This is a genomic window from Flavobacteriales bacterium (assembly GCA_020635855.1).
Taxonomy (GTDB): Bacteria; Bacteroidota; Bacteroidia; order JACJYZ01; family JACJYZ01; genus JACJYZ01.
The window spans coordinates 749729-865071 of sequence record JACJYZ010000004.1; the positions used below are offsets into that span (position 1 = coordinate 749729).

The window sequence follows — 115343 nt, forward strand, 5'->3', positions numbered from 1 at the left end:
TTATCATCAAATTCGGCGACAGGCAATATGATGCCAGCGTCGCACACAGGTTGAAGGAGCTGCGCAAGGTGTTCAGCGAAAACCCCTTCATCCGGGAAATGTAAAGCGTAAACGAACAATAATTTCAAGCCATGCCTGAAATCAAACCAGCTGAAGTATCGAATATCCTGCGTGAACAACTCGCCGGCTCAAAGACCGAGTCGGAACTCCAGGAAGTAGGCACCGTACTGCAGGTGGGTGACGGGATTGCCCGCATCTACGGCCTGTCAAAGGTGAAGTCCGGTGAATTGATCGAGTTCGAAAACGGTGTCCGCGGGATCGTGATGAACCTTGAGGAAGACAACGTGGGTGCCGTATTGCTGGGTAACTCCCAGGAGATCAAAGAAGGTGACGTAGTGAAACGCACCGGACAGATCGCCAGCGTGAAAGTGGGCGACGGCATGTGCGGACGTGTGATCAACACACTCGGTGAGCCCATCGACGGCAAAGGCCCGCTTGAAGGTGAACTTTATGAAATGCCCCTGGAGCGCAAAGCGCCCGGTGTAATCTACCGTCAGCCCGTTAACGAACCGCTTCAAACCGGTATCAAGGCCATCGACGCCATGATTCCCGTAGGACGCGGACAACGTGAGCTGATCATCGGTGACCGTCAGACAGGTAAGTCGGCAGTGGCCATCGATACCATCATCAACCAGAAAGAATTTTACGATCGCGGTGAAGCCGTGTTCTGTATCTATGTGGCCATCGGTCAGAAAGGTTCCACCATCGCCAACGTGGTAAAGATCCTCGAAGACAACGGTGCCATGCCGTATACCGTGGTTGTTGCGGCCACCGCATCCGACCCGGCTCCCATGCAGCTGTATTCGGCCTTCACCGGCGCTGCCATCGGCGAGTACTTCCGCGATACCGGCCGCCCCGCACTGATCGTATATGATGACCTGTCCAAGCAAGCCGTGGCATACCGCGAGGTGTCCCTGCTGCTTCGCCGTCCTCCCGGTCGTGAAGCCTATCCCGGTGACGTATTCTACCTGCACTCCCGCCTGCTGGAGCGTTCGGCGAAAGTCATCAACTCAGATAAGATCGCTGCCAACATGAACGACCTGCCCGAATCACTGAAGGGTGTGGTGAAAGGTGGCGGTTCACTGACTGCCCTTCCGATCATCGAAACACAGGCCGGTGACGTATCCGCATACATCCCTACCAACGTGATCTCCATCACCGACGGTCAGATCTTCCTTGAGTCGAACCTGTTCAACTCAGGTGTGCGCCCCGCTATCAACGTAGGTATCTCGGTATCGCGTGTGGGTGGTAACGCACAGATCAAGTCGATGAAGAAGGTAGCCGGTACACTGAAACTCGACCAGGCCCAGTTCCGTGAACTGGAAGCCTTCTCCAAGTTCGGTTCCGACCTCGACGCCGCCACCAAAGCGGTGCTTGATAAAGGTAGCCGCAACGTGGAAATCCTGAAGCAGGGACAGTTCTCTCCGCTGACGGTTGAAGAGCAGATCGCCATCATTTTCTGCGGTACCAAAGGACTTCTCCAGAAGGTACCCGTGAACAAGGTGCGCGAGTTCGAACGCGATTATCTGGCGTTCATGCGCGACAAACACGCAGATGTACTGAAAGACCTGAAATCGGGTAACCTGTCGGACAATGCCATCGCCACGATGGAAAAAGTTGCCGCCGACCTGTCAGCCCGGTACGCAAAATAAGTTGATCATCTTCAATCGCAGTAGACCGTGCCAAGCCTAAAGGAAGTCAGAACCCGGATCACCTCTGTTTCATCCACGTCGCAGATCACCAGCGCCATGAAAATGGTATCGGCTGCGAAGTTGAGACGTGCCCAGGATGCCATCCTTCAAATGAGGCCGTATGCACAAAAGCTGCAGGAACTGCTGTGGAACCTGGGTGCCGCCCTGGAAGGCGATGCTTCAAGTCCGTACGCAGAAACCAACAGTTCCAACAGGGTGCTGCTGGTGGTGATCACCTCCAACCGCGGACTCTGCGGTGCCTTCAACACCAACGTGATCAAGGCAGCCAACCAGCAGATCAGAACCGTTTACGCCGAGCAAATGAAGGCCGGTGAAGTGGACGTGATCACCGTGGGAAAAAAGGCTTCCGATATTTTTCGCAAAGCCACGCACGTGAAACACATCGGCCGTCAGGATCATTTGTATGATGAGCTTGATTTCGCACATGTCGCACCGCTTGCCGAGGAGATCATGAAAGATTACGCGGCAGGTAAATACGGCAAGGTAGAATTGGTGTACAACCAGTTCCGCAACGCCGCATCCCAGGTGATTCAGAAAGAACCCTTCCTCCCGGCTACCCCGCCGGAAGCTGAAGGAGCCTCATCCGAGAAGTTCAGCATCGACTATATTTTTGAGCCGGGAAAGGAAGAGATTGTTCGCGACCTCATCCCGAAATCACTCAAGACCCAATTGTACAAGGCTTTGCTGGATTCACATGCAGCCGAGCATGGTGCACGTATGACCGCCATGCACAAGGCCACCGACAATGCCAAGGAGTTGTTGAAAGAGCTGAAGCTGACCTACAACAAAGCCCGTCAGGCCGCCATTACCACGGAGATCCTCGAGATCGTGGGAGGTGCAGAAGCCCTGAACAACTAGCATCCCGATTTTCATCTGCGTTTCATGCGGGGACAAAAAGCCGTTCCCGTTGCACATGGCCTTTGCTGAATTTGACCTAAATTAGCACAAGCCATCATCACATGCGCGACCAGACCCAAAAGCTCGCCCGTAACCGGTTCCTGTACCTTGCCCTGGCGGTTGTTTTCTTTGCTGCAACCACGATGTTGGGTGTGTTCAAGGGGCAGTCGTACTTCCTTCAGAAGCGCGTGCACACGTTTGAGGAAAAGCTGCACCGGAAAGAACAAGATCTCGATCAGCATCTCAAACACCTGACTGCATGCAAGCGGGTTAGTCAGTGGGACAGCCTGATGGTGAGCGATCAGCAAAGAACCGATCACCTGTTTGAAAAAGATGGGCTTATCTTGCTCTCTTACTACCGGGATTCACTGGTGTACTGGAGTTCCATTGCAGCTCCGCTCAGCAAGCTTTTTTCTGAAAGCTATTTTCAGCGTGATGGTTTGGTGCGTTTGCAGAATGGCTGGTATGAGGTTCGTGTGCTCGCCCGTGGACCATTGGTGGAGGTGGGTCTGATTCTCCTGAAAAACGAATACCCCTATCGGAACAGGTATCTGCAAAGCCAGTTTCATCCGTCGTTCGGACTCCCCCTGACCTACCAAATCAGTCACCAATCGCAGGAGAAGTATATAGACGTGAAGGATTACAAAGGAAAGTTCCTGCTTTCTCTGAGTCCGGTACAGGCAGATGAGGCGAACGGTGATATGGAAGGAAATCCGGTTGCCGTCATATTGGCGGTGCTGGGATTGATCTGTGCGTTGATATACCTGGAGATGGAATGTAAAGTGATGGGACGCAACATCGGATCGGTGGGGGCCGGACTTCTGCTGGTAGGTGCCGTTTTGCTGCTCCGCCACCTCACCCTGCGCATCCGTTTCCCCAATGTGATCTACGGACTCGAAGTGTTCAGTCCGAACTATTACGCTGCATCAGCAGTCTTTCCGTCGCTGGGTGATTTCCTCATCAATGCCATCCTCCTGTTTTACCTGGCGGTGGTGATCAACCGACGGGTGAACTGGAAAAATCCCGCCGTGAAATGGGGCGCTACCGCTAAGATTGCTGTGGCTTCCGTGTTCCTTTTCGCGCTGTACCTGTACGGACGTTTTGTGACCGACCTCCTGCGTGGACTCGTGGAACATTCCAAGGTCTCTCTGAACATCAACGATTTTCTGTCGCTGAATACATACAGTTACATAGGCTTCCTGTCCATGGCCCTGCTGCTGTTTTCTTTTCTCCTGGTGGCGGATAAGTGGGTGAGCTCTACGATTCCGTTCATTTCCGAAGGCATTTCCAGCCTCGGGGGATACATCACGGAAGATACCCAGAAACGGCTGATGATCTGTTTTGGAATCACCTCCACCCTGTTCATTATTTACTCTCACCAGCAGGGTACAGTGGATGTGGCCATGATGGGATGGCCGCTGGTGGTGGTACTATTGGTGGGCTATTTCAAGCGAAGGCCGGAGCACGCTTATACGTTTCCGAAACTCATCCTGATTGTGCTGTTCTTTTCCCTGCTGGCAACCAAGATTCTGTACAAGTACAACGAGATCAATGAGCGGAAGAACATGGATTACCTGGCAGGGGTGCTGGCTGATGAACCGGACCATATCGGTGAGGTGTTGTTCAAAGACATGGAAGAGCGCCTGCTGAAGGATGAGGATCTGAAGAACTATTTCAGTGCCCGGCGTAAGCCATCCAGTGTGCAGCGTCTGAAAGAGAAAATCCTGCAAAACTACTTCAGCGGCTACTGGGAGAAATACGAAATTGCCCTGTACCTGTTCAGAAAGGAAGATGATCCCAAACTGAAAATTGCGCAGAACAACGGGCAGTATTCCAGGAATGAACTTGACCGCAAGATCAACCTGGAAAGCAAACCCACCGAAGTGTCGGAAAACCTGTTCCAGACCAATAGCCTGCTGGCGCAGAACGGCTACATCGGACGCCTTGTCTTTTTAAACGACACCCTTCCGTCAGACCAATTGGGCGCCCTGTACCTGACGCTGAACGCCAAGATCATCCCTAAGGGTATCGGGTATCCGGAACTTCTGATCGATGCATCCAACAGCGAGATTAAGAAAAGAAGCAGGCTCGAGAATTACGCATACGCGCATTACAAAAACGGTGCACTTATCGATCACCGGGGAGACTTTCCCTACAACCTCAACATGGAACAGTTCCTGGCGCCTGCCACCCGCACCGATTATTTCTTTTCCGGAGGATTCGAACACGTGATCCGTCGCCAGGGAGATGACCTGACCGTGGTGAGCAGCAAAGAGAAGCGGTTCCTGGAGCATTCATCATTGTTCTCTTACCAATTTATCTTTCTCTCGCTGTTTGCCGGTTTGCTGACGGTCTTCGGATTTCTTCCGCTGAAGATTAATCTGCGGGCGCTCACTTTCAAGAACAAGATCCAGCTGTACATCATGGTGATCCTGTTCTTTGCACTGGGCCTCCTCGGTGTGGGAACCATCTACTACATCAACCTTCAATACAACACCGCGAACTACCAGAACATCCGCGAACGCATCCATTCGGTGTTGAACGAAGTGGAAAGCAAACTGGGCGATACGCATGAACTTTCATCCGACGTGGAAGGTTATGTGACGTACATATTGAAACGGTCCAGCAACATCTTCTTCACCGATATCAACCTGTATGATCCCGAAGGAAACCTGGTCGCTTCTTCGCGTTCGAGCTTGTTTGAGAAAGGACTTATCGCACCCAAAATGGACCCGCACGCCTATGCGGAAATGGTGATTGAGAACAAAGCGGAATATGTCCAGGAAGAGCACATCGGAAAACTCAAATATTTTGCGGCATATGTGCCTTTCCGCAATGATCAGAACGAATTGCTGGCTTACCTCAGTCTTCCCTATTTCGCCAAGAAGAGCGAGATCGAACGGGGTGTACAGACGTTCATGGCTACCCTGATCAATATTTACGGTTTGCTGCTGATGGCCACATTGGTGGTGGCGCTGTTTGTCGCCAACCGGATCACCAAACCGCTGCAGATGATCCAGGACAAGTTGAGTAAAATCAAACTGGGAAGAAGCAATGAACCCATTGAGTGGAAGGCTTCCGATGAAATCGGGAACCTGGTGCGGGAATACAACCGCATGATTGATGAGCTGGCCCAAAGTGTGGAGCTGCTGCAGAAGTCGGAACGTGAAAGTGCCTGGCAGGAAATGGCCAGACAGGTGGCACACGAGATCAAGAACCCGCTCACACCCATGAAGCTGAGCATCCAGCACCTGGAAAGGGCTTGGAAAGACCAGGCGCCCGACCGGGAAGAACGCCTCCACAAATTCACCCGATCCATGATCGAGCAGATTGAGGCGCTCTCCACCATTGCAACCGAATTCTCCAATTTCGCCAAAATGCCGAAACCAAAGAACGAGGTGATCGATCTGGATCAGATGCTGCGAAACGCCGTCAGCCTGTATGACGATACAGAAGCTTCACATGTGACTTACCGCAGTGAGGCAGATGGTGCAGCACTTGTATTTGCAGACAAAGATCAGCTGCTTCGGGTGTTCAATAACCTGATCAAAAACGGGATGCAATCCGTACCTGAAGAAAGGGAAGGAAGAATCGAGGTCTTCCTGGAAGATGACGGGCAACACTGGCTGGTACAAGTGAAAGACAACGGAAGCGGAATTCCCCGTGATCGACTGGATCGCATTTTTGTGCCCAACTTTACCACCAAAACCGGCGGCATGGGGCTGGGACTGGCCATGGTCAAGAACATCGTGGAAAGCACCCAGGGCTCAATCTGGTTTGAAACCAAGGAAGATGTGGGAACGGTTTTCTTCGTTTCGCTACGTAAATATCAAGATAGCTGATCAGCGAATCTGTTGTTTGATCTTGCATGGGCAAGTCCGTCAGGTTATTTTTCCCTGTATCCCGGTACTTTCGAATAGATTTGGTTGTCATTCAACATGTCATGAAAGAACTACACCAAATTGCCCGGCGCGGAAAGCGCTGGAAGAAACCGGAAGTGCTCCGCATTGTGGTTGTGGATACGGATGCCGCATCAGCACATATCAGGGCCGGTATGCTTGTGGCTGCCAACCAGGCTGCGTTTGTGGATGTTTGTGTGGAAGCGGAAGCCCTGCAAGTTTATCTTCAGCATGCATTGACCGGGGTGGGTGCATGGCCCGACCGTGTGGTGGGTTGCATCGGCAGGCAAGCCGGTCATGCTTTGGAACGTCGCCTGGATCTGTTCAGGAGAATGATGCCCGGTGTGGAATGGGAAGTGCTGCGGTGAGGAACGGTTCGCTCGACAAACCTTCTCCGGTTCACACCTGGAAAGACATGAACCGGAGTACTGTTCACCGGGGCGAAGTGTGTGTTACCATTTCTCGGCCCATTCTTCAGGGCGCGAGGAAATGCGACGGATGATGCCGTCATCTTGCCAGCTGATAAAGGGCAGGATCTGGTCCCGACCGGTGTTCTGACGGATGAAGGTATCGCGGTATTCGGCGAGTTTGATGGTGGAATAGCGCGTTTTGACCATGCTTCTCTTGATGGCGATCCGAAAGAATTTCATCAGGGAGATCACATGCTGGTATCGCTTGGTGAGGTTGTGGTTGCGGAGCTTGGTCGAAAGGCTCTTGATCTGGTCTTTTGCCTCCGGGAAATTCCGTGACATGCTGTGACAAAGGATCAGAAAAACCTTCACTTCGATTTCGGCATGTACCATGTTTTTGAACATCACATCCTGTTGCAGCCGGTTGAGGTGCTTCACTGCTTTGCGGTATTTTCCTACAAAGAAAGCGGTGGCTGCTTTGTGGATCATGTAATGTGCATAGGAAACGTGGTCCAGCAATGATGCATCAAATCCGCTCTCCTCAAGCAATTGAACGTCTGCAGCCATTTCAGGCAGGCGTTTGATTTCCTTGAAGTACGTTGTTTTTGATGTGAAGAAATGGGAAGAAGCACATAGCGGAGCCAGGCGCAGCATGCCTGGTATGTCCTGGCAAACCAGGTCATAGTAGGTCTGCGCTTTCTTGTGCATATGGTATTTCAGGTAAAACTCGAAACTGAGATAATCCATCAATGGCTTGCATGAGGCATAGAAAGGATCATCGGGATGTTGATGGATGAGCTTGCGGGCCATGGCAAGGTGATCTTCGATGGAGTGCGAGGATGCATCCATCCCGTCGTCTGCCGGAGTGAGCAGCGCTACGGAAAGGTGGGCGATGTGACTTTGGAAGCGCAACCGGTGGGATGAATACAACCCCGAAATGTTGTTGATCTCCTGGCGGAGCGTTAGGATCAGTTCCCACGTTTCATCATCATGTGACAGGTCATATTCTCCGATCTTACGGCTCAGTTCCAGTGCAATCCCCTGTGCCTTGTCGAGTGCAAGCGCATAGGCCATCTGTCGGTTGTATGCACGGGTATAGTCAAAGAACTTGGGTGCATGCAGGTGCATGCGACGCAAGGCATCATACACCTTGATCAGGTCGTGTGGCATGTCGTTTTCCTCCAGCACATGCACCATGTGTTCCAGGATGGCAATGGCGATATGCGGATGGTACCTGTCGCTATAGATCAGCCTCGGAAGTGAATCCAGTTTTTTGCGGAGATCCACATGCAAGCCTTCAAAATTCTGGAAAAGGAAATCCTGCACCTTGTCGTACAACCGGGATTTCATCGTATGAAATGCCGTGGCGGTCAAGCCCATCTTTTCCCGTATCTCTTCGTCGGTTTGCGGCTGATCAACGGAATTCCTGTAAGCTTTTAACAGAAAGAGGTAATTGTTGGCATTGTTTTCCTCAAGACCCGCAACAAAGCGTTGGTAGTCCCGGACCTTAATTTCAAGAATAACACTTTTCAGGTTCAGCATTTGAATTCAGATTTGGCACCTGTAGCCGACAATTACAGAAACTAATATAGCTTTAATATTTGTCCCACCCATACCTCCTCCGGGAGAAAGAAGATTTACCCGATCACCTCCGTAAAGTCAAACTCACAGGTAAAAAGTTTGATGGATACAAAGAAAACAGCCTCGTGAAGTTTGCCCAAGGGACAAAGCAAAAAAACCGTTAGATTCTTTTGCTTCCAAGTGTCCCTGACCTCCCGACGTCTTGCTTAAAGATAAAAAACTTATGTGAGACCGGTGTTTTCCTTTCCCGGTTTGTTCGCTTTTCGTTAATCTTCTTTCACCAGCGCAAGCGGATAGGCATTCCCGTTTATGCTTTTGATGTCCATTTTGATGGAGCCCACCAGCACCTCCGCCTGCAGGCGAACGGGGATGTGATTGGGGTCGTCGGTGATCCAGATGGTGAGGTCTTCTTCCGCCTTGAATACGCGGCCGATCTGGATCACGGGATTGAATTTCAGCACCCGGAAGGTGCCCAGTTTCGTTTTTAGTTCTTCACTGCCCACATATTTGATGCGGAACGGCCATAGTTCTTCGTCGATGAACGTGGGGATCTCGTATTCTGTTCCGGGTTTTGCATCTGAAAAATCCAGGGCGCGAGCAAAGTAAAAGGCCGACAGGATGTCTTGTACATTGTCGGGGACTTCATACTCGGCTTGCTTCTGCTGGCTTTTGACCTTGTTCTTGAACTGGTTGAAGATGTAGTCCTGCTCCAGTTTATATCCACCTTCATCCACCCTGCGAACAAACACCCACGGAAAAAGTGCCAGGCTGTCCATGTACGTTTCGTACCGGTCGCGCACCTTAAAAAACCAATCGAAAGCGCCTTGTGATTTGCCGGATCCCACGATGTGATAGACCGATCGGGATCCTATTTTCCGGGAGGACTGTACCTCGAGCTGCGCTTCCCCTGCATCTACGATGCCGTAGTGCACACGGTATTTGAGCTTTTCCCCGATTTTGAAAGGTTGGGTGTCCACTTCGCGGAAGGTCTTGACCACGTGTTCTTTCACGCTGTTCTCATCCTGCGCACTGAGCTGTGTCAGCGAAACCAGGATGAGGGTCATCAGGATGGCATAGGTACGTCTCATGCCCCAGCAAACGCAAATTGCATTCCAAACTATCTGACGTATCCCGGCCATGCTCCGGTTTTGTGTTGGTTTTACATCACAACGTTGACGATCCGCCCCGGCACCACAATGACCTTTTTGGGCTTTTTCCCGTCGAGCCATTTGGCGCTGTGCTCCATCGCCAGCACTTCCTTTTCAATCTCCGCCGGTCCCAGGGCTGCCGGCAACTCCACCGTAAACCTGGTTTTCCCGTTGAAGGAAACCGGGTACATCACGGTATCTTCCTGCAGGTAGTCTTCGTTGTATTCCGGGAACGTACCGGTGGTGATGCTCTCCTTGTGCCCAAGCGCTTCCCACAGTTCTTCGCAGATGTGAGGTGCGAAGGGTGCCAGCAGCAATACGAAGCTTTCCAATACTTCGCGATTGTGGCATTTCAGGTCCGACAGCTCGTTGATGCAGATCATGAACTGGCTCACCGCCGTGTTCATCGACAGGCGTTCGATGTCGTCGCCGATCTTTTTGATGGTCTTGTGAAGGGCCTTCAGTTCTTTTGGGTTGGCAGGCGAATCTTGCACCAGCCAGTTGCCTTCCTTGTCGTAAAACAACCCCCACACTTTCTTCAGAAAACGGAAGGTGCCTTCGATGCCGTGGGTATCCCAGGGCTTGGCGATGGTGAGCGGACCGAGGAACATCTCGTACAGGCGCAACGTGTCGGTGCCGTAACGTTCAACAATGCCTTCCTTGCCTGTCTCGGGATTCGTGTCGGGAGATACGACGTTGAACTTGGACTTGGACATTTTCTCAACCACAGCCTCACACATGAACAGGCCCTGATCGTTAAACTCGAAGGTGTAATCGGAAAAGTCGGGCTTCCATTTTTTAAAGCCTTCCACATCCAGGCGCTCCTGGTCCACAAGGTCTATCAGGGCATAGGTGGGTACCAGCGAGACATCATCACTCAACTTTTCACGGATATCACTGGAGTATGCTTTGCGTGTGTGCGGATCGAAATATACCAGATGGGCCATGCCCAGAATCATCCCCTGGTTCACCAGTTTCTTGAACGGTTCTTTGTGGGATACCATGCCGAGGTCGAACATGAACTGGTTCCAGAACCTTGAATACAGCAGGTGGCCGGTGGCGTGTTCGGAGCCGCCGATGTAAAGGTCCACCTGTTGCCAGTATTTCTCTTTGTCTTTGGCGAACGGTTCGTTTTCGTTCTTGGGGTCCATGTAGCGCAGCCAGTACCAGCTGGAGCCGGCCCAGCCGGGCATGGTGGTGTGCTCGTATTCGAATTCGTTCCGGTACTTCCAGTTTTTCGCACGCGCCAGGGGTGCATCGCCGTCTTCGGTGGGTTGGTACTTGTCGATCTCGGGAAGCAGCACGGGCAGCTCGTTTTCTTCCACGGTGTGGGGCACGCCGTTTTTATAAAACACCGGGATGGGTTCACCCCAGTAGCGTTGCCTGCCGAACACGGCATCGCGCAGCTTGTAGTTCACGGTTCCGTGACCGATGCCCAGTTCTTCGATTTTTTTGATGGCGGCTTTGATGGCTTCGGGTACCCGCATGCCGTTGAGGAAATCGCTGTTGGTAAGCATAGCATCCTTGCTGGCTTCCGCGCACTGTTCGGCGTCCTGTCCTTCGATCACGGGTACGATCTTCAGTCCGAACTGTTTCGCAAACCGCCAGTCGCGCTCGTCACCGGATGGCACGGCCATGATGGCGCCGGTGCCGTAGCCAGCCAGCACGTAGTCGGCGATCCAAACCGGAATCTGTTCGTTGTTGAAAGGGTTGATGGCATAGGCGCCGGTGAAGCAACCCGTGACCGATTTCACATCAGCCTGGCGTTCCCGTTCGCTTTTGCGCGAGGTTTTTTCCTTGTAGGCTTCGATGGCGGCCTTCTGGTCGGCGGTGGTGATTTCGTCTACCAGCGGGTGTTCGGGGGCGAGCACCATGAAGCTTGCACCGAAGATGGTATCGGGACGGGTGGTGAACACCTTGATGCGTGCATCGGAACCATCAACCTGAAAGCTGATGTCGGCGCCATGGGATTTGCCGATCCAGTTGCGTTGCATTTCCTTGAGGGCATCGCTCCAGTCGACCTGGTCCAAACCTTGCAGCAATCGCTCCGCATAGGCGGTGATGCGCAGGCTCCACTGTTTCATTTTCTTTTGCACCACGGGATGTCCGCCGCGTTCCGAGAGGCCGTCTTTCACCTCATCGTTAGCCAGCACGGTTCCCAGGGCGGGGCACCAGTTCACCACGGCTTCGGAGCGGAAAGCGAGGCGGTAATGTTGCAGAATTTTTTCCTGTTCGGTTTCATCCCATCCGTTCCAGTCTTCAGCTGTGAATGTTTCCTTGAAGCCGGTGGCTGCATCGATGGTTTGATTTCCGTTTTTTTGAAAGGCGTCCGTCAGTGCTGAAATGGGTTGTGCCTGTCCGCTCTTTTTGTCGAACCAATGGTTGAACAGCTGCAGGAAAATCCATTGTGTCCACTTGTAATAGGAAGGATCGCATGTGCGTACTTCGCGGTCCCAGTCGAATGAAAAGCCCAGCATGTCCATCTGCTGCCGGTACCTTCGGATGTTATTTTCGGTGGTAACGGCCGGGTGCTGGCCGGTTTGTATGGCGTACTGTTCGGCGGGCAATCCGAATGCATCATATCCCATCGGATGCAGTACACAGAAGCCTTGCATGCGTTTGTACCTGGAAAAAATGTCGGAGGCGATGTAACCAAGGGGATGTCCTACGTGCAGTCCGGCGCCTGACGGGTAGGGGAACATGTCAAGCACATAGTATTTGGGTTTGGCCGGATCCTCGGCGATACGGTATGTGCCTGCCTCCTTCCAGCGTTGTTGCCACTTCTTTTCGATCTCTTGAAAACGGTATTCCATCAAGGCGGATTTTGCCTGCGAAGGTAAGCAATTGCCTGTAGTATGCGGCAGTTTTAGGGCGGGTGGTTCAGGCGAACAGGAGGGAGAACGCCTGGTCTACCTTGCTTACGAATTGCACTTCGATGCGAAAGCGGCTTGTATCAATGGATTTGCGGCCGTATGAAGAAACCATGATCTTTTCCAGTCCGAGCTTTTCCGCTTCGGCGATCCGTTGTTCCAGGCGGGCTACAGGCCGGATCTCTCCGGTGAGTCCCACCTCGCCCGCATAACATTGGTTGGCGGGAAGGGGGATGTCTTCGTGTGAAGACAGCAGCGCGGCGATCACGGCCAGGTCGATGCCCGGGTCGTCCACGCGGATGCCACCGGCGATGTTGAGGAATACGTCCTGCATGCCCAGGCGGAACCCGCAGCGTTTTTCGAGTACGGCCAGCAACATGTTCAGGCGTCTCAGGTCGAAGCCTGTGGATGAGCGTTGCGGCGTGCCGTATACGGCTGTGCTCACGAGTGCCTGCACTTCGATGAGGAGGGGCCGGATGCCTTCCACCGTGGCTGCAATGGCCGTTCCGCTGAGTTGATCTTCTCCCCGGTTCATGAGTACTTCCGACGGATTGGCCACCGGATGCATGCCGGATGCTTTCATTTCGTAAATGCCGATTTCGGATGCGGACCCGAACCGGTTTTTCATGGCGCGGAGGATGCGGTAGGCATGGTGGCGGTCTCCTTCGAACTGCAGCACGGTGTCAACCATGTGTTCGAGTACTTTGGGGCCAGCCAGCTGACCATCTTTGGTGATGTGACCGATCAGTACCACCGGGGTTTGAGTTTCCTTGGCATAGCGCAGGAGTTCACCCGTGCATTCGCGGATCTGGGATACGGAACCCGCCGATGCATCCAGTTGTTTGCTGGTGAGGGTTTGGATGGAGTCTACGATGACAAGTCCGGGTTGCAGTGATTTGGCCTGGGAGAAGATGTTCGACAGGTCGGTTTCGGCGAGTACGAAGCAGTTCAGGTTTTGGGATTGCATGCGTTCGGCGCGCATGCGGATCTGCATCTCACTTTCTTCTCCTGATACGTACAGCACTTTTGCGTTCTGCAGGCTCAGGGCCATTTGCAGCAACAAGGTTGATTTACCGATCCCGGGTTCACCTCCCAGCAGTACAACGGATCCCGGTACGATACCTCCGCCGAGTACGCGGTTGAGTTCGGGGTCGGCGAGAAGAATGCGTGGTTGTTCGGCGAAGGATACTTCAGACAGCGGGCGGGCTTTGGTGGCGGTGGTTCGTTTCGATCCGTTTTCGCGCCATGCCTTTTCATCGGCCGACTTGCCCACAACCTCTTCCACATAAGTGTTCCATTCGTTGCAGTTGGGACACTTTCCGATCCATTTGGCGGACTGGCTGCCACAAGACTGGCAGAAGTAGGTGGTGTGGGTTTTGGCCAATGTCGAAGCCTATTCGGTCTTGACGAATTCCGCGGTATACGGACCCTGTGTACCCGAGCGGTAGTAAAGCACCATTTCGTCTTTGTTCAGGCGCATGATGCGGAAACGCTCATTCAGCCAGAACTTGGAGAAGTCGAAGAAGGATATGTATGCGCGGGTGAGACCTGCCTGGATGATGTAGGTGCTGCTATCAGTTATGGTGCCTGCCTTGGCTCCTGTTGTTTCTGTGATATACACCATGCCATCCTTGAACACCCATTCTTCCGTGTTTCCGACATTCCCAAGGTCAACGCGTTCGTATTTGCCGGCTGAAATTTTTTTCTCGATGCCTTTACGCGAAGGGAACATGAGGTTGCTGCTGTTCTGGCAGGAAGTAAGCACCAGGCTTGCAAGCATGGGAATGATAAGTATGAATCTGGTAATGGCCTTCATGGTTGATGCTCTGATGAGATTCTTTCCAATATTCCGGTCGTGGAATGTCCCTGGAGGAATGGTACGATTTCTACCTGCCCGCCTTTGCTTTGCACAATATCAGCTCCGACTACATCCGATGCTTTGTAATCTCCTCCTTTTACCAGCACGTCCGGTTGCACAAATGTAATTAAATTCAGAGGAGTATCTTCCCCGAAGGGTACCACGGCATCAACAAAGCCAAGGCTTGCCAGAACCAGCATCCTGTCTTTTTCTTGATGCACAGGTCTTCCGGAACCTTTCAGCTGCCGAACGGAGCTATCCGAATTCACTGCAACCAATAATCGGTCACCAAAAGAAGCGGCGGTGGCAAGGGTATGTATATGACCGGGATGCAGGATGTCGAAACAACCGTTGGTGAATACAATGGTTCGGTTCTGAAAACGCCACCTGTGAAGACGTGCAGCCAGTGCGGCATTTGCACCGTCGTAGATCTTCTCCAGGATATGGTCCCACTTGTTGTTAATTGGCATTCTTCCGGTAAGAAAGTGTGATCACTAATAGCGACAAGCCACCCGTTACCGCCATCACGATATACTGGGTGCCATGTACCAAATAAGCGAATGATACGGAAGAATCGGCTGAAATGTTATACAATTCTTCAAGGGTATAGGCAACAAAGGTGTGATAGGTGCCCACGCCACCGGGAACCGGTGCAAGTATCCCCAGGCTTCCGGTGGTCAGGATGGTGAACCCTTCCCCGACGCCCAGGTGGGATGTGGCATCCATGGCGAAGAAGCATACATATACCATCAGGAAATAGCAGAGCCAGATGAAAACGGTGTGCATAACGAACAATCCCTTTCCGGGCATGGTTGCAATGGTGCGCAGTCCGTTCATGAATCCCACCAGGATGCGCCTGAACTTGAAATAGTATTTACCGCCATGTGCGCGGAACTTGCGGATCCCCCACCTCATGGCTAAGATGCCGAGAACCGCCAGCACAATCAGCACCACCAGGTAAATCCAAACATGTTCGCGTTGTGCCGCCCATTTGTTCTGCAAGGGTTCCCAGATGTGGGTTCCCAGGAAGTTTTCCAGCTGGTTGAGCTGAACCACAACGGTGATGCCGATGATCAGCAGAAAACTGAGCATATCAATGCCGCGTTCCACCAGCACGGTGCCCACAAGGTTTTGCAGGGGTATTTTACCTTTTCGTGCCAGCACACCACAGCGGGTGATTTCTCCCAACCGGGGAATGGCCATGTTGGACAGGTAGCCGATCATGGTGGCGTGAAAGGTGGTGGTAAGCCGGGTTGGGTAACCCAGTGACCGGATCAGCAGGTTCCATCTGGCGGCTCTTGACAAATGGCTCAGCAGGGCGATTGCCCCGGAAAGTACCACCCATTGATAATGGGCTTTTTTCAGCTGGCTGAGCAGAATACGGATGTCTATTTTGGACGAGACATACCAGAGAAGTCCGATCCCGACACCCAGGAAGAGAAGGTATTTGAGGATAACGAAGATTCTCTTCCTGGCCAAGCTATGTCAGTCGGTTGGTTGCCGTATCCGGAAAGATCAGGCGGGGTTTGAAGGATTTTGCTTCTTCAAAATCCATATGGGCATACGAGATCACAATCACAATGTCACCCACCGCCACACGCCTCGCAGCCGGTCCGTTCATGCACACCACACCCGATCCGCGTTCACCTTTGATGATGTATGTTTCCAGTCGTTCGCCATTGTTGATGTTCACCACCTGTACCTTTTCGTTTGCGATCAGGTTGGCGGCATCCAGCAGGTCTTCATCAATGGTGATGCTTCCCACGTAATTCAGGTTGGCCTCGGTTACGGTCACCCTGTGAATCTTCGATTTTACTATTTCTATCAACATACCACAAAAGTAATCAAAAAGCACATGCAATCTTCCCCTCACGACCTGACGGAAAAGGCCAGCGCGGCCACACTGACCCGGCAATCCGGCAGGTTCGTCAGCAAGGCGGCGATGGCTTCGAGGGTTGCACCCGTCGTGATCACATCATCCACCACCAGAACATGTTTACCCGCCAGGCGCATGGGATCCGCCAACCGGAAGCTGTGATCGGCGTTGAGCCAACGTTCGTACCGGCCCTTTCGGGTCTGACTTTTCCTGTTGCCGCTGCGCAAGACACAAAACGTTTCACATGGAACACCCAGAATTTCCGCCACCTCCCGGGCGATCCACTCACTTTGGTTGTAACCCCTTTGCCTGTATCGTTCGCGGGTGAGTGGTACCGGCACGATCACATCCACCTGCCATTGCATGTGCAGAATGCATCGACCGAGTTCCATGCCCAATACACGGGCGGTGTCGTGCTGGGCGTGATACTTGATGCCGTGGATCAGCCGCTGTGTGATGCCACCCCTTCGGAAGGCAAGCAGGGCGGTGGCATACCGGATCTCTACACGCCCCCAGAAAATTTTGTGCAACGCGTGATCAGTGCCGCCGGTAAATAAAGTTCTCGGGAGTGAAGCCATACACACCAGGCAAATGCCGGTTTCCCCGGTATGCAGGTTGCGATGGCATCCGGCACAAAGCCTGGGAAAGAAGAGATGGAGTAAACTTTTACCGTAGGCGGTGATCCGGGACGGCCAATGTTTTTTCATGATCACATGATCAGATGAGGCCCTCCGTGAACGTTTGCAGCGAAGGTAGCGGAAGCAAAACAGAATGGCAATCCTTCAGAATGCCTACAGAATGTAAAGGTATCTTTGACGATGCATCCGTACGTATAAGCTTCCGACATGAAGATCCTCATCATTGAAGACGAACCGGACCTGCAGGCATCCATCGCAGGATACCTGAAGGATCAGGGCTTTCTTTGTGAACTCGCATCCGATTTCGCGGAAGCGAGTGAGAAGGTGGCCATGTACGTGTATGATTGCCTTGTGGTTGATCTCAACCTTCCCGGCGGAAACGGCATGGAGATCATCCGCCAGGTGAAAGCCGGTCACCCGGATACCGGCCTTATTATTCTTTCGGCACGTGATGCACTCGACGACAGGCTTGAGGGACTTTCCATCGGCGCAGATGACTACCTGACCAAGCCGTTTCACCTGAGTGAACTGAACGCACGCATTCATTCCATCATCCGCAGGCGAAGGTTCCAGGGCGCCAACGAAGTGGTGTTCGGAGAGATCACCCTTGACCCGCAATCCAGGCGCGTGTTCGTATGCGGTGAAGAACTCATCCTTACACCCAAGGAATACGGATTGCTGTCGTTCTTCCTGGCCAACCGCGACCGGGTGGTGGGTAAAGAAGCCCTGTCCGAACATATCTGGGGCGACCACATCGACATGGCCGATCATTTCGATTTTCTCTATACCCATATTAAAAATCTGCGCCGTAAATTGATGCAGGCCGGGGCAGAAGACTACATCCGCACTGTTTATGGCATCGGCTACAAATGGCAGGCAAAATGAGGCTTTTCACCATCACAACCCTGTGGTACACGATCATCTCCGCATTGGTGTTCGCCGGGGCGGGAATGGCATTCTTTCTCGCCATTGAAGATCTCATGCGCGAAGAAGCGGATGAACAACTCCACAATGAAAAACTGGTGATCCTGGATCAACTGCGGAAAGGTGAGGCGCCTGAACCGGCATGTGTTTCGATGGACAAACGGATCCACATCATTCCATTGCCAGCCGGCCAAAAGGTGAAAGAGGAATACAGCGACACCACCATGCAATTCAGGTATGCAGACGGAGATGAAGAAGTCCTTCCTTTCCGGCGATTGATCGCAGGTGTGGACGCGGGCGGGAACGCCTACAAGCTGGATATCTCCATTTCCATGCTGGAGTCGGACGACCTCGGCGAAAGGATCCTCAAACTTGTGCTGACCCTTTTCGGAGTTACGCTGCTGCTCATCCTTGGTCTGAATGTGTTGTTGTCTCGCCTGCTGTGGAAACCCTTCCGCAGCATGCTGACGCAGATGCAACAATACAAGGTGGAACAACATCAGGCGTTGGAGATTCCCGCTTCTTCTATTGCGGAATTCCGTGAACTGGGTGCAGCCCTGAAACACCTGACCGACCGGGTGCATGCTTCTTTCGATAGTCTCAAGGAGTTCACAGAAAATGCGTCACACGAGATCCAAACGCCGCTGGCCATCCTGCAGTCGAAAGCAGAATCATTGATGCAGGCCGAAGACCTGGCCATACACCATGCGGATGATCTGGCCGGAATGGCGAGGGCCGTGCAACGTTTGTCGCGACTGAACCAGGCGTTGCTGCTCCTGTCGAAAATAGAGAACAGGCAGTTCCCGGATCAGACACTCATCCGGCCGGCGGCTTTGATCCAATCGATCCTGGATAATTTCAGTGAATGGATGGATGAAAAACACCTGCAACTGGAAACGGAGTTGGATGCTGATGTGTCCCTGTCGATGAACCCCGTGCTGGCCGACATACTCCTGTCAAACCTCATCGGTAACGCCATCCGCCACAGCAAGGAACAAGGGATCATCCGCATCCGTCTTACCAGCCGTGAACTGCAGCTGGAAAACACCGGGGGACCGCCGGTTGCCGACGGAGAAAAATTGTTCGGGCGTTTTCACAAAGCGGATCCGTCGTCTCGGTCGCTCGGACTGGGATTGTCCATCGTACGGAAAATCTGCGATGTGCAGGGCTATACCATCCGCTATGAAGGCCGCATGCCGGATGTGCATCGGTTTGTTCTCGGATTCTGATTCAGAATTGCTACAGATTGCTGCCGGATCTTCGCTGCAAACATTCCGGATCGCATGCAAACATACAGGTACATTTTTCTGTCGATCGCCATGGTGTTATGTGCATCGTGTGCACTTGCCCAGGGCGGTTCAACCCTCCGGGGTACCGTTGTGGATGCGGGCAATGATGAAGCACTGCCCTTTGCCAACGTGGGTTTGTTCCGACAGGCAGACAGCTCCCTGGTGCAGGGTACCACTACATCAGGCACCGGTCAGTTTGTGTTCAGGGATGTGCCTGAAGGAACGTATCGCCTGCGGGTGACCTTCATCGGGTATGCGGAACAGGTGGTGAACAACCTGCGTACTTCGGGTAAGGCAATTGAGGTGGGAAAGATTTCACTCGAACCGGTTTCACAGGAGTTGCAGGAAACCGAGATCACCGCAGAGCGGCCCCTGATGGAGATGGATCTTGACCGAAAAGTCTATCACGTGGACCAGGACATCCAGGGCCAGTCGGGTTCTGCTTCGGAGGTGCTTGAGAACATACCGTCGGTTTCCGTGAGCGCCGAAGGTGATGTCAGTCTGAGGGGTTCTTCGAATGTGACATACTTCATCAACGGTCGTCCTTCCGCCCTGCTCAGAATAAACCCGGCCGCTGCCCTCCAGCAGATACCGGCTTCCAGCATCGAGCGCATTGAAGTCATCACCAATCCGTCTGCGAAATTCAGACCCGATGGAGCAGCCGGTATCATCAATATCGTGTTAAAGAAAGACCGCAAAGAGGGATTCAACGGTACGCTGAGCGCCAATGCCGGAAACGGTGGTCGGTACAATACCAACCTGATGCTGGGCATACAAAAGAAAAAGGTGAACCTGTTCGGGAACTATGGGGTACGGTGGGACCAGCGATTGCGAACCATCTCGGATGAGCGGACCTATCTGGATTCAACCGGAATGCCGGAAAGCTATTATGAGCGCAATACGGATGGCAGATATCGTTCGGTATCGCACACCGCGAATGTGGGCGGAGAATGGCACATCAACAACAAAAATGTGTTTTCTCTCAACGGAAACGGATACTACCGGGGCATGGACCGGCCAAAGGAATTTTCCACCGTCAGCTATGACCTGCAACACGCCGTTACCGAAAACTTCCTGACGCAACAGGATGGAAGGGAAGATGAATACGAGGTGGAAGGAAGTGCGGGATTTGAACATCAGTTCGGGAAAGAAGACCACGCCATTCAATTCGAACTGAATGCTTCTACATACAGTGAGAAAGAGTGGAACGGCTTCAACGAAACCTATCAATACCCGGAAAGGGAAAATTACCAGAGTGAGGTGGAGATACGCAAGTCGGGCAAGCAGGTTGAAAGTGTGGTGGAGTATACGCTTCCGTTGGGTGAAGACCGTGAGCTGGAAGCCGGTTACGAGGGAACCTACAATGCAGATTACATCCGCTATTCCGGAACCTACCTTGACACCGTGGCAGGTAACTGGAAAAAAGACCTGATCAAATCCAACCGCTTCCGCATCAACCAGCAGCTGCATGCCATGTATACCACTTACGGGTTTGACCTGGAGAACCTGGGCGTGATGGTTGGTGTGCGTGCAGAACAATCCATCCTCTCATCCCACCTGCTCAATACCGATTCACTGATCCCGAATCACTACTTCAAATTGTATCCGAGCCTGCACCTGAACCATGAAGCGGGTGAAGGAAAGGAATGGCAGTTCAGCTATACCCGACGTGTGAACCGGCCCGACGGAGATGAATTGAACCCTTTCGGCGAATACAACGATCCCCGCCATGTGGAAGCGGGAAACCCAGCACTGAAGCCCGAACAAATCCATTCCGTGGAACTGGGTTATCAGCGAACGGCATCAAAGGCTAGCTGGAGCAGCACACTGTTTTACCGCTATGTATTCGATGCACTGGAAGAAGTGACAAGCACCATCATGGATTCCGTCATCCTGACCACGCTGGACAACCTCGCCTCTGAGCAGGCGGCGGGCTGGGAAAGTACGTTCCAGGGAAAGCCGTTCAGGTGGTTGTCGGTGCAGGGAAGCGGAACAGTTTACTACAATGAGGTGAATGCCATCAACCTGGGATATACCACACCGAAGTCAAACGTTACCTGGTCAGCCCGGGTTAATAGCAATGTGTACCTCCCCCGGAAAACCCTGGTACAGGTAACCACCAGGTACAATGCACCCAGGCTTGGTGCACAGGGCAGAAGCAAAGGTTCATTCGTGTGCAACCTCGGTGCACGTAAAAAGTTATGGGATGACAAGGCATCACTGGTAGTGACGGTGTCGGACGTATTCAATACCTCCCGCTGGGGAGAAGTGTTGCATACACCCGAGATGGACCAGGTATATGTGTCCCACCGCAGGTCACAGATCCTGTACATCGGGTTCACCTGGCAGTTCGGCAAGGCTTACCAGAAACAGAAGGAAGACATTCAGTTCGACAACGGTCAGTGAAGATGCAATACGGTTGTATCTTGGTGGGATGAAACAACACGCTCTCTTCACCCTGATGGTTGCCTGCATCACAGCATGCACCTCACCCGCATCCGATCCGGTGTCTGAATCAGCCACATTGAAACAAACCGACCTGGACATGAGTGCACTGGCAGCCAGGGAAGGTTTCTTCAAAGCTTTGTCGGATTATGCAGCAGATGATTTTGTAAAACTGAACGATGGTTCCATGCCCATCATCGGCAAGGCGGCGTACATCGAAAGCAACGGCGGAAAACCGGGTCCGAAAGGGATCACCTGGGAACCTGTGGATGCAAGGGTGGCCGCATCCTGTGACCTGGGGTATACCTGGGGAAACTGGACATACGGGACCGGTGATACGGTCTACTACGGCAACTATTTCACTGCATGGAGGAAGGGGGAGGACGGACACTGGCATGTTGCGTTGGACGGGGGAAACAGTACACCTGCAAAGCCTTAGGGATGTTCCGGCGGAAAATGCTGACAAATAAAGATTTTAAAGTGTATTTTTGCCGCGTCGAACGCTTACCCGGATCCGGAACTGGACCCTCAATTGCCTCAGACATAATATAACTGTGGACATGAGCCGGGAGAATGATGATCTGATGCAAGAAACCGTAACCGAGAAAACAGTACGCCCAGGCTTTCAGCGACCCGAATCCCAAGATTTCTACCATGTGGCACGGCAACGTGTGCAGCGGTATTTTGAGGAAACCGGGCAATCTACCTACGGCAATGCCAAAATGACCCGCAAGGCGATCTTCCTTTTCAGCCTGTTCGTTTTGAGCTATGTGTCGTTTTATCTTCCCATCAACCCATGGGTGTTGCTGCTGATTGCCGGCTGCAACGGTTTCCTCACGGCGTTGCTCGGCTTCAACATCGCGCATGATGCGGTTCACGGTTCGTTCTCACCCAAAAGCTGGGTGAACAAAATGCTGGGCCTCGTCTTCAATATTGTTGGGGCAAACGATTTCATGTGGCGCATCAAACACAACATCATTCACCATACCTACACCAATGTGCCGGGTCATGATGACGACATCATGCAGATAAAGATCCTGCGCATGGAGCCCCACAAGGAACTGATGAAGATTCATCGCTTCCAATACATTTATGCATTTCTGCTGTACCCGCTGGCCACCTTGTCGTGGGTGTTCATCCGTGATTACGTGAACTTCTTCAGACAGGATTTCCAGTCAGCTGCAGGCCGCAAACACCCGGTAAGGGAATTCATCCGTCTGCTGGGTTACAAGATCCTGTACTATGCGCTGTTCATTGTTCTGCCCATCATGTACATTTCATTGCCATGGTATGCGATTGCAGCCGGATTTGTGTTCATGCACATGGTGGAAGGCCTGGTGCTTTCCATTGTGTTCCAGCTGGCACACGTAGTGGAGAAAGCGCAGTTCCCGATTCCCGGAGATGAAAACGAACTTACACGTTCATGGGCGGTGCATCAGATGTATACCACTGCGGATTTTGCTACGGGCAGCAAACTTGTGACGTTCCTTGTAGGCGGATTGAATTTTCAGGTTGAACATCACCTGTTTCCCAAGGTGTGTCACATTCATTACCCGCAGATTGCGCCCATCATCAAGGCAACGGCAGAGGAATTTAACCTCCCTTACAATGAGTACGGATCATTGGGAGCGGCACTGCGTTCACATGTACAAACGTTGTGGGACTTCGGCCACGAGATGGTGCCGGAAACCGCCCGGGTGCGATCCTGATATCTAACAGATACAAACAAAAAAAGGGGACGATCACCGTCCCCTTTTTTTAATTTACCTCAAAGCAGGTTTTAGTTGGTACCGCGGATGCAATGGTGGTATCCGTCACCATCGGCTTCGAACACTTTCGATTCACGGGTTCTCCAGGTACCGGAAGAGTAAATGTAGTCGGACTGGTTCTGCAGCAGTGTAAAGTCACGAACTGTGTGCCAGCTGCCCCATGACTTGTAACGCAGGCGGTGGCGGATGGTGCCACGGTAAGGGCTTGCGTTGGTGTGCATGGAGAACTTGTAATTCTCTACATAGCTGGTACCTGTACGATTCACCCAGCAGTAGAGGTAGTCCCAGCCGCCATTGCAGTAGTTGCTTTGGAACTGACTGGCGCTCATCATCGGCACGTTTTCTTCAGCGGGTTCTGAAACAAACTCCTTCTGGATCATGGGCGCCTGTGTGTAATTGGCTTCTGCCTGTGCGAACGCCGTTTTCAGTTGCTGTGGTGCAGCCTGATGCGAAAGGGCTTCATAAAATTGAACAGGGGTCAGTTGTCCGGCTGCCTCAGGCAATACATCCTTGTTCAGTACACCGGCTGCCAATACTTCGCCGTCCGGGAATTGAGAGAATTCCACGAAACCGTCTTTGCCCATATCGATTCTTGCCAGCAGGGTTTCTTCTGCGGTCAGGTGTGATTCGTTGGTCTGAATTTTTTCACTCACCTGTTTCTGGGTGGTAATGGCTTCCTTTTCGCAAGCGGAAAAGAAAACCAGTGCATAGGCCGCGCAGATGGCTGCTACGGATTTTTGAATGGTTTTCATTGTTGTAGGTTTATTTGCCTTACTAGTTTGAAGGGTGTTCAGGCATGTTCCCTTGGACAGGTATGACGCGTCTTCATGTGATCCCTAAGAGACCACGGAACGGGTTTGCCCTGCTTCGGAATTGGTCCGATCCGTTCCGGAACAAATGTATCTGTGCCCGTCGCGGGAATATGTCAGAAATACATGAAGTGCCGGAATGAGTTCATGAACGGACGGTAACATTTCATATGGCTACCGACGGTACGTACCCGAGGTGATTGGGAATAGAAAGTAAGCGTTAAGTGGATGGCATTAAGGCCTTACCCGGAGAATGGACTTTCTATGAACAGCATGGCCAATCGCAGGTTTTCATAACTCACTTTTTCGTGCATCGCAGCATACAGATCTTTGAGACCGATCGGGTTGGTTGCGTCTTGCGGGGTGTTCGCGTTCAGTTGTCCGAGCGCTTGTTTCACTTCTGATATCAGCTCTGCTCCGGGTGCGAGATAGGACATGTCCAGATCCGGGTGCGATTTCTTGATCCTGGTCAGATGTGACAGGATCGTGCCGCGTGCCAGTCCGCGTTTTTCCATCATGTCTTCCACAGATAAATGTTCACGTATCAGTGCCAGCGTTTCATCATACGTGGATCCTTTTGTGGTTTTCTTTTTTTTGCGGGATGCAGTTTCTTCTTGGGAATGTTCATCCGGTGGCACACCTCCGCATTTCTCCATGAACAGTTGTGCTTCATGGGTGAGGTTGGAAGCGGTTGCCAGCGCCTCTGCTTCTGCAGACAATTCACGGAAGCGCTTATCTGCCCGCATCACCAGGTCATCCACCTCCAGCGCTTTTTGGTTGAAACCCACCAGGCGGAGTCCACGGATGTCTCTTAAGCGTGAAAGGGCAACATACCCTTGTCCTTTTTCAAACGTTTTGCTCAGGTCTATTTCTGCGGCGTCAAGCGTCATGCCCTGGCTTTTGTGCACGGTGATGGCCCATGCCAGCCGGAGCGGAATCTGTTCGAACGAAGCGATGGTTTTGCCTTTGGCATTCTCCACCGACCAGGTTTCGTGGTCGGCATAAACGGTTCGGCCGTCCATGGTTTCCACCACGGGCAGATCTTCGGAATCAAACCGGGTGACGGTACCCAGCGTGCCGTTCATCACACCTTTCTCATACATGTTTTTCACGAACATCACGCGGGCGCCTTTCTTCAGACGGAGCGTCTCTTCCGCCAGCACGGATTTCCGAAGCGTTTCCAGGGGCTTCTTTCTGCCTTTCAGAATGGCGCTGAAGGTTCTGGTTTCACCCGGAAGGCTGTTGAGTTTTTGTATGTTGATGTAGTCCACATCCAGGTTGTGTGTATACAACCGGGTGAGGTTGTCGCCCCCGATCTCATGGGCGGAAGTTGCCTGCAATTGCCTGGCGGCCCATTCGCCCGTCCGGCCTTCCCTTATCTCATTCAGGATCCGCGTCAGGGGACCATTCTCCTGCCTGTGTTGCTCGGTCAGGTAACAGATGGTGAGACCTGCATCCAGCCATGCAGCCGACATGAAAGCAAACTTGTTCTTGTTGATCTCTTCGCGTTTTCCGACAGGCGGCAGCTGAAAGAAATCACCGCACACAACCACCTGTATGCCACCGTAGGGTTCGTTGCTACTCCGAAGGAAACTCAATACCTGACGGGCCGCCTCGAGTTGGGCGCCGTGCAGCATGGAGATCTCATCGATGATCAGCACTTTCGCTTTTTCAATGTTCTCGCGGAAATGCTTTTTCGTTTTAAGGTCCCGCAGGTCTTGTACCGACATGCGGTCACGGATGCCGATGCCTGACCACGCATGCAGGGTCACGCCGTTCATGTGCGTGGCCGCAATGCCGGTGGATGCCGTTACGGCCACAGGTATTTTCCGGTCTTTCAGGTAGCGGATGTACTGCCTGAGCACATAGGTCTTCCCGCTGCCGGCGGATCCGGTGAGGAACACATTCCTGCCCGATTTCAATATTGCCAATGCCGTTTGCTGGTCCATGATTTTAGTTGCGCTGTAAAAGTAGAAAAGGGATGGAAGTATGCGGGAAAAAGTGCTGCACAAACTTACGAATGTAAGACACGGATGCATTGTGTGTTGTTTGCTGGTGCCGGCCAGGATCATTCCCTTCTCGTGTTTTCGTCTATTTTTGCTGCTGTAACCATGTCCGGAATCAAAGCGAAAATATGTGTGATAGGGGCGGGTCCGGCAGGACTGGCAGCGGCCTATGAACTGGTGCAACACGGCACCACGGACGTGATTGTGATCGACCGGCATGAGATGGTGGGCGGCCTGGCCCGCACCGTGTCATCACCGGGGGACGGTGCCCGTTTTGATATCGGTCCGCATCGCTACTTCACCAAAAATGCCGAAGTGAAAGCCCTTTGGTTCCGCTTGCTCGGAGATGACTTTATCACCGTTAGCCGTACGACGCGTATTTTTTACCGCGGAAAGCTGTTCAACTATCCCATCAAGGCGGGAGATGTGCTGATCAAACTGGGCATCTGGTCTTCTTTTCTCAGCTTTCTGTCGTATATCCGTGAGCGCATCATTCCCCGGCGCAACATCCGTACGTTTGAAGACTGGGTGACCGCCAAGTTCGGGGGCAGGTTGTACCGCACTTTTTTCAAATACTATACTGAGAAAGTATGGGGCATTCCATGCAGTGAGATCGAAGCGAGATGGGCGGCGCAACGGATCAAGGGGCTCAATTTCACAGAGGTGGTAAAAAAAGTGTTCGGAGGAACCGCAAAGGCGAAATCCCTGGTGGAATCGTTCTATTATCCGCGTAAGGGAGCGGGCCAGATGTATGAGGCCATGGCCGATGTCATCACAAAAGCAGGCGGACGCGTGATGCTGGCTACCGAGGTGATGTCGTATCAGCTTGAATCTGACCGCCTGGTTTCCCTTGAAGTGAAAGATGCCGCCGGCAACCTTAGCACCATCACGGCCGATCATTTCTTCAACAGCGCACCGATCACCGCGTTTTTTGAACGCCTGTCGGTGCCACCGCCACCTGCCGTTGCCGAGGCGTGCAAACAACTCTACTACCGTGCGCACATCACCGTGAACATGCTGGTGGAAGGAACAGACCTTTTTCCGGATCAATGGATCTACATCCATGATCCTTCTTTTCAGATGGCTCGGCTGGCCAACTACAACAATTTTGCATCTGATATGGTGGAGAAATCCGGCTTTACCGCTGTGAGTGCCGAGTATTTCACCTTCGAACATGAAACGTTGTGGAAGATGGATGATGAGGCGTTGATGCAGCTGGCCGTTGAAGAAGTACGCCGCCTGGGCCTCGTCGGCACCAGCAAAGTGAAAGGCGTATCGGTGATCCGGGAACGGGAAAGCTATCCCACCTACTTCATGGGTTACGAGCAGCCGTTCAATGTCCTGAAAGATCACCTGGACCGGATACGGAATGTGAGTCCGGTGGGCCGTGGCGGACTCTACAAATACAACAACCAGGATCATTCCATTTATTCGGGACTTGTAGCTGTGCGCAACTACCTGTTCCCCGACCACCACATGAGTGTGTGGCAGATCAACATCGACGCGGAATACCAGGAAGAAGAGTATGAATGACGCGAACGTCCGATCAGTCTTCCAGTATTACAAACTCCGTGCGGCGGTTGGCGGCGCGTCCTTCTTCCGTGTCGTTGGTGGCGATCGGTTGTGTTTCCCCGTATCCTTTTGCCTGTAACCGGGCTGCCGGAATGCCTGATTTGGTGAGGTAATCCATCACCGATTTCGCACGGTCGTGTGACAGTTTCATGTTGGCATCATCCGAACCCACGTTGTCGGTATGTCCGCCCACTTCCACGACCATGGACGGGTTGGCTTTCATCAGTTGGATGGCCTTGTTGAGTTCCAGGTAGCTTTCGGGTTTGAGTTCGGCTTTTCCGGTTTCGAAGAAGATGTTGTTCATCACCACCTTGGTACCTTTCTCGATCGGTTTCAGGTCGATGTCGCGCTTCACTTCCTTGTATTTTGCATCTTCCGGCAGGTCGAAGTTATCTGAGTAAAAGAAGTACCCTTCGCGGGTGGCGGATACGCCATACAGTTTTCCCACCGGCAGTACCACCAGGTAGGCGCCTGTTTTGGAGTTGCTCTTGCTGGTGGCGATGAGTTCACCTGTGGTCAGGTCTTCCACCAGCACCCATGCGCCAAGCGGGTCCTGCGTTTTGAAGTTCCGAACGGTGCCGGTGATCACCATGGTGGGTGTAGGGCGCAGGTCTTCCGGGATCTCCACCGAGTACAGGTCGAGGTTGTTGCCGCCACGCTCGGAAGCCATATAACCCACTTCGCCGGATCCTCCGATGGTGAAGTACAGGTCGTCTTTGTCGGTGTTGATGGGGTTGCCCAGGTTGGAGGGTTCGCTCCATTTCCCGTTTTCGAATACGCTCTTGAAGATGTCGAACTTACCGAAACCCGGATGTCCGTCGGAAGCGAAGTACAGGGTTTTGGCATCCGGACTGATGAACGGGGATTTGTCGTCGAACGGTGTGTTAATGGTGGGGCCGAGGTTCATGGCCGGACCCCATTTACCGAACCGGTTTTTTTCAAGCATGTAGATGTCTTCACCACCGTATCCACCTTCACGGTCGGAGCAGAAGTAGATGTGCTGGCCGTCGGATGACAGCGTGGGTTGCGAGTCCCATGAGTCGGAATTGATGATGTTGCCCATGTTGATTGGTGCACTCCATTTGTCGCCGTCCAGTTCGGAGATGTACATGTCGCAGTTGCCCATGCCTTCATCTCTGCCGCACGCGATATACACCATGGTTTGTCCGTCTGCTGAGAAGGCCGGCGCGCCTTCGTTGTTGGCTGAGTTCAAAGGGGCCGGCAGCAGCACGGGTTTCTGCCATTGGCCGTTCACTTGGTCGGTATAATAGAGGTCTTCATCGCCTTCTTCGTCTTCCGCTTTCTCCGGTGAGAAACCGCCTTTGCGCATGCTGGTGAAATAAATGCGTGTACCGGTGGGGTTGGTGGAAGGCATGTAATCATCCCATTCGGAGTTCACGGTGGCGCTCAGCTTTACGGGCGCTTTCAGGTTGGAAACGGCATCCTTGCGCACGATCGGACTTTCCTGCGCATAGTACAGCATCCAGTCGCCCTGGTGCAGGAAACGTGCCTTATCGGCTTCCCGTGAATACCTTTTGCCGAACTCCTGCAGCCAGTCCACCGCCTTGTCGGTTTGTCCCAATTGCTGGTACGCATTGCCGGCTTCGTAGTAGAACCAGGCCCAGTAATCGGGTTTCAACGCGCGCAGTTCCTCGAAGTATTTCACACAGTCGGCGTACTTGTCGTTGTAATACAGGGCAAGTCCCAGGTAGTTCAGTACATCGGCATTTTTTGGGTCGGCGTTGTAGGCTTTCAGCAGTTTGCTGGCTGCGGCCTTGTAATCACCGTCGTCATAGAGTTTTTTGCCTTCGTCATAGTACAGACCGTCTGTGATCAGTTGTGCCTGTGCATGCAGGGTGAGGCAGGCCAATGTGAAGAGGATGTAAATCTTGCGCATAGGATGGCTGGTTAGAAAAACAGGCGGAGGGATGAGATCCGACCGCCTGTTGAAGTTGTCATTTGTGGTATTACTTGGTGGCTACTTTGGTCACCGTTTTCTTTTCATACACATACACATAATCCCCTTCTTCGGTGAGGGTGGTGGTGGCGCCTTTGCGGGCGTTGAATTTCTTGTATGTGCAATCTTTCAGGTAGAAGGAAGCGATGTCGGCGCCTTCGGTTTTCATAATCAGGTAATCGCCTTTCGAGTCTTCCAGGGCAGATGACTTGTACCTGCCGGAAGCCACGAGTTTACCATCACTTACGTTGTGTGAGGAAACACCTTTGCTGCCGATAACGATCGCCTTGTCTTCGTAGAGCATCAGTTGTTCGCCACGGCCGATGTCGTCGTCTTTCAGTTCCACTTCATACACTTCGGTACCGTCGGCTACTTTCAGGGAGTAAATCGCTTTACCGCTACAAACGATGGCATTGTCGCCCACGGTGAATGAGTTGGAGATCCCTTTCTTAAAGCGCTCAGACTCCCATGCAACGGAACCGTCATTGGTGTTGATGGCTTTCAGGCCCCAGGGTTTTACATCCGGCCACCATACTTTGCGTTCAATCGTGATGTTGCCTTCTGAGTCTTTCTTGCGGATGATGGCCTGGCATTCCACGGTGCCACCGATCTGGAGGATGATCTTGTCGCCTGCCAGTCCCATTGCCGGGATGGCACGTGCACCTTTGATCTCGGGAGAAGTCCACAGCAGTTTACCTGTGTTGCGGTCGTACTTCTTCACGTATTGGCTTTTCTTGTTCGACATGTCGAGTACGTACACATCGTCACCGTCCCAGATGGGTTCGGCAACGGCGCCATAGATACCGAATGCGGTTGCGCCGGCAGGTGAACCCACCACATCGGCTGTGAAGTCGAAGGCGGCGGCCCACAGTTTGGCGCCGGTTTTCCAGTCATAGGTTTGGATACCGTTCATTTTCAGCACCACCATGTCATCTTTCAGGTCGAGGTCGAAAACGAACTCGCGGGTAACCACTTTACGTTCGGCACGGCCTACGTAGGTTTGTTCCCAGAGTACATCTCCGTTGTTCAGGTCGATCTTTGCGATCTGGTTCTTGAAACCGCTGAACAGGGCGGCGAGGCCACCGGGTACAAAGTTCACGGTCACGATCTGGTTGTCGCGGTACACGTATTTACCCACAACACCCTTGAACTTGGAAGTGCTCCAGAGCTCTTCGCCTGTGCGGGCTTTGATGAACACGAGGCTTTCTTTCAGTGAAAGCGCAAAGCCTTCCTTTTCGGCGATGTACACCACGTTGTCTTCCGACAGGTTCTGGTACTTATCGGTGGTCCACAGCACGGTACCTTTTTCAATGTCGATGCAGGCCACCTGGTCTTTGCCCATCTTCCTTTCGAACAGGAAAACGGTATTGGATTCCCAGAAGGGGATAAGTTCGTCAATCTTGCGCAGGTTGGGAGCGATTTCTTTAAAGGGCTTGCTCCAGATGGTATGTCCGTCTTTGTTGCTGAAAACGGTCATTTCCTTGTCGGATGCTGCGTAGCTGTAGCCTCTTTCTTCGAGTCCGGTACCTGAGTAGGCAATGCTGTGTTCAAGTCGTTGTTCCCAAACGGTGGTCATATCCTCCTGGGCAAAGCACGTAAGTGCAGACATTGCCAGAAGGCTGTGAATGAAGATTGACTTTTTCATTTGAAAGGAGTTAGGGTTGGATCGATAAGAATGAAATTAATTGTCGAAATTGAACATGTAGCGGAACTTGTAGTTTTTGTTCTTGGGCATGCGGAAACCCATCTTCATGGCTTTGATGGCATCTTTTACCATGTTCTGGAATTCGATGGAGCCGCCGTTTCTTTCCACCACAAAAATGGATACCACTTCGCCTTTGTTGCGGATGGTGACATCCATGATATAGGATCCGGTGATGCTGTGTTCCTGTTTCAGCTCACTCAAGCTTCCTGTTTTCATGGCTTCATCCATCACCTTGGCGGCGGCCTGTATCACTTCTTCCTGGTCGCTGATAAGGGTTTTCTGTGCGTGCGCACCCAAGGCGCCCATCATGAATACCAGGCACAGGGCCATGCCGAGTTTGGTCCATCTGATCATTCCGGTTTCCATATAATGGTTTGGTTTCCTGTTACGATGATGATCGAATCATCGGGTAGAAAGGCAAAGCTGGCGCGGCTGTCACCGGCCATTTTGTTGTTGATGGCATCCCGGAGGCGCTGGCGTGTGTCGAACCGGTTTTCCAGTTTTCCCTTTTCGAAATCATAGAGGTTGATCTGGGGCGCCACATCAAACGACACCACACCGAAGAGGGTCTTTTCGTTGTTCTCGGTGAAGTCGGGTTCGTAAGGGGCCAGTGACATAAAGGAGGTACGGAGGACGTCTCCCTCGGGCATGCGGATCATATAGATGTATCCCTGGCGTCCGGCCGTGGAGGTTTGCATCTTGGTGTGCGGGATGCTGTAACTGAACAGGCGGTAGCCATCGTGTGAATACTGGAGCCTGTAGATGATGTCGTAGATCTCATTGATGGTTTTGATCAGCTCCATGGATCCTGCGTCGTAGATGCTGATCATTTGCCGGTACTTCAGGGCAGGCTTGATGGCTTTCTTGTCGAGACGAATGCTGGGAACATCCTGCAGAAGCTGGGCGGTGGGCATGTGCGAAACGGCCACCTGTTTTCCATCCGGACTGATCGCCACGGCATTGGTGGCATTCTCCACTGTGAACTTCCTCATCATTCTGCCAGAGGGCAGCTCGTAAAAGCTTACATCATCTCCTTGCAATACCACGTAAAAGCTTTCGTCATACGCGATCGCTACAGAGTGTGCGGCATTGATCTTTTGCACGATTTCGCCGGATTCGGCATTCACGATCTCAAAGTCCACCTCGCGGTCTTTGTTCGGCGCCCAGTCGATGTAGAAGGTTTGTTGCAGCAACAGGTAGGTTCCCTTGGCGGAGTACTCCACCTTGGCACCGGCATACCAGTTGCCCACGTCGAATTTCTTCAGGATTTTGTCGTTGCGCCAGTCGTAGAGGAAAAGCGGAAAGCCTTGCGCGCCGGCGCAGGCAACGGTGTTTCCGTCGGGGGAGAGTGCCAGGCCGGACCTCACGGATGTTTCGCCTCCCATGTGGAAAAGTTTGTAGTCCACATTGGTTTGAACCTGTGCCATACCGGAACAGGTCAGCAGGAGTAATCCGAATGATAATGCCAGCTTAACGGGATGAGCCAGATTCATGATGCGTAGTTAGTTCACCGAAAAATTAAGCAGCGCTAAAGTAAGGAAATGGCGGAATACGGGCAAAAAAATCCGGAGTTCAAGTGGAATCTTAACTCCAGGTTCATGTAGAGCGTGAGACACAAGGGAACGCTGAGAAACCAGACGGTTAAAAATCAGGGAAATATGTGTGAGGGCGATGAGTCGGTTGGCGACATGAGGGCTGGGTGACTTTTAAGACTAGGGGTGCTGCAAATGCTTGACTCCGGCTGATCCGTCGATGAAGGTGTGATTTTAACAGATGGCAAGCAGGGATGTAGCATCAATCTACGATCTCCCGAACCCTTCCCACAATACCGGATTCCAGCATCACTTTGATCCCGCGGGTGTGCACGGCTGCGCTGGTAAGGATTCTTTTTACACGGCCATGGGTCAGCCGCCCGGTTTTCTGTTCGTGCTTCTGAACCACTTTCACCGTTTGGCCGATGCGGATGTTTGCGCGTATGGTACCGTCTGACATGGGTGTGATGGGGTTAAATAGGGAGTGAAAGGTACGGTTTATCAGCAACAGCATACAGCATACAGCAACAGCATACAGCAAGAGCATACAGTGAGTGCATACAGCAGTCCCCGATCAGTTGGGGTTTGACGATGTCTTTGCTACCAAGCGACTGGGGGGTAAACATCCATCGATGAATGAAAGAATCCCAGCGGGATTCAATGTTTATAGAAAACACGGACAATGCAAAATTCTGCGACCCCAACGGGGTCGTACCTCATCCTACCTGTGCAATCTTCTATAAACATTCAATGCCTCCGGCATTGGGTTTCCGTCATGGGATAAACACGTTCCACTTGATCGGCACGCAGGCACTAAAAAACACAAGAGCATACGGTGAGTTACTGTATGCACTCACTGTATGCGCTTGCTGTTTTCGTGGCGCTAAGTCGACATGACTTCGAACCGTCATGATGTGCTACGGACAAGTGAAGGTGAGATAAAAACCCACCAATGGAGGAAAGAATCCCAACGGGATTCAATGTTTATAGAAAACGTGAACAATGGAAAATGCTGCGACCCCAACGGGGTCGTACTGTCATGGATAAATATACCGGAAGGAGTGTATGAGAAATAAAAAATGCAGTGAGAGTTCCAGTGTGAGTCTTAAGGTAAAACAGTGTGTGGAGCCTGACATCAAAACTCAAACTCCACACTCACACTGTTTTTGTGGACCGGAGGGGACGGAAATCGAACTTTTTGGAGGATTTGAAGGCGGTGATTAATGCAGATCGTTGAAAACCTGTTTTATTTGGTCTTTCAACTCATCCAGGTTGTTCTGAATAATTTCCCAAACGATTTCGTAATCAATACCGAAATAGTGGTGTACGATACGGTTTCTGAATCCGCGGATACGGTGCCAGTCAACCGCCGGATAATCGGTTTTGACATGATCCGGTATCCTGCCAGCTGCTTCACCGATGATCTCAAAATTGCGGATGACCGCATCCACTGTTTTAGAATCGTTCATAAAGTCGTCAAAGGAAAACCCTGCTGTATAGGACTGGATCTTTTCAATGCTGTCAAGTATATCTTCCAGTAGTAAGCCAGGACTTCTTTCAGACATAAATGAGGCTTTTTGTGATCACATCCATGTACTTCTGTTTTATGCCCTTTTTTGAAACGAGATCAACCTTGGTATGAAGTAGCTTTTCCAGTTCATCAGCCAGGTCTATAAACTCCATCCCCACGGGTTTTTCAAATTCGACCAGGATATCTATGTCGCTTTCTTCCTTTTGTTGGTTTTGGGCATATGATCCGAAAATACCCAATGACCGGATGGCGTATTTCCTGAACAAGGCATTCTTGTGTCCGGCAAGCACTGTGGTTATGTCCCTGAGATTGGTCATATAGCAAAGATAGGAATTTGTAATCTCGGTTAGGAGAGAAGTCAGCATACAGTGTGAGCATACAGCAACAGAGACAAAGACAACAAGGGTATATGGTGAATCGGAGTTTCTGTATGCTGTTGCTGTTTTGTGGCGCTAAATCGACATGACTTCGAACCGTCACGATGTACTGCCGGCAAGTGAATGTGAGACAAACACCCATCGACAAAAGAAAGAATCCCAGCGGGATTCAACGTTTATAGAAAACACGGATGTTGGATAATTCTGCGACCCCGTCGGGGTCGTACATCATCCTACCTATGCAATCTTCTATAAACATTCAATGCCTCCGGCATTGGATTTTCGTCATGGATAAACACATTCCACTTGATCGGTACGCAGGCACTAAAAACAGCAAGAGCATACGGTGAGTTACTGTATGCTCCTCACTGTATGCTCTTGCTGTTTTCGTGGCCCCGACAGGAATCGAACCTGTATCTAAAGTTTAGGAAACTTCTATTCTATCCATTGAACTACGGGGCCGGGATAATGTGTTAATATGCTGATGTGCTAATGTGTTGATGACATGCGGGACGTCATCTTTTTTGATGAATTTTCGTTTTGTATAGCTGTAGATATGATCCGGGATAACAATTTCTTTATCGATACCAGGTTGTTCGTAAGCCGCTCATCAGTGTTTGGATAATTTGTTGAATGCTTGCATAGGAGCAGCCAATACTCCGTTTCTTCGGCTTCTTTTTGGGCAATTTTCAATTTATGAATGAAATCCGCTCTGCTTTCCGCCATTTGTGCTTCCCTTGCCAGAGCACCGATTGCTGTGCCGGACCTCAGCAGTTGTTTGGCAATTACGTATTTCTTTAAACCTTCCAATTCTTCGGAAAACTGCATAATAGCCAGTGCGAATTCAAATGTAACCTCAAGAAGTGGATTTTGTTGATCGTTTCCCATCCTGTCATTAGGTTATGACCAATATGTTTTTTCGGTACATCAGCACATCAGCATATTAACACATCATCTTACTGTACTTCCATTCATCATCTCATCCTCCGGTTTGACAAAGCAAAGCTTGCCATCCGCATCTTCTGCCATCAGGATCATGCCTTGGGAGGGGATGCCCCGGAGTTTTCGGGGAGCCAAATTTACCAAAATCAATACTTTCTGCCCAATGATATTTTCAGGTTGGTAAAACTGGGCGATACCCGATACCACCGTCCGCTTGTCGAGCCCTGTATCTATTGACAGTTTCAGCAGCTTGTCGGTATCCGGTACCTTCTCCGCTTCCAGGATTGTTCCGGTGCGGATGTCAACCTTGGTGAAGTCGTCGAACACGATCTCGGGTTTTGCTTCCATGACGTTGGGTTTTTTCGGTTTGTTCCGGTTCAGTTTGTCTTTCTGTGCCTGGATGGTATCGACTTCGATCTTCTCGAACAACAATGAGGCCTTGCCCAGCTGATGGCCTTCCGGCAAGAGGTTCAACGTTCCGGCAACGTCCCACTCGCCACCTTCCAGTTGTAGCATGCCACGCAGCTTTTCGGCCGTGAAGGGCAGGAACGGTTTCATCACCACTGCCAATGCCGCACCGATCTGCAACGCAATATGCATAACAGTTTTCACGCGTTCGGGATCGGTCTTGATCACTTTCCACGGTTCGTTATCAGCCAGGTATTTGTTGCCGATGCGGGCCAGTTGTATGGCATCGGCAAGGGCTTCGCGGAACCGGTAGGCCTCAATGCCTTGTCCTACTTTCTCAGGAATGGCTTCGCATTGTTTGATGACTTCTTTATCCGCTTCTGTGGGTTGACCCAACGTCGGCACTTTTCCTTCATAATATTTGTCGGTGAGCACCAGCGCCCGGTTCACGAAGTTGCCGAAGATGGCCACCAGTTCGTTGTTGTTGCGTGCCTGGAAATCGTCCCAGGTGAATTCGCTGTCCTTCAGTTCCGGGGAAATGCTGCACAGTACATAGCGCAATACATCCTCTTTCCCGGGAAAGTCATCCAGGTACTCGTGCAGCCATACCGCGTGGTTGCGGGAGGTGGAGATCTTGTCGCCTTCCAGGTTCAGGAATTCATTGGCGGGTACGTTCACAGGCAGGTTATAGCCACCATGCAGCTTCAGCAGAATGGGGAAGATGATGCAGTGGAATACGATGTTGTCTTTCCCGATGAAGTGCACCAGCTGTGTGTTGGGATCCTGCCACCGGCTTTCCCAATCGGTCTTGTGATCAAGGGCCCATTGCTTGGTAGCCGAAATATACCCGATCGGGGCATCCAGCCATACATACAGCACTTTTCCTACCGCATCGGGCAGAGGTACCTTCACACCCCAGTCGAGGTCGCGGGTCATGGCGCGTGATTGCAATCCGCCGTCGATCCACGATTTGCACTGTCCGATCACCTGTTTTTTCCAGGCTTTCGGATCGTGATGCGGTTTACCTTCCAGCGTACCCTGTTCGATCCATTCCTTCAGCCAGCCCTCCTCTTTCTGCATAGGAAGGTACCAGTGGCGGGTGGTTTTTAAAACCGGTGTTTTGCCGCTCAAGGTGGATAAGGGGTTGATGAGGTCCGTGGGGTTGAGGCTGCTGCCGCACTTCTCGCACTGGTCGCCATAGGCTTTGTCGTGTCCGCATTTCGGACAGGTACCTGTGATGTACCTGTCGGCAAGAAACTGCTGGTATTCCTCATCAAAGAACTGTTCCGATTCCTGTACGTCAAATGCACCCTTGTCGTAAAGTGTTTTGAAGAAGTCGGCCGCCGTGTGGTGGTGAAGTTCCGAAGAAGTCCGGTGGTAAATGTCGAACGACATACCGAAACGTTCGAATGTCGCTTTGTTCAGCTCATGGTATTTGTCCACGATCTCCTGCGGTGATACCCCTTCTTTTCTTGCCTGGATGGTGATGGCGGCGCCATGCTCGTCGGAACCGCAGATGTACACCACATCCTTACCACGCAGGCGCAGGTAGCGTACGAAGATGTCGGCCGGCAGGTATGCGCCGGCGATGTGCCCTATATGAAGCGGCCCGTTCGCATAGGGAAGGGCCGAGGTAACCGTGTATTTGTCAGCGTTTGCCAATGGTGCGTTTTCGTATCTTCGGCAAAGATAACAAGTTAGCCCACATCAGAATCTGTTACATCTTGTTCTAGGTGGTATGATGAAACTTCAGAATTCACAAGCTGTGTTTAACTAAAAAGCTAAATTGTTTTATGGATGAAAGTTCAATTGTGGATAAAAAGTCGATTCGGTTTTTAAAAGCCAATGCTACGGATTGGGCTGAACTTGCAAAAGACTGCGTTTGTTTTGCCAATGCTCAGGGAGGCAGGATACTTATTGGCATTGAAGATGGTGCAGAAATGCCAGCAGAAGAGCAAGTGATCGACCATAGTTGGCCAGAGAAATTTCAAAAGAATATTAGTCAGCGAACAATCAATGTGGCGGTTACGGTTCACATTATGACTGCTGGGAATGGAGGAGAGTATATTGAGGTGTTAATTTTGAGGAATGGCCAAAGTATTGCATCAACAACAGATGGGCGGTATTATATAAGAGTATCGGATGATTGTAAACCTGTTCTTCCTGATGAGATGGCTCGTCTGGCTGCAGATAAAAACGCATTTATATGGGAAACACAAACAAATCGAAAAGTTCCTAAAACACGTTTGGATAAAGATAAATTAAATCTCCTTGTCAAGGATATAAGGGCTTCAGATAGGGTAAGCGACTTTGTTAAGAGTAAATCAGAAGAAGAATTACTTCAACATTATTTTATGCTGAGTGGAGAGTACTTGACAAATCTTGGGATTCTTTGGGTAGGGCAGCGTCAGGATAGAGCAAGTTTGCTATATCCTCCGGCGATACAATTTATTAGGTATAACGAACGTGACGAAAAAGTTTGGAAAAAGGTTCTAGATGATTATTCCTTGAATCCTAAAGAGCTTCTGGAAAGCGTCATTAATGATATTCCTGATTGGCAGGAAAGCATAGAGATTTCGGATGGCCTGTTTCGCAAAAACCTTCCATTCTTTCCGATTGAAGTAATACGTGAACTTGTGGTGAATGCATTGGTCCATAGAACCTACACTACGAGAGGGGATATATTCATCAATCTCTATACTAATTATTTGGAGATACATAGTCCGGGGCGTTTGCCATATGGCGTTACTCCTCAAAACATACTAAGCCAATCCGTTCGTAGAAATGAGCATTTGTCAAGGGTCTTTTACGATCTAAATCTTATGGAGAAGGAAGGTAGTGGTTATGACCTTATGTATGAGCTATTATTACAAGTTGGTAAGCCAATTCCAGATGTTAGGGAGGGGGATGATAGGGTGACAGTCATTGTTCAAAAGCAGTTTGCGCACAAGGAGGTTGTAAACTTGATGGATAAGGCAAGTAAAGAATACGCACTAACCCAAAAAGAAATTATCGCTTTAGGACTTGTTGCTCAAAACGGATCGTTAAAGGCAATTGAACTTTCAAAACTTTTAAATCAGAAAGACGAAGTCGGGTTAAGGCATTGGTTGGGCCGTCTTATTGATTTTAAGGTTGTTGAAAGCAAGGGCAAGACCAAGGGGATGACTTATTATGTCAACCCCAAATATCTAAAACGCCTAAATTTTAAGGGGCAAACAAATCTAAAAACCATTGAGGTTCATAGACTGAAAGAATTAATCTATCAGGATCTCTCAATGTATGCTGAAAGTTCAATAGGTGATATACATTTAAGAATAGGAAAAGAGATACCGAAACAAAGTATTAAGCATGAATTGAATAAAATGTTGAAGAGCGGGGAAATTAAGAAGACAGGTGAGAGGAGATGGAGACGCTATTCTATCAACAAATGAGTGTAATAACACTAATAGAGTGTTAATAGATTATTGATAGAGTTTCTCAATATGATTGATAATCAGTTAAATATATGTGTAGCTTTATTGCATTCTATCTTAAATATGGGTAGTGTGCAATTAGTTTAAGTGTTCGTTAATCACATAGAAGTTAGCTCTTAATAGGTCTTTAAAGACAATTAAGAAAGATAACAAGTTAGCTCACACCCATGCGTTTATCCCCACCGGTACTGCAAAAAGGAGATGTGGTTGGCATCGCAGCCACCGCCCGCAAGGTGGATTTGTCCGAGCTGGAAGCCGCCACACGCATGCTCGAAAGCTGGGGTCTTCAGGTACAACATGCACCCGGGTTGTTTGAAAGCGATCACCAGTTTGCGGGTAGCGACAACGTGCGTGCAGCAGGGTTTCAGGCGTTGCTGGATGATTCCCGGGTGAAGGCCATCCTCCTTGCCCGGGGCGGGTACGGCACGGTGCGCATGGTAGATATGCTCGATTTTGATGCCTTCCATCAACATCCCAAATGGATCATCGGCTTCAGCGATGCGACGGTTCTGCACGCCCACATCCAACGCCATGTCGGGTGCGAAACCCTCCATGCACCCATGGCACTGACCTTTCCTTCGAGCACGGAAGCTGCCGTGGACCGGTTGCAACGTGTGTTGTTCGGGGAGGCCCCGGTATACACGATCCCGGCACATCCGCAGAACCGGAAAGGCACAGCGGAAGGAATGCTGACCGGCGGCAACCTATCGGTACTATATAGTTTACTGGGTTCATCTTCCGATGCCGATTGGACCGATCGCATCCTTTTCCTGGAAGACCTCGACGAGTATTTGTACCACATCGACCGGATGATGGTCAACCTCCGGAGATCCGGTAAACTGCAAGGCCTGGCAGGTTTGGTGGTGGGCGGATGCACGGATATGAAAGACAATCAGGTGCCTTTCGGTAAGACCGCTGAAGAGATCATTTCCGATGCCGTAAGTTCTTATGGCTACCCGGTCTGTTTCGGATTTCCGGCAGGCCATGTGGCGGAAAACATGCCCCTGATCATGGGTCGCAAGGTTTTTCTTGAGGTGGATGACGCGGTTCGACTTACCTTTGCAGACCATGGCTGAACACAACGAACTCGGAAAACAGGGAGAGGCACTGGCCCTTCAGCACCTTCAGAAGGAGGGATATGAAGTCCTGGAACAAAACTGGGTGCATGGAAAGGAAGAGGTAGACATCATTGCCCGCAAAGGCGACTGGCTCGTGATGGTGGAAGTGAAAGCCCGTATGACCAATGCATTCGGCGAACCCGAAGCATTTGTGAACCGAACCAAACAACGCCACCTTGTATCAGCCGCCAACGCATATGTAGAGAAGGAAGGCATTGAGCTTGAAACACGGTTCGATATCATATCGGTGTTGTTCAAGGGAGGCACCCATCAGATCAACCACATTGAAGACGCATTTTACCCTACGCTATGAACCAGAAAAAATCACCCGGAAGAAACAACGCAGGAAGAAAACCCGCTAACAGGTCTGCCGGTAGCAGGCCATCTCGTCCGTCTTCCGATCGCAAACCCCGGACATCCGACGGGCCTGATCGTAAATCTCGGACATCCGATGGACCCGGCCGCAAACCCAAACGCGAGGGTGAAACAAGACGCGAAGGAGATCGCCCGGCTTTTTCCAGGGGCGACCGCGGTTTCCGCAAACCCGGGTTCTCGCCGCGGGGAGGCAAACCAAGGCCCTACAAAAGCAGAAGAACCGAAGGAGATAATGATGGACGTGTGCGCCTCAACCGTTACATTGCCACATCCGGCGTATGCTCCCGCAGGGAAGCAGATGAACTGATCGCATCAGGATTAATCAGCGTGAATGGAAAAGTAGTGACCGAACTGGGCATGAAGGTCGGACCGAACGACGAGATTCGCTACGATGGCCGCGTGCTGCGCGGTGAAAAACCCACCTACGTGCTGCTCAACAAGCCGAAGGATTTCGTGACCACCACCAAGGACCCGAAAGAACGCAAAACTGTGATGCAACTGGTGGCCAAGGCATGCAAGGAACGCATCTATCCCGTTGGCCGCCTCGATCGGCAGACCACCGGATTGCTGCTGTTCACCAACGACGGCGAAATGGCGGAGAAGCTTACCCATCCGCGGTACGGCGCCAAGAAACTGTACCATGTTTACCTCGATCGCGAACTGGAAAAGCCCGACTTCGATAAAATCAAAAAGGGGATCCACCTGGAAGAAGGTATCGCCCGGGTAGACCAGATTTCCTTCGTGGGGGATGCCAGCGACAAGAGCCAGGTCGGGCTCGAGATCCACATCGGATGGAACCGTGTGGTGCGCCGCATTTTTGACAAGCTGGGTTACAAGGTAACGAAGCTGGACCGTGTGATCTTCGCCGGTCTTACCAAGAAAGACCTGCCCCGCGGACATTGGCGCTTCCTGTCATCCAAAGAGGTGAACATGCTGAAGAGCCACGGGGAAGCCTGAAAAAAGTTGGTGGTTTCTGGTTTGTAGTTTGTGGTTCGGAGTTTTCGAAAGAACCGGTCAGCTATCATGGATGGTGAAGGGGGATTTTGCTTACCACATGGCGGTATGTTTCGGTTAGCGGGAATAACTAAAAACCACAAACCAGAAACTACAAACTCATCATGGTTTACTTCTTCCGTTCCATGCTATACTGCACCAGGGTTTCCAGTCTGTTGCGGGCATCTGACTGGGAATGTCGTGGCTTCAAACCGTAGCAAGGAGTTAGCGCGGACGTGTCGTCCGGGCTTTAGCCTGTTCCATCAAAATACAGGCGGCAACTTACCAGGGTAACTTTGTGCCTCACATTGTCTCCAAAATATCCGTCTGATTTTTCAATTTGCACATGTGTCTGATAAATACAAAATACGGCAACCGGATCGTGCATATTTTATCACGATGACCATCGTGGGTTGGATAGATGTTTTTACAAGATCGGAGCAAAAAAGTGCATTGGTTGATTCGCTCAAATACTGCCAGCGTAACAAAGGTTTGATCATTTACGCCTATTGTCTGATGCCAAGCCATTTGCATATGATTTGCCAGGCGGACGATGGTCATTCATTGAAAGCGATCCTCAGAGATTTCAAGGAATTTACCAGCAAACAAATCATTCGCATTGCCGGTGAACAGTCTGAAAGTCGGCGCGAATGGATGTTAACTGCATTTCAGCAAGCTTGTTGCCACCTGAAGAGACATCAAAAGTATAAGGTATGGCAGGACGGAAATCATGCCATGGAGTTGTATTCAAATCGCTTCATCTGGCAAAAGCTGGAGTACATACATCATAATCCGGTGAAAGATCTGATCGTTGAGAAACCGGAAGAATACCTTTTTAGTTCGGCAAGAAATTATGCTGAGCTAGATAGCTTTCTGGATGTTTGCTTGCTTACACTTCCTACAAAAAACTATCGATAGGCTGGGCCCGGACGACACGTCCGCGCCAACTCCTCGGGAGTCACGGGGAAGCGTAGGGTTCATTTGAAAATGGATGAATGTGACGATTTGAAAATGAAGCGGTGCACAGAATACATGCATTATGCCCATTCGTAATTCGTCATTTCTTCCGCTCCATGCTGTACTGCACCAGGGTTTCCAGTCCGTCGCGGGCATCTGACTCGGGGAAGGTATGCAGCACTTCCAGCGCTTCGGTGTTGTATGCCTCCATTTTTTCTTTGGCGTAATCGATCCCGCCGGACCGGTTCACGAAGTCGATCACTTCCATCACCTTCTTGCGATTGGTGTTGTGGTTTTTCACCGTGTTGATGATGTGCCGTTTCTCGGCGGGCGTTGCCTTGCTTAGGGAATGGATCAGCGGCAGGGTCATCTTCTTTTCCTTGATGTCGATGCCGGTGGGTTTTCCGATGGAGCCGCCGTTCAGGTTGTAATCAAACAGGTCGTCTTTGATCTGGAAGGCCATGCCGGCCAGTTCTCCGAAACGGTGCACGCGTGCCACCGTGTCTTCGTCGGCACCGGCGGAAACCGCGCCGCAGGCACACGCCGAGGAGATCAGCGAGGCGGTTTTTTTCCGGATGATCTCGTAGTAGATACCTTCCTCGATGTCAAGTTTCCTTGCCTTTTCAATCTGCAGAAGTTCACCTTCACTCATGTCTTTCACTGCATCTGATACCACGCGCAGCAAACTGAAATCGCCGTGGTCGATGGACAGCAACAGGCCTTTCGACAGGAGGTAGTCGCCCACGAGCACAGCCACCTTGTTTTTCCAGAGTGCGTTCACGGAAAAAAGTCCGCGGCGAAGGTTGGCGTCATCCACCACATCGTCGTGCACGAGCGTGGCGGTGTGCAGCAGTTCAATGAGGGCTGCTGCACGGTAGGTGGTATCGTTCACTTCTCCGCACATCTTTCCGCTCAGGAATACGAACATGGGTCGCATCTGCTTGCCCTTCCGCTTCACGATGTAATGGGTGATCTTGTCGAGCAGGGGCACCTTGCTTTTGATCGATTCCCGGAACCGGTCTTCGAATTCGTCGATCTCCAGTGAGATGGGTTTTTTTATGGCTTCGAGGGTGGGCATGGGGTGAAAGTACATAAATTCCTCAACCGGCGTTTCCGGGTTTGAGTTTGTTGGCCAGCTGTCCGCAGGCGGCATCGATGTCCTTCCCCCGGCTTCTCCTCACGTTCACCACCACCTTACGTGCTTCCAGCGTATCAATGAAAGCCTGCAATCTTTCCGGGGTGGTCTGACGGAAGTCTACACCATCCACATGGTTGTACTCGATGATGTTTACCCTGGCCGGGATCCGGCCGCAGTACCTGGCCAGTTGCACGGCATCTTCCACACCGTCATTGAAATCCTTGAACACCAGGTATTCGAATGTGATGCGGTTCCCGGTTTTGCTATAAAAATACTGGAGTGCATCCATCAGCACTTCCAGGTTGTTCTGTTCGTTGATGGGCATCACCTTGTCGCGCTTTTCATCGGTGGCGGCATGGAGGGAAAGGGCGAGGTTGAACCGCACCTGGTCGTCGCCGAGTTTGCGGATCATCTTGGCGATCCCCGCGGTTGAAACGGTGATGCGTTTGGGTGACATACCCAGGCCATCCGGACTGGTAATACGTCCTATGCCTTCACACACTTCCTTGTAGTTCAGCAGGGGTTCGCCCATGCCCATGAACACGATGTTGGTGAGCGGGTGATGGTGAAATTTTTCCGCAGTCCGCGACAGGTCCACCACCTGGTCATAAATTTCGGCTGCGGTCAGGTTGCGGATGCGTTTCATCATGCCTGTAGCACAGAAGGCACAGGTAAGGCTGCATCCGACCTGTGATGATACACATGCCGTCATGCGGTCATCTGCCGGGATCAGCACACCTTCGATCAGGTGTTGGTCGTGCAGCCGGAAGGCCATCTTCACCGTGCCGTCATTGCTGAGTTGCTCACCGGCATTTTCTATGGGTAGGATGCAGAACTTTTCATCCAGCTTTTGCCGCAGTTCTTTCGACAGGTTGGTGAATGCATCGAAGGAACGAGCTGATTTCTGCCAGATCCAGCTGTGTACCTGCCGGGCGCGAAAAGGCGCTTCACCCATTGCCGCCATGACGGTTTGCAGGTCGTCTGCCGAGAGTGTACGGATATCAGTGCGTGAGTCTGGTGCGGTTGTCATCAGGTTGCAAAGATACGTCGGCGCCGGCAAATGTGAATTTTCCGTAGGTTTGACCTTATGTATCGCAAATTCACAGCCGACTGGGTATTTCCCGTTTCTTCCGATCCCATCCGCAACGGGGTGGTGATTTGTAAGGAAGATGGAACCGTTGAAGCGGTGCTGTCACCTGAGGAGGCACAATCCGAAGGTGTTCTTGACGGGTCGATGGAGGTGATGGAAGGGGTGTTGTGCCCCGGCTTTGTGAATGCCCATTGCCACCTCGAGCTGTCGCACATGAAGGGTGTGATCCCGCCCGGAACCGGACTCCCGTCCTTTATCCGGAAGGTGATTACTTCACGGGATGCCGCGGCGGAAGTGATGCAGGCGGCCATGGAAGCGGCGGACGCTGAAATGCATGCGGAAGGGATCGTGGCGGTGGGTGATATATCCAACCTGGATGTAACGTTCCCCGTGAAACAAAAGAGCCGGCTGTACTACCACACGTTTGTTGAACTTCTCGGTATTGACCCAGCCAGGGCTTACCAGGTGGTGGATCACGGCAAGGCATTGCTCGAAAGGCTCAGGGCCTTGGGACTGGCAGGAAGCCTGAGTCCGCATGCCCCCTACACAGCATCTCCCCAGCTGCTGAAGGCCATCTCCACATGTGCGTATGAAGAAGACATGATCCTTACACTCCATAACCAGGAATGCGACGCCGAGCACGAGATGTTCATCAGCGGTACCGGTGACATGATGGATGTGCTGAAAGAGGTCGGGATTGATATGACCGTGTTCAGGCCCACCGGATTTTCGTCACTGGCTTCAACCCTTACACATCTTTCTCCGTGCAATTCCCTGCAACTGGTTCATAATACCTGTTCGAAGGAAGAGGATGTGGACAAGGCCGGGGAATTCGGGTTTCAACTCTGGTGGTGCCTGTGCCCGCGTGCGAACATCTACATTGAAAACCGGTTACCGGATGTGGAGATGCTCAGAAGGAAAGGACTTCGCATGACCGTGGGCACCGATGGCCTCACATCCAACCACAGCCTCTCCATGCTCGAAGAACTGAAGGTCATTCAACAGGCCTTTCCTTCCACTCCCCTGCAGGAACTTCTGCAATGGGCCACGCTGAACGGAGCCCGCTTCCTGGGACAATCGCAACACCTTGGAAGCCTTGAAAAAGGCAAGCGCCCGGGCTTGAATCTAATTTCCCAGATGAACGTACAAAATCTGGAGTTTTCTGAAGGTAGCAGAATCGCGTCCGTAACCTTTTCTGGTGATCCCCTGAAATAAGCTCTTTTTAAGGAAGCAATGCGTCGACGGTGCCGGTGAACATCCAAGGCAGCGTCGGTCACAACCCCGATCCATCGTTCGTGAAACGAATCTTAACTGTAGTACTTATCCTGGCGGGAACCCTCCGTGGCTTCTCCGGAGGCACAATGCTTGAAGACAGCATCCGGCAGGTGAAACTGCGCAGGGTGGATTCCGCCCGTGTGCAGGCCCTTGAAAACCGGTACTACCTGTTTGAGAATTCCAATTCCGATAGTGCCATTGCAATCGCCACCAGGCAGCTTACACTTTCCAGAAAGATCAACCATGCGGCAAGTACCGGGCGCGCCTTGATGAACCTCGGGCGCATGTACCACATGAAGGGGCAGGACGAACAGGCATTGGTGTTCCTGTATCGTGCCAAGGATCTTTTCGAACAAATCGATGACAAACGGGGGCTGGGAAAAACGCTGGTTGCCATGGGCATGATTCCTGAGAACCAAGGGAGACACGACAAGGCGCTCAACCTGTATTTCAAGGCACTGAAGGCATTTGAATCTGTGGATGATGAGGAAGGAAAAGCGGATGTGTTCACCAACATGGGCAACCTGCATAAGAAGCAGTACAACTTTGCGGAAGCCCTGAAGTTTTACGAACGCGCATTGAAAGGCTATAAGTCCATCGGTAAAAAGGAGCGGGTGGCTTCCGTGCTCGGAAACATGGCCACCGCATACAATGGACTGGATGATATGGACAAAGCGCTGGAGATGGATTTCGAAGCCTTACGCATCTACGAAAGAACCAACAATGTTCGCGGTATCGGGTCGGTGGCCAACAACATTGGGGTGATCTATTTTCTGAAGTCGCTGTACAAAGATGCGCTCGGCTATTTCACCATGGCCCTGGAGAAAGCCCAACAGGTGGACCAGAAAGACCTCATCGCGTTGTCGCTTTGCAACATCGCCGAAGTGCACGTGTACCTGGAGGACTACGGTACGGCCATGAAGTATTTTGAAGAAGGCATTGACTTGACCAAGCGGCTCAAGAACCAGAACCAATTGGTGAACGCATATGAAGGATTGACCCGGTTGTATGAAAGGATCGGCAACACGGCCCAAGCGTTGGAAACGTACAAGAAATCTGCAGAGATCAAGGAACGGTTGCTGGATGATGAACGTTCCCGGGCCATGGCCGAACTCCAGGCCAATTATGAGAATGAACAGAAGGAGAAAGAGATCGCCTTTCAAAACCTGGTAATCACCAAGCAGCGGGGAGAGAACCGAATGTTGATGGCACTCACCGTGCTGGCAGCCATCTTGCTTGCCGCGTTGATCTATGGATATTTCCGCATACGCAAGACCAGCCAGGAGCTGGAAAAGCTCTCGCTGGTGGCCAGCAATACGCACAATGGCGTGATGATCCTGGACAAGGATGGCAACCTGGAATATGTGAATGACGGGTTTGTGCAACTGTCGGGTTATACCCGGGATGAACTGGTTGCCGACAAAGGCAGTAACATCCTTGAGATAAGTGCCAATCCGGACATTGCACATGTATGGGAACGTGTGTTGCGCGACAGGATACCGGTCTCTTACCTGGCCATCAACCAGGACAAATCCGGGAAGTCGCGTTGGCTGAGTACCACGCTGTCGCCGGTATTCAACGAAAAGGGTGAAGTACAAAAGATCGTGGGGATCGATACCGATTTCACCGAAAACAAACGCAAGTCGGAAGAGATCGAGAAAAGCATTGCTTATGCCAAGAAAATACAGGAAGCCATCCTACCCATGCGGAACCAGATCATGCAGGCGTTCCCTGATTCCTTCATCCTGTATCAACCCAAGGCCGTTGTGAGTGGTGATTTTTACTGGTTTGCGGAGAAAAACGGCTACAAATATTTTGCAGTGGCAGACTGCACCGGTCACGGGGTCCCAGGTGCCTTCATGTCTGTATTGGGAAGCAACGCACTGAACCAGATCATCCGGAGGGAAAACAAGGAAAGTCCGGCAGAAATCCTGAGCACCCTTCACCTGGCCATCCGGCGTTCGCTGAAACAGGATGTGGAAGGATCTGAATCCAGGGAAGGCATGGACATTGCTCTTTGCCGGCTGGATACCCATGCGGGCATATTGAAGTACAGTGGTGCCAATCGGCCTTTGTATCTGACCAAAGACGGTGAGTTGCAGGAGATCAGGCCCGATAAAAAACCGGTTGGGGGTTACCAGTTGGAAGCACGCCGCACATTCACTGAGCATGAAATCTCAATTCGTAGCGGGGACATGGTTTACCTGTTTTCAGACGGATATCCCGACCAATTCGGAGGCCCGGACGGGAAGAAATTCATGAACCGTCGTTTCCGGAAGCTGGTTACCCAGATATGTGACCTGCCGCCGGAGCAGCAGAAGCAGGTGCTGGAAGATCAGTTCCGCACGTGGCAGGGAGAAGAAGAACAGATCGACGATGTCCTTGTCATGGGCATCGGGTTCTGATCGCTATTGCCCCATGGCCGATTTCAGACTTTCTTCCAGGTTTTTCAGGTATTCGTCCGTTTGCTCCAGGTAATCAATGAACCGGACGGTGTAGTATTGACCTTCGGTGTCTAGCCAGGTCTCAATGCCGTAGTAGGATTGCTTTTTCCAGTTGATCTTGTCGATGCGATAACTGTACTCCCCATCTTTACAAGTTACCACGATGGTGTATTGAACCAATCCTGCATCCGACTTGGTACCGGTTTTTTCATCGTAGTTGTTGATCTTGAAACGGGATTGGCCGGTAATGGAACCTTTGTCTTCATCATCTTCCTTGATCACCTGGGTAACATTCTTGTAGAAACCGTTGAACCAGTCCTTCGCCTTTTTGTACAGCACCGCCTGTTTGCCGCTCGTTTTCTGAACGCCCGCATACACGATTTGCCCGTTTTCCATTGGCATTTCGGGAGCTTTACGCGGTTCGGTGTCCTGGTTCTTGTTTTTCTTCTGGGCATGGCTCTGGGAAAAGGCCAGGGTCAATGCCAGCATCAGCATGAGGGGCGTTTTGATGTGTTGCATGGGTATCGGGTTCTTGAATCCCTAAGGTACCTAATTTTATGAAAAGGTGTCGGCGATTGCCTCAGCCCATACCAGGTCGGCGGGGAGCGTGATTTTGAGGTTATCGGGGTCGCCTTCGGAGAGGTGGATGGAATGCCCTGCGGCTTCAAACACGGTGGCGTCGTCGGTGAAGGAAGCATCGTCCATCTGCGCGAAAGCTTCCTTCAGTTTGGCGGCATCGAACACCTGTGGGGTTTGCACCGTTACGAATGATGAACGATCCACCGCTTTGCTGGATGCTCCGTTGATTTGCCTCAGGCTTTCACGTACGCCACAAGCCGGTATGGCATTGCCGTGTTGTGCTGCTTCATGGAACAAGCGTTGAACGAAGGTGCTTTTTACAAACGGCCTGACACCATCATGGATGGCGATAAAACCTTTGGCGGAAATTGTGGCCAGTCCGTTTCTTACGGACTCGGTGCGTGTATTTCCGCCCTTAACCACCTGATGCTGGATGGTACAGGCATGTTCCCGGCACAATTGAAGCCAGGTGTTATGTTGGTCTTCGGGTAGTACAACGGTGAACGCTGCCTCCGGGCATGCTGTGTGCAGGTTCTGCAGGGTATGAATGAGGATAGGCTTTCCCTGCAGGTCAAGAAATTGCTTGGGGCGATTTGCGCCCATCCGTGTGCCTTGACCTCCGGCAACGATCAGGATGGATTTATCCCCCATGGGGTTCAGTTGTTACAGGATCAGCATGGCATCACCATAGGAGAAGAATTTATACTTATCCTTAATGGCTACTTTGTAGGCTTCCATCAGCAGGTCGTATCCGGCAAAAGCTGATACCATCATCAGCAGGGTGGATTCGGGCATGTGGAAGTTGGTGACCATCGAATTGGCGATGCTGAAATCATAAGGAGGGAAAATGAACTTGTTGGTCCATCCCTGGTAGGGCTTCAGTTCTCCGGATGTGGAAACGGAAGTTTCAATGGCGCGCATGGAGGTGGTGCCGATGGCACATACCTTCTTTTTGTTCTTTTTCGCATCGTTCACCAGCTTGCAGCAGGCTTCCGGAATGATCACTTCTTCGGAATCCATCTTATGCTTGGTCAGGTCTTCCACTTCTACCGGGCGGAAGCTTCCCAATCCCACGTGGAGGGTAAGTTCTGCAAAGCTGACGCCTTTCAGTTCCAGGCGTTTCAGGAGTTCACGGCTGAAGTGCAGTCCGGCTGTGGGGGCTGCCACTGCGCCTTCGTTCTTAGCATAAACGGTTTGGTAGCGCTCTTTGTCAGCAGTTTCCACCTTGCGCTTGATGTATTTCGGAAGTGGTGTCTCACCCAGTGACAGGATGGCGTCTTTGAACTCCTCGTAAGATCCGTCGAACAGGAAGCGCAGCGTGCGGCCGCGTGAAGTTGTATTGTCAATCACTTCAGCTACGAGCAGGTCGTTGTCGCCGAAATAAAGTTTGTTCCCGATACGGATTTTACGTGCCGGATCTACCAGAACATCCCACAACCTGCTTTCACGGTTCAGCTCACGCAGCAGGAATACCTCGATTTTGGCCCCGGTTTTTTCCTTGTTTCCGAAGAGCCTTGCCGGGAACACTTTTGTGTTGTTCAGGATCATCACATCCTGGTCTTCAAAGTAATCGATGATTTCTTTGAATTTGTGATGTGAGATGTTACCTGTAGCCCGGTCCAGTACCATCAACTTGGATTCATCTCTGCTTTTGGCCGGATGCAATGCAACCTGCTCAGGCGGCAATTTGAACTTGAACTGAGATAGTTTCATGTAAACTTGCGTTGTTTGCGGTCTTCAGCGGTATCCGAAAAGAACAACCCACCGACCGGGTCGGAATACTGGGCCATTGATTCGGGATTCCTTTGAACGTGTGATGAACGGAAACCTGAAAATTCAGGGGGTGCAAATATATTAAAAAATAGACCGATTCCTTTATTTCCGCTTATTTTTTCAGATCGGGTGAATTTTGACGGATCCATTCTTCGGGTGTAAGGCTGTCTTTCAGGTGAAAGTCGCCGATGCGGGTTCGTGTGAGTGCCTCAAGGTAGGCTCCGCACCCGAGGCGTTCTCCCAGGTCCCTTGCCAGGGAACGTATGTAGGTGCCCTTGCTGCATACCACGCGGAAATGCACCCAGGTGTTCTCGATTTTACTGACTTCGAACGCGCGGATGTCTACCCACCTGGGTTCTAATTTGACTTCCTTTCCCTTTCTTGCCAGATTATAGGCCCTTTTTCCATCCACTTTCTTGGCTGAGAATATCGGAGGAATCTGGGCATATCCCCCCACAAAGGATTGCGCCGCACGTTGGATGTCTTCCGGCTTGATGTGGTCGGTTTCTGATGTTTTGCTGATTTCCGTTTCCTTGTCGCAGGATGGGCGTTCGGCTCCCAGGCACACAATGCCGGTATATTCCTTTTCTGCATCCTGGATGGAGGGGATCAACTTGGTTTTTTTGCCGGTGCACAGGATCAGCAATCCTTCTGCCAACGGGTCAAGCGTACCGGCGTGACCTACCTTGGAGCCCAGATACCGGCGCATTTTTCGGATTACATCAAAGGACGTCCATTCCAATGGTTTATTGATCAGGAGAATTTCTCCTTCGCCTTGTTCAGGGGCCTGTTGCATGGGATCAACCAAAGATCATTGAGAGCGTGCCGACAACGAAGCAGTACACGGCAAACCATGTGAGTTTGCCGTGCCTGACTATGCCCAGCATCCACTTGCAAGCAAGAAGGCCGGACACGAATGCGGCGATGAATCCCACCACAAGCGGCGTGACGGACGCCTGATGGGAAAATTCTCCGTCAGCCATGCTTTTCAGGTTCGCACCGATGATGGGTACCAGTACCATCAGAAAGGAAAAGCGGGCAGCGGTTTCTTTCTTCACACCCATCAGCAATGCGGTGCCGATTGTGGCTCCGGAGCGGGATATACCGGGCATAACAGCGATGGCTTGTGAAACACCGATGACGAATGCCCGTAGCGGGTTGATCTCTTTTGTGGAACTGCCGATATACCTGGTCATGAGCAGAAGCACCCCGGTGATCAGGAGCATGCCGCCTACCAACGGTACGTTGCCGATGGCGAGTTTTTCCAGTTCGTCTTTATATAACAGGCCGATCACACCAACCGGTACCATGGAGATGCCCAGGTTCACGATGTAGGCTGTTTCGGGGTTCCACTTGAATGCGAGTCCCTGCTTCAGCAGGTGGAGAATATCTTTTCTGAAAAACACGATGGTGCTGAGTACGGTGGCTCCGTGCACAACGATGGTGAAAGTGAGGTCTTCCGTATAGGGAACATTCAGCAGGGCTTTGCCGATCTCAATGTGACCGCTGCTGCTGATGGGAAGGAATTCCGTGAGCCCTTGAAGAAGCCCGAGGATCAGGGCCTGCAATACCGACATTTCAGGCGTTTGATTTTTTCATGATGGCAAACAAACCCACAACATAACCGGCAATCACCATCAGGGGCGCGATGGTGATACGGGTGGTGCTGAAAATGGCATCACTGAATACGGCCGGGTCATCAGAACCTCCACCGGCCATCAGGATGAACCCAATGCCCACCAGTGCAATGGCTACGAGCAACAAACGGTAGTTGTCCCGTGTGAATGCGAATTGATTGTGTTCTTTGTGTTCCATGCTCATTAGATTCGGCATACAAACATAGCAAATCGGCGGCTATTTGCCTGTTAATTGTTGTTAAGCCGGATATTAATAGAGATCATCGGCCTTCAGTCGCAGAAATTTCCGCACCGCCAGGAATGTAGAAATGCCTGCGATGGAAATACCTGTCAGGATCACCCCTCCGAACAAGGGGATGAGAAAGTCTGGTTCTTCCAATCGGAATATTTCGGGGTAGTTGAAACTTGCATAGTACATCGCGGCGAACAGGAGTGACAAGGCGATCAGGGAAGAAACAATGCCCTGGATAATGCCTGTCATCACGAAAGGTCTTCGTATGAAACCCTGGGTGGCTCCTACCAGCTGCATGCTTCGGATAAGAAACCTACGGGAGTAGATGGCCAACCGGATGGTGTTGTTGATGAGGGCCACCGCCACCAGCAATAACAATCCGGAGAATGCAAGCATGATGACGCTGATCTTGCGGATGTTGCTATTGACGATATCAATCAGGTCTTTGTTGATCACCAGTTCGTCGATCAGGTTGCTTTTTTCCACTTGTCCGGTGATCCACCGGAGACTGTCGTTGTTGGCATAGTTGGCATGAAGGAACACGTCTATGGAAGGCAGCAAAGGGTTGCGTCCTATAAAGGATACGAAGTCTTCCCCCAATTCTTTTTCCATTTGTTCCGCCGCTTCTTCCTTGCTTACATATTGGGTATGCCGGATGAAGGATTTCGCCTCGAGGTTTTTCTGGAACTGGAGAATGTCAACTTCTTTGGTGTTTTCCTTGAAGAACACAGTGAAGCCGATGTTTTCCTTCACATGGTCGGAGATCTGGCGGGCTTGAAGAATAATGATGCCCAACAATCCCAGTACAAATAACACCAGCGCCATGGAAATGACGGTGGATACATAGGAGGTTTGCAGTTTACTCCTGCCGCTTCGCTTTTCTTTACTCATCCGGATCGGCCTGGTTGTTTAGTTAGATTCCAGGATTTGCAGGAGTTCATCCAGTTTGGGTGTGAGGATGATCTCGGTTCTGCGGTTTTTCTGACGGGCTTCTTTGCTGTCGGAAGGATCGATGGGGAGGTACTCACCCCTTCCGGCAGCCGTGAGCCTCTTGGGATCAAGCCCCTTGTTTTCGGTCAGGATTCTTACGATGGCTGTGGCTCGCAGTACACTCAGGTCCCAGTTGTCTTTGATTTGTCCGGAGCCTTTGTAGGGAACATTGTCAGTATGCCCTTCCACCAACACATTGATGTCCTGATTATCGGCCAGCACTCCGGCCAGTTTTTTCAGGGCTTCCTTACCCTTTGTATCTACCTGGTAACTGCCTGAAGCGAACAGCAGGTTTTCTTCAAGGGAAACATACACTTTGCCATTCTTTTGTTCAATGGTCAGGCCCTTGTTCTCAAAACCAAGCAGCGCATCCGATACTTTTTTGCGAAGGTCTTCCACCGCTTTGTCCTTTTTCTCAAGAATTCCCTGTAATTCATTAATCTTCGCTTCCCGTTCACTAAGTTCCTGGCTGTTCCTTTCGAGGTCTTTTTGTTTGGCCTGCAATTCCCTTTCGAGCAGTTTCAGGGCATCTTCCTGTTTCTGAAGGTTGCTTTGTGTTTTCTGCAATTCCGTCATCAACTTTTCAGTTTCGGTGCGGCTGCCGGCCAGCATTTCCTTGTTGTTTTTCAGCAGCAACTCATAGGTCTCATTCAGCTTGTCATAGTTTTGTGTCATCTGCCGCAACGATTTTCCCAGCACCGCCGTGTCACCAACCAGGCCCTCGTGGCGCTTTTTGAAATCGGTGAGTTCGGCTCCCAACTCCGTCATTTTAACCGTGAGGTCCTCGTTCTGGCTTTTCAGCAAGGCATTGTCTGCTTCACAACGGTCCTGTTTGGCTTTGATCTCTTCGAACTTTCTTGCGGGAACACAAGCAGAAAGCAATGCAAAACCTGCAAGAGTGAATCGGTATATGTGGCGAAGTTGGATGTTCATATGTTGTAATTTAGGGAAGAACGGGTGTGTTTTCCGATCTGGTGTATGCACGCAAATTTTGCATTTTTTTATGAATCTCCCGATTTGTTCACTATCGGGTGGGTAGGAGAGAAGCTGCTTTTCTCACCTTCTTTCGGTTTGACTTCCTTTTCACCTTCGAATAGGTTCAATGAGTCTTGTTGCTTCAGAAGGTTGTTTAATGTGTTCTGCAACTCTTCCCTGAGTTTATCGGCTTCGGTGCGGCTGCCAGCCAGCATTTCCTTGTTGTTTTTCAACAGCAATTCATAGGTTTCATTCAGCGCGTCATAATTGGATTTCATCAGCCTGAGTGATTTTCCCAAAACAGCGGTGTCTGTGACAAGCCCCTCATAACGTTTCGTCAAGTTGGACAAAACCTGATTGAGTTCGGTGATCCTTGCGATAAGCTCTTCGTTGTGATTTTTGAGCATTGTGAAGCCTACTTCACACTGTTCCTGTTGGGTTTTGACTTCTTCAAATTTTCTGGCTGGTACGCAAGCGGCGCATAGGGCAAGTCCGGACAGGGCAGAAATATAAAGTGTTCGGGGTTGAGCGGTCATGTGTTGCAATTTAGGGAAGAATGGGTGAATTCCCTGGTCTGGTGTATGCACGCAAATTTGCATTTTTTTTGGGAATTACGAGGCGCGGGTAGCGGATGACCGCCCGGATCATGGAAACAAGATGTGGTGTTTTTCGTTTACACTCAGGAAAAGGAGGTTGCTATGAAGGTTCTGCCACCCAACTGGATCACGGAAAAATGGATTGACTTCGAATACAAGAAATACATCCTGCTGTCATACTTGCAGGAAGTCAGCGCGAATTTCGATGTCAACAAACTCTATCCGTTTCTTTCCCACCTCATGGAGCACCATAAGAATTTGCTCAGGTTAAGGGAAGGGCGCCAACAATTGGAGGATTCATTTCCAAAAGAACTAAAAGGCATATCCGTTGAACATATGCGGCTGATGTATGACCAGATCGCCGCAGACGATGATCTGTTAAAAGAGATCCGTGAGATCATCTCATATTCAATTCCTCAGTTTGAATACTATCTGGAAGAGGGCAAGAAGATTTACGATTTCCTCGAATCACACATGCAGATTTCTCCGGTGGGTGTGGTGCCGCTTTATCCGGAAGAAGGCTATCTCATATTGGATGATGTGGGACAGAAGCGCAAGCAGGTGTATGAGTACCGGCTTACCATCATCGAACAACCCGATGGAAAGTTCCGTGCTGTACAAACGCGGTATATTGCCGGTTACGATCACTCCCTTACCCATTCGTTCACTTCCATCAAACAAGATCTGATCAAGGTCCGAACGGAAATGCCTAATCCTGCAACCTATGCGGTTGAATCGGAATTCCCGGTTCCCGTGCGGGAGACGTTTTTACCCATGGCGAAACGCTTGCTGGTTCGCTACATATACATGAAGAAGGACGTTTAAACGCCGCAGGATGGTAAATTAAATTCAAATGGTACATTTGCAGCTTCACGGACTTAAAATGTACGATGAAAATTCTTGGCATTTCGGCCTTTTACCATGATTCAGCTGCAGCCCTTGTGAAGGATGGTGATATCATTTTTGCTGCACAAGAAGAACGTTTTACCCGGAAGAAACATGACCCCTCCTTTCCCCGGCATGCAGCCGCTGCATGCCTTGATTATGCGGGGATTGATATCAATGATCTCGATGCGGTCGTTTTTTATGACAAACCGCTGCTGAAGTTTGAGCGACTCCTCGAAACGTATGCTTCTTTCGCCCCAAGAGGACTGGCATCTTTTGCCAAATCCATGCCCGTGTGGCTGAAGGAAAAAATGTTCCTGAAAAAACTGATCCGTGATGAGTTGAAGGAAATGGGCGCCGACGGTAAGGTCAAATTGCTTTTCCCGGAACACCATCTGTCGCATGCGGCTTCCGCCTACTATCCTTCCCGGTTCGACGATGCAGCCATCCTTACCGTTGATGGCGTGGGTGAATGGGCAACGGCTTCGCTGTGTCATGGCCGTGGAAAAGAGATTACCTTGTTGCGTGAACTTTCATTTCCTCACTCCGTCGGACTTCTGTATTCAGCGTTCACATACTTTCTCGGATTCAAGGTGAACTCGGGTGAATATAAATTGATGGGGCTCGCGCCGTATGGCATCCCCGGAGATCCTGAAACGGAAAAATTCAAGGCACTCATCACTGAACACCTCGTGAAAGTTTATGAGGATGGTTCGGTGTGGCTCGACCAGGCATATTTCAACTATGCCACCGGACTCCGAATGGTGGTGGATGGCAAATGGGAGGCATTGTTCGGATTTCCGCGCAGGGCATCCGAATCAGAATTGAAACAGGAACACTGCAACCTCGCCCTGGCCATTCAACAGGTAACCGAAGACATCGTGCTTAAAATGGCAGCACATGCCAGACAGGTAACCGGAAGCAAGAACATTTGCCTGGCCGGTGGCGTGGCATTGAATTGCGTGGCCAACGGGAAGCTGGTCAAGTCGGGTATCTTCGAACACGTATATATACAGCCGGCTGCCGGTGATGCGGGTGGTGCTTTGGGTGCCGCACTTGCGGCTCATCATATTTATTTTGGTAAGGAACGCATACCCGCAAACGGTTATGATCGCATGAAAGGGTCCTACCTCGGTCCGGCTTTCTCCGACCTGGACGTGGAAAAAATGTCGCGGAAATATGATGCAGTTTATGAGGCTTGTACATCAACCGATGAAGTTGCCCGAAAAACAGCGGCGTTGCTTGCCGATGGACATGCCATCGGATGGTTCCAGGGAAGAATGGAGTGGGGGCCACGTGCACTCGGTAACCGCAGCATCATCGGTGATCCCCGCAATGAAGAGATGCAGATGAAGCTCAACCTCAAGATCAAATACAGGGAAAGCTTCAGGCCCTTTGCCCCCTCTGTGCTGGCTGAGGATGCTGCCGATTTCTTCGACCTGAATGAAGATTCACCCTACATGCTCATGGTGGGCGATGTGATAGAAAAAAGAAGAAAACCACTTCCTGCCAACTACCATGACCTTCCCCTGAAGGAAAAGCTTTACTGCCTCCGGTCCGATGTACCTGCCATCACCCACATTGATTTCTCGGCACGCGTTCAAAGTGTGCACAAGGAAACCAATGACGCTTATTGGAAACTGATACATGCATTCAAGGAACTAACTGGGTACGGACTGATCATTAACACCAGTTTCAATGTACGGGGAGAACCCATCGTTTGCACACCTGAAGATGCCTATCGTTGTTTGATGCGAACCGAAATGGACTACCTCGTGGTGAACCGTTATATATTTGCCAAGAAAGATCAGCCTGAGTGGAAGGAAAAGGTGGACTGGCAACAGGAATTTGCACTCGACTAACCCATTGATCACCTATTAACAGGATACCCTATGGATTTTTTAAAAGACCTGTGGCAATTCATGAAAGCCAGAAAGAAATGGTGGCTGATGCCCATCATTGTTCTCCTGCTTCTCATCGGTGTATTGGTTGTACTGGCTGAAGGCAGTGCAGCGGCAAGTTTCATTTATACCCTGTTTTAGTAGATGACAAAACCCGACCGCCACAAGCAGATTGAAACCATGTCGGCGCTGGCTTTGGCCGGCTGCGTGCTTTATTATTGGAAAGGGCACACATGGATGTTGTATGCAGCCATTGCCAGCCTGGTGATCGGACTGTTCATCAAGTTCATTGCCGTGTACATCACCATGGGCTGGCTCAAGATCACCGAGCTGCTGGGCCGGATCAACGGCTTCGTGCTGCTTTCCGTGATCTTCTTTTTTGTGCTTACTCCGTTGGCATTTCTGAAGAGACTGGGAAGCAAACGTTCCTTCCTCAAACAACCTTCCGGCGCATCCAACTACAAGGAAAAAGATCATACCTACTCGGCGGATGACATCGCCATGCCGTGGTAGACCGGCATACAGAATCCTAACAAAAAAGGCCGCTTCTTTCGAGGCGGCCTTTTATATTTTCCCGGTATAAATTATTTCTTTTCAGCTGCGGCCTGGTTTGCGCCTTCCGCAGATTTGTCGAAGTACACTTCGTTGAATTTGCGGTATTCTATCGGGTTGATGGGGAAGTTGCGCACATAATGTTGCAACAGCCTGTAGTTTTCATCATAATAGATCATCATCACAACCGCATTGTCCATCACCATCTGGTCGCACTGGCGATAAAGGTCGAAGCGTTTGACCTCATTCGTTTCGCTCATGGCTGCTGCAAACAGGCTGTCATACGCAGCGTTTTTGAAGCGGAAGGTATTGATGTAGGATTTTTCCTCAAGTGAAGCAGGCACGTGTGCGCCGTAGAACAGGTTCAGGAAGCTGTCGGGATCCGGGTAGTCGGAGACCCATCCGCCGCGCCAGAATGTGGTTTTGGCAGACTCCACGTTTTCCAGGTGTTGGGCAAACGGCATCACGTTCATCTCAACGCTGATGCCCAGGTTCTCACTCAGCATGTTCTGGATGACCTCTGCTACCTGGATGTTGCGTGCACCACCGCTGTTCAGTTGGAGGGTTACCCTCGGGAATCCTTTTCCGTTCGGATAACCTGCATCAGCCAACAGGCGTTTGGCTTCATCCGGGTTATAGTCATATCCTTTCACAGCTTCGGCATCGTACCCCTTGAAGTCACCGGAGGTTCTCCGGAAAGAAGGCGGAACGAAGCCATGGTTGCCCGGGATGCCTTCACCGCGCAGGGTGTAGTTGATGATCTTTTTGCGGTCAATGGCATAGTTGAAAGCTTTGCGCACACGCACATCGCTGAACACTTTGTCGGTTTGCAGGAAGCCATAATACTGATTGCTCATGGCAGGTGTGATCTGCAGGTCATAGGCAAGGTTGCCTTTGGCGTTTTCCAGTTCGTCAAGGATGTCGTCAATCATTTCCACCGGCAAACGGAACACCATGTCCAGGTTCTGTTTTTTGAATTCCAGGAATTCAGATTTCTTTTCTTTCACGAAAGTGAACTGAATGGCATCCAGGTAAGGCAGCTTGTTGCCGAACTTGTCAACTCCCCAGTAGTTTTCATTTTTTGACAGAATCACTGTTTCCCCGTCTTTCACTTCCTTCACCTTGAACGGACCGGTACCGACGCATTTCACGCGCATCTCAACACCGTATTTCTCGAAAGCCTCTTTGGGGAACACCCAGGTGAAAGGCATCGCCAGTATATTCAGGAAGCTGGAGTACGGATGCAGCAGGTCTACCTCCAGGGTATAATCGTCCATCACCTTCACACCCTTCACACCATCAGCCAGTGGTTTTCCTTCAACGGTTGACTGGTAATATTCATTGGCACCCACCACCCTGTCGCGAAATACCCAGAAACCGGCATTCATCGGATCGGATGTGCACAGGCGGGTGAAACAGTATTTGACATCTTCAGCTTTCATCTCCCGGCCTTTGCCATCCGGAAAACATGCATCGTCTTGAAAGTAAACCCCATGGCGAAGTTTGAATGTGAACACTGTTGCCGAATCATTCACCGTCCAGCTCTCCGCAAGTCCGGGTACAAGGCTCAGGTCTTTCTGGTTGAAATCGATCAGACCCTCGTACACCTGGTTTGCAATGCGCTGAGATACGATCTCGTTCACCTTCAGCGGAAACAGGTTGCGGAAATCCTCTTCTTCATTGATGCGGAACACGCCGCCATACTTGACCCCGCCTTTCGCGGATTGCTGTTCGGGCCCGCTGGATCCACCTTTACAGCCTGCGAGGACCGCTACCGTGACTGAAAAAAGGATTGCAAATTTTCTCATATTGAAATGGTGTTGGGGTCTATAGAAAGGATACATATCAATGGTACAAATATAAAAATATAAACATATTGGCAATAGGTCCGGAACAGGGGGGCAATCTCTCCCGGATCGCACGCCGGATCAAGCAGCCCGCACAACGATTGATTTGGAGTTGGTCGGTGCAAAGGTCTGCCCGAAAATGGAATGGGTGTAATACCGTTATCTTAGCGAAGGAATGCGCATCCCTGCTTCTATAAACCATCGACTTGCACTGGCGTTGTTCGTAACCGTCACCGGATACCATGCAGCCTATGCGCAAGCGGAAAGAACTTCACCCCGGATGGTGCGCCGGATGAGCCTGGCTGGCGATACCCTTCAACCGGATACCCTAAGCCTGTTGCCTTCGTCGGTTGCATTAACCACACCCGCCGGCGTTCAGGTTGATACCTCCCTGTTCCGGGTGATGCCCGGACCCGGATGGATCCTGTGCCGTTCATCCGACATCCGCGCCAGATACCGCACGGATTCGGTAGACGTGCACTTCACCGCTTTGCCCTTTATGCTGCAGGAAGAAACCAGGCATAAGGATGCCGGAATGATCCAGGCTGCCGGAAAGGAAGTGTCCGATCCGTTCAGGTACACCTCGCCGTCAAACCCCGACGCAGATCTTTTCGGACTTTCATCCCTGTCCAAATCAGGCAGCATCAGCAGGGGGATCATGTTCGGAAACAACCAGGACCTCACCCTGCAATCCAGCATGGACCTCCAGATGTCAGGTAAGGTATCCGACAAACTGAATGTGCGTGCGGCCCTCAGTGATGACAACATTCCCATTCAACCGGATGGGAACACCGCTACGTTGCAGGACTTCGACCAGGTGTACATCGAACTCGAAGGACAGGGAAGCAAACTCATCGCCGGTGACTTCAACCTGCAGTCGCCCGATAACTACTGGTTGAAATATCAGAAGAGAAACCAGGGACTGGGATATACGGGTCTTATCATCCGTCCGGATAGCCAGCAGGTGACCATTACCGCAAGCGCATCCGTTTCAAAAGGAAAATTCGCCAGGCAAACCGTGCAAGGGCAGGAAGGCAACCAGGGTCCATACCGGTTGAAGGGCGCCGAGAACGAACTCTACATCACGGTGCTCGCCGGCACCGAACGCATCTATTGGGACGGCCAGCTGCTGCAAAGAGGACAGGAAAACGACTACGTCATCAACTACAACCTGGCCGAGGTGACATTCACCGCCAAACACATGGTGACCAAAGACACCCGGCTGGTGTTCGAGTTCCAGTACTCCGACAGGAACTATGCCCGGTCCCTGCTTACGGCCGGTGCCAACTGGCAGGGGAAGAAGTCGGGAACTTTTCTGCACTTCTACCAGGAACAGGACGCCCGCAATCAACCCCTTCAACAGGAACTGAGCGCCGCCGAAAAAAAGATCCTGGCCGATGCAGGTGATGACCTCGCTTCAGCGGTTGTTCCCAAAACCGATTCCGTAGGATTCAGTGATACCGAAGTGCGCTATGCCCGCATCGATTCGGCCGGGTTTACCAACGTGTACGTGTATTCCATTGACCCCGCCGCGGCACTCTACCGGCTGAGCTTTTCTTTTGTGGGTGAGGGAAAGGGAAATTACCGGCAGGTAAAAAGCGCAGCCAACGGCCGCGTGTTCGAATGGGTGATGCCTGTGAGCGGCGTGTCCCAGGGAGATTACGAACCGGTGGTTACCCTTGTCTCACCCAAATCCAAGCGCATGGCGGTGGCCGGATGGAATGGCGCACTAAACAACCGATGGAACGCGGGTGTAGACCTGGCCTGGAGCGATCAGGACCTGAACCTGTTTTCGTCTAAAGACAAATCGGATGACCAGGGGATGGCGGTTCGCGCCACACTGCGGCACAAATCAGCAGGTTCCGACAGTGCCCGCTGGCGCATGGAAGAAGGCATTGCCTATGAATACCAGCATCCGCATTTCCAGCCGATCGAACGTTTCAGGGATGTGGAGTTCGTGCGCAACTGGAACCTGGCCTCGGGGCAGGAAAACAAGCAACTTCACCTGGGTGGCATTCAGTGGCGCGTGTACAACCGCCAACAGGGTTTTGTAGCATACAACGGACAGGGCCTTCTGGCGGATGAAGGATATGCCGGTGTGCGTCAGGAAGCGGCTACGCGTCTGTTGTTCGGACGGTGGCTGGCAAGCGGACAAACATCCTACCTGAACAGCCGGTCGGACAGCAAGACATCGCAGTTCTTTCGGTACAACGCATTGCTGGAACGCAGGTGGAAATGGTTCAAAACAGGTGGTAAGGTCGAAGGAGAGCAGAACACATGGCGAACGTCAGGCGGAGACTCGCTGCTGCCGGGCGCACAGAAATGGAGGGCCTGGGAAACTTACATTTCCAATCCCGATACCGTGAAACTTGGCTACCGCATTTTTTACGGCAGAAGAACCGATTACCTTCCCCTTGGCACTACCCTGAACCGGGCATTCGATGCAGCGCAAACAGGGGCCGAAACCACCTGGTCGCCTTCCCGTTGGCACAGCCTCACTTCCAGCATCGCACTGCGTACACTGACGGTCACCGACACCTCACTTACCCAAATTAAACCCGACCGCACCGTGGTGTTCAGGGTCAGCGACAGGTTTCAGGTATGGAAAGGCGTGGTTAGATCCACCACCTTCCTGGAATACGGGTCGGGCCTGGAAGTGAGGAAGGAGTTTATTTACCTGGAGGTGCCGGCAGGCCAGGGGTACTACGGGTGGACCGACTACAACGGCAACGGCGTGAAAGAACTGGATGAGTTCGATGTGGCTGCTTTCCCTGATCAGGCCCGTTACATCAGGGTGTATACGCCCACCAATGAATATGTGAAAGTGTATTCCCAGCAGCTGAGCCAGTCGCTGCTGGTGCAACCCGGCGCACGCCAGAAGCAGGAAGTATCCAAGCTTCGGAGGCAGGTGGACAGGTTTGCTGACCAGATGTCGTACCGTTTGCAGCGAAAGACGGGCGACAAATCATTACAGAACCCGTTTGATTACGGGACGGAAGACCCCGACCTTGTGACGGTATCGGCAGGCGTGCGCAATTCATTGTCGTGGAACCGCAGCGGCAAGGTCGGACTGGAATGGCACTGGTTGGATAGTTATAACAAGTCTTTGCTGATCAACGGTCCGGAGTGGACCCGTAACCGTGGAAACACCCTGGCATCCCGATGGACAACAAGCAAGCAGGTGACCGCACGCCTGGAATTACGTGATGCCATGAAAACCAGCAGCTCCGAATATTTCAAAAACCGGAACTTTGCCGTGAACAGCCGGGAAGCGGAAAGCCAGCTTGCATGGCAGCCTTCTCTCAGCCAGCGCCTCACAGGTACATACATTCATGGCAACAAAAAGAATGAAGCGGAGTCGGGCGGAGAAGTGGCCGTAAGAAATGAGGGCAGCCTGGAATGGACCGTTCAATCCGCCAGGCAGGGAAGTTTAACCTGCCGGCTGGCCTATATTTCACTTGACTACAACGGTGTTCAGAACACCCCGCTGGGATTTGAAATGCTCGGCGGACTCCGGTCGGGAGATAACTTCACATGGGTGGTGGGATGGCAGCGCAGCCTCTCTCACAACATGCAACTGGATCTTCAGTACAGCGGCCGGAAGCCCGACGGCCTCCGGTCGATTCATACCGGATCGGCACAGATCCGTGCCTTCTTCTGATCAGTCGTTGCAGTATTCCTCAAATGCCATTTTCAGGTTCTCCGCAATCATATCGGCAGAGCGGCCTTCAATGTGGTGGCGTTCGATGAAATGAACCAGTTCGCCATTCTTGAAGAGCGCCATGCTTGGAGAAGAGGGAGGGTAAGGCAGCATGTATTTTCTGGCCTGGGCCGTGGCTTCGGTATCCTGTCCGGCAAACACCGTGGTGAGCTTCTGGGGACGCGCATCCGACGCATTCAGCGCCATCTTCACGCCCGGACGTGCCATTCCTGCCGCACACCCGCATACCGAGTTAACAACCACCAGTACCGTACCTTCTTTCGAAGACAATACCTGGTCCACTTCGGCGGCAGTGGTGAGTTCGTTAAATCCAACATCTGTAAGGTCTTTGCGCATGGGCGCAACCAGTTCATCCGGATACATGATTGTTTTTTTATTGGTTTTGCAACGAAATTACGAAAATCTTGTCTGTTAGTCGGCCGAACGCTATCTTTAACCTCCCCGAAAGAGTGGCCGGATGGCATTCCGTCAATCAAGCATATCGCATTTTTATTTTATCAAGTAAACATTTTATGAAACACAAAACCCTGTTTTCGCTGTCGGCATTTATGCTCGCCGGACTGGTAGGATTCGCCCAGGCCCCGTCGACCAAATTGCTGGAAAAAGTGGACAAGAAGGGAGACGAAATCGTCATCCCTTATTCCAAGTACAAACTGCCAAACGGCTTAACCCTGCTGGTGCATGAAGATCACTCTGACCCGGTGGTTCATGTGGATGTGACCTATCATGTGGGTTCTTCACGTGAAGACATTGGCAAGTCAGGATTCGCACACTTCTTTGAACACATGATGTTCCAGGGATCCGATAACGTGGCCGATGAGGAACATTTCAAGATTGTGACCGAAGCCGGTGGTACCCTCAATGGTACAACGAACACCGACCGTACCAACTATTTTGAAACCGTACCCAGCAATCAACTGGAGATCATGTTGTGGTTGGAAGCCGATCGCATGGGTTATTTCCTGGATGCAGTCACCCAGGAGAAGTTTGAAGTTCAACGCGCTACTGTGAAGAACGAGCGTGGGCAGAACTATGACAACCGGCCCTACGGGCTGGTGTCCGAGAAACTGGGTGAGGCCCTCTACCCTTACGGACACGGGTATTCATGGACAACCATCGGATACATCGAAGACCTCAATCGCGCCAACCTGGATGACCTGAAGAAATTCTTCCTGCGCTGGTACGGTCCGAACAATGCCACCCTTACCGTTGCCGGTGATGTGGATACAAAGAATGTGGTGAAGCTGGTGGAAAAATACTTTGGTCCCATCCCTTCCGGTCCGGAAGTTAAAAATCCTGAAAAGCCGAAGGTAACGGTTGATAAGGACCGCTACATTTCCTATGAAGACAAGGTGAGGTTCCCTTTGCTTTACATGGCGTTCCCTACCGTGCCCAACTACCATCCTGATGAAGCACCGCTGGATGTGCTGTCTGATATCATTGGTGGCGGCAAGAATTCTATTTTCTACCAGAATTTCGTGAAGTCCCAGAAGGCACGCTTTGCCAGTGTGAGCCACCCCTGCTCCGAGTTGTCGGGTCAGTTTGATGTGGTGGTTTCTCCATTCCCCGGTACTTCCCTAAAAGACATGGAGGCGCTGGCACGTACCTCCCTTGCCGAATTCGAAAAAAGAGGCGTTACCGATGAGGACATTCAGAAATTTGTGGCCAGCCATGAATCCCAGGTGATCAATGGTCTTGCAAGCGTAAGCGGAAAGGCATCGCAACTGGCATCCTACCAGACCTTCACCGGTAACCCTAACTACATCGCCAAAGACCTGGAACGCTATAAGAAGGTGACCAAGGAAGATGTGATGCGTGTGTATAACGAATACATCAAAGGTAAATCATGTGTGATCCTCAGTGTTGTCCTTGAAGGACAAAAGGAATTGCGTGCGGGTGAGGATAACTTCCAGCGTCCTACAAGTGGCAATGCAAAAGATCATTCCGCGGAGTACGCCAAGCTCGAGTATCATAAAGGCAAAGACAATTTTGACCGCAGCAAACGCCCTTCTCCCGGCCCTAATCCGGTGGTGAAAGTTCCCAACTACTGGACTGAACAATTTGAGAACGGCATGCGGGTGATCGGAACCGACAACAACGAGATTCCTGTTGTTTCCCTTCAACTTTCCATTCCCGCCGGACATCGTTCGGAATCGCCTGAAAAAGCAGGTATTTCAAACATGCTGGCCACCATGATGTCTGAGGGTACTACTTCTCACTCTGCAGAAGAAATCTCGGATAAACTGGACATGCTGGGTAGCTCCATCCGCATCAGCAGCGATGATGAGTACATCACGGTTAATATCTCAGCCCTGAAGAAAAACCTCAACGAAGTATTGGAACTGGCCAATGACATGCTGTTCCATCCGAAGTTTGATCAAGGCGATTTTGATCGTGAGAAGAAGCAGGCCCTGGAAAACATCAAAAGCCGTGGAACCAGTGCGGTTCGCATTGCCAACGATGTATACGACAAACTGCTTTACCAGAACGGCATCATGTCTATTCCCGCTTCCGGAACAGAAGCTTCCGTGGAGTCCATTACCCTGGATGACGTGAAGGCTTTCTACAACAAGTCAATTGCTCCCGAACATGCCATGGCTGTGGTGGTAGGTGACATCGACCGCGAAGCGATTTTGTCACAGCTGAAGTTCCTCCGGGACATGCAGCCCAAGGGAACCAGCTTACCCAAGGAAAGCGTCATTGCTTCAATCGATAAAACCAGGATTTACCTGGTGGATAAGCAGGATGCACCTCAATCGGAAATTCGCATCGGCTACCTTGCCATGCCGTATGATGCCACAGGAGAACGTTACCGTTCCTTTATCATGACATATCCGTTGGGTGTGGCGTTCAACAGCCGCATTAACCTCAACCTCAGGGAAGACAAAGGATATACTTACGGTGCAAGGGGCTATTTCGGAGGCTCCCGCTATATCGGACCGTTCACGGCATCTGCCGGCGTTCGTGGTGATGCAACCGCCGCTTCCGTGAAGGAGTTCATGAAGGAGATCTCCAATTATGCGGACAATGGTATTACGCCGGAAGAACTCCAGTTCACCAAGATGTCGATTGGCCAAAGCGATGCACGCAACTACGAAACGCCTGGGCAGAAAGCCAATTTCCTGCGCAAGATGCTGGAGTATAATTTGCAGGCCAACTTTGTTCAGCAGCAGACCGACATCCTGGCCAAGATCACCAAACCGGAAATCGATGCCCTGGCCAAGAAGCATCTGCCTTACCAGAACATGGTGATTGTTGTGGTTGGAGATAAGAAGAGCAACCTTGAAGGCCTGAAGCAACTGGGTTACGAGGTAGTGGAAGTTGATATCGACGGTAAACCCGTTACACAATAACCCGAATACGGGTCCATACAAAAGGGCTGTTCGTCAACCGACGGACAGCCCTTTTTCTTTATGCTTTATGGTTCAGTCAGGAAGACCGTGTGATGCCAAAGTTAGCATGGTGTTTTACCGGGGCACAAAGGTTTGTGGTAAGGAAAACTATAGGGGTTTCACATAGCAACGACGTCGCTTGTGTTGGATATGATCGTAGTTCTTCCAGTTGGAAATCACGTTGCCGTTGGATTCGAAGATGCCGGTGGTTTCCATGGTGTTGATGCCGGCTTTGAGCATCTCATTCTGCAGTTCCCCGATGAGGATTACGGCTACGCCTGCCGACTGGTACTCTTGTTTTACACCGGTCAGCAGCATGTCAATCACCTTCGGTTTTTTCAGGGCCTTCAACACGTATGTGAAACCGAACGGGAACAATTTACCACCGGCTTTCTGCATGGCTTCCGAAAGGGATGGAAGCCCCACGAAGAACCCCACCACCTCATCACCTTTCTTCACCACTTTGATGAAGCGTGGGTTCAGCACCTTGAAGTATTTGTCTTTGTACAGCTGAATCATATCAGCATTGAGTGCATTCACATAAGGCAGGAACTGAAAGGCATCGTTGAACACTTCGAAGATGCGGTCGCCGTATGCTTCCAGTTCGGCACGTGTGGAGAAATTCACCACTTCAAAGCCGTATCTTTTCTTTACTATTTCTCCGCCACGCAGACCTTTCTTCACGGCAATTTCACTCAGGGTGAGACGGAATTCCACCCAGTCGTTCTCTTTCTCAAAGCCATACTGATCAAAATGTTGCTGATAGTAAGGCAAGTGGTAAACCGATGCGATGGACGGCAGGTGGTCGAAACCTTCAATCAATAGTCCTTGTGTGTCCAGGTTGGTAAAGCCGAGGGGGCCATGCACGAGTTCCATGTTTTCTTCCCTGAACCAATTGAAGCAGGCATCGAGCAGGGCTTTGCTCACTTCGGTATCGTCAATGAACTCGATGCGGTTGATGCGACCGTATCGTTTCCCCGTTTTTTCGTTGTAAGCTTTGTTGATGATGGCACCCGTACGCCCAACGCATTTGCCATTGCGGAAAGCCAGAAAAAACTTGGCATCACAAAAGCCGAATGCGGGATTGAGTTTCGGGTCGAGGGCTTTCCGTTCATCGGCCTTCACCGGGGGCACCCAAAATTTGTTGCCTCTGTACAGCTCAAAAGGAAGGTCACAGAATTGCTTGATGTCAGCGGCGGATTGCACCACTTTTATATCGATGGCCATGTCAACTTGCTTTAGGCTCGTAAAAATACAGATACTTGCGGGTTGTGCAAGGTTGGGAGGGAAGGTAAAAAGAAAGGGCCATCGTAGGATGGCCCTTTGCAAGCAATTATAAGTGAGGTTGAGGTTGGCTTAGCCTTCTGTTGATTCACCAGAAGCATCCATGCCATCGCCTTCAGACTCTTCCATGCCAGCATTTTCAGAAGCATTTTCTGCAGGAGCAGCTTGTTCTTCTGTAGCATCAGTAGCCTGAGCGTTTTCTTCGTTGTTCATCATGTCACCAGCTTGGTCTACAGCTGATGATTCGTCATGTTGTTCTTCTTGGGCGCCTTCGCCACCTTCAGAACCTTCGTGTCCGCCGTCTCCGCAAGCCATGAAGCCGAAGATAGCAGCAGACATGAGCATTAAGTAGTACTTTTTCATGGTATCACCTGTTTGTTTAGAATGAATAATGTGTATCAATCCAGCACAAATGTAGCCAATTTTGACATGTATCAAAATTTTGCGTGCTTTTTTTCAGGCAGTTACGGGCATCCGGCCTTGTTCACATACAGGACAAATAGGCAGATGAGGGTTGCAGGGTTTGACATTTTCGAAGGGAAAATTGTAAGTTCGTTCCCTCAACGCGTACAGGTGCGGATGCACTTGTCATTTTGTTCAACATTAAATCGGCTCGTTATGGCTTTTACACTACCGGCACTCCCTTATGCTTTAGATGCACTGGAACCACACATTGATGCCCGCACCATGGAAATCCATCATGGCAAGCATCATCAAGGATACACAACCAACCTCAACAACGCCATTGCTGGCTCGCCCCTTGAAGGTAAAACCATTGAGGAGATCCTGGCCAACATATCATCCCACAGCATGGCTGTGCGTAACAATGGTGGTGGCTATTACAATCACTGTTTGTTCTGGGAAGTGATGGCACCCAATGCGGGAGGTCAACCCGGAGGTGAACTGGCTGCTGAGATCAACGGCGCATTCGGTTCATTCGATGCCTTCAAGGAACAGTTTTCAAACGCTGCTGCCACCCGTTTCGGATCGGGATGGGCCTGGCTGGTGCTTTCGAACGGAAAGCTGGTGGTCAGTTCAACCCCCAACCAGGACAACCCGCTGATGGACATCGCCGAGGTGAAGGGAACACCCATCCTGGGTCTTGATGTTTGGGAACATGCCTACTATTTGCATTACCAGAACCGCCGCCCTGATTATATCGGTGCATTCTGGAATGTGATCAATTGGGAAGCTGTTTCACAGCGATTGGTAGCTGCCAAGCAACTGGCATCTGCATAAAGCAACATAAAGTAAAGGAAAGCGGGGTCTTTGGAAATAAGGCCCCGCTTTTTTTTGGTTGGGCAGGACTTGATGAACGGAATTCAGGTGTAACAGGAACGGAAAAACGTCTTAACAGGAAATATTTATCAATTCAGAAATCACTTAGACCTATATTTGCGAGCAAACCTTTAATTCTGATCCTATGAAGACATTACGTCGTATGTTGTTGGTGTTGGCAATGACCACGCTTGTATCGGGCGCATTCGCACAATCTTTTGAAATGGGCCATAGTTCCGTTCAGGTGGGCTATGGTTTCGGGAACTTTATCCGTGCCATATTCAAAACATATGAGGATACCTATAGCCAATTCAGCTTTAAGGGGACGGGTCCGGCGTTTGCCAAATTTGAGTATGCCGTCAGTGATAAGGTTGGTGTCGGTGTGAATCTGGCTTATGTATCCGCCAGTGTTTCCTATACCGATACATCCGTTTTCGTACCCAGCGCAGGAACTTTTTACAGGCAAACCCTGAAGTGGTATAACGTTAGTGCCCTTGCACGTATCAACGTTCACTTCGGCAGCAACGATAAATTTGATCCCTACTGGGGCGCAGGGTTGGGTTACCGTACGGGTAAGACAAGTTATACCGACAATGATCCCAATTATGACAACAGTTCCACACTGAAAACATATATTCCGTTCGGTTTTGAGACCACTTTTGGTGCCAGGTATTATTTTACCGATAACATCGGCATTTATGCAGAAACAGGTTTGGCCAAAGCGGTGTTTCAGGTGGGTTTGAGCGGTAAGTTCTAACTACTCCTGATCATTACATTTAAAAAGGGACCCATCGGTCCCTTTTTCTTATTTTGGCACCACCCAACCCAAATTACGATGTACAGGAAAATCGCATTGCTTATTTGCATGGCTGCGTGCCTTGCCGGCGGAATGGTTCATGCAGGAACAAGTGCCGACTCAACCCGAGCCAAAGAATACCTGATCCTGAAGGTGGAATACCGCATCAAAAGCCAGGGCATGGTGGATCGGTTGGAGGTGAACCTCGGCGATCAATTTCCGAACAGCCTTTCGGGTATTCTGGAGAACGGTGAAGAAGGCACCATTCAGGTCAACAATTACCAGGGTAAAAAACTTGTGCTCCGGAATGAAGTGGATTTTCTCAGCTACATCCAATCACTGGGGTGGCGGATGATTTCCGTTGCACCCGTGCGTGCGATGGACCGTGATTATACCAGGTACCTTTTCGAGAAATCGAAGTAGCCGACAGAGCTATTCTACCGTAACGGACTTTGCCAGGTTCCGCGGCTGATCAACGTTGCAACCACGCATCACAGCGATGTGATATGCCAACAGTTGCAGGGGAATTACCGAGATGAGAGGCACAAGCGTTTCTTCTGTTTCCGGAATCTCAATGACGTGATCGGCAAGCTCTTTCACCGTTACGTCTCCTTCGGTTACGATTGCGATGATCTTACCACGACGTGCCTTTACTTCCTGGATGTTGCTTACCACCTTTTCATAGTTACCTTTCTTGGTGGCCAATACCACCACGGGCATTTCCTCGTCGATCAAGGCGATCGGTCCGTGTTTCATTTCCGCGGCGGGGTATCCCTCGGCATGAATGTATGAGATCTCCTTTAATTTGAGTGCCCCTTCCAATGCAACGGGGAAGGTATATCCGCGACCGAGGTACAGGAAGTTCCGCACATCCTTGTAGATACTTGAAATATATTTTACCTGTTCGTTCGTCTCCAATACCTTCTCTACCTTCTCGGGTATCATTTCAATGGCATGCAGGATCTGACGGTATTTGGATTCGGACAAAGTGCCCCGCTTGTGGCCCAGCGAAAGCGCCATCAATGTCAGTACGGTGATCTGCGTGGTGAATGCTTTGGTGGAAGCAACCCCGATCTCAGGCCCGGCGTGGGTATATGATCCGGCATGGCTGGCCCTGGGTATGGATGCCCCGACCACGTTGCATATACCAATAATGGTTGCCCCTTTGGATTTGGCAAGTTCAATGGCAGCCAGTGTATCTGCCGTTTCTCCCGATTGTGAGATGGCAATCACCACGTCGGTTTCATTGATCACCGGATTCCGGTAGCGAAATTCGGAGGCATATTCAACTTCCACGGGGATGCGTGCGAGGTCTTCAAAAAGGTACTCTCCGACCAACCCGGCATGCCAGGATGTACCACAAGCTACGATAATGATACGCTGGGCATTGGCCATTTTCTGCTCATAATCTTTGATTCCGCCCAGGGCAACAATCCCTTGTGATGCACTGACACGACCTCTGAGGCTATCACGGATCGACATGGGTTGCTCATAGATTTCCTTGAGCATGAAATGATCATAACCACCTTTTTCCAGCATTTCAAGCTGCAATTCCAGTTCCTGGATGTAAGGGGTTTTGGACTCGTTCTGAATGTTTTTCAGAACAAGGTCCTTTCCGCGTTCGATCAGTGCGATCTCATTGTCCTCCAGGTAAACCACGTTTTTGGTGTATTCCACGATAGGCGTGGCATCGGATGCGATGAAAAATTCATCTTTTCCAATCCCAATCACCAGCGGACTTCCTTTCTTGGCAACGATCAGTTGATTGGGTGTTTTCTTGGAAAGAATAACGATGGCATATGCCCCGATCACTTCATTCAGTGCGATACGAACGGCTTCGAAGAGATCACTTTTCTCGTTTTTCTGAATCTCCTCGATCAGGTTCACCAATACTTCGGTGTCGGTTTCACTGCGGAAGACGTATCCTCTTTTCTCCAACTCCTTTTTAAGGGGTGAATAGTTCTCAATGATGCCATTGTGGATGATGGCCAGTTCCATTGAATGGCTGTAGTGGGGATGTGCATTCAGGTCGTTGGGTACGCCATGCGTTGCCCAGCGGGTATGACCGATCCCGATCGTACCGCTGATATCAGTATTTTCGGTGGCTGCTGCCAGGTCGGTTACTTTTCCCTTGCATTTGTAAAGACGCAGGTCATTCTCACCCATCAAGGCAATTCCTGCACTGTCATAACCCCTGTACTCCAGGCGTTGCAGTCCTTTCATCAGGATGGGGTAAGCATCCCTGTTTCCGATGTATCCAACAATTCCGCACATATCCTAAAATTCAGTATATGAAATGACCAATTTCATGGGAGAAATTGGACTTGTGACACCTTGGAGTACCACCCTGTTGGCACTTACGGTTCCTCCGGAAACCAACAGTTGCATGCCGTGATTCTCCAGTTCCCCGCTAAGCAGTTTTCGCAAATGAAGGGTGATGTAAAAGTGGTAAGATTTCTTATCCTCAGACAGGGTGCCTCCATAGTATTGATTGCTATTGTACACATTCTGGCTGTAAATATCGTCGGTAAGAAAGTTTCTCTGACCGGCCGAATCAATGGCTACCAGTTGAATTTTCTCCGGCGGCTCATAGGTGGCATCGGATCCCGGATCAATGTTCAGGATGATTTCCGCTTTGTTGATGGCACGTCGTGGATCATTCCAGGCGTCGATGTTTGGAATTTCAATGTGTGTGCTGACCCCCGAGAGCGCACTGAGGTAAACCAGCTGGGTATCGGTGGCTGTGCCGTTCAGATGTGCTTCAATAGGCGTACCTGTATAGTCATGCTCGAAATGATTGACTCGGGCAGCATATGTACCCATGACCAGGGCATATACCAGGCTGTCTTCATCATCATTGTGGTAGTAGATTCCTATGTTGGAAGTGGTTGATACCAGATTGAATGCTGCAATGGATCCCTCGCCGGTGGCTTGCGCAGGGTTGTTGGTTTTTACATAAAGACCCTTGAGGAATGAAAGGAAAGCGGTGTTGTCCGTTAGATTGGAACCACCGGATTCGTTCAGGATCTTTTGACCGAATGCCGGATCCAGGTGAATCCGGAGTCGTGGTGTAAATCTGGTTGTGTCGCTGTCTGCTGTGTCAATAACCAGGATAGGGGATGTGGGTTTTACTTCCCAACCGATGGTTGCGAGCGGGGTGGGATTGGTTTGGAAGGTCTGATTTGAATAATGATCATCATCCCATGAAAAATCTTCCGTTACTTCATATACCTCTACCGTTTGTGCCGTGGTGGTATCTCCGTATGAATAGCCGTTGTAGGCAAGCGTAAGAACGATGGAGTCAAGCACGGGGTTGGGTCCGAAATCCACGTTGGTGGAAGTCAGCCTAACATGTGTGTAAAACGATGCGCTGGCTGCTCCGAATGTAGGCTCGTTATAGCTTCCCAACAGTGCCAGTGATGTTTCATCGGACCGGAGAGAATCTTCCCGCGTGGTATACGCCACCAAGGTGGTCGTATCTGTTGCGAACATGTTGATCTGGTCCTGGGGAGGCTGGATCTCGAGTCCGGCGAGGGAAGGCTCAGTACACGACTGCAAGCCTGCAGCAAGTACTGCTGCGGTACAAAGTAAACGGGAAAACAGGGCAGATTGTCGCCAAATGCCCGGGATGTACCCGGCGTGGCCCTTGTGCTTCATTTCAATTCATTAAGGCCGGCTCCCCCAAAACCACCTCATCATAGAAGGTATCGTATGCGTCAACATATTCTTCCTTTGACTTATATTCCAACGTAGGTTTGCCGGTAGATTTTACATAGGATGCTACTTCCGCATCCACTTTTGGGCTGCCGTAAATCACAGCGTCGGAATGGTCAACGGCGGTTTTGATCAAATTGGTATAAGTGGGCGTGGCCAGGTGCTTCACATCTTTCTTTTCAATGCTCTCAATCAACACCTTATCAGCAACCTTCTTATCCAGTTTTTCTTTGAAGCCATCGTTGTAAACGGAGAATACGACTTTGGAATCAGCGAACAGGGGATCTTCGTTGAATGCTTTCTTAAGGAAGAGTGGGAGGAAGCTTGTCATCCAGCCGTGGCAGTGGATGATGTCCGGCGCCCAACCCAGTTTCTTCACGGTTTCCAATACGCCGCGACAGAAAAAGATGCTGCGCTCATCATTATCGGCATAGAACTTATTGTTCTGGTCAACGGTTACAAACTTGCGGTGGAAGTAATCTTCGTTGTCAATGAAGTACACCTGCATGCGGGCTGCCTGAATCGATGCCACCTTGATGATCAGGGGATGGTCGGAATCATTGATGATCAGGTTCATTCCGCTCAGGCGGATTACTTCATGCAACTGGTGTCTTCGCTCGTTGATGCACCCGAACCGTGGCATGAAAGTCCGGATGTCTTTATTTTTTTCCTGTATGCCCTGCGGGAGGTGCCGGGCGATACTGTTCATTTCAGTTTCTTTGAGATATGGATAAATTTCCTGGGATACGAATAGTACTTTGGTTTTTTCCATAAATAACGGATTTTTACTTTTCTCGTTTTCAGCCTAATGACTGTGGCGAAGCTAATTTGGGTACGCAAAGATACAAAGAACCGCGCAAATTTCAAATTAACCACTAGCTTTGCGGGTCCGCCTTCACTACTTAAAGTATTGGAATGCAAATAGATCAACATAAAATTGGCGCCGATCTTATTCATGAAGTCGCAACCCTGAAAAATTGGGTGTCGGAGGTTCGTTCCAAAGGCGCTTCACTTGGCTTCGTACCCACCATGGGCGCCCTTCACGAAGGTCATGTCAGCCTGGTGAGGCAAGCGTTGCAGGAAAATGACGAGGTTCTGGTGAGCATCTTCGTCAATCCCACCCAGTTCAACAATTCCAACGATCTGGCCACTTATCCGCGTACCCTTGAACAAGACCTTGCCATGCTCTCGGATGCCGGGTGCCGGTGCGTATTTTCTCCCTCGGTTGATGAAGTATATCCAGAGCCTGCACCCGATGAAAAGCGGGTATATGATCTGGGCGGATTGGACCTTTATATGGAAGGGGCTTTTCGACCCGGGCATTTTCAAGGTGTGGCTATGGTGTTGGAAAGATTCTTCAGGTGGATAAGTCCCGATCGTGCCTATTTCGGTAAGAAGGATTTCCAGCAGCTAAAGATCGTACAGCATCTGGTGTCGCAGCTGGAATTGCCTATTACCATTGTTCCGGTAGATACCATCAGGGATGCAGACGGACTGGCTAAAAGCTCCAGGAACAGACTCTTGTCCGATGAGCAAAGAAAAGATGCCGCTGTTCTCCCGGAAATTCTTCACGCATTGCCTGCTCGGGTGGCCGCCGAAAGTCCGGAGGAAATGAAGATGTATGTATCAGGGCAGTTGAAAGACGGCCCCGTTCGTTTGCAGTATTTTGAAATTGTGGATGCCGATACACTTCGGCCGGTATCCAGCTGGTCGCAGGCCAGGCACACGCAAGGGTGTCTAGCTGCATACCTGGGTGATATACGTTTGATCGATAACATTTCACTCACCTGATGTCCATGGATCTTTTCGGTGCAGCCGTGATTGCCTTGGCGGGTGTTGTCTGCGGATTCATCAATACCCTTGCCGGAAGCGGTTCGTTGTTGTCACTCCCGGTGCTGATGTACTTCGGAGGCATGGACATCCGGATGGCCAACGGAACCAACCGCATCGGGATCCTACTGCAAAGTGCCGTTAGTGCAGGCAGCTTCCACAAACAAAAAGTGCTGAACACGCGACAGGGCATCACCCTTGCCCTGCCGTCTCTTGCAGGTTCCATCCTGGGCGCGGTCTGGGCAGTAGACCTGAACAAAGAGGTACTGGAACGCGTGATAGGTGTTATATTCATTGTGATGTTGTTCGTGATCTTGCTGAAACCCGAACGCTGGTTGAAGGGGAAGGACGATGTGGTTTCGGCCAAACCGGGTTTCTGGCAAATGCTGACCATGTTCGCCATTGGTGTCTATGGCGGATTCATTCAGGCGGGTACCGGCATCTTTCTGCTGGCTGGCCTTGTGCTCAGCGCGGGGTATGACCTGGTTCGTGCCAACGCCATCAAGGTGCTGATCGTTTTCCTTTACACGCCGTTTGCGCTTTACGTGTTCATATACAATGGGCAGGTGGAGTTTGTCACCGGATTAACGCTTGCTGCCGGCAACATGGTGGGCGCCTGGATTGCCTCCAGGATGGCGGTTCAGAAGGGCAATAAGTTCATCCGGTGGATCCTCATTGCCGTGGTGGTTTTATCCGCAGGCAAGTTCCTGGGGCTTTACCAGTGGTAATTAGTTCCAGATTCCAATAAAGGTTCTTTTCCCCTTTTTGTTTTCCAGGGTAAATGTGAGGTATCCGGTAGGGATGTTGTTGAGTACCACTTCCACCGTGCCCTTTTTGAACCTGGGCTTTTCTTTGTAGAAATAATTCTTCTCTCTTTTGTCACGCACCCATATCCGGCTAATGCGTGGCTTGGGTACACCTTCGGCTCGGAGTAATGTTAATGTTTTCGAAGATGGGTCAAACGTCCAGTCAAAGCCCAGTGCATTATGACCTTTTTGTTGAACCGTACCATCGGCCAATTCATCCATTCGTGCCAGCAGAGAATCGGCAAGGCATGCATTGGGGATGCCATAACCTGTAAATGCATTTGGATAGAGGTAGTCATCGGAACTTTGACGGATTGCCGTGATGATTTCCGTATTGTTGCGTTTACCATGCGCCTGCATCAGGCATGCGGCCATACCCGCAATAATAGGCGTGGAGAAAGAAGTGCCACTGCCGTACGACACCCGGCCGTCCGTTTCCAGGAAGTATACCAGGTGTCCCATGGCAGCCACATCCGGTTTTACACGTCCATCTGCCGTTGGGCCTCTTCCGGAAAATGACACGTATTTGCCCAGTGAATCCACGGCACCAACCGTTAGTGCGGAGTCGGCATCTCCCGGGAAGCTGATTTTTCCCCAAGCCTGCCTGCCACTGTTTCCGGCCGGTACAACAACCAGCATGCCTTTGGATGCTGCATAGTCAGCGGCTTTTGTGATAATGGCGGTTTTGCCGTCAAGCTGCCGTTGGGTATAATCACCCTGAAGTGAGTCGAACAATGCGTAGCCCAGCGAGCTGGTGATGATGTCAGCACCCAGTGAATCTGCCCACTCAACAGCTTGTTTCCAATATTCTTCTTCCCTGTGGGTTTCCGAATGGGAATCTTCCGTGTGCGCCAGTAGAAAACTGGCATCGTAAGCGGTTCCGACAAGCAGACCCGGGTTGTGTGCAGCTAAGACGGAAAACGTATGTGCTCCGTGAGAGCCCGTGGCTTCGTATTTCAAAGGACGATTGAAAACAAAATCCCACGATGCCTTGATCCGTTTGCTTTTGAAAATATGGCTGTAGGCTCCGACCGTATCAATCCCGTTGAAACCATCATCGAAATCGGCAATCACAATTCCTTTGCCGGTAAACCCCCTGCTGTGCAAACATTCCATGTGCAGCATCTGGTTTTGCCAGGAGGAAAATCCGTATTCAGGGGTAACAGTGGTATCCTTTCCCCCGGCCAGCGCAACAAGCGTGTGTATGGCAAGGGTAAACAGGTTGAACGCAGCCATAATGCAATGTTAAGAATTTACGGACAATGTCACGTCTGACAGACGTTTCCATTTACAAATATGTTGCATCTTTGCGGCATGGCGGAAAACCTGATCATTAACCAGGCCGCAAGCCGCGGCGAAAAGTACAGGGACCTGCTCCCTCAGCTGAAAGCGCTGGTCAGCGGAGAACCCGACCTGATCGCCAATGTTGCCAATATTGTTGCAGCCATCAGGGAAACTTTCGGGTTTCTGTGGGTAGGCGTCTACTTCGTGAAGGGAGATCAATTGGTGTTAGGGCCATTCCAGGGGCCCATCGCTTGTACCCGCATCGCTTACGGCAAAGGCGTGTGTGGACGTTCCTGGTCTGAGAAAAAGGTTTTTGTGGTGGAGGATGTGGACCGGTTTCCGGGTCACATCGCCTGTAGCAGCAGCTCGCGTTCGGAGATCGTACTACCCGTGTTGGGAAAAGATGGTAACGTTGCCATGGTGCTGGATATAGACAGTGAGCACCTGGCAGATTTTTCGTCCGTGGATGAGCAGTTCCTCACACAAGTGACCGAACTGATCGAATCGATGATCTGATACGCTTGAAATCCATTCGCATATATATGCTGGGCGCTTTGGCCCTTGCAGGTTGTGCAAAAATCTCCTCGCCCCAGGGAGGTCCGAAAGATGTTGAGCCTCCCAAAGTTGTGAAGAGTTTCCCTCCGAACGGAAGCACACATTTCAATTCAGCCAGCGTGGTCATCCAGTTCGATGAGTTCGTTAAACTCGAAGGGTTGCAGCAGAAACTGATCGTTTCTCCGCCCATGGAACAGAAACCGGTGATCCGGGTGAAGAAGAAGTCCGTTTACATACGGTTCCAGGAAACACCCAAACCGGAGACTACCTACACCATCAATTTCGGTGATGCGATTCAGGACCTGACCGAGGGCAATGCGGAAAGCGCTTTTCAATATGTATTCTCTACAGGAGACGAACTGGACTCATTGCAAATGAGGGGACAAGTGACCGATGCATTTTCCGGCGAGCCTGTGGAAGGTTTCCTGGTGATGTTGTATGCCGGAAATGAAGACAGCCTGCCGCTGAAAGAAAAGCCGAGGTATTTCACCCGCACCGCCAAAGATGGCAGCTATACAATCACACACCTGAAGGCGGGCAGCTACAAGGTGTTCGCACTGGAAGACAAAAACAGCAACTATATTTTTGATCAGCCCTCGGAAAGAATCGGTTTCCTGGATGAACCCGTGACGTTGCCGGGAGATTCTTCCCGTCTCCTCAAAGTGTTTCCAAATCGTGAGGAGACCGTACGTCTCTTGGAAGCCAAAATGATCCGGTACGGTGAGCTTAGGCTCATGTTTAACCATTCACCGGGAGATGTGAAATGGAAATTGCTCGATGGAGAAACGGATACCTCCGGGTGGTTGGTTCAACCATCCCAGCTTGGAGATACCATGGATATATGGATGCCGGATGTGAAAGGAGAGATCCTGCGTTTGTCTGTACGGTTTGCCGGTGATACGGATACCATCACGACAAAAGTGATGTCGCCGTCCGATATAGGTCCCCAGGAACAATTCACCCCCTTGTACGTGAATGTCTATGCCGGCAGTCCGCTTAAGCCCGAACAGGCGCTTGTGGTGCGTTCCCAGTATCCGCTCAGGGATTGGAACGTCCAGGGCTTGCAGTTGTGGGAAGGTGATCAGCAAATGGATGTGGATTGGAAGGTTCATCAGGGTGTGTTCACTTCCATCTCTTGCGATCAGGCCTGGAAGGAAGATCAGGCATATAAACTGGTGATTCTTCCGGGAAGCTTCCATGATATTTTCGGATTCACCCAGGATAGCCTGGCATTTGAATTACCTGTGGCCAAAGCCGAGGAGTCAGGAACGGTCAGGATGGATTTGCAGATAGATGGCGATGCGCGGTGGTACATTGAACTAACCGACATGAAAGACAAAACGGTTGTCAGAAAGAGCGGCCATGGAAGCCAGGTGATCGGGTGGACCTATTTACCACCCATGGAATACAAAGCGCGTTTGATTGTAGATGCCAACGGAAACAGTCGGTGGGACAGTGGTTCTTATATGACCGAAGACGGCCAACCCGAAGAAGTTTATCATTACCCAGGCACACTAAAAGTGCGGGCCAACTGGGACATGGATATTCAGTGGAAGATCAGGAAATAACCCCGGAAGGATCCAGGCATAATTGCAGATCATCCGCGTCCTTCCCTACCGGAAACTGTTCGCGGTATTGCTCCAGTTCGTTGGCTGAGAGGGTAACGGTCGTCACGGATTCCTGATAAGCTTCGATGGCCGTCAGTTGTTTTCCATGCGGATCCAATGCAACCGAATCACCCGCATACTTCACATCATTTCCATCCGTACCCACCCTGTTCACACCTACTACGTACACCTGGTTTTCAATGGCGCGTGCCACCAACAGCGACTTCCAGGCGAAACTCCTCCGTTCGGGCCAGTTGGCCACATACAACAAGAGGTCATAAGCAGATGCGTCGTTTGAACAATTCAGGGAACGGTTCCGGCTCCAGACAGGAAAACGAAGATCATAGCAGATCAGCGGACAAATCTTCCATCCTTTCCACTCGGTGATCAGCCTGTTTTGTCCGGCCGCATAGTGTTCGTGTTCACCGGCCATGCGGAAAAGATGCCGCTTGTCGTAGGTATCATAGGTGCCATCGGGTCTCACCCAGAACAGGCGATTGTATACATGTTCGTTCATCCGCGTCATGATGCTGCCGGTCACCACGGCCTGTGTTTGCGCGGCCTGTTCCTGCATCCACCGGAGGTTATTTGCTTCTGCTTCTTCCGCCTGAAGGGTGTTCATGGAGAACCCAGTTGTGAACATCTCCGGTAGTATGATCACATCGGCTGCATTGCGCGATTGCGCGATCAGCTGCCCGAACTTTTCGCGGTTGGCTTCTGCCTGCTCCCAATGGAGGTTGGCCTGAATGAGGGTGATGGTCAGATCTTGCATAGTCTGGATGCTGCTTCCTGTAATGTTTGTTCTCCTTTGGCAAAACAAAACCGCAACATTTTGTGGTCTGCCTTGTTGTGGTAAAACACACTGATGGGGATGGATGCGATGCCGTGTTCCTTTGTGAGGCGAATGGCAAAATCGGTGTCCTTCTCATCCGTGATACGGCTGTAATCCAGCAACTGAAAATAAGTTCCTCCGGCCGGTGTCAGCTGAAAACGACTGCCGGTCAGTAAACCATTGAAGATATCTCTTTTTTTCTGAAAGAATGCCGGCAACTCAAGGTATTTCTCTTCCTGCTTCATGAACTCAGCATATGCCAGCTGAATGGGTGTGTTCACCGAGAAGACCACGAATTGGTGAATGCGACGGAACTCCTGCGACAAGGATGCCGGCGCAAGGCAATACCCCATCTTCCATCCGGTGGTATGGTAAATCTTACCGAAAGAACTGATTACAAAACTTCGTTTCGCCAGCTCCGGATAACGGGTTACACTTTGATGTTGTTCTCCCTCGAAAATGATGTGCTCGTATACTTCATCACTCAGTATGATGATATCGGTTCCGGCGGTGATCTTCTGCAATTCCTTCATGTCCGCCGCGGTCATGATCATGCCGGTGGGATTGTGCGGTGTGTTGATCATGATCATGCGTGTACGGCTGTTGATCAGTTTCCGTACCCGCGACCAATCGATTTTATACGTGGGAGGCTCCAGGCTCACATACACCGGCTTGCCGCCGTGCAACTCGATGCTGGGTACATAACAATCATAGGCCGGTTCAAATACGATCACTTCGTCTCCTTCGCGGATGGTGGCCGCAATGGCTGTGTAAATCGCCTGTGTGGCGCCTGCCGTCACCGTTACCTCAGTTTCGGGATCATAATTCGCCCCGTACAGTTTTTCGGTCTTACGGGCAATGGCTTCACGAAGTGCAAGCATGCCCGGCATCGGCGCATATTGGTTGTGCGGACCGTCGATATATTTTGCAACAAGTTTTCGTAAACCCTCATCGCAATTGAAGTCCGGAAACCCTTGTGATAAATTGATGGCTCCCTCTTCCTGCGCCATTTTCGACATGACCGCAAATATCGTGGTACCCACGTTGGGGAGCTTGCTTTTGATAGCTGTAAGTTCTGGCATTTGTGTTAGACTCTCTATGATACAAATGTATGACTTCCTGCGATTCCGTAGCATTTCCTTATGAGAAGTCGCTCGCATCGGATGAATGGGAAACTAAGGTGTTCGGAACATTGACCGAACCCGACTTTCATGTGATTCTCTTTTTTATACATTTGCCCGTAGAGTAGTTTTCAGCCCCACTTCGATTCTTTTCCCGGGGCGCTTCGAGTGCAATTTCAATTTTCCAAATGACACCCATGTTACGCCGGATTGGCATTCTAACCGCGTTGTTGTTGAGCTGTATTCCGGCAGCAAAGGCTACGCACGCCATGGGAGCAGATCTTACCTACAAATGTCTTGGGAACAATCAATATGAAGTAACCCTGAAATTCTACCGGGATTGCGGGGGCGCTTTCCCATTTTGTCTGGGTACTACCTCATCCACCAATTGCAACGGTGGAATTTGTACCACCACTTTTGAATGTACCGGCGGGTGGCAGAATCCGGTCATCACATACGAATCCGCCTCCTGCGGATTGAATGGCAACTTCGAGGTTTTTGCCGTTCCGGACAACGGAGAACGTACCGAGGTAACCCCCATCTGTGCCAATGCGAAAAGCACTTGCAGCGACCCCAACAGTACCAATCCCGGCGCGGAAGAATGGTTGTACAGAGGCACCGTAACCCTTCCCGGCAATTGCCCCGACTGGAAGTTCAGCTTCGAAGTGGGCAACCGGAACGGACTCATCTCTACCATTGCCACACCTGATCAGGTGATGATCCATGTGGATGCCGAACTTGATAACACCATCCCCGGCTGTGACAGTTCTCCCGAATTCTCCAATGTACCCGTGCCCTGGATTTGCGTTGGCCAGCTATACTGTTTCAACCACGGCGCCCTCGATGCCGACGGAGACTCCCTGGTCTATTCCCTGGTCACCCCGAAAACCGGAGCCAATACAACGGTTACATTTAACCCGGGCTACAGCGCCACCAACCCTTTGAAATCTACACCCCCGCTCACCCTCGATACAAAAACGGGAGACCTGTGCATGACGCCGCAGATGCGTGAGGTGGCTGTGATTGCGGTGAAAGTGGATGAATACCGTAATGGGGCTTGGATCGGTAGCGTAACACGAGACATGCAGCTGGTGGTGATCGATTGCAGCAACAACCTGCCAACAGCCAGCGGTGTGGATGGAAGCAATGTGTTTGAGGTGACCGTTTGTGCCAATGAAAACCTGTGCTTCGATATCTTTTCGGATGACCTTGATGCAGGACAGGTTGTGACCATGGGCTGGAACCAGGGCATCCCGGCAGGTACGTTTACATACTCCGGCACCCCGCACCCGACCGCCACGTTTTGCTGGACCCCCACGTCTGCCGACATCCGTACACTGCCCTATATCTTTACCGTAGATGTAACGGATGACAATTGTCCGTACTCAGGCAGCCAAACATTTTCCTATACCATCTATGTGGAAGGCCCATGCCCGCCCAGCATCTCATTGGAAGCTGATCCTGATGCGGTTTGCGCCGGCGACTGCAGCGATATCACAGCAACGGTTGCGAATGGCGCAGCTCCGCTTACCGTAACCTGGGACAACGGCCTGCCGAACGGAACCGGCCCCCATCATGTTTGTCCGGCATCAACCACTACCTATCACGCTACGGTAACCGACGCGGTGGGAGAGTTTGATACGGCATCGATCACTGTTACGGTGCACCAGCTGCCGGTGATCACACATACCGTTACCGATCCCAATTGCAATGGCGGATGTGACGGTTCGGTTTCCCTGAACGTGTCCGGAGACCCAACCTTTGTGTACAATTGGGACAGCGGTTGTACGTCGGATGCCTGCACCGGATTGTGTGCGGGAACCTACCAGGTGACGGTCACCGATGGAAACGGTTGTGTGGCCACGGACAACGTGACGTTGACAGACCCGCCTTCCATGGTGTTATCCACCACCCAAACGGATGCCATGTGCAACAGTGTTTGCAACGGAACGGCTACCGTGGACGCAACAGGCGGAAGTGCACCTTACACCTATACATGGAGCAATGGACTGACGGATCAGACGGCAAGCGGATTGTGTGCGAATACCTACACGGTTACGGTCACAGACCAGAATGGATGTTCCGATACCATTTCCGCCACGATCACGGTGCCCAACGCCATTCTCATTACCGAGACCCATACCGATATTACCTGCAACGGATTGTGCGATGGTACCATTTCCATCACTGCGTCCGGAGGCACGCCACCCCTGATGCTGTTGTGGAGCAATGGGGCCACATCCGAAAACCTGGCCGACCTTTGCCGGGGAACCTACACCCTGGAAGTCACGGATGCATTTGGGTGCACCGATGCCATCGGTGTGACCATCGCAGAACCCGGGCCCGTGACATTAAGCGAAACCCATACGGATATCCTGTGTTTCGGCGGTTCCGATGGTACCGGTACCGTTTCCGTTACCGGAGGCACGCCTCCTTATGCGTTCATCTGGGATGATGGCGGAACATCATCCACATCCACGGGATTGGCGATCGGCAGCCATTGTGTGACCGTTTCCGATCTGAATGCCTGCACGGCCAATCTCTGCCTGACCATTGCAGAGCCTACGGAGATTCAGCTTACCACATCCACCACACTGGCCGTGTGCGGCGAGTGCAACGGTGATGCCACCGTTACCGCTACCGGTGGTACTCCCGGTTATACCTATGTGTGGGATGCTGCTGCAGGTGATCAAACCACAGCCACCGCATCCGGTTTGTGTGCCGGGAATTATAACGTGACGGTAAATGATATGAACGGGTGTACAACCCAGATACAGGTGAATGTGAGCAATGCAGGTGCGCCAGTAGCGACCATTACCGGCACAACACCGGTGGGTTGCTTCGGACTTTGCAACGGTACGGCTACGGTGTCTGCCACCGGCGGTACACCTCCCTACCTGTTTTTATGGAATGATGCATCCGGTCAGACCACCGCAACCGCCACGGGTTTGTGTGCCGGACAGTATTCGGTTTGCATCACCGATGGCCAGGGATGTATTGTGTGTGTGGATACCCTGATAGACGAGCCTTCTCAAGTAGAGCTGACCTACAGCCAAACCAACGAAAGCTGCGGCAATGGAAACGGGAGCATCTCGGTGACCGCTTCAGGTGGCCAGGGTGGATATACATACGTTTGGGATGCGAAAGCAGGCAATCAAACAACGGCTTCCATCAGCGGACTTTCGCAAGGAACCTATTGTGTTACGGTGGCTGATAACGGTGGATGCTCACGCGACACATGTGTGGTGATCCTGAATGAAGATGCCCCGGTTGCATCCTTCACCTTCACTTCCGTGTGCCAGGGTGAAACAGCTGCGTTCTCTTACCAGTCTTCGGGTAACATCGCCGCCTGTTCGTGGGATTTCGGAGACGGACGCACTTCCACTGTTTGCGGGGATGTGGCGCATGATTTTGATACAGCAGGTTCATTTGTTGTGACCCATTGTGTTACGGATCCCGTGGGATGTCAGACTTGCATGACCGATACGATCGTGATTTATCCGCTTCCCGTTGTTTGTTTCGGCGACAGCGCGGCAGATTGTGTCCCGTTTGACGTGACCTTCATGAACTGCTCAGACAACGGTACCTATTATTGGGATTTCGGCGCGGCCGGAACATCAGTATTGGCTAACCCGACGGTTACATTTTCCGATCCGGGTTGTTATGATGTACAACTGCAAGTGACATCACCCCAACAGTGCACATCATCGGTGATTCAGCCCTGTTTTATTGAAGGATACCCGGTACCGGTAGCCGATTTTATAGCCAATCCCAATGAAGTAAGCGTGCTTAACCCGGTGATTACTTTCACTGACAAATCTTCGGACGGCATTCACTGGATCTGGAATTTCGGTGACAGCACCCTGCTCGACAGCACCCAGCATCCCACCCATATATACAGCGACACGGGATGCTACGTGGTGAACCTGTGGATGGAAAACCAATATGGTTGTGAAGATGTGACCAGCGGTGAGGTATGCGTCATAGAAGTGCCTACCCTGTATGTGCCCAATGCCTTCACGCCTAACGGCATTGAGCCGAACGAGATCTTCATGGCCAAGGGAAATGCCATTGCCACTTTTGAAATGTACATATTTGACCGCTGGGGCAACCTGATCTTCGAATCAAACGACATCTACCGGGGTTGGAACGGGAAGGTACAGGGAAGTGATACACCGGCCCAGGAAGATGTATATGTATGGCTGATCCTTGCCAGGGATATCTATGGCAAAGAGCATAAGATGCGGGGGCATGTAACGTTAATCCGCTAGTGCAGCCCGTTCCCGGATGGTAATGGCATACGGCCTGTCTTCCAGGTGGCTGTTCACCCACGAGATGAAATCAAAGCCTTCAAACAAAGCTTTCTCGTAGGAATCATCCTTTACCGTTGGCATTTCTTTCAGGAAATACTGGCAGGCTTCTTTGCATTGTTCTTTGTTGCCCCCGGTTTTGGCCAAGCGGCGGATGAAATCGAGGATAAAGAGCTCCAGGCGATACGTCCGTGTTTTGGTGTATGCATGGCGGAATGCCTGTTTAACCTCACTTTCCAGGGTGGAATATTGCTGGCTGTCGAACAGAATCATCAGTTTGAGCAGGCGGTAACGGAAGTCGAGTTGCGGGCTGGAATTCTCTATTTTATGTTCTTCAAGTGCCGATCGGATCCATTCGAGTGCTTTTTCAAACTGCCCGGCACCGAAGTGGATGAATGCGATGTTGAACATGTTCACCAGTACCAGGGAATGGTTCACAAGGTCACTGTATTCCTTGATGCCTTCTTCAAAGGTGTGTACAATCTCTGCCGCCTTGTCAAACTCACCCCGCATGATGTACCATTTCAGCTCCACGTTGTGGCTTCCGGCAAAAATGCGGCCTTTGTTGATGCGGGTATCCGTATCTGGAATGACTTCGGTGATGGCGCGCAGCTTGTTCAGGTACATGAAGAAATCATCTTTCCTGTTCAGCCTGCTGGAAACGGCCAGCACATGATTAATGGCAAGTATATACTGAGAAGGATTTTCCCGAACATAACCCGGGTTTTCTTCACAGTGTTGAACCAGTTGCTGTGTAAACTCAAACGACTGCGCCCAGTCGCCCATAATATAATGGTAGAAACCCTGGATCTGGAGGTAATAAAGCTTAGCGGTAAACGTCTGCAGTTGGTTCTCATCGGTCGGCACCTCATCCATCAAAGGCTTGAGTTTTTTGCTGCCGGCATCTTTGCCGAGGATTCCATACTGTTTGTAATATCCGTATAGCTTAAGGGATGCATTCTGTAGTTGATTCACCTGTTGCTGGTGGTTTTGAACCATCCTTTCTTCGCGGATGATGTCATCCAGCTTCCTGAATGTAAGTTCTGATCCAAGCAGGTTCTTTTCCCATTTAAGGGCTTCCAGCAATACGGAAAATTCATCAAACCGGTAGGCCATCTTTTTCACCTGGCGCACCAGTTTGTGGCATTGGTCGTAGAGGGCTTTGTTGTGCAGGATCTGTATCCGGGTGATCATATTATACAGGCGGATGTTCACCCTGCTCTTGGAGTAGAAATTCTCCAGGCTCTCCAGGATCATCTGGTAGAGATAGTTCTTCAGCAGCGGTAGCTGACGGATGTAGCGCTCTTTCCGGAGGATCTTTTCTTCGTCATACTTTTTCTGCTTGTCAATCGCATCAAAAAGTCTGACATAATTGTTTTCGCCCTTCAATGTATGTCGTGAGACGTACTTTTTGAAGTAGCCCTTTTCATTCCTGCTCAAAGATTTGATCAGGAAGAACAGATCAGGAGATGGTTTTTTTGCCATAAACTACAAATGACTGCCCGGTGCATCTGTACCGCACTAAAATAGCAAAATAAAGATGAGAAATCAAACGGAAGTCAGGCTTCAAGCGGGTTTTCGAGAATTTGTTTTCGGATTTCCTAGGGAATCGGGGAGTATTTTGTACTGGCTTAAGGTATCATGGGTAATTTGAAATAATTGGTTATTCAATGACTCTATGTCCTCGGATGTGCGTCCGTATGTTTCTATGGGTGGATGAATCACAATGCGATTGATGCCGGGTCCGCCACCTTTCCATCGGTTATCACCTTCGGGAAACAGATGCCAATGGTCCAGGTAGGTGATGGGAAGCACGGGAAGTTGTAATTCTATGGCCATGCGGGCGGCGCCGTTCTTGAACCGCCTGAGGTTAGGTGCGTTGTGCGGTATGGTTCCTTCCGGGAAAAGAAATACGCTGATGCCTTTTTTCAGATCTGCAATGGCACGGTTGTATGCTTCCTGGGCGCTTCTGCGGCTTGAACGATCAAGCAGGATATTGGTTTTGGAGAACAGGATGCGGAAGAAAGGGATTTTGCCCAGTTCCTGTTTCCCGATGAAATGATAGTAGATGGGTAGGAAGGCATAGGTGAGGATAACGTCCAGGTAGGAAGTGTGATTGGAGATAATGACATAGGTACGGGATTTGTCAAAGGGAGACTCCTGGATCTTCCGGATGAATATACCGCTAAGCAGGGCTGTGGTGTAGGAGATGACCCTTTTGAGGGTGAAGGCGTGGGTGAACCATTTCTCCCGGGTCAGGAAAAGCGCGAAGAGGGGATATCCAAGCAGGAAAAGAATCGCGAACACCAGGATGACCCAGATCCGCCATAACAGCCTGAAGGGTTTCAGCAAATACTGCATGGTCAAAGATAGTGCTTCGCAATGGAAACGGAAGTGCAATAAAAAAAGGGCCGTCCAAACGGACAGCCCTTTTTTCTATCACAAGATGTCAACTGATTTTCTAAACTTGGTTATTTATCCTACCTACAATATCTGTGATAGAGGCGCTCGGTAAATAACTTAGTTCTTATCCCAGAACAGTTTGGTGGTGAGTTCGTCTCCACCGATGGCACTGGCAGCAGAAGTATAGCTTGCTGTGTTCAGTGTTTGTTCATTGGCTGGGTAAGTATAGCGTTTCGGAATATCAGCAGTGGTCAGACCTGTAGGAGGATTGAATGCAGGTGCATCCAGTCTTCTCCAGGTAGTCCAGCCAAGGAATCCGCGGTTGTAGAAGGCCAACCAGGCCTGTGTACCGATTTTTTCAAGGTTGGTACCAGGCGCAGAAGAAAATGCTACATCCGTTTGAGCCTGGTAAGTAGAGTCTTCTTTAATTGTACCACCCCAATACAGGATAGATGAGGTAATACCACTTTTATAGTAATCTTCTACTGTACCGCCTACGCTATAACCACGCTCTGCAGCTTCTGCCAGGTAAAATTGAACTTCTGTATAATCCAACAAAAGCATTTCCAGGGTCGGATTTTTAACAATTGTGGTATCATCAATGTGGGTATATGAACCATAACTGTTAGAAGCTCCATAGATACCACCTTTGTAAATGGGACCCAATGAATCAGAAAGATTATCCATGAAATAATCATTCCTTCTGGGATCATTAAGGTTGTTCATTAAATCAACCAAGGTATTGGCGGGAATAAAATCCTTACGTCCGGAAAGCTCCAAGTCTACATAAAGTGGATTTGTGTTGGGAGACGATGCAAAGTATTGCAATGCTGCATTGTCACCTGCACCTGAAATAACCCCGGCGCCATATGCACTTTCTACGGTGTTTTTTGCCAAAGTTGCATCAGCATCTGCAAGAGCGATTCCAAGTTTCAGTTTCAATGAATTGGCGAATGTTTTCCATTTAGCAACATCTCCATTGTAAATCATATCGGAACCATTAGCAAAACTGCTACCACCTGTATTTAAGGCGCTGTTTGCTGCATCCAGACGAGAAATTAGATCAACATAAATGGCTGCAGCATCGTCATACTTTGGCAGTACGTTTCCAATATTCAAAGCTTGGCTATAAGGAATATTACCAAAAAGATCAACCAAATGCTGATATGCGTATACATTCAGGATTTCGATGATAGCAAGGCGATTGCTTTTAGCCACTTCTTCTGAAGTTGTAAGGGTTGTTTCCTCACCTATCACTTTGGCAGCTTGTTGAAAGTTTCCCAGTACATCACGGTACCATGTTCTCCAGGCATAATCCGGGATGGAACGGGTGGTGATGTTGTAGTTGGATTCATCCGTATAGGTGGTTTCTGTCCAGTACTGGGCAAACAGGCGGAATACGTTCCGGTTCACATTTGTGCTGGTTTCCTGGTCGCACATGTTGCGCAGTGCGTTGCTGAAAAGGGTGTTACCTGTAACCTCTTCAGGATGCTTGGTGTCCTTGTTGAACTCCTCCAGTTTGGTACATGACAGGGCGGTCATCCCGATCAGTCCTACTGCAATATATTTTGTGATTTTCATGACGTTTCTTTTTTTCTGTGGTTTCACCATTAGAACTGAAGGTTTACGTTGAAGCCGAAGTTCCGGGTGGTAGGCATTACACCGGATTGCCATCCCTGGATGTTACCGGAAGTAACACCTGATTCAGGATCTGCATAAGGCAGGTTCTTGTGGATGATCCACAGGTTGTTGCCTACAACACTGAAGCTTGCACCGCTGAAGAACTTGTCTTTCAGTTTGGCTGAAGGGATGGTGTAGGTTACTGACAGTTCACGCAGTTTCACATAACCTGCATCGTAAACGAACTCTTTGTCAGGGTATGCAGCATACCCGAAGAGACTGAAGTTCTTTCCGTCTGCGCGTGTGGTATTTGGGTTGCCGTTTGCATCCACACCGTCGAAGATCAAACCACCATTGTTGGAAGCGGATTCACGAACGGGTACACCCAGTTCATTGTTTCCAACAGTGTTGTCATACAGACCGGTTGCCAGACCGTAATACTGGTCGAGGGAGAATACATCTCCACCTTTTTGCCAGTCGATCAGGGCGCTGAAGCGGAAGTTTTTGTAAGTAACGGCGTTGGTGATACCGGCATTCCAGTCGGGGTTTACATCCCCAAGCACCACGTTGGCAGCGCTTGTTGAAGCGTATTTACCGTTGGATTTAACAACCGGATCAAGACCGCTGATGCTTACTGGATCTCCGTTCACGTCAACGAAATCTTTTCCTTGCAGTGTACCAATGGGCTCACCCTTGGTAGCATTCAGTGAAATACCTCCTTGCCATGAGGCCAGTACTAGGTTGGTAACTTCGTTGCCAAACTCATCCTTGAACAGGTCGATTACCTTATTACGGTTACGGGCCCAGTTCAGGGTTACATCCCATTTCACCTTATCATTTTTGTAAGGAGTACCGTTGATGTTCAATTCGATACCGGAGTTTTGCACTTTACCGGCATTTACGAATTTGCTGGAGTAACCTGTAGCATTGGAAACAGCAACAGCAAAGATCTGGTCAATGGTGTTTGTGTTGTAGTATGCAACGTCAAATCCGAGACGGCTTTTCAGGAAGATCATTTCCAAACCGGTTTCAAGACTCTTTGATCTTTCCGGGCGAAGGTCTTCTGTTTTCTTCACGTTGGTTCTAGAGAAGAGGGTGGTGCTTCCGAAAGGAGCTGGCTTGTCATATGTGTCGTACAAGCTGGCGAAAGGAGCATCGTTACCTACTTCAGCGTAGTTTACACGCACTTTTCCAAATTCAAGCCAATCTTTCTTCAGTTTTTCAGAGAAGATAAAGCTACCTGCAACTGAAGGATAGAAGATGCTATTGCTACCTGACTTCAATGTAGAGAAGTAATCCTGTCTTGCGGTTACATCAAGGAACAGGAAGCGTTTGAAACCCAAAGATGCACTTCCAAAGTAACCGTCGGTACCTATGATAGAGGCGGTTTCCAAAGGAGCCAATGCTGTGGATTTGGTGTTCAGAAGAGAATAGGTACCTGGTACCGCCAATCCTCCGTTTGTAGCGGAGAATACAGAGTTGTTTCTGGTTCTGCGATAGTTAGTACCCAAAGTTGCATTCAGGTTCAGGTTCTCAGACAGATCTTTGTTGTAGGTAAAAAAGATGTCCATGTTGCTTTCGAGGAAGGTATGGTCGAAGCGGGAGTAACCAGAACTTTGAACCGAACGGTCGATACCAAAATTCAGCGGAAGACTACCAACCGCCATGCGCTCTTCCTGCAGTTCACTGTAGGTATCAGCTGAGAAGCGGGCAGAGAGACGCAGTGCTTCACTCAGTTGGTAGTTGATATTCAGTGTACCATAGAAACGATCGCGTACGTCTGTTTCATAGTTTTCGTAACGCTCAAAATAAAAGTTGTTCCAGTACAAGGGAATTGGATCGTCAGGACTGGATGGGTTCCAGGTTACGTTGCGACCGGTCAGATCATACATGTCTTTCAATTCCTGTACGTCTACGTTGAGGGCCCACCACTGACGGAAGCTTGACAACATGTTCGCGTTGTACCCGGTGATGTTACGACCTTTACCTTTTGTTTTTACGTAGTTACCTACTGCGCCAACAGAAAGTTTATCGGTCAGGTTGCTGGTACCGTTGAAACCGAAGTTATCACGTTCCAGACGTGCATTCGGCATGATACCTTTCTGCGTGAATTTCTGATAAGAAACACGGAAAGAACCTTTGTCGTTTGCGTTTGAAACAGCAATATTGTTAGAAGTGGTTACTGCGGTTTCGAAGAAAGTAATGGGACCGTTTTCGGCGTTCACCCAAGGAGTAGCTTGTTTGTACTTGGGTGATTCCGGATCGAAAGAGTTCCATTGATACACCATGAGGTTCGGATCAAAGGCCGGACCATAAGAAGCATCTTCTGTAAAAGTGGAAACGAGGTCGTCGTTACCGTCACCATCGATGTCGGCCAGGTAGAAATAACCGGTCGGGTCATCGTAGTAAGGACCGTAACCTTCACCGTATTGATCCTGGTAGGTAGGGAAGGTTTTTTTATCAACGAAACCGAGGGTTACGTTTGAGTTGAAATCAACCCCGTAACGCTGACGGCCACCGGCCACTTTTTTACCTTTTTTGGTGGTGATGATCACAACACCGTTCGCAGCACGTGAACCGTAGAGTGCGGTTGCAGCTGCACCTTTCAGCACGTTGATGGACTCAATGTCATTAGGGTTGATATCGGCTACAGCATTACCGTAGTCATAACCACCCTGGCCTTCAGCTTGCGTGCGCAGACCGGGGCCATATTTGTCCTGGTTGGTGTTGGAGTTGTTCACCGGCATACCATCCACAATGAACAGGGCCTGGTTGTTACCAGTAATGGAAGAACTACCGCGGATGATCACGTTTGTGGAACCACCGAAGTTGTTGTTGGTTTTCACCTGAACCCCTGCTACTTTACCTGACAGTTGGTTCACGAAGTTTCCACTCTTGGTGTCAGTCACGGCATCACCTGTTACCTGTTGACTGGCATAACCGAGAGATTTCTTCTCACGGCTGATGCCCAGTGCAGTCACAACGACCTCATCCAGGTTCATCACATCTTCGTCCATTTTAATGTCGAAAGATGTTTTGTCTCCAACTTGAAGTTCCTGGGACTTCATGCCGATAAAGGAGACAACAAGGGTATTGCTTCCGGCAGGTACCCGGAGTTTAAATTTACCGTCGATATCGGTAACGGTTCCCACCATGGTGCCTTTGACCACCACGGCGGCGCCGATCACCGGTTCGTTGTCGGCAGAGTTAATGATACTTCCCGAGATCTCTTTGTCTTGCTGCCCGGAAGCATCCTGCCCAAATACTTGTGCCCATAGGCCCAAGCATAGGGTGCCAAAAATGAAAAGCTTCTTCATGCGTAACGTATTTAGGGTTTTGGTTAATTACAAAGCCTTGAGTTCAATGCGCCTTAAACGAAATCACAATGTTCACAAAATACCAACTGACGGACACGTACCTAACCGACGCCTTTCAGATGCCAAAAGGGGCCGGGATTATTTTCGCCAACCTGCACAGCCAAACACGCCTTGACGGCTACGCAGACGAGCGATTCGTCAAATTATCTTACTGGGAAGGATAAATAACCGGGGCCAAGATAAAAAAGAATGGGCGGTACTGGCAAATTTTTGTCAAAAAAAATTAGGATCACAAGATTTATTACAAATGATGAGAACCTAAAAAAACACAAACCCCGATGTCGATGTCGACATCGGGGTTTGTAGGAATGTTTTGGGCGGGCGTGATTAACGCAGGATGAAAGAAGTGGTACCGGCTTTGAATCCGTCAAGATAAAACTCCGCTACATATGTACCGGGATCGTATGTTTCTTTTGAAGGATCTTCCCAATCCACACAATAGTTCTGTCGATCATTTCGGTAGTCAATGTCTTTCTGAACCGTAAACAATTTTTCCTTTCCGCTTTCCGCATCGACGAAGCTTCCGGAGCCAAGTTCCTTGTTGCCCAATACTTCTCCGGCCGGACCGGAAATGCGCAGGTACAACACTTTGTTCCCCGGTTCAACCACTTTGTTCTCCATCACATCGAAACAGATGCTGAATTTTTCAACTTTCTTGGCAAGGGCGGTTTCCTTGAAGGCTTTGCCCTTCATCTTCAAACCTGTTATCGTGGCGTATTCAACCGGTATCTTGGAAGCGATTGTGACCTTCTCGCTCAGCACTTCTTTTTCTTCCTCCAGGTTGCCGACGGCCACTGAAAGGTCCAGGTTCTTGCTTTTCAGTTCACGGTTTTCCAGCAACAACCGGTCGATCTCTTCCTCAAATTTCTCACGTTTTCTTTTGATGCGACGAAGTTCGTGGCGGAGTTGATCAATCGTTTCTTTGTCCTGGTTTCCTTCCGCCAGCATTTTCTCGATTTTCACCCGTGTGGTGTCCAGTTCGAGTTTTGCAGCGGCAAGCATCTTATCCAGTTTCTCACTTTGACCTTTATATTGATCAAGGTCTTCCATGGTTTGGTCCAGTTCGGTACGGAGTTCATTGCCGTAAGTCGAAAGGCTGTCGACCTGGTTGTCGTACTTGACAACCGTATAGCCGCCACCTGCCAGCAGCAGGACGTTCAGAATTGCGGAAATGATCAACAGGATAAGGAGAACTCTTTTTCCCGATTTCTTTTCTTCTTTTTTTCCTTCCGGTTTTCCAGCGGTACCTACCGGAGGTGTGCCGGTGCTTCCGGGAGGAGGAGGTGTCTTGCCCGGGGGGACATTTCCTTTGGGGGGAACATTCAACTGCGGAGACGTTGTGGTTTTTTGCAAAGGGATAGCCGGTTTGGCCGGTTCCTTTTTCTGAAGCGGTGCACTCCGGTCGATCTTGGGAGGCTCTGAAGCGCCCATCGGTTTGGGTGGAACGATCGGTTTGGGTGGCACCGATGATGGTTTAGGTAGATTGCTTGGGTTGGGTTTTGGCGGTTCCGATGAAGCCGTGGGCATCGTGCGCCTGGGCGGAGGCGGAGGCGGTGCCGGTCGTTTGGGTGGCATACCGGAGCCGATGCCATGTGATGTCGGCGGGATTCCCGATCCCTGCGGGTTGTTCGGAGGCGTATTGCTTGTTGTCATGATGTTGTAAATCTAAGACGCACTTTCTACAATGCAAATTTTTAATCCCAATTCTTCCAGCTGTTCGTGTGAAATGGTGGAAGGTGTATCAATCATCACATCCCTGCCTGCATTGTTTTTTGGGAATGCAATATAGTCTCTGATGGTTTCGCTACCTCCGAAAAGCGATACCCAACGGTCGAGGCCGAATGCAATCCCGCCATGAGGAGGGGTGCCGTATTCAAAGGCTTCCATTAGGAAGCCGAATTGTTTCCTGGCTTCTTCGTCCGTGAATCCCAGGGTGCGGAACATTTTTTCCTGGAGTGAACGGTCGTGGATACGGATGGAGCCTCCGCCGATCTCCACGCCATTGATCACAAGGTCATAGGCGTTGGCTTTTACTTTGCCGGGCGCCGTATCCAGCAGGGCCACATCTTCGGGTTTGGGTGAAGTGAACGGATGGTGCATGGCGAAGTAACGTTCGCTTTCTTCGTTCCACTCCAGCAGTGGGAAGTCCACCACCCACAAGGGGGCATATACATTTTTGTTGCGGAGCCCCAGTCGCTTGCCCATTTCAAGGCGGAGTTCATTCAATGCCGAACGGGTTTTGCCTGCGTCGCCGACAAGTATCAGCACCAGGTCACCTTCTTTGGCGCCGCATTGTGTGGCGCATTCCTGAAGGATGTCTGCACTGTAAAATTTATCGACGGATGATTTCAAGGTACCGTCTTCACCATACTTAATATATACCAGACCTTTTGCGCCGATCTGTGGGCGCTTTACAAAGTCCGTCAGTTCATCCAGTTCCTTCCGGGTATAGTTGCCGCATCCTGGCGCGGCAATGCCCACCACCAGTTCGGCGCTGTCGAATACCTGGAAGCCTTTGCCCTGCATGGTGGTATTCAATTCAACGAACTCCATCCCGAAACGGATGTCGGGTTTGTCGCTGCCGTAACGCCGGATGGCCTCATCATAGGACATGCGCGGGAATGCATCCAGGGTAACGCCTTTCACCTTTTGAAAAAGATGGCGGGTCAATCCTTCGAATGTATCAAGGATGTCGTCCTGGGTTACGAAAGACATTTCGCAGTCGAGCTGGGTGAATTCGGGCTGACGGTCGGCGCGAAGGTCTTCATCCCTGAAGCATTTCACGATCTGGTAATACCGGTCAAAGCCCGATACCATCAGGAGTTGTTTGAATGTTTGAGGCGATTGCGGCAGCGCATAGAATTCGCCCTGGTGGATGCGGGATGGCACCACGAAGTCACGGGCGCCTTCCGGGGTGGATTTGATCAGCACCGGGGTTTCCACGTCAATGAAGCGTTGCTCATCCAGGTACCGGCGGATCTCGCTTGCCACCCTGTGCCGCAATTCGAGGCTTTGACGAACCGGTTTTCTCCGCAGGTCAAGGTACCTGTATTTCATGCGGAGTTCTTCGCCACCGTCTGTTTCGTCTTCAATGGTGAATGGGGGCAATTTCGATTTGTTCAATACCTCCAGCGCGCTGACCAGTATTTCAATATCACCCGTGGGTATGTTCGGATTCTTGTTGCTGCGTTCGGCAACCTTGCCGGTGATCTTCAATACATCTTCCCGTCCGAGTTTGCGGGCGTGCTCACACAGCGCCTTGTCGGTTTCCATGTTAAACACCAGCTGGGTGATGCCATACCGGTCGCGCAGGTCCACGAATGTCATGCCCCCCAGTTCGCGTGCACGTTGCATCCAGCCGCACAAGGTCACTTCGGTGCCCTGATGTTCGGCTCTTAATTCTCCGCAGGTATGGGTTCTTAGCATGGGTATTTTTTTGGCCTCCGAAGGTAGAAAAAAAATCAACGTCAAACAGACGAAATGCTTTTACAGCGCGGGTATTTGTTACCTTCGGGACACAAACACACCCAACATGCTCGAGCCGTTTTCAGACGAACATTATATGCGGGAGGCGCTGCGGGAAGCCGAAAAGGCTTTTGACAAGGAAGAAGTGCCAGTGGGGGCGGTGATCGTAGCGCAGAACCGCATCATTGCCCGCGCCCATAATCTCACAGAGCAGCTCAACGATGTGACTGCCCATGCCGAGATGCAGGCGTTCACTGCCGCTGCAGACTTTATCGGAGGGAAGTACCTGAAAGATTGCACGCTTTATGTGACCCTTGAACCTTGTGTGATGTGTGCAGGTGCTTCATTCTGGACACAGATCCCGCGCATCGTGTATGGCGCTGCTGATCCCAAGCGCGGGTTCCAGCAGCTGTCGCAACGGGTCATTCATCCGAAAACCGAGATCAAAGGAGGGGTACTGTCCGCCGAATGTGCCGAGTTACTGATCCGGTTTTTCGAACGAAAGCGCTAGGCTACACCCTTATTTTTTCTCCTGGCTTTTTTCCACCCTTTTGAGTTCGTACAGGTCGGTGCGCCGGTCTTTCATGTTGGTTACGCTACCGTATTGCTGCAGGTGTTTGAGCAGGTCGAGGTCCACATCTGCGATCAGTGTCATTTCCGTGTTCGGTGTTGCCAGTGCCCGTACTCCGTCTGCGGGGAATGCGAAGTCGGAAGGGGTGAATACGCCTGATTCGGCATATTGGATGTCCATGTTGTTCACACGTGGCAGGTTGCCCACGCTGCCAGCGATGGCCACGTAGCACTCGTTTTCAATGGCGCGGGCGGAAGCACAACTTTTCACCCGGGTATACCCGTTCTGGGTGTCGGTGAGAAAGGGAACGAACAGGATCTTCATACCTTCCTGGGCCAGGATGCGGGGCAGTTCCGGGAACTCCACATCGTAGCAAATGAGGATGCCGATCTTCCCGCAATCGGTATCCATCACACGCAAGGTATCACCTCCCTGCATGCCCCAGTAGTTGATTTCGTTCGGGGTGATATGCAGCTTCTGATACTTCTCGTAGGTTCCGTCCCGCCGGCACAGGAAGCCCACGTTGTAGAGTTTCCTGTTTACCAGTTCCGGCATGCTTCCGGTGATGATGTTCACATTGTATGAGATGGCGAATTCCTGGAATTTGTTCCTGATCGGCTCGGTGTAGCCGGCGAGTTTCCGGATGGCTTCCGGCTCGGGCAGGTGGTTGAACTCGGCCATCAGCGGCGCGTTGAACAGTTCGGGGAAGAGTGCGAAATCGGCTTTGTAGCCGGACACCGCATCCACAAAAAATTCCATTTGCTCATAGAGTGCTTCCAGGTCGGGGAAAGAGCGCATCTGCCATTGCACCAAACCGATCCTCACATGGGTCTTCTTCGCATTCAGGGTGCGTTCGGATTTGGTGTAGTAGATGTTGTTCCATTCCAGCAGGGTGGCATACTCCTGCGAGTTTTCGTCGCCCGGCATGTATCCCTTCAGGACTTTCCGCACGTGAAAGTCGTTGCTTAGTTGGAAGGTGAGTACGGGGTCGTAGATCTCCTTGAGCCTTACCTTTTCAATGTATTCCTTGGGTGACAGCTCGGTGGCATACTTTGCATAGTTGGGAATGCGGCCGCCGAACACGATGGAGCGCAGGTTGAGTTGTTCGCACAGATCCTTGCGTGCATCGTACATCCTCCGACCCAAACGCAGTCCGCGGTATTTCGGATCCACAAATACATCGATTCCATACAGGATGTCGCCGTCAGGGTCGTGTGTATCAAACGTGAAGTTGCCGGTGATCTCGCGGTAGGTGTGATCGTCTTCGAAATCCTCATGGTTGATGATGAGGGTAAGGGCGCATCCCACCACTTTGCCGTCTGCAACCGCTGCGAGTTGCCCCTCCGGAAATAGGGTCACCAGCTTTTCGATGTGGTGCGGTTTCCAATACGAGTTCTCCCAGGTGGAATAATATGCACGGATCACACTTTCCAACTGGGCATAGTCATCCACGGTCAGGTTGCGTAATTCTATTTTTTTGATTTCCATTTTCGGTGTTCGTTTCTCGTTTTTTCGAACTGTTAGTTAGAGTTCAACTGACAAGCGCAGGTGTCCGCCCAATCCCTCCCTGATGATACGCATAAGGGTAGACAACCTTATATCCGAAGCATCATTCTCTATTCTGGAAATGTAGTTTTTGGTGGTGCCACATTTGGCTGCCAGTTGTTCTTGCGTGAGACCTTGTTCCTTGCGCAGTTCCTGCAGCATGATGCCCAGTTTGAATGCTTCGAATCCTTCTTCGAATTTTTCCCTTAATGACTGGCCCTTTTTGCCGTATTGCTGATCCAGGTGATCTTCAAAGGTCACTATTTTATTTTTTTTGCCCATCCTTATATAGTTTTTGAAGTTTCAACGCTTTGTCTATTTCTTTTCGGGGCGTCTTTTGTGTTTTCTTCTGAAACCCATTCAAAACAATCACCAGCATTCCCTTGTCAAAGAAGCAGAATATCCGGAAAATATCCGACCCGCTGCTTACCCGGATTTCGTAAAGTTCTGTTCCCTCAATATGCTTGAAGTAATTGGACGGAATTCTTTCCAGATCCCTTACCAATCCCAGCGTCCAGTCAATCCTGGTTCGAACTTTCCTCGTTTGCTTGTTGTAGAAATCCAGGAAGTCATTTCCAAAAAAGACAATCTGACGGTGGCAGTTTACACGCATTTGTAAAGTTACCTAAAAAGGTAACCATGCGCAAGGATCAAATGGAAATTGACGAAACAATGCGTGTCTCGCCGGATGGATATGTTCGTTATTAGAACAATCACATGATCAACGCCCTTCCATTCGTCATTCGTAATTATTTATGCCTTCCTTCCAGCACGCCCACCACATCACCCAAACTTTTGTCTTTGGCGCGCAGCAGCACGATGTAGTGGAACAGCAAGTCGGCTGCTTCTTCCAGGAACAGGTCGTCGTTTCGGTCCATTGCTTCGATCACCAGTTCGGTGGCTTCTTCGCCCACTTTTTGCGCTACCTTGTTGATCCCTTTTTTGAAGAGGGATGCCGTGTATGATTTCTCATCGGGGTGTTCTTTCCGGTTGCGGATCACCTCCTCGAGGTGCGATAGAAAATCAATGCTGCGGTTGGTTTCATTGAAGCATGTATCGGCACCCGTGTGGCACACCGGACCGGTGGGTTCGGCTTTGATGAGTACGGTGTCTTCGTCACAGTCGATGAGGATGTTTTTCACCAGCAGGAAGTTTCCGGATTCTTCGCCCTTGGTCCACAGCCGGTTTTTGGTGCGACTGAAAAACGTCACCTTTTTGTCGGATTGCGTTTTCGCGAATGCTTCTTCGTTCATGAAGCCCACCATCAGCACCCTGCCGGTGCGGTCGTCCTGCACCACGGCGGGAATGAGGCCATTCATTTTCTGAAAGTCTGGTTTCATAAGCGGATGGGGATATGTTGTTTCTTCAGGTACTGTTTGAGTTCCGGGATGCCGATTTCCTTGAAGTGAAAGATACTGGCTGCCAGTCCGGCATCCGCTTTTCCTTCCGAGAAAACATCCACGAAGTGTTCCATTTTGCCGGCGCCACCGGACGCGATCACCGGTATGTGCGTATTTTCCGAAACCCGTCTTGTGATGTCAAGTGCGAATCCGTCTTTGGTGCCGTCGTTGTTCATGGAGGTGAGCAGGATTTCTCCTCCTCCGCGTTGTTCGATCTCTCTCGCCCAGGCAACTGTTTCCAGGTTGGTGGGACGTGTGCCGCCGTGGGTATGCACGATCCATTCGCCGTTCACCAACTTGGTATCGATGGCGACCACGATGCACTGGCTGCCGAATTCTCTTGCCATGGCTGTGATCACGTCGGGCTGGTTTACGGCGGCGGAGTTGATGGTGATCTTATCAGCACCGGCTTGCAGGAGCGCTCCTACATCGACTACGGTTCGAACGCCTCCGCCTACGGTGAAGGGGATGTTGATTTCTTTGGCGATTCTTTTCACCAGGTCAATCAGCGTATTCCTGGCTTCCAGGGTGGCGGTGATGTCGAGGAATGTAAGTTCGTCTGCACCCTGTAGTGCGTAAAGCGCACCGAGCTCCACCGGGTCTCCCGCATCGCGCAGCTGTTCGAAGTTGATGCCCTTGACGGTGCGGCCTTCCTTGATGTCAAGGCAGGGTATGATGCGTTTGGTCAGCATGGTTTGAAGGCGGATAAGATGTTCAACGGTATGCGGCCTTCATAAATGGCTTTGCCTACGATGGCTCCGTGCAGGGGGAGGGCGGCCAGTTCTTCCAGGTCGGAGATGCCGGAAACGCCGCCGCTGGCGATCAGCTTCATGTCGGGATATGTATCCAGCATGCGTTTGTACAGGTCGGTCGACGGGCCTTGCAGCATGCCATCTTTCTGGATGTCGGTGCAGATGACGTAGCGTATGCCTTCTTCCAGGTACGATCCGAGGAAGTCGAACAGGTCGATGCCCGAGTCTTCTTCCCATCCGCTGACGGCGATCTTCCCGTTGTTGGCATCGGCACCGAGGATGATCTTATCGGCTCCATATGTCTTCAACCAGGAAAGGAACAGGGCGTGGTTCTTCACGGCGATGCTGCCTCCGGTGATCATTTGCGCCCCGCATTCGAATGCGATCTGCAGGTCTTTGTCGGATTTGAGTCCGCCGCCGAAATCCACCACCAACCCGGTTTTGGATGCGATGCGTTCCAGTACCTTGTGGTTGATGATGCGTCCGGCTTTTGCTCCGTCCAGGTCCACCAGGTGCAAGCGCTCCAGTCCGGCATCTTCAAAGGCAAGCGCAACTTCAAGCGGATCTTCGTTGTAGATCTTCTTCTGCGAATAATCGCCTTTGGTGAGCCGTACGCATTTGCCTTCGATCAGGTCTATGGCAGGGATGATCTGCATCTTGTTCCGATTAGGTAAGTGAAATAAAGTTTTGCAGGATCTTCGATCCGATGTCGCCGCTTTTCTCCGGGTGGAACTGCGTGGCGAAGAAATTGCTTTTCCTGATGGCCGCGCTGAAAGGCACGATGTAGTCGCATGTGGCGATGGTATCCACGCCTTTTTCCGCGTAATAGCTATGCACGAAATACACAAACTCATTTTCGTTCACGCCGCTGAACAGCGGGCCTTCCAGGTTGAAGATGTTGTTCCATCCCATGTGGGGCACCTTGTCTTCGGGTGGGAATTTTTTCACCTCGAGGTCGAAGATGCCCATGCATGTGGTGTCGTTTTCTTCGCTGTGTTTGCACAGCAGTTGAAGGCCTAGACAGATCCCGAGTACGGGTTGTTTGAGGCTCGCGATTACACGGTCCAGTCCGCGTTCCTGCAAATAATTCATGGCGCTGCTGGCTTCTCCTACGCCGGGAAAAATCACCTTGTCGGCCATGAGCAGATCGGCGGTGTCTTCCGTCAGCTTCCCGGAGATGCCCAGCCGGTCAAGCGCGTGCAACACCGACTGGATGTTCCCCGCATTATATTTTACAATCGCTACTTCCATGTTCTGCCTTGGTTAGAAACTGTCGTTTTTGACGACGTTGTATTGCCCATTGGTGTTTTGCCACTAAGGCGCAAAGACACGAGGTTATGTAATGGTAATTTTCCTGATTTGCTTTTAATCATTGTGCCTTTGTGTCTTTGTGGCATATTTAGCTGCCGCGCATTGTTTCCTTTTAGTTTGTCATTTTCCCGGAAACTTATCATACCTATAAAACACCCTTGGTGCTTGGCAATGCGTTGCCTTGTTTCTTCACCGCCATGCCGATTGCTCTTGCGAGTGCTTTAAAGATCGACTCGATTTTGTGGTGTTCGTTTTGTCCTTCCGCTTTGATGTTCAGGTTGCATCTGGCCGCATCGCTGAATGATTTAAAAAAGTGGAAGAACATTTCGGTGGGCATGTCGCCTACTTTTTCGCGTTTGAATTCCACCTCCCATTCGATCCATGGCCGTCCGCCGAAGTCAATCGCCACCTGTGCAAGGGCGTCATCCATGGGGAGAAGGAAGCCGTAGCGCGCCACGCCTTTCTTATCTCCCAGAGCCTTTACAAAAGCTTCACCCAGGGCCAGGGCGGTGTCTTCGATGGTGTGGTGTTCGTCCACTTCCAGGTCACCCTTCGTGGTGATTTCCAGGTCGCACAGGCTGTGCTTTCCGAGCTGATCCAGCATGTGATCGAAGAAAGAAAGCCCGGTGGTAATTTGCGTTCTGCCGGTGCCGTCTAGGTTCAGGCGGATGTGAATATCGGTTTCTTTTGTTTTGCGTGTGACTTCACCGATCCTACCGTTTTGCGCTGCGATGAAATCGTAGACGGCCTGCCAGTTCCCGGTGCAAAGGCCGGCATCCGGGTGTTGCCTGTCGGCAAGCAGGATGGATTGGCAGCCGAGGTTTTTGGCCAGTTGCACATCGGTGTCGCGGTCGCCGATCACGATACATGCGGCGAGATCATAGGATCCGTCCATGTATTTGCCCATCATGCCGGTGCCCGGTTTTCGCGTGGGTGCATTGTCTTTCGGCAGGGAGCGGTCGATGAGCACGTCATCAAACTCAATTCCTTCGCCTGCGAGGGTTCTGAGCATTTTCTGGTGTGCAGGCCAGAAGGTGTCTTCCGGGAAAGAATCTGTTCCGAGTCCGTCCTGGTTGGTCACCATCACCAGTTCGTAATTGAAGTCCGCAGCGATTTTCGCCAGGGCAGTGATGGCGCCGGGGTAGTATTCCAGTTTCTCAAGCGAATCGATTTGTTCGTCTTCCGGTTCCAAAATGATGGTGCCGTCGCGGTCGATGAAGAGTGCTTTTTTCATGATATCTGACATCAGTTTTTTGACGGGTTGGATGGGTACGATCGGAGTGCTTCCAGCAACGTATTGTTTTCCGACGGCGTACCCACGGTGAGTCGAAGGCATTCGCTGCATCCCGGTTCGGATGCGCGGTTACGCACGATGATCTGTTTGTCCGTCAGGTAGCGGTACAACGCTGCCGCGCCGGTTGTTTTCACCAGGATGAAGTTGGCATCCGAAGGGTATACATGCGTGATGCAGGGGATGGATGGGAGCGCATCCATCAGTCGTTTGCGTTCGGTTCTGATCTCCGCCACCCAGCTGTCTTTTGCCGACTGGTTTTGCAGGGCTTTCCATCCCAATTGTTGGGTGATGGCGTTGATGTTGTAGGGTGGTTTGATCTTGTTCAGCACCTGCACGATTTCACGGGAAGCGAATCCCATTCCCAGTCGCAATGCTGCCATGCCCCATGCCTTGGAAAAGGTTTGCACCACGAATATGTTCGGGTATTCGTTCAGCAGTGAGATGGCTGAAGGTGTTTCTGCAAAGTCGGCATAAGCTTCATCCACTACCACGATGCCGTTGAAGTTTTCGGCGATGCGGCGGGTTGCTTCCAGCGGGATGATGTTACCGGTAGGATTGTTGGGCGAACAGATAAAGACCAGGCGTGTGCTGTCATCAATGGCGGCGAGTACCTTACCGGCATCCAATGAAAAGTCTTCATTCAGCTGCACCTTCTTTACGGGCACGTCGTTCACGGCTGCGTACACGGCATATACGCCGTAAGTGGGTGGAGTGATGAGGATGTGTTGGATCTTCGGCTCGCAAAAGGCGCGGATGAGCAAATCCAGCACTTCGTCGCTGCCGTTGCCCAGAAAGATCTGGTCTTCCTTCACGCCTTTCCATCCGGCAATTTCCTTTTTCAGTTTCCATTGCAACGGATCGGGGTAGCGGTTCATGCTGTCGCCCGCAACAGATCCGAACGGATTTTCATTGGCGTCGAGGAAAATGCCTTCGCTGCCTTTGAACTCATCCCTTGCAGAGGCATAGGGTGTGAGCGCCTTCACATTCGGACGGATGATATCTTCGAGACGGAACATGGTTATTTCTCCAATGATTTCAAGCGGATGGACACGGCATTTTTGTGTGCATCCAGTTGTTCGGCGGCGGCCATTTCTTCGATGGCGGGGCCGAGGTTCTTCAATCCTTCCGGGCGTATTTCCTGGAAGGTGATCTTCTTCACAAAGCTGTCCAATGACACGCCGCTATAGGCACGGGCATAGCCGTTGGTGGGCAGGGTGTGGTTGGTGCCCGAGGCATAGTCGCCTGCCGATTCCGGGGTGAGGTTGCCGAGGAAAACGGAACCGGCATTGACTACCTGTGCGGCTGTTTCTTCGGCGTTGCAGACGGCCAGGATCAGGTGTTCGGGTGCGTAGCGGTTGCTTACCTGCATGGCCTGGGTCAGGTCTTTCACCACGATGGCCACGCTGTTGGCCAGCGCCTTTTCCGCTGTTTCTTTTCTGGGAAGTGCAGCCAGTTGAACATGGATCTGGTCGAGGACGGCTTGCACAATTTTTTCCCCGGTGGTCACCAACACCACCTGGCTGTCGGCGCCATGTTCAGCTTGCGACAACAGGTCGGCTGCCACGAAAGCGGGGTCGGCTTTTTCATCTGCGATCACCAGCACTTCCGAAGGTCCGGCAGGCATATCAATGGCGGTGCCTTGCTGGCTCACCAGCATTTTGGCGGTGGTCACGTATTGATTGCCCGGACCGAAGATCTTGTCGACCCTGGGGACACTTGCCGTGCCGTATGCCATGGCAGCGATGGCCTGGGCGCCTCCGCATTTGAAAATTTTGGTGACGCCCACTTCCTTTGCGGTGTACAATATGGCGGGGTGAACGCTTCCGTCTTTTGACGGCGGAGTGCAAAGGACGCGTTCTTTGCATCCGGCGATGGATGCCGGTATGCCCAGCATCAGGATGGTGGAGAACAAGGGTGCGGATCCGCCCGGGATGTATAACCCCACGCGTTCAATGCCCACGCTTTTTCTCCAGCATGTAACACCCTGGGTGGTTTCCAGTTTTTCTTCGTTGCGTTTCTGTGCAGCGTGAAATTTATGGATGTTGTTTTTTGCCTGGTTGATGGCGGATTTGAGCGACGTGCTCACCTGCTTGCCTGCCTGTTCGATCTCAGCTTCCGAAACCAGTAGGGTTTGCAGCCGGACGCCGTCGAATTTTTCGGTGTAGTCGAACAGGGCGGTGTCGCCGTTTAGCTTCACCGAGGCCAGTACATTGTTCACCGTTTCCGTGAGCTTGCCTGCATCCAGCGCGGGGCGTTGGAGAGCTACGGTGAGGCGGGCATCATCCGGTTGGATCAGTACGTTCATTGTTTACAGGATCATTTTTTCAATCGGTACCACCAGGATGCCTTGGGCACCAGCGCCACGCAGCTGTTCGATGATCTCCCAGAACTTGTCTTCATTCACCACCGAGTGCACGGAGCTCCAGCCTTCTTCGGCGAGTGGCAGAATGGTTGGACTTTTCATCCCCGGCAGGATGTTCAGGATGGTCTCCAATGAATCATTGGGCGCATTCAGCAGGATGTATTTGTTGCTGCTTGCTTTCTGAACGGAGCGGATCCTGAAGAGCAGGGATTCCAGGATAGATCGTGCTTCGTCGGACAGGTCCTTGCGTGCAACCAGCAATGCTTCCGACCGGAAGATCACTTCCGCTTCGCGCAGGCCGTTGCTCATCAGGGTAGATCCTGTGCTGACCAGGTCGCAGATGGCGTCTGCCAGTCCGATGCCCGGAGCGATTTCCACAGAACCACTGATCTCGTGGATTTCAGCTTCCACGTTGTTCTTTTTCAGGAATCCTCCGAGGATGTTGGGATATGAGGTAGCGATCTTTTTGCCCTTGAGGTCGCCGATGCCATTGTAGGCGTCGTTGCGTCCGACTGCAACCGACAACCGGCATTTGCCGAATCCGAGACGCTCGGCGGTATCTACGCTGCTGCCGAGTTCGGCCACCACGTTTTCACCCACGATGCCAGCGTCGGCAACACCGTCTTCTACATAGCCGGGAATATCATCGTCTCTCAGGAACAGGAGTTCGAGCGGGAAATTGGCAGCATCGGCTTTCAGGATTCCGCTGTGGGTATTGATTTTGATGCCGCATTCTTTCAGCAATTTCAAAGAGTCTTCACTCAGTCGGCCTGATTTCTGGATGGCAAGTCGGATCGGTTTCATGTGCAATTGTATTGGCTTGTTCTATTCAAAAAAAAAGGCCTGCTTTTCGAAAGCAGGCCCAAATGTATGGAATTGGATTTTGCAAATCACCTCCTTTCACAAGCGTTGCGCGCTTCTGTGTGCATGATGGTGGTGATGGTTTTGCAAATACATATTCACTGTGTTGAAGTGCAAAGGTAAAGCATGTCGGAATAAACTCCAAGCATCCCGGTCTCGTGCTTTTCTTTTGCGTGATGCATCATGGAAATATACCGCGTTCCTTGTATGCGCGCTCGAGGCGTGTGAGTGCCACGATCAATGCACTGGTGCGCCAGTCGGTTTTGTAAACCTCGGCCATGTTCACGGTTTTTTTGAAGGCGTCTTCGATCTTTTCCTTGATCATTTCCAGCACTTCAGCCTGTTTCCAAACCTGGCTGCGTTTGTTTTGCAACCATTCGAAATAGCTGCCTGTTACACCGCCCGAGTTGCAAAGGATGTCGGGGATGATGTCAACGCCCCTGGCCAGCAGCATTTGTTCTGCACCTGTGTCGGTAGGACCGTTGGCGCCTTCTGCGATCAGTTTTGCCTTGATCGAATCTGCATTGTCAACGGTGATCTGGTTGCCCAGTGCAGCGGGCACCACGATGTCGCATTGCAGTCCGAAGAACTTAGCGTTATCCATGCTTTCGGCATTGGAGAAGCCTTGGATCATGCCGCGGTTGTGTTGGCAATGTTCGAGGAGTGCTTCGGGATCGATGCCGCTCTCATTGTAGATGGTTCCGCTGGCATCCTGTACGGCGATCAGTTTCACGCCCAGTTGCGCCAGGAAGTGTGCCGCCCAGTAACCCACGTTTCCGAATCCCTGGATGATCACGGTTTTTCCATTGAGTTCGAAGTTTTTCAGCTCGGCCCATGCCTCGATGGTTTTCACTACGCCGAAGCCGGTTGAGCGGTCACGACCTTCGAGTCCACCTGAACCCACCGGTTTACCGGTCACAACGTGGAAGTTGTTGAAGCGGTTGGTGGGAGATTTGGTGGCAGCGAAGGTGTCGGAGATCCACGCCATGATTTGCGGGGTGGTATTCACGTCCGGGGCGGGGATGTCGAGATCGGGTCCGATGTTGTCTCCGAGTGCGTAGGTGAAACGGCGGGTGATGCGTTCCAGTTCGCCTTCGGAATATTTGGTTGGGTCGATCTGGATGCCGCCTTTACCTCCGCCGAAGGGGAGGCCCAGCAGGGCTGTTTTCCATGTCATCCAGATGGCCAGTGCACGGGCTGCGTCGGTATCCACGGTGGGGTGGTAACGCAATCCGCCTTTGTAGGGGCCCAGTACGTTGTTGTGCTGCACGCGGTAGCCGGTGAAAACTTCCACCGAACCATTGTCAAGCTTCACAGGAAAGTGCACCAAGATTTCACTGTGTGTGTTTCCCAGGATCTTCCGGATACCGGGATCGAGGCTCATTGTATCGGCCGCGCTGTTAAACTGGCTGATCACGTTGGCATACATGCCCCGCTTTTGTGCCGGTTCGGTTTTCTCTGTCTCGGTCTTCATAATACTTGCTTTGGTGTAGAGTGTTTCAAAAAGGGTTTTTGGAGGGAATAGTCTGGCCGGCCCCGCTTACTACTATCGGGGCGCAGGCAGGAGAGATTCTGCTTTGGGTTGTGGTGGGTTTTGATTCGGCCGGCGAAAAATTCCCATCTTCATTTCAGATCTTCAGTCATTTCGTCTCCAACCAAATCCCATTCATTTGATCGACTTATAGCCGCACGAAATCCGGGCCTTGCTGCAACCTTGTGCAAGGTAAATCATGATAAACTGTTTGGGTACAGGTACCATCTTTCCGGTTTTGATGCGTCAATGTTACTGCAAATTAACGACACTTAATAAAATATTACCGGGATTTTAACAGATTCCTGACCTAAATCATCCGGTTTTCGACGATCTCAAAAAATCAGACGATATTGAAACACGGGAAAGAAGCCCAGCTGGTATTCGAATGCTTCCTGGTGGTTGACGGGGTCATAGTTGAGCAGGAGGATGTTTTGGGTGTTCAGGATATTTTGGATGTCAAACGCCCACTCCTGTGTTACTTTTTTACCATTCAACCTGAAACGCAGGTTCATGTCGGCTCTGAAGTAATCGGGGAAGCGTTTTGTAAACGCCTGGGTGTCGTCGAATACCGCTGCTCCTGCCTGGTAAGATGCTGCCAGATCAAGTGGTGTATAGGGTTTACCGCCGGCACGGGTGATCCTGCCGTCAATGGAAAGCTGGTTGTTCTTGCCGATCCGGAACTCCTTTCCGCCCAGCACATGAAAGACATACCGACCGTCGTATGCGGATGAACGCGTGATGCCATCGCCCGCGGTATAGTCGGATGCAAACAGCGACAAGGTGCCGAGGTAATAGAACCCGTTCCCGAAAAAACGTTCAAGGGTAATTTCAACGCCGTAGTTGTTGCCGGTGCCTGTGCTGGACAAGCTGTCGAGCGGCGGAAGTCCCACGAAATCCGATCCGAGGTTGATTGCTGAAAACGATCCCCGGCCACTTGCTTTCACCGGAATGTCAAATAAGTATTGGTAGTATGCCTCGGTTTTGAGCCGGAGTTTTCGGTTGATGGCAAAATCGTATCCGGCCACCACCTGGTGACTTTTCATGAAACCCAGGTTGCGGTTGGTCCGGATTCGTTTTCCATTGGCAAGCGGCGTTTCATAAAAGTACACTTCATACAGCGGGAGCTGGCTGTGCAGGCCGTATCCGAGGTTCAGCGTTTGTTTCTCGTGGAACTGCCACCGCATGCCGATCCGGGGTTCCAGGGTATGCGTATTGTTGTAGGTGAAGTGTTGGGAATGCACTCCGCCGGTCAGGCTCAATACATCGGTGATGCGGTATCGCCATTGGGCATACAGCTGTCCGACGTATGTGTACCCGCTGAAGGTGCGGAGCGACCGTTGCACACCATGATCAAGGGTGTTTTCGTCGTAGTTGAAGTCGGGCCGGTTGGCAATGAAGCCGGTTTTCAACTGGTGACGTGCGTTGAACTTTTTGTTGAGGGTGTAGTGCATCGACCAGCGCGTTTGGGAGGAATGATCGCTGTACACCTGTGTGTGCGAATGATCGGTTTCGGAAACGGAATCCACCTCGGCCAGGCGGTTGTTGCCTGATGTTGCGATGATGATCCGCTGGAAGGTTTGCTCGTTGAAGTGGTAGGTGTGAACGACGCCTACAGTACCCATTTGTGTGCCGAATACGGCGTCTCGGTTGTTGCGCAATCCCAGCGAGTTTTCATCGGGTTTACGTTCGCTGTTTTTCAGGTCGATGCGGCTGATGCCCCCGATCCCGAATACTTCCAGCTCTCCGGCACGGGCCAGCGGAAAGGTTGTTTTGAAGGATAGGTCCTGGTATCGCGGAATGCCAGCCACGCCGAATTTGATGCCTAACGCTTCGAAGATATCCAGTGTGGAGTACCGATAACTGGCGAGGTAAGAGGCTTTGTGTTCGCTCCTTCGTGAGAACGGTCCTTCGGCCATCAGTTCGGCGCCGTTGAATCCCACCTGGAAAGTGTATTCGCGTTTTTCGGAGTTTCCGCTCCGCATGGTCAGATCAAAAACACCTGCCAATGCATTGCCGTATTCGGCCGGGAAGGCGCCGGTGAAGAAATCGGAGTTGGACAGCAGGTTGTTGTTCAGGATGCTGATCGGGCCGCCGTTGGTGCCTTGCGAAACAAAGTGGTTCGGACTGGGGATGTCGAGTCCTTCAAACCGCCACAGTACCCCGATCGGAGAATTGCCCCGGATGATGATGTCGTTACGTTGGTCGGAGGCGCTGCCTACGCCTGCGAAGTTGGAAGCCATCCGGGCCGGGTCTCCCAACGTACCTGCATACCGGTTGGTCTCTTCCACCGAAAACTGCCGGGCGCTGACGGTGGCCATCTCATTCAATGCAATTTGCTTGTTGCGTTCCGCCTCGATCACCACTTCCTCTCCCTGGATCACCCATTCCTCAAGCTTTACATCCAATACCATCTGCTTTCCGCTGGTAAGCACCATGTTTTGCAGGGTGGCGGTTTTGTACCCGATGTAACTCACCTGGATGCCGACGCGGCCTACGGGGACCTGATCCAGATGAAAATATCCGGCGCTGTCTGCTGTGGTTCCGCGCACGGGATCGCTGTCCAGCAATAGGATGGCTGCACCCGGCAGCGGGGATCGGGTGTCCATATCGGTGACCCTGCCGCGGATGGTTTGGGTGTGATCCTGGGCGAACAGCTGGTGACAAGTCAACAGGCCGACCACTAAAGATAGGGACCATTTATTCATGACGTTGATTCGAAGGTACGAGGCATTTGTCATTTTCCCACGTGTCCTTGATGTCAGCGGGAGACAATACCTGCCCGTTACAGTTCAACCAGTTCCCGTTCCCGTCTTTGGCAAGGATGCGGAAATCTCCTGCGAGGATGCCCCGGATCACCAGCTGTTGAAGCGAATCTTCCGGCGCATTGTGCATCCGGTTGCCAATGAGGATTCCCTGCTCGTTGTTCCACGTGTCCATTTCACCGGCTGCCCGGTCCGGTGTCATGCCTTCTTCGAAATGATGTTTCTTGAAATCTTTTCTGTTGCCACGTTCATGCGCTTTTCCAAGGCTTCGGGCCTTTCGGGTTGAAACCCGGCTCGACAACAGCGCCATCCAGTAGCCATGGCGGAATGCATCCACCTGGCCGCCGGAGATGTCATGATCAAGTACGTCGGATGATGCCATGACATGGGTGGCGGCTTTGGCTTCCTTGGTTAAACGCAAACATTTGCCTGCTGTGAAAGGATGGCGGATGGCCCAGCACCGCTCGGGTCCGCTGATGTGCCAGAACCTGTTCCAGTTGGATTGGGCGCTTGCATCGCGGGGTTGCAGGAAAAACAGGATCAGGCCAAAACCGGCACGTAACAAGTTGCGTTGAATGGCAGTAAATGATACTGCAAGATGTGCCGGTCTGACGGAAGCCATATCGGCGAATTTTGCAATTATATTTGAATATTCGTTAATTTAAACGCTTGTATAGTTGACCCCGGACAATAATTAATTTGTGATGCGATCGAAATGGATAAAGGCGGCATGGTTGCTGGCCTGTGTGGTGGTGTTTTCATCCTGTAATAAGGATGCTGGTTGCCCGGCGTACAAGCATCGGGTCATACCCGTTGAAAAAGGAAGCCCTTTTTCTTTCAGCAAGAAAAAGGGCAAGAAGAAATCAAGTCGCAAACCCAGAGACAAAGGGTTGTTTGGCAACTCAGGTATCAAACGATAAATTCAAACTATGAAAAGCATATTCCCCCTTGCTTTGCTGTTTATCGGATTAACAGCATTTTCACCACTGCATGATGGTCCGCATGAACTGGAAATCGGCGCCGCCGCAAAAGGCACCGATCTGCCGCTGACCACCACGGAAGGAAAATCGGTACACCTGACCGACCTGAAGAAAGGCAACGGTTTGCTCGTGATCTTTTCCTGCAATACCTGTCCGTTCGTGCTGAAATGGGAGAACCGCTATAATGGTCTTGCGAAATTGTCCGGTGAGAAAAACGTCGGCATGGTGGTCGTTAATTCCAACGAGGCGAAACGCGAGGGCGACGATTCCCTGGAAGCGATGAAAACACATGCCGAAAAAGAATCTTACCATTTTCCGTATGTGCTGGATGAAGGTTCAAAACTGGCGGACGCACTGGGTGGAAGCCGCACTCCGCACGTATTCCTGTTCGACAAAGACATGAAACTGGTGTACCGTGGCGCCATCGATGACAATGCGGATGACAAAAACGCCGTGACCCATGCCTGGCTGGATGACGCCATCAACCACCTGGCTGCTGGTGAAAAGATCGACCCCAGCACCACACGCTCACTGGGCTGTACGATCAAGCGTCTGCCGCAGTAGATTCGCTCGATGTATCGTTAATGATTTCCTTTGCCCGGCTCACGGAATGGGCGATGGACTCATACATGCGAACCGCTTGTTGTTCGGCTAAAAATCCGGAAGCTTCCAATTCGCTTACGACAGATTTTTGCACCCCCGAAAGGATCACGATCACCCCGTGTTTCTCAAAATCCCGGATGACTTCACGAAGCCTGTAAATACCGGTTGCGTCGATGAAAGGTACGTGCCGCATGCGCAGAATGAGTACCCTCGGTGGTTGGTTCAGTTTCTTCAGGGTATCCCTGAACTTCTGGGTGGCGCCGAAGTAGAGCGGACCGCGGATCTCAAACAGGGCGATCTCTTTGGGCAGATCCGGAATTTCTTCTTCAAACAGCCGGTTGTCTTCAGCTTCGGTGGTTTCATTGGTGCCCTGTATTTGCACCGAATCATTCAGTCGTTTCATCACCATCATGCCCGATAACGCCATACCTACTTCAATGGCCAGGATCAGGTCAAACAGCACCGTCAGCAGGAAGGTCACCAGCAGGATCAGTATGTCCATGCGATGACTTCTAAGCAGGGATGCGAAGCTGTGCCATTCGCCCATCCGGTAGGCCACCACCACGAGGATGCCGGCGAGACATGAAAGCGGAATGAGCTTGGCATAGGGCGCTAGCAACAGCATAATCAGAAGCAATGTCAGCGCGTGAAAGATGCCCGCGAGAGGGGTTCGTCCGCCGCTCCGGATGTTGGTGGCGGTGCGGGCAATGGCGCCGGTAGCAGGAATGCCGCCGATCAAGGCGGAAAAAATGTTGGCGGTTCCCTGCGCCACAAGTTCGGCATTGGGTCGGTGTCGTCCGCCGATCATGCCGTCGGCCACCACGGCAGATAACAGCGACTCGATGCTGCCCAGCAGCGCTATGGCAATGGCAGGTTGGATCAATGATCGCAGGGTTTGGAAATCAAAGGCGGGCAATTGCATGGGAGG

At 51.1% G+C, this 115343-nt stretch carries 98 protein-coding genes and 1 tRNA gene (2 of these 99 running past the window's edge); 36 read left to right on the forward strand and 63 right to left on the reverse strand.

What is annotated here, in order from left to right:
* The 5 genes from atpH to H6585_15255 form a co-directional block, all read left to right on the forward strand.
* On the forward strand, positions 1 to 104 hold the 3' end of the coding sequence (gene atpH / locus H6585_15235) for an ATP synthase F1 subunit delta (GenBank protein MCB9449684.1). The gene continues 454 nt to the left of window position 1, outside the view; 104 of the gene's 558 nt are visible here — the last part of the coding sequence; its start codon lies beyond the left edge, outside the window; its stop codon occupies positions 102 to 104.
* Positions 105 to 131: 27 nt separating this feature from the next.
* A complete protein-coding gene (locus tag H6585_15240; GenBank protein MCB9449685.1) occupies positions 132 to 1712 on the forward strand; it encodes a F0F1 ATP synthase subunit alpha in 1581 nt (526 codons plus the stop codon).
* 27 nt (positions 1713 to 1739) lie between these two features.
* Positions 1740 to 2630 carry an ATP synthase F1 subunit gamma gene (gene atpG, locus H6585_15245; protein MCB9449686.1) on the forward strand — a complete coding sequence of 297 codons (891 nt, stop codon included), beginning with the start codon at positions 1740 to 1742 and terminating at the stop codon, positions 2628 to 2630.
* 101 nt (positions 2631 to 2731) lie between these two features.
* Positions 2732 to 6511, forward strand: coding sequence for a HAMP domain-containing protein (locus H6585_15250; protein MCB9449687.1), 3780 nt, complete (start codon positions 2732 to 2734; stop codon positions 6509 to 6511).
* A 101-nt stretch (positions 6512 to 6612) separates the two neighbouring features.
* Entirely contained in the window at positions 6613 to 6936 is a 324-nt protein-coding gene (locus H6585_15255; GenBank protein MCB9449688.1) for a hypothetical protein, read from the forward strand.
* An 84-nt stretch (positions 6937 to 7020) separates the two neighbouring features.
* Here H6585_15255 and H6585_15260 read toward each other — a convergent pair whose 3' ends face one another.
* The 9 genes from H6585_15260 to H6585_15300 form a co-directional block, all read right to left on the reverse strand.
* On the reverse strand, positions 7021 to 8520 hold the full coding sequence (locus tag H6585_15260) for a hypothetical protein (GenBank protein MCB9449689.1): 1500 nt from the start codon (positions 8518 to 8520) through the stop codon (positions 7021 to 7023).
* Positions 8521 to 8825: 305 nt separating this feature from the next.
* Positions 8826 to 9647: a DUF3108 domain-containing protein gene (locus H6585_15265; protein ID MCB9449690.1), complete on the reverse strand. Its 822-nt coding sequence runs from the start codon at positions 9645 to 9647 to the stop codon at positions 8826 to 8828.
* Between the two features lie 71 nt (positions 9648 to 9718).
* The gene (locus H6585_15270; GenBank protein ID MCB9449691.1) at positions 9719 to 12520 is read right to left on the reverse strand and encodes a leucine--tRNA ligase; all 2802 of its coding nucleotides are present in this window, start codon (positions 12518 to 12520) and stop codon (positions 9719 to 9721) included.
* Positions 12521 to 12587: 67 nt separating this feature from the next.
* Positions 12588 to 13961: a DNA repair protein RadA gene (gene radA, locus H6585_15275; protein ID MCB9449692.1), complete on the reverse strand. Its 1374-nt coding sequence runs from the start codon at positions 13959 to 13961 to the stop codon at positions 12588 to 12590.
* 9 nt (positions 13962 to 13970) lie between these two features.
* Positions 13971 to 14393, reverse strand: a complete 423-nt coding sequence (locus H6585_15280; protein MCB9449693.1) for a hypothetical protein — start codon at positions 14391 to 14393, stop codon at positions 13971 to 13973.
* Positions 14390 to 14905, reverse strand: a complete 516-nt coding sequence (gene rfaE2, locus H6585_15285; protein MCB9449694.1) for a D-glycero-beta-D-manno-heptose 1-phosphate adenylyltransferase — start codon at positions 14903 to 14905, stop codon at positions 14390 to 14392. Before rfaE2 ends, H6585_15280 begins: the two co-directional genes overlap by 4 nt.
* On the reverse strand, positions 14895 to 15914 hold the full coding sequence (locus tag H6585_15290) for a flippase-like domain-containing protein (GenBank protein MCB9449695.1): 1020 nt from the start codon (positions 15912 to 15914) through the stop codon (positions 14895 to 14897). The genes rfaE2 and H6585_15290 overlap by 11 nt, the downstream gene beginning before the upstream one ends.
* A gap of 1 nt (position 15915) precedes the next feature.
* Positions 15916 to 16266, reverse strand: a complete 351-nt coding sequence (locus tag H6585_15295) for an aspartate 1-decarboxylase (protein MCB9449696.1) — start codon at positions 16264 to 16266, stop codon at positions 15916 to 15918.
* Between the two features lie 38 nt (positions 16267 to 16304).
* Positions 16305 to 17018: a ComF family protein gene (locus H6585_15300; GenBank protein ID MCB9449697.1), complete on the reverse strand. Its 714-nt coding sequence runs from the start codon at positions 17016 to 17018 to the stop codon at positions 16305 to 16307.
* A 138-nt stretch (positions 17019 to 17156) separates the two neighbouring features.
* Between H6585_15300 and H6585_15305 the strand changes: the two genes are divergently transcribed.
* From H6585_15305 to H6585_15325, 5 genes are all read left to right on the forward strand, one after another.
* Complete coding sequence (locus tag H6585_15305; protein MCB9449698.1) at positions 17157 to 17834, forward strand: response regulator transcription factor; 678 nt, start codon at positions 17157 to 17159, stop codon at positions 17832 to 17834.
* Positions 17831 to 19102: a HAMP domain-containing histidine kinase gene (locus H6585_15310; protein ID MCB9449699.1), complete on the forward strand. Its 1272-nt coding sequence runs from the start codon at positions 17831 to 17833 to the stop codon at positions 19100 to 19102. The genes H6585_15305 and H6585_15310 overlap by 4 nt, the downstream gene beginning before the upstream one ends.
* 54 nt (positions 19103 to 19156) lie before the next feature.
* On the forward strand, positions 19157 to 21568 hold the full coding sequence (locus H6585_15315) for a TonB-dependent receptor (GenBank protein ID MCB9449700.1): 2412 nt from the start codon (positions 19157 to 19159) through the stop codon (positions 21566 to 21568).
* A gap of 28 nt (positions 21569 to 21596) precedes the next feature.
* A complete protein-coding gene (locus H6585_15320) occupies positions 21597 to 22046 on the forward strand; it encodes a hypothetical protein (GenBank protein ID MCB9449701.1) in 450 nt (149 codons plus the stop codon).
* Between the two features lie 121 nt (positions 22047 to 22167).
* Positions 22168 to 23316, forward strand: a complete 1149-nt coding sequence (locus H6585_15325; GenBank protein ID MCB9449702.1) for an acyl-CoA desaturase — start codon at positions 22168 to 22170, stop codon at positions 23314 to 23316.
* A 71-nt stretch (positions 23317 to 23387) separates the two neighbouring features.
* Here the strand turns inward: H6585_15325 and H6585_15330 are convergent, their stop codons facing one another.
* Together H6585_15330 and H6585_15335 are read right to left on the reverse strand one after the other, a co-directional pair.
* Positions 23388 to 24128, reverse strand: a complete 741-nt coding sequence (locus H6585_15330; GenBank protein ID MCB9449703.1) for a hypothetical protein — start codon at positions 24126 to 24128, stop codon at positions 23388 to 23390.
* 299 nt (positions 24129 to 24427) lie between these two features.
* The gene (locus H6585_15335) at positions 24428 to 26134 is read right to left on the reverse strand and encodes an AAA family ATPase (protein ID MCB9449704.1); all 1707 of its coding nucleotides are present in this window, start codon (positions 26132 to 26134) and stop codon (positions 24428 to 24430) included.
* A gap of 162 nt (positions 26135 to 26296) precedes the next feature.
* Between H6585_15335 and H6585_15340 the strand changes: the two genes are divergently transcribed.
* The gene (locus H6585_15340; protein ID MCB9449705.1) at positions 26297 to 27724 is read left to right on the forward strand and encodes an FAD-dependent oxidoreductase; all 1428 of its coding nucleotides are present in this window, start codon (positions 26297 to 26299) and stop codon (positions 27722 to 27724) included.
* Positions 27725 to 27737: 13 nt separating this feature from the next.
* Here H6585_15340 and H6585_15345 read toward each other — a convergent pair whose 3' ends face one another.
* The 10 genes from H6585_15345 to metG form a co-directional block, all read right to left on the reverse strand.
* A complete protein-coding gene (locus tag H6585_15345) occupies positions 27738 to 29660 on the reverse strand; it encodes a PD40 domain-containing protein (protein ID MCB9449706.1) in 1923 nt (640 codons plus the stop codon).
* 70 nt (positions 29661 to 29730) lie between these two features.
* Positions 29731 to 31365 carry a PQQ-binding-like beta-propeller repeat protein gene (locus H6585_15350; protein ID MCB9449707.1) on the reverse strand — a complete coding sequence of 545 codons (1635 nt, stop codon included), beginning with the start codon at positions 31363 to 31365 and terminating at the stop codon, positions 29731 to 29733.
* A gap of 36 nt (positions 31366 to 31401) precedes the next feature.
* Positions 31402 to 31791, reverse strand: a complete 390-nt coding sequence (locus tag H6585_15355) for a hypothetical protein (GenBank protein MCB9449708.1) — start codon at positions 31789 to 31791, stop codon at positions 31402 to 31404.
* Positions 31776 to 32918, reverse strand: coding sequence for a hypothetical protein (locus H6585_15360; GenBank protein ID MCB9449709.1), 1143 nt, complete (start codon positions 32916 to 32918; stop codon positions 31776 to 31778). The genes H6585_15355 and H6585_15360 overlap by 16 nt, the downstream gene beginning before the upstream one ends.
* 301 nt (positions 32919 to 33219) lie before the next feature.
* Complete coding sequence (locus H6585_15365; GenBank protein ID MCB9449710.1) at positions 33220 to 33417, reverse strand: YwbE family protein; 198 nt, start codon at positions 33415 to 33417, stop codon at positions 33220 to 33222.
* A 760-nt stretch (positions 33418 to 34177) separates the two neighbouring features.
* Positions 34178 to 34522 (reverse strand): DUF86 domain-containing protein, encoded by a 345-nt coding sequence (locus H6585_15370; protein MCB9449711.1) that lies wholly within the window; start codon positions 34520 to 34522, stop codon positions 34178 to 34180.
* Positions 34515 to 34805, reverse strand: coding sequence for a nucleotidyltransferase family protein (locus H6585_15375; GenBank protein MCB9449712.1), 291 nt, complete (start codon positions 34803 to 34805; stop codon positions 34515 to 34517). The genes H6585_15370 and H6585_15375 overlap by 8 nt, the downstream gene beginning before the upstream one ends.
* Positions 34806 to 35255: 450 nt before the next feature.
* A tRNA-Arg gene (locus H6585_15380) sits at positions 35256 to 35327 on the reverse strand.
* Between the two features lie 27 nt (positions 35328 to 35354).
* Complete coding sequence (locus tag H6585_15385) at positions 35355 to 35753, reverse strand: four helix bundle protein (protein ID MCB9449713.1); 399 nt, start codon at positions 35751 to 35753, stop codon at positions 35355 to 35357.
* Positions 35754 to 35816: 63 nt separating this feature from the next.
* Positions 35817 to 37877 (reverse strand): methionine--tRNA ligase, encoded by a 2061-nt coding sequence (gene metG / locus H6585_15390; GenBank protein ID MCB9449714.1) that lies wholly within the window; start codon positions 37875 to 37877, stop codon positions 35817 to 35819.
* Positions 37878 to 38008: 131 nt separating this feature from the next.
* Here metG and H6585_15395 point away from each other — a divergent pair, with 131 nt between their 5' ends.
* From H6585_15395 to H6585_15415, 5 genes are all read left to right on the forward strand, one after another.
* On the forward strand, positions 38009 to 39646 hold the full coding sequence (locus H6585_15395; protein ID MCB9449715.1) for a putative DNA binding domain-containing protein: 1638 nt from the start codon (positions 38009 to 38011) through the stop codon (positions 39644 to 39646).
* A 209-nt stretch (positions 39647 to 39855) separates the two neighbouring features.
* Positions 39856 to 40764, forward strand: a complete 909-nt coding sequence (locus H6585_15400) for an LD-carboxypeptidase (GenBank protein ID MCB9449716.1) — start codon at positions 39856 to 39858, stop codon at positions 40762 to 40764.
* A complete protein-coding gene (locus H6585_15405) occupies positions 40757 to 41119 on the forward strand; it encodes a YraN family protein (protein ID MCB9449717.1) in 363 nt (120 codons plus the stop codon). Before H6585_15400 ends, H6585_15405 begins: the two co-directional genes overlap by 8 nt.
* Complete coding sequence (locus H6585_15410) at positions 41116 to 42138, forward strand: pseudouridine synthase (protein MCB9449718.1); 1023 nt, start codon at positions 41116 to 41118, stop codon at positions 42136 to 42138. The genes H6585_15405 and H6585_15410 overlap by 4 nt, the downstream gene beginning before the upstream one ends.
* Positions 42139 to 42522: 384 nt before the next feature.
* On the forward strand, positions 42523 to 43092 hold the full coding sequence (locus tag H6585_15415) for a transposase (protein MCB9449719.1): 570 nt from the start codon (positions 42523 to 42525) through the stop codon (positions 43090 to 43092).
* Between the two features lie 139 nt (positions 43093 to 43231).
* Here H6585_15415 and H6585_15420 read toward each other — a convergent pair whose 3' ends face one another.
* On the reverse strand, positions 43232 to 44209 hold the full coding sequence (locus H6585_15420; protein MCB9449720.1) for a polyprenyl synthetase family protein: 978 nt from the start codon (positions 44207 to 44209) through the stop codon (positions 43232 to 43234).
* A 22-nt stretch (positions 44210 to 44231) separates the two neighbouring features.
* A complete protein-coding gene (gene rlmN, locus H6585_15425) occupies positions 44232 to 45299 on the reverse strand; it encodes a 23S rRNA (adenine(2503)-C(2))-methyltransferase RlmN (GenBank protein ID MCB9449721.1) in 1068 nt (355 codons plus the stop codon).
* A 57-nt stretch (positions 45300 to 45356) separates the two neighbouring features.
* On the opposite strand from rlmN, the gene H6585_15430 reads away from it, so the two are divergent.
* On the forward strand, positions 45357 to 46574 hold the full coding sequence (locus tag H6585_15430; protein ID MCB9449722.1) for an amidohydrolase family protein: 1218 nt from the start codon (positions 45357 to 45359) through the stop codon (positions 46572 to 46574).
* Positions 46575 to 46654: 80 nt separating this feature from the next.
* Positions 46655 to 49039 carry a tetratricopeptide repeat protein gene (locus H6585_15435; GenBank protein MCB9449723.1) on the forward strand — a complete coding sequence of 795 codons (2385 nt, stop codon included), beginning with the start codon at positions 46655 to 46657 and terminating at the stop codon, positions 49037 to 49039.
* Between the two features lie 3 nt (positions 49040 to 49042).
* Here the strand turns inward: H6585_15435 and H6585_15440 are convergent, their stop codons facing one another.
* The 9 genes from H6585_15440 to H6585_15480 all read right to left on the reverse strand — a co-directional run bounded on the left by H6585_15440 (position 49043) and on the right by H6585_15480 (position 55800).
* A complete protein-coding gene (locus tag H6585_15440; protein ID MCB9449724.1) occupies positions 49043 to 49597 on the reverse strand; it encodes a DUF4468 domain-containing protein in 555 nt (184 codons plus the stop codon).
* Between the two features lie 36 nt (positions 49598 to 49633).
* Positions 49634 to 50308 carry a 2-C-methyl-D-erythritol 4-phosphate cytidylyltransferase gene (locus tag H6585_15445; GenBank protein ID MCB9449725.1) on the reverse strand — a complete coding sequence of 225 codons (675 nt, stop codon included), beginning with the start codon at positions 50306 to 50308 and terminating at the stop codon, positions 49634 to 49636.
* A gap of 12 nt (positions 50309 to 50320) precedes the next feature.
* Positions 50321 to 51370, reverse strand: a complete 1050-nt coding sequence (queA, locus tag H6585_15450; GenBank protein MCB9449726.1) for a tRNA preQ1(34) S-adenosylmethionine ribosyltransferase-isomerase QueA — start codon at positions 51368 to 51370, stop codon at positions 50321 to 50323.
* A gap of 172 nt (positions 51371 to 51542) precedes the next feature.
* Complete coding sequence (gene truB / locus H6585_15455) at positions 51543 to 52226, reverse strand: tRNA pseudouridine(55) synthase TruB (protein MCB9449727.1); 684 nt, start codon at positions 52224 to 52226, stop codon at positions 51543 to 51545.
* Between the two features lie 4 nt (positions 52227 to 52230).
* Positions 52231 to 53007 carry an undecaprenyl-diphosphate phosphatase gene (locus H6585_15460; GenBank protein MCB9449728.1) on the reverse strand — a complete coding sequence of 259 codons (777 nt, stop codon included), beginning with the start codon at positions 53005 to 53007 and terminating at the stop codon, positions 52231 to 52233.
* Between the two features lies 1 nt (position 53008).
* Entirely contained in the window at positions 53009 to 53245 is a 237-nt protein-coding gene (locus tag H6585_15465; protein MCB9449729.1) for a DUF3098 domain-containing protein, read from the reverse strand.
* A gap of 72 nt (positions 53246 to 53317) precedes the next feature.
* Positions 53318 to 54190: a cell division protein FtsX gene (locus H6585_15470; protein MCB9449730.1), complete on the reverse strand. Its 873-nt coding sequence runs from the start codon at positions 54188 to 54190 to the stop codon at positions 53318 to 53320.
* Positions 54191 to 54208: 18 nt separating this feature from the next.
* The gene (locus H6585_15475) at positions 54209 to 55222 is read right to left on the reverse strand and encodes an OmpA family protein (GenBank protein ID MCB9449731.1); all 1014 of its coding nucleotides are present in this window, start codon (positions 55220 to 55222) and stop codon (positions 54209 to 54211) included.
* A 68-nt stretch (positions 55223 to 55290) separates the two neighbouring features.
* On the reverse strand, positions 55291 to 55800 hold the full coding sequence (locus H6585_15480; protein MCB9449732.1) for a hypothetical protein: 510 nt from the start codon (positions 55798 to 55800) through the stop codon (positions 55291 to 55293).
* 162 nt (positions 55801 to 55962) lie between these two features.
* On the opposite strand from H6585_15480, the gene H6585_15485 reads away from it, so the two are divergent.
* The 4 genes from H6585_15485 (at position 55963) to H6585_15500 (ending at position 59159) form a co-directional block, all read left to right on the forward strand.
* A complete protein-coding gene (locus tag H6585_15485; GenBank protein MCB9449733.1) occupies positions 55963 to 56685 on the forward strand; it encodes a hypothetical protein in 723 nt (240 codons plus the stop codon).
* Positions 56686 to 56750: 65 nt separating this feature from the next.
* Positions 56751 to 58607 (forward strand): carbamoyltransferase, encoded by a 1857-nt coding sequence (locus H6585_15490; GenBank protein MCB9449734.1) that lies wholly within the window; start codon positions 56751 to 56753, stop codon positions 58605 to 58607.
* A 30-nt stretch (positions 58608 to 58637) separates the two neighbouring features.
* Positions 58638 to 58787, forward strand: coding sequence for a hypothetical protein (locus H6585_15495; protein ID MCB9449735.1), 150 nt, complete (start codon positions 58638 to 58640; stop codon positions 58785 to 58787).
* A gap of 3 nt (positions 58788 to 58790) precedes the next feature.
* Entirely contained in the window at positions 58791 to 59159 is a 369-nt protein-coding gene (locus H6585_15500) for a hypothetical protein (GenBank protein MCB9449736.1), read from the forward strand.
* 71 nt (positions 59160 to 59230) lie between these two features.
* Here H6585_15500 and H6585_15505 read toward each other — a convergent pair whose 3' ends face one another.
* Positions 59231 to 61006, reverse strand: a complete 1776-nt coding sequence (locus H6585_15505) for an ABC transporter substrate-binding protein (protein ID MCB9449737.1) — start codon at positions 61004 to 61006, stop codon at positions 59231 to 59233.
* 214 nt (positions 61007 to 61220) lie between these two features.
* Between H6585_15505 and H6585_15510 the strand changes: the two genes are divergently transcribed.
* Positions 61221 to 64706 (forward strand): hypothetical protein, encoded by a 3486-nt coding sequence (locus H6585_15510; protein ID MCB9449738.1) that lies wholly within the window; start codon positions 61221 to 61223, stop codon positions 64704 to 64706.
* Here the strand turns inward: H6585_15510 and H6585_15515 are convergent, their stop codons facing one another.
* On the reverse strand, positions 64707 to 65129 hold the full coding sequence (locus H6585_15515; protein ID MCB9449739.1) for a BrxA/BrxB family bacilliredoxin: 423 nt from the start codon (positions 65127 to 65129) through the stop codon (positions 64707 to 64709). It abuts the gene before it with no gap.
* Between the two features lie 149 nt (positions 65130 to 65278).
* On the opposite strand from H6585_15515, the gene H6585_15520 reads away from it, so the two are divergent.
* A complete protein-coding gene (locus tag H6585_15520; GenBank protein MCB9449740.1) occupies positions 65279 to 68119 on the forward strand; it encodes an insulinase family protein in 2841 nt (946 codons plus the stop codon).
* A gap of 147 nt (positions 68120 to 68266) precedes the next feature.
* On the opposite strand, the gene H6585_15525 is transcribed toward H6585_15520, so the two are convergent.
* Positions 68267 to 69385 carry a hypothetical protein gene (locus H6585_15525; protein MCB9449741.1) on the reverse strand — a complete coding sequence of 373 codons (1119 nt, stop codon included), beginning with the start codon at positions 69383 to 69385 and terminating at the stop codon, positions 68267 to 68269.
* A 129-nt stretch (positions 69386 to 69514) separates the two neighbouring features.
* A complete protein-coding gene (locus tag H6585_15530; protein MCB9449742.1) occupies positions 69515 to 69805 on the reverse strand; it encodes a hypothetical protein in 291 nt (96 codons plus the stop codon).
* 255 nt (positions 69806 to 70060) lie between these two features.
* On the opposite strand from H6585_15530, the gene H6585_15535 reads away from it, so the two are divergent.
* The 3 genes from H6585_15535 to H6585_15545 all read left to right on the forward strand — a co-directional run bounded on the left by H6585_15535 (position 70061) and on the right by H6585_15545 (position 71939).
* Entirely contained in the window at positions 70061 to 70681 is a 621-nt protein-coding gene (locus tag H6585_15535; protein MCB9449743.1) for a superoxide dismutase, read from the forward strand.
* Between the two features lie 184 nt (positions 70682 to 70865).
* Positions 70866 to 71477, forward strand: a complete 612-nt coding sequence (locus tag H6585_15540) for an outer membrane beta-barrel protein (GenBank protein ID MCB9449744.1) — start codon at positions 70866 to 70868, stop codon at positions 71475 to 71477.
* Positions 71478 to 71555: 78 nt separating this feature from the next.
* Positions 71556 to 71939 carry a hypothetical protein gene (locus tag H6585_15545; GenBank protein MCB9449745.1) on the forward strand — a complete coding sequence of 128 codons (384 nt, stop codon included), beginning with the start codon at positions 71556 to 71558 and terminating at the stop codon, positions 71937 to 71939.
* A gap of 9 nt (positions 71940 to 71948) precedes the next feature.
* Here H6585_15545 and glmS read toward each other — a convergent pair whose 3' ends face one another.
* From glmS to H6585_15560, 3 genes are read right to left on the reverse strand one after another with little or no spacing between them, the layout of a single operon-like run.
* Positions 71949 to 73790, reverse strand: coding sequence for a glutamine--fructose-6-phosphate transaminase (isomerizing) (gene glmS, locus H6585_15550; protein ID MCB9449746.1), 1842 nt, complete (start codon positions 73788 to 73790; stop codon positions 71949 to 71951).
* A gap of 3 nt (positions 73791 to 73793) precedes the next feature.
* Positions 73794 to 75173 (reverse strand): DUF4270 domain-containing protein, encoded by a 1380-nt coding sequence (locus H6585_15555; protein MCB9449747.1) that lies wholly within the window; start codon positions 75171 to 75173, stop codon positions 73794 to 73796.
* Between the two features lies 1 nt (position 75174).
* On the reverse strand, positions 75175 to 76002 hold the full coding sequence (locus H6585_15560) for a glycogen/starch synthase (protein MCB9449748.1): 828 nt from the start codon (positions 76000 to 76002) through the stop codon (positions 75175 to 75177).
* A gap of 143 nt (positions 76003 to 76145) precedes the next feature.
* Here H6585_15560 and H6585_15565 point away from each other — a divergent pair, with 143 nt between their 5' ends.
* Positions 76146 to 77021, forward strand: a complete 876-nt coding sequence (locus tag H6585_15565; protein MCB9449749.1) for a pantoate--beta-alanine ligase — start codon at positions 76146 to 76148, stop codon at positions 77019 to 77021.
* Between the two features lie 5 nt (positions 77022 to 77026).
* Positions 77027 to 77788 carry a sulfite exporter TauE/SafE family protein gene (locus H6585_15570; protein ID MCB9449750.1) on the forward strand — a complete coding sequence of 254 codons (762 nt, stop codon included), beginning with the start codon at positions 77027 to 77029 and terminating at the stop codon, positions 77786 to 77788.
* On the opposite strand, the gene H6585_15575 is transcribed toward H6585_15570, so the two are convergent.
* The gene (locus H6585_15575; GenBank protein MCB9449751.1) at positions 77789 to 79102 is read right to left on the reverse strand and encodes a S8 family serine peptidase; all 1314 of its coding nucleotides are present in this window, start codon (positions 79100 to 79102) and stop codon (positions 77789 to 77791) included. It lies immediately after the preceding gene.
* 78 nt (positions 79103 to 79180) lie between these two features.
* On the opposite strand from H6585_15575, the gene H6585_15580 reads away from it, so the two are divergent.
* Both H6585_15580 and H6585_15585 read left to right on the forward strand, forming a co-directional pair.
* Positions 79181 to 79666, forward strand: coding sequence for a GAF domain-containing protein (locus H6585_15580; GenBank protein ID MCB9449752.1), 486 nt, complete (start codon positions 79181 to 79183; stop codon positions 79664 to 79666).
* Positions 79667 to 79671: 5 nt separating this feature from the next.
* Positions 79672 to 81273 carry an Ig-like domain-containing protein gene (locus tag H6585_15585; GenBank protein ID MCB9449753.1) on the forward strand — a complete coding sequence of 534 codons (1602 nt, stop codon included), beginning with the start codon at positions 79672 to 79674 and terminating at the stop codon, positions 81271 to 81273.
* Here H6585_15585 and H6585_15590 read toward each other — a convergent pair.
* Positions 81263 to 82084 carry an amidohydrolase gene (locus H6585_15590; protein MCB9449754.1) on the reverse strand — a complete coding sequence of 274 codons (822 nt, stop codon included), beginning with the start codon at positions 82082 to 82084 and terminating at the stop codon, positions 81263 to 81265. The genes H6585_15585 and H6585_15590 overlap by 11 nt on opposite strands.
* On the reverse strand, positions 82072 to 83226 hold the full coding sequence (locus H6585_15595) for a pyridoxal phosphate-dependent aminotransferase (GenBank protein ID MCB9449755.1): 1155 nt from the start codon (positions 83224 to 83226) through the stop codon (positions 82072 to 82074). Before H6585_15595 ends, H6585_15590 begins: the two co-directional genes overlap by 13 nt.
* A gap of 236 nt (positions 83227 to 83462) precedes the next feature.
* On the opposite strand from H6585_15595, the gene H6585_15600 reads away from it, so the two are divergent.
* On the forward strand, positions 83463 to 87536 hold the full coding sequence (locus tag H6585_15600; GenBank protein ID MCB9449756.1) for a PKD domain-containing protein: 4074 nt from the start codon (positions 83463 to 83465) through the stop codon (positions 87534 to 87536).
* On the opposite strand, the gene H6585_15605 is transcribed toward H6585_15600, so the two are convergent.
* The 5 genes from H6585_15605 to H6585_15625 all read right to left on the reverse strand — a co-directional run bounded on the left by H6585_15605 (position 87525) and on the right by H6585_15625 (position 96328).
* The gene (locus tag H6585_15605; protein MCB9449757.1) at positions 87525 to 89060 is read right to left on the reverse strand and encodes a hypothetical protein; all 1536 of its coding nucleotides are present in this window, start codon (positions 89058 to 89060) and stop codon (positions 87525 to 87527) included. The two genes, H6585_15600 and H6585_15605, sit on opposite strands and share 12 nt — an antisense overlap.
* 81 nt (positions 89061 to 89141) lie before the next feature.
* Positions 89142 to 89936: a 1-acyl-sn-glycerol-3-phosphate acyltransferase gene (locus H6585_15610; protein MCB9449758.1), complete on the reverse strand. Its 795-nt coding sequence runs from the start codon at positions 89934 to 89936 to the stop codon at positions 89142 to 89144.
* A 159-nt stretch (positions 89937 to 90095) separates the two neighbouring features.
* Complete coding sequence (locus H6585_15615) at positions 90096 to 91559, reverse strand: SusD/RagB family nutrient-binding outer membrane lipoprotein (GenBank protein MCB9449759.1); 1464 nt, start codon at positions 91557 to 91559, stop codon at positions 90096 to 90098.
* A 29-nt stretch (positions 91560 to 91588) separates the two neighbouring features.
* Positions 91589 to 94915, reverse strand: a complete 3327-nt coding sequence (locus H6585_15620) for a SusC/RagA family TonB-linked outer membrane protein (protein ID MCB9449760.1) — start codon at positions 94913 to 94915, stop codon at positions 91589 to 91591.
* A gap of 387 nt (positions 94916 to 95302) precedes the next feature.
* Positions 95303 to 96328 carry a hypothetical protein gene (locus tag H6585_15625; GenBank protein MCB9449761.1) on the reverse strand — a complete coding sequence of 342 codons (1026 nt, stop codon included), beginning with the start codon at positions 96326 to 96328 and terminating at the stop codon, positions 95303 to 95305.
* Positions 96329 to 96383: 55 nt separating this feature from the next.
* Between H6585_15625 and H6585_15630 the strand changes: the two genes are divergently transcribed.
* Positions 96384 to 96638: a hypothetical protein gene (locus H6585_15630; protein ID MCB9449762.1), complete on the forward strand. Its 255-nt coding sequence runs from the start codon at positions 96384 to 96386 to the stop codon at positions 96636 to 96638.
* Positions 96639 to 96640: 2 nt separating this feature from the next.
* Here the strand turns inward: H6585_15630 and aspS are convergent, their stop codons facing one another.
* The gene (gene aspS / locus H6585_15635) at positions 96641 to 98401 is read right to left on the reverse strand and encodes an aspartate--tRNA ligase (protein MCB9449763.1); all 1761 of its coding nucleotides are present in this window, start codon (positions 98399 to 98401) and stop codon (positions 96641 to 96643) included.
* A 106-nt stretch (positions 98402 to 98507) separates the two neighbouring features.
* Between aspS and H6585_15640 the strand changes: the two genes are divergently transcribed.
* A complete protein-coding gene (locus tag H6585_15640) occupies positions 98508 to 98951 on the forward strand; it encodes a nucleoside deaminase (GenBank protein MCB9449764.1) in 444 nt (147 codons plus the stop codon).
* 9 nt (positions 98952 to 98960) lie between these two features.
* Here the strand turns inward: H6585_15640 and H6585_15645 are convergent, their stop codons facing one another.
* From H6585_15645 to H6585_15710, 14 genes are all read right to left on the reverse strand, one after another.
* The gene (locus H6585_15645; GenBank protein MCB9449765.1) at positions 98961 to 100499 is read right to left on the reverse strand and encodes a bifunctional GNAT family N-acetyltransferase/carbon-nitrogen hydrolase family protein; all 1539 of its coding nucleotides are present in this window, start codon (positions 100497 to 100499) and stop codon (positions 98961 to 98963) included.
* Positions 100500 to 100535: 36 nt separating this feature from the next.
* Positions 100536 to 100838: a helix-turn-helix transcriptional regulator gene (locus H6585_15650; GenBank protein MCB9449766.1), complete on the reverse strand. Its 303-nt coding sequence runs from the start codon at positions 100836 to 100838 to the stop codon at positions 100536 to 100538.
* Complete coding sequence (locus tag H6585_15655) at positions 100822 to 101169, reverse strand: type II toxin-antitoxin system RelE/ParE family toxin (GenBank protein ID MCB9449767.1); 348 nt, start codon at positions 101167 to 101169, stop codon at positions 100822 to 100824. The genes H6585_15650 and H6585_15655 overlap by 17 nt, the downstream gene beginning before the upstream one ends.
* A 136-nt stretch (positions 101170 to 101305) precedes the next feature.
* Positions 101306 to 101896, reverse strand: coding sequence for a bifunctional phosphoribosyl-AMP cyclohydrolase/phosphoribosyl-ATP diphosphatase HisIE (locus H6585_15660; protein MCB9449768.1), 591 nt, complete (start codon positions 101894 to 101896; stop codon positions 101306 to 101308).
* Entirely contained in the window at positions 101893 to 102648 is a 756-nt protein-coding gene (hisF, locus tag H6585_15665) for an imidazole glycerol phosphate synthase subunit HisF (protein ID MCB9449769.1), read from the reverse strand. Before hisF ends, H6585_15660 begins: the two co-directional genes overlap by 4 nt.
* Positions 102642 to 103364: a 1-(5-phosphoribosyl)-5-[(5-phosphoribosylamino)methylideneamino]imidazole-4-carboxamide isomerase gene (hisA, locus tag H6585_15670; GenBank protein ID MCB9449770.1), complete on the reverse strand. Its 723-nt coding sequence runs from the start codon at positions 103362 to 103364 to the stop codon at positions 102642 to 102644. The genes hisF and hisA overlap by 7 nt, the downstream gene beginning before the upstream one ends.
* Before the next feature lie 10 nt (positions 103365 to 103374).
* Positions 103375 to 103959: an imidazole glycerol phosphate synthase subunit HisH gene (gene hisH, locus H6585_15675; GenBank protein ID MCB9449771.1), complete on the reverse strand. Its 585-nt coding sequence runs from the start codon at positions 103957 to 103959 to the stop codon at positions 103375 to 103377.
* A gap of 205 nt (positions 103960 to 104164) precedes the next feature.
* Positions 104165 to 105253, reverse strand: coding sequence for a bifunctional histidinol-phosphatase/imidazoleglycerol-phosphate dehydratase HisB (gene hisB / locus H6585_15680; protein ID MCB9449772.1), 1089 nt, complete (start codon positions 105251 to 105253; stop codon positions 104165 to 104167).
* Between the two features lie 11 nt (positions 105254 to 105264).
* The gene (gene hisC / locus H6585_15685; protein ID MCB9449773.1) at positions 105265 to 106329 is read right to left on the reverse strand and encodes a histidinol-phosphate transaminase; all 1065 of its coding nucleotides are present in this window, start codon (positions 106327 to 106329) and stop codon (positions 105265 to 105267) included.
* 2 nt (positions 106330 to 106331) lie between these two features.
* Positions 106332 to 107618 (reverse strand): histidinol dehydrogenase, encoded by a 1287-nt coding sequence (hisD, locus tag H6585_15690; protein MCB9449774.1) that lies wholly within the window; start codon positions 107616 to 107618, stop codon positions 106332 to 106334.
* A 3-nt stretch (positions 107619 to 107621) separates the two neighbouring features.
* A complete protein-coding gene (locus H6585_15695; GenBank protein ID MCB9449775.1) occupies positions 107622 to 108479 on the reverse strand; it encodes an ATP phosphoribosyltransferase in 858 nt (285 codons plus the stop codon).
* A gap of 238 nt (positions 108480 to 108717) precedes the next feature.
* Positions 108718 to 110010: a Glu/Leu/Phe/Val dehydrogenase gene (locus tag H6585_15700; GenBank protein ID MCB9449776.1), complete on the reverse strand. Its 1293-nt coding sequence runs from the start codon at positions 110008 to 110010 to the stop codon at positions 108718 to 108720.
* Positions 110011 to 110402: 392 nt separating this feature from the next.
* The gene (locus H6585_15705; protein ID MCB9449777.1) at positions 110403 to 112775 is read right to left on the reverse strand and encodes a TonB-dependent receptor; all 2373 of its coding nucleotides are present in this window, start codon (positions 112773 to 112775) and stop codon (positions 110403 to 110405) included.
* The gene (locus H6585_15710) at positions 112768 to 113454 is read right to left on the reverse strand and encodes a hypothetical protein (protein ID MCB9449778.1); all 687 of its coding nucleotides are present in this window, start codon (positions 113452 to 113454) and stop codon (positions 112768 to 112770) included. The genes H6585_15705 and H6585_15710 overlap by 8 nt, the downstream gene beginning before the upstream one ends.
* Before the next feature lie 79 nt (positions 113455 to 113533).
* On the opposite strand from H6585_15710, the gene H6585_15715 reads away from it, so the two are divergent.
* Both H6585_15715 and H6585_15720 read left to right on the forward strand, forming a co-directional pair.
* A complete protein-coding gene (locus tag H6585_15715) occupies positions 113534 to 113752 on the forward strand; it encodes a hypothetical protein (protein ID MCB9449779.1) in 219 nt (72 codons plus the stop codon).
* A gap of 9 nt (positions 113753 to 113761) precedes the next feature.
* On the forward strand, positions 113762 to 114376 hold the full coding sequence (locus tag H6585_15720) for a thioredoxin family protein (GenBank protein MCB9449780.1): 615 nt from the start codon (positions 113762 to 113764) through the stop codon (positions 114374 to 114376).
* On the opposite strand, the gene H6585_15725 is transcribed toward H6585_15720, so the two are convergent.
* On the reverse strand, positions 114357 to 115343 hold the 3' portion of the coding sequence (locus tag H6585_15725; protein ID MCB9449781.1) for an STAS domain-containing protein. It continues 702 nt past the right edge of the window; 987 of the gene's 1689 nt are visible here — the last part of the coding sequence; its start codon lies beyond the right edge, outside the window; it ends in the stop codon at positions 114357 to 114359. The genes H6585_15720 and H6585_15725 overlap by 20 nt on opposite strands.

What these genes read in the sequence shown, in the direction of transcription:
- H6585_15240 (MCB9449685.1), top strand. Translation starts at nt 132, where the DNA reads ATGCCTGAAATCAAACCAGCTGAAGTATCGAATATCCTGCGTGAACAA.
- H6585_15250 (MCB9449687.1), top strand. Translation starts at nt 2,732, where the DNA reads ATGCGCGACCAGACCCAAAAGCTCGCCCGTAACCGGTTCCTGTACCTT.
- H6585_15255 (MCB9449688.1), top strand. Translation starts at nt 6,613, where the DNA reads ATGAAAGAACTACACCAAATTGCCCGGCGCGGAAAGCGCTGGAAGAAA.
- H6585_15260 (MCB9449689.1), bottom strand. Translation starts at nt 8,520, where the DNA reads ATGCTGAACCTGAAAAGTGTTATTCTTGAAATTAAGGTCCGGGACTAC.
- H6585_15265 (MCB9449690.1), bottom strand. Translation starts at nt 9,647, where the DNA reads ATGAGACGTACCTATGCCATCCTGATGACCCTCATCCTGGTTTCGCTG.
- H6585_15270 (MCB9449691.1), bottom strand. Translation starts at nt 12,520, where the DNA reads ATGGAATACCGTTTTCAAGAGATCGAAAAGAAGTGGCAACAACGCTGG.
- H6585_15280 (MCB9449693.1), bottom strand. Translation starts at nt 14,393, where the DNA reads ATGAAGGCCATTACCAGATTCATACTTATCATTCCCATGCTTGCAAGC.
- rfaE2 (MCB9449694.1), bottom strand. Translation starts at nt 14,905, where the DNA reads ATGCCAATTAACAACAAGTGGGACCATATCCTGGAGAAGATCTACGAC.
- H6585_15295 (MCB9449696.1), bottom strand. Translation starts at nt 16,266, where the DNA reads ATGTTGATAGAAATAGTAAAATCGAAGATTCACAGGGTGACCGTAACC.
- H6585_15300 (MCB9449697.1), bottom strand. Translation starts at nt 17,018, where the DNA reads ATGAAAAAACATTGGCCGTCCCGGATCACCGCCTACGGTAAAAGTTTA.
- H6585_15305 (MCB9449698.1), top strand. Translation starts at nt 17,157, where the DNA reads ATGAAGATCCTCATCATTGAAGACGAACCGGACCTGCAGGCATCCATC.
- H6585_15310 (MCB9449699.1), top strand. Translation starts at nt 17,831, where the DNA reads ATGAGGCTTTTCACCATCACAACCCTGTGGTACACGATCATCTCCGCA.
- H6585_15315 (MCB9449700.1), top strand. Translation starts at nt 19,157, where the DNA reads ATGCAAACATACAGGTACATTTTTCTGTCGATCGCCATGGTGTTATGT.
- H6585_15320 (MCB9449701.1), top strand. Translation starts at nt 21,597, where the DNA reads ATGAAACAACACGCTCTCTTCACCCTGATGGTTGCCTGCATCACAGCA.
- H6585_15325 (MCB9449702.1), top strand. Translation starts at nt 22,168, where the DNA reads ATGAGCCGGGAGAATGATGATCTGATGCAAGAAACCGTAACCGAGAAA.
- H6585_15330 (MCB9449703.1), bottom strand. Translation starts at nt 24,128, where the DNA reads ATGAAAACCATTCAAAAATCCGTAGCAGCCATCTGCGCGGCCTATGCA.
- H6585_15335 (MCB9449704.1), bottom strand. Translation starts at nt 26,134, where the DNA reads ATGGACCAGCAAACGGCATTGGCAATATTGAAATCGGGCAGGAATGTG.
- H6585_15340 (MCB9449705.1), top strand. Translation starts at nt 26,297, where the DNA reads ATGTCCGGAATCAAAGCGAAAATATGTGTGATAGGGGCGGGTCCGGCA.
- H6585_15345 (MCB9449706.1), bottom strand. Translation starts at nt 29,660, where the DNA reads ATGCGCAAGATTTACATCCTCTTCACATTGGCCTGCCTCACCCTGCAT.
- H6585_15350 (MCB9449707.1), bottom strand. Translation starts at nt 31,365, where the DNA reads ATGAAAAAGTCAATCTTCATTCACAGCCTTCTGGCAATGTCTGCACTT.
- H6585_15355 (MCB9449708.1), bottom strand. Translation starts at nt 31,791, where the DNA reads ATGGAAACCGGAATGATCAGATGGACCAAACTCGGCATGGCCCTGTGC.
- H6585_15360 (MCB9449709.1), bottom strand. Translation starts at nt 32,918, where the DNA reads ATGAATCTGGCTCATCCCGTTAAGCTGGCATTATCATTCGGATTACTC.
- H6585_15365 (MCB9449710.1), bottom strand. Translation starts at nt 33,417, where the DNA reads ATGTCAGACGGTACCATACGCGCAAACATCCGCATCGGCCAAACGGTG.
- H6585_15370 (MCB9449711.1), bottom strand. Translation starts at nt 34,522, where the DNA reads ATGTCTGAAAGAAGTCCTGGCTTACTACTGGAAGATATACTTGACAGC.
- H6585_15375 (MCB9449712.1), bottom strand. Translation starts at nt 34,805, where the DNA reads ATGACCAATCTCAGGGACATAACCACAGTGCTTGCCGGACACAAGAAT.
- H6585_15385 (MCB9449713.1), bottom strand. Translation starts at nt 35,753, where the DNA reads ATGGGAAACGATCAACAAAATCCACTTCTTGAGGTTACATTTGAATTC.
- H6585_15395 (MCB9449715.1), top strand. Translation starts at nt 38,009, where the DNA reads ATGGATGAAAGTTCAATTGTGGATAAAAAGTCGATTCGGTTTTTAAAA.
- H6585_15400 (MCB9449716.1), top strand. Translation starts at nt 39,856, where the DNA reads ATGCGTTTATCCCCACCGGTACTGCAAAAAGGAGATGTGGTTGGCATC.
- H6585_15405 (MCB9449717.1), top strand. Translation starts at nt 40,757, where the DNA reads ATGGCTGAACACAACGAACTCGGAAAACAGGGAGAGGCACTGGCCCTT.
- H6585_15410 (MCB9449718.1), top strand. Translation starts at nt 41,116, where the DNA reads ATGAACCAGAAAAAATCACCCGGAAGAAACAACGCAGGAAGAAAACCC.
- H6585_15420 (MCB9449720.1), bottom strand. Translation starts at nt 44,209, where the DNA reads ATGCCCACCCTCGAAGCCATAAAAAAACCCATCTCACTGGAGATCGAC.
- rlmN (MCB9449721.1), bottom strand. Translation starts at nt 45,299, where the DNA reads ATGACAACCGCACCAGACTCACGCACTGATATCCGTACACTCTCGGCA.
- H6585_15430 (MCB9449722.1), top strand. Translation starts at nt 45,357, where the DNA reads ATGTATCGCAAATTCACAGCCGACTGGGTATTTCCCGTTTCTTCCGAT.
- H6585_15440 (MCB9449724.1), bottom strand. Translation starts at nt 49,597, where the DNA reads ATGCAACACATCAAAACGCCCCTCATGCTGATGCTGGCATTGACCCTG.
- H6585_15445 (MCB9449725.1), bottom strand. Translation starts at nt 50,308, where the DNA reads ATGGGGGATAAATCCATCCTGATCGTTGCCGGAGGTCAAGGCACACGG.
- queA (MCB9449726.1), bottom strand. Translation starts at nt 51,370, where the DNA reads ATGAAACTATCTCAGTTCAAGTTCAAATTGCCGCCTGAGCAGGTTGCA.
- truB (MCB9449727.1), bottom strand. Translation starts at nt 52,226, where the DNA reads ATGCAACAGGCCCCTGAACAAGGCGAAGGAGAAATTCTCCTGATCAAT.
- H6585_15460 (MCB9449728.1), bottom strand. Translation starts at nt 53,007, where the DNA reads ATGTCGGTATTGCAGGCCCTGATCCTCGGGCTTCTTCAAGGGCTCACG.
- H6585_15465 (MCB9449729.1), bottom strand. Translation starts at nt 53,245, where the DNA reads ATGGAACACAAAGAACACAATCAATTCGCATTCACACGGGACAACTAC.
- H6585_15470 (MCB9449730.1), bottom strand. Translation starts at nt 54,190, where the DNA reads ATGAGTAAAGAAAAGCGAAGCGGCAGGAGTAAACTGCAAACCTCCTAT.
- H6585_15475 (MCB9449731.1), bottom strand. Translation starts at nt 55,222, where the DNA reads ATGAACATCCAACTTCGCCACATATACCGATTCACTCTTGCAGGTTTT.
- H6585_15480 (MCB9449732.1), bottom strand. Translation starts at nt 55,800, where the DNA reads ATGACCGCTCAACCCCGAACACTTTATATTTCTGCCCTGTCCGGACTT.
- H6585_15485 (MCB9449733.1), top strand. Translation starts at nt 55,963, where the DNA reads ATGAAGGTTCTGCCACCCAACTGGATCACGGAAAAATGGATTGACTTC.
- H6585_15490 (MCB9449734.1), top strand. Translation starts at nt 56,751, where the DNA reads ATGAAAATTCTTGGCATTTCGGCCTTTTACCATGATTCAGCTGCAGCC.
- H6585_15495 (MCB9449735.1), top strand. Translation starts at nt 58,638, where the DNA reads ATGGATTTTTTAAAAGACCTGTGGCAATTCATGAAAGCCAGAAAGAAA.
- H6585_15500 (MCB9449736.1), top strand. Translation starts at nt 58,791, where the DNA reads ATGACAAAACCCGACCGCCACAAGCAGATTGAAACCATGTCGGCGCTG.
- H6585_15505 (MCB9449737.1), bottom strand. Translation starts at nt 61,006, where the DNA reads ATGAGAAAATTTGCAATCCTTTTTTCAGTCACGGTAGCGGTCCTCGCA.
- H6585_15510 (MCB9449738.1), top strand. Translation starts at nt 61,221, where the DNA reads ATGCGCATCCCTGCTTCTATAAACCATCGACTTGCACTGGCGTTGTTC.
- H6585_15515 (MCB9449739.1), bottom strand. Translation starts at nt 65,129, where the DNA reads ATGTATCCGGATGAACTGGTTGCGCCCATGCGCAAAGACCTTACAGAT.
- H6585_15520 (MCB9449740.1), top strand. Translation starts at nt 65,279, where the DNA reads ATGAAACACAAAACCCTGTTTTCGCTGTCGGCATTTATGCTCGCCGGA.
- H6585_15525 (MCB9449741.1), bottom strand. Translation starts at nt 69,385, where the DNA reads ATGGCCATCGATATAAAAGTGGTGCAATCCGCCGCTGACATCAAGCAA.
- H6585_15530 (MCB9449742.1), bottom strand. Translation starts at nt 69,805, where the DNA reads ATGAAAAAGTACTACTTAATGCTCATGTCTGCTGCTATCTTCGGCTTC.
- H6585_15535 (MCB9449743.1), top strand. Translation starts at nt 70,061, where the DNA reads ATGGCTTTTACACTACCGGCACTCCCTTATGCTTTAGATGCACTGGAA.
- H6585_15540 (MCB9449744.1), top strand. Translation starts at nt 70,866, where the DNA reads ATGAAGACATTACGTCGTATGTTGTTGGTGTTGGCAATGACCACGCTT.
- H6585_15545 (MCB9449745.1), top strand. Translation starts at nt 71,556, where the DNA reads ATGTACAGGAAAATCGCATTGCTTATTTGCATGGCTGCGTGCCTTGCC.
- glmS (MCB9449746.1), bottom strand. Translation starts at nt 73,790, where the DNA reads ATGTGCGGAATTGTTGGATACATCGGAAACAGGGATGCTTACCCCATC.
- H6585_15555 (MCB9449747.1), bottom strand. Translation starts at nt 75,173, where the DNA reads ATGAAGCACAAGGGCCACGCCGGGTACATCCCGGGCATTTGGCGACAA.
- H6585_15560 (MCB9449748.1), bottom strand. Translation starts at nt 76,002, where the DNA reads ATGGAAAAAACCAAAGTACTATTCGTATCCCAGGAAATTTATCCATAT.
- H6585_15565 (MCB9449749.1), top strand. Translation starts at nt 76,146, where the DNA reads ATGCAAATAGATCAACATAAAATTGGCGCCGATCTTATTCATGAAGTC.
- H6585_15570 (MCB9449750.1), top strand. Translation starts at nt 77,027, where the DNA reads ATGGATCTTTTCGGTGCAGCCGTGATTGCCTTGGCGGGTGTTGTCTGC.
- H6585_15575 (MCB9449751.1), bottom strand. Translation starts at nt 79,102, where the DNA reads ATGGCTGCGTTCAACCTGTTTACCCTTGCCATACACACGCTTGTTGCG.
- H6585_15580 (MCB9449752.1), top strand. Translation starts at nt 79,181, where the DNA reads ATGGCGGAAAACCTGATCATTAACCAGGCCGCAAGCCGCGGCGAAAAG.
- H6585_15590 (MCB9449754.1), bottom strand. Translation starts at nt 82,084, where the DNA reads ATGCAAGATCTGACCATCACCCTCATTCAGGCCAACCTCCATTGGGAG.
- H6585_15595 (MCB9449755.1), bottom strand. Translation starts at nt 83,226, where the DNA reads ATGCCAGAACTTACAGCTATCAAAAGCAAGCTCCCCAACGTGGGTACC.
- H6585_15600 (MCB9449756.1), top strand. Translation starts at nt 83,463, where the DNA reads ATGTTACGCCGGATTGGCATTCTAACCGCGTTGTTGTTGAGCTGTATT.
- H6585_15605 (MCB9449757.1), bottom strand. Translation starts at nt 89,060, where the DNA reads ATGGCAAAAAAACCATCTCCTGATCTGTTCTTCCTGATCAAATCTTTG.
- H6585_15610 (MCB9449758.1), bottom strand. Translation starts at nt 89,936, where the DNA reads ATGCAGTATTTGCTGAAACCCTTCAGGCTGTTATGGCGGATCTGGGTC.
- H6585_15615 (MCB9449759.1), bottom strand. Translation starts at nt 91,559, where the DNA reads ATGAAAATCACAAAATATATTGCAGTAGGACTGATCGGGATGACCGCC.
- H6585_15620 (MCB9449760.1), bottom strand. Translation starts at nt 94,915, where the DNA reads ATGAAGAAGCTTTTCATTTTTGGCACCCTATGCTTGGGCCTATGGGCA.
- aspS (MCB9449763.1), bottom strand. Translation starts at nt 98,401, where the DNA reads ATGCTAAGAACCCATACCTGCGGAGAATTAAGAGCCGAACATCAGGGC.
- H6585_15640 (MCB9449764.1), top strand. Translation starts at nt 98,508, where the DNA reads ATGCTCGAGCCGTTTTCAGACGAACATTATATGCGGGAGGCGCTGCGG.
- H6585_15645 (MCB9449765.1), bottom strand. Translation starts at nt 100,499, where the DNA reads ATGGAAATCAAAAAAATAGAATTACGCAACCTGACCGTGGATGACTAT.
- H6585_15650 (MCB9449766.1), bottom strand. Translation starts at nt 100,838, where the DNA reads ATGGGCAAAAAAAATAAAATAGTGACCTTTGAAGATCACCTGGATCAG.
- H6585_15655 (MCB9449767.1), bottom strand. Translation starts at nt 101,169, where the DNA reads ATGCGTGTAAACTGCCACCGTCAGATTGTCTTTTTTGGAAATGACTTC.
- H6585_15660 (MCB9449768.1), bottom strand. Translation starts at nt 101,896, where the DNA reads ATGAAACCAGACTTTCAGAAAATGAATGGCCTCATTCCCGCCGTGGTG.
- hisF (MCB9449769.1), bottom strand. Translation starts at nt 102,648, where the DNA reads ATGCTGACCAAACGCATCATACCCTGCCTTGACATCAAGGAAGGCCGC.
- hisA (MCB9449770.1), bottom strand. Translation starts at nt 103,364, where the DNA reads ATGCAGATCATCCCTGCCATAGACCTGATCGAAGGCAAATGCGTACGG.
- hisH (MCB9449771.1), bottom strand. Translation starts at nt 103,959, where the DNA reads ATGGAAGTAGCGATTGTAAAATATAATGCGGGGAACATCCAGTCGGTG.
- hisB (MCB9449772.1), bottom strand. Translation starts at nt 105,253, where the DNA reads ATGAAAAAAGCACTCTTCATCGACCGCGACGGCACCATCATTTTGGAA.
- hisC (MCB9449773.1), bottom strand. Translation starts at nt 106,329, where the DNA reads ATGTTCCGTCTCGAAGATATCATCCGTCCGAATGTGAAGGCGCTCACA.
- hisD (MCB9449774.1), bottom strand. Translation starts at nt 107,618, where the DNA reads ATGAACGTACTGATCCAACCGGATGATGCCCGCCTCACCGTAGCTCTC.
- H6585_15695 (MCB9449775.1), bottom strand. Translation starts at nt 108,479, where the DNA reads ATGAAACCGATCCGACTTGCCATCCAGAAATCAGGCCGACTGAGTGAA.
- H6585_15700 (MCB9449776.1), bottom strand. Translation starts at nt 110,010, where the DNA reads ATGAAGACCGAGACAGAGAAAACCGAACCGGCACAAAAGCGGGGCATG.
- H6585_15705 (MCB9449777.1), bottom strand. Translation starts at nt 112,775, where the DNA reads ATGAATAAATGGTCCCTATCTTTAGTGGTCGGCCTGTTGACTTGTCAC.
- H6585_15710 (MCB9449778.1), bottom strand. Translation starts at nt 113,454, where the DNA reads ATGGCTTCCGTCAGACCGGCACATCTTGCAGTATCATTTACTGCCATT.
- H6585_15720 (MCB9449780.1), top strand. Translation starts at nt 113,762, where the DNA reads ATGAAAAGCATATTCCCCCTTGCTTTGCTGTTTATCGGATTAACAGCA.